Here is a 115,343-nt window from a genome sequence, read left to right as displayed (position 1 = left end):
TTATTCCAAGTAATTAGCTGATTCCTTAATGCTTCATCATTAGGTGGTCCTTGTAATACTAAATCGACACCATCGGGATTGACCATCGGAACTATAGAAAGGATTGTTTGCTGGTATAGTGGGAGTAGAGATAAACCACGAATTGTACTTTGATTGGTGAGAGAGAGTAGGTAGTCGTTTAAGAAAGTTAAAATAATCGGAGTTGTAATCCATTCATTTGCATGAAAGGAGCCGTTATAATGGACACGCTTAGTTCCGTTCCCGATTAGAAGCTCTGGGATTTCATGCTGTAAAACAGAATGTCCAATTGTAGAGCTTTGTAGAAATGGATAAGCATCGAGTAGTTTTTTGATATCATTCATCATAATAGTGTAAGTATAATTTTGTTTACCATTGACGAGCCTCCACGTGATTCGTTGGGGAATGCGAATTGTCTGTCCAATGTGTAATTGATTCGGATTAAGACCAGAGTTGACAAGCAAGATGGCTACTAATGGGAGATTTCTGCTTTGAGCTATTTGCCAAAAAGTATCTCCTTGTTTTATTTGATAATTGACTGTGATGAATCCCGGAATTCGAATACGTTGTCCAACTCTTAAAAATTGAGATTTAATGTTTCGATTTGAATCTATAATTAGTTGAAGAGGTATTTTAAACACTTCACTAAAATGCCAAAGAGAATCCCCTGGTCTTACGTAAATGTCCACAATTGTTCTCTCCTTAATATCAATTATTCCTCGGCAAAATTGGCCAATATAAAATGTATATGAAAAAAATATGGAGGTTATTAACTTTTAATGGCTCTTCATCGGAAGTTGGGATGATATTTGTTAAAACGTATTCAACTACACGTTACGGTTATGAGCTCTTGCAATGTAAAAGTATTTCTCGGCAAGAGATTATTGTCTTAACTTAATAGAAAGAAACTTTGTTACTTCTTGATGTACAATGATACTAGTTATAGAGTTTATGACATATAAAGGTAGGAAAACAAATGTTCAATAAATTAAAGATAGGTATACGAACGAAAATTACGTTAGGCTATATTGTTATCATACTTTGTTTGCTTGCATCAGTGATCATCTTAAATAATCAAATTATCTCTCTACAAAAAGAAAGAAATTATATTATCAAGAATAATTCACATATACATGCTGTAACCAATTGCATTGAAAAATACATTTTAGATATGGAATCGAGCCAGAGGGGCTTTGTTATTACGGGTGAACCAATCTATTTAGAGACCTATTACGAAGCTGGTGAAAAGTGGAGATCCGATTTTAATGAACTTTATCAGCTTTTTGAAAATAAACCAACACAGCAACAGAAGTTAAACGAGATAAAGGCAACAATAGAGCATTGGATTACAACATCAGGAGAACCATCCATTGAATTTAAAAAAGAAAACAAGGCAGAAGCGATATGGGAACTCTACAAAGTAGATGTAGGACGTAAAGACATGGAAACAGTACGAGCTCAGTTTGAATCACTCCGTTCAGAGGTAATTGCAAGTATGCAAACCAAAGTAAATGACTTGGACAAAAGGAATAATTTTGTAACACTTACACTGCTCGGCATACTTGTATTTATTTCAGTTGTTGCGATTATCATTGCAAATGGTATTTCTCGTTCAATCGTAAAAACGTTAACACAGGTTACGCAAACGATTCAAGAAATCACTGCTTCCAAGAGCAGTCAAAAAGGAAGGATTCATGTTAGAACGAATGATGAGATCAATGACCTTGCAGCTGCCACTAATGAGTTGTTGGATATACTCGAGAGAAGAGAATGGCTGCAGTTGAATATCGCGGAAATTGTCACAAAATATCAAGGCATTTCCGCCATCACCAAATTAGCTGAAACTTTCCTTTCAGAAATAGCGCAAAAAACGCAGTCTTCTCTTGGTGCATTTTATGTTCGAGAAACTACTGATAATCATATACAGTTTGTAAAAAAAGCTGCTTTTGCAGATGCAAGGGATGATGTTGGAATTGAGAGCTTTAAACTGGGGCAAGGTTTAATCGGACAATGTGCTTTAGAAAAAAAGATTTTAATTTATAACGATATTCCAGAAGATTTCCGTTTAATAGGTACTAGCTTAGGGGAAGTACCACCAAAAAGTATTTTTATCGTCCCTATTATATTTGAGAATGACGTCATAGCTGTCGTTGAATTAGCTACAATGACTGGCTTTAATGAGCAACAGCAGCGATTAGTGAAGCAAGTTATCGAAACTTTTGGATTAACGATCAATAGTGTCCTAGGGCGTATGGAAATTGTCCGTTTATTAAATGAATCAAGAGCTATGACAGAGGAATTACAGGTGCAATCTGAAGCATTTCAGGCACAATCCGAAGAATTGCAGATGCAAACAGAGGAACTGACAATGATTAATGAACAATTGGAGGAAAGAACAAAAGAGGCAGAGTTAAAGTCGAGAGAATTAGAACAAGCTAAAAAAGAATTAGAGGAAAGTGCGGAGCAGCTGTTAATAAATTCAAATTATAAATCTGAGTTTTTAGCCAATATGTCACATGAATTGCGAACGCCACTGAATAGCATATTAATTTTATCTGAAATGTTAGCTGAAAATAGCCAAAGCAATTTATCAGATGAGGAAGCTGAATTTGCAAAGGTTATCTATTCTTCAGGTGAAGATTTACTTGCGTTAATAAACGATATTTTAGATTTATCAAAAGTTGAGGCAGGCAAGTTAGATATTAGTTTTGATGAAATGAATATGAGTGAGGTTCCTGTACAAATCGAACAAACCTTTGCGCCTGTAGCAACGAAAAAAAATCTCCAATTCCATATTTCGAAAGAAAAAAATGTAACAGATGTTTTCTATACGGACGAAAAAAGATTCAAGCAAATATTGAAAAATTTATTATCAAATGCCTTTAAATTTACAGAACAAGGCTCAGTTAATCTTGAAATTAAACAGCTTGGCCAAGAACAGTTAACAAATAATATGCAGGATCTTAGTGCCGACTGGTTAGAAATCATAGTTATAGATACAGGTATAGGGATTCCGAAGGATAAGCATCAGCTAATTTTTGAATCATTCCAACAGGCTGATGGGGCAACAGTGCGTAAATACGGTGGAACAGGTCTTGGTTTGTCCATTTGTAAAGAGCTTGCAAGATTACTTGGTGGCTGGATTTCTTTACAAAGTGACGAGGGGCAAGGTAGTACATTTACACTGACAATCCCAAGCTTACCCAATGGAATCGAGGAGCAAAAATACCTTGAATTTGCTATTAATGAGGTAGGGGCTACTAATGAAGTACATGAGTTAGAAGAGGGAGAGCAGCTATCGGAAATTCAAGAATTCTCTCAACATGAGGTAGAAGTTTTTCAAGGGAAAAATATTTTAATTGTAGATGATGATTATCGTAATATCTATGCATTAAAAAATGCACTCGAAAAACGAGGCATGAATATCTTAGTGGCCAAAGATGGAATAGAGTGTTTAGATGTTATGCAAGCTAATGGTGAGATTGACCTTATTCTGATGGATATTATGATGCCAAATTTGGATGGCTATGAAACGATGTCGATTATACGCAAACAACTGAAGATTACGGATTTACCGATTATTGCTTTAACAGCGAAGGCCATGAAAAATGATCGAGATAAATCATTAGAGGCTGGTGCTTCAGATTATATTAGTAAGCCATTAAATTTAGATCAATTAATATCCGTTTTAAGAGTATGGCTAGTTTCTAAAGGGAGTTAATAAGATGGAACAATTTCCTTTGCAGCAAAAATTGCATACAGATTTAGAAATTGATTTATTACTTGAGGCTATTTATCGTTTGTCAGGATTTGATTTTCGACAATATAATCGTTCTTCTATATCACGAAGAATTAATAATAGGATGAGGATCAATAATATCCCAACGATTTCTCGTGTACTTGAAAAAGTAATACACGAAAACGGATTTTTAGAGCAACTATTGAATGATTTTTCTATAAATGTTACTGAAATGTTCCGCAACCCTAGTTTTTTTAATGCTTTTCGCCAAGAGGTTGTACCGTATTTAAGAGATTACCCTGAAATTCGGATATGGCATGCAGGATGTGCTACGGGTGAGGAAGTATTCTCTATGGCTATTTTGCTACAGGAAGAAGGGTTAATGGATAAAGCAGTTATTTACGCAACAGATATGAACCAACAAGTATTAGATAAGGCAAAAAAAGGAATATTCCCTACTAACAAAATGCAGGCATATACTAAAAACTATATGCAGGCAGGTGGCATTCATGCTTTTTCAGAATACTATAAAACAGATTATCAATATGCTTATTTCCATCCGTCACTGTTAAAAAACATTATATTTGCACAGCATAATTTAGTAACAGATCAATCGTTTAATGAATTTCATGTCATTGTATGCCGAAATGTTTTAATTTATTTTTCATCTGAGTTACAAAATCAGGTCCATCATTTGTTTTCCGAAAGTCTAGGTGATAATGGATTTTTATGCTTAGGAGATAAGGAGACAATACGATTTGAGGATAGCATTTCAAAATATAAGGAAATCATAGGTAATGAAAAAATATATCAGAAGATAAAGTAAGATAAAAGTGGGCTGAAGCCTAAGTTTCTTCACAGTAGAGACTTGGTTTCAGCCCTATTTTATGTAGTTTACACATGCGCTTGAATCATTAATACACACATATCATCTGGTTGATTCTCTTGTTTCTCCTTAGGCAGTAAATTGTCGATCAAACGTTGAGAATAATCCCATTTCGTAGATAGTAGCGTTTGTAAATGCTTCTCGGACTCCATTTCACATGGTCCCATTGCTTCTAGCACACCATCCGTATATAAAATGATTTGCACATCTTCATTGTATTGAATAAATTGCTTTTGTACGTCGATCTCATCGAAAAAGCCAACTGCACAGCTTCCTCGTTTTAATGGTACGAGCGTCTTTTTATCGATCAGAGCATAGCCAGAAGGATGACCAGCGTTCACATATTCAATTGTTTTTTGTTCGGTATCTATCACTAAATAAATAGCCGTGAAATAAAAAAGATTGTCCTCTTTTCCGTTGTGCAAAAGTGTCATATAACGGTTTAACTCTTTTATAACTAATTCAGGGTCTTCTAATTGTTTAACAGCCTCTCTTAGGACAGAGGAGATAAACATACAAACAAGTGCTGCAGGGATCCCGTGTCCCATCATATCAAGCAAAATGATGGCGTATCGGTGATCGTCTATTTTATGCCAATAATACATATCTCCTGCTAAATTAGAAGAAGGAAGATAAGATACTTCTATTTGAATATTAGCCTCATTTAAAGGAGCGCTCAAAAGGCTTCTTTGTACGTGTGTTGCCAGATCTAATTCGTATTGTATTTTCTTTTCTTGCTGAGTATGCCAATCTAATTCAGCTTTCAATCGTAAAGCAACTCGAATTCTAGCAAGGAGCTCCGTTTTATTAATTGGCTTTGTAATATAATCTACTCCACCGATATCAAGTGCTTCTGCAAGCGTATTTTTATCTTCTAGAGCTGTGACAAAGATAATTTGAATATCTTTTAATCGTTCATTTTGCTTAATACGTTTGCAAGCTTCAATACCGTCTACTTCAGGCATCATAATATCTAATAAAATTAAATCCACTGAATTTCCTGTGGGATTTGGCGCATCTAACTGTATATAATCAAAAAGTTCATAGGCAGATGTTAGAGAAACACAGTTATCATAACCTGCATTTTTTAATACTTTTTCAATTACAAATAGATTGACTTGATTATCATCTACAAGAAGAATGGTCATAATTATTTCCCCTTATTCTGTTTGAATTAGTGCAGATTATTATTATACAAAACATTAGAGAATAACGGTATTTTGAGGGAGCAACTTAAACGTTTTCAGGTATAGGAAAAAGTTTTTAGTAGGTAGTGAATTTATATGATGAGTAAAGAGCCAACAAGAAAGAGTCAGCCCTCAGAACTTATATTTCTTTTCAAACTCTAGCCTTTTTAAAGCCATTATAAATATCAAATGCATTTGCTATGATGGCTATAGCAATGCTTACGAATAATATTCGGTCTATAGCAGACAAAATCTTAGCAGAGGTTGTTTCTGTAATCGCAGCGATATAAGGTACAGCGGGACTGTGTATGAAATCATGGTGAATAGCCATGAGGATAAAAACTATAGTTCCTGTACATTGAAGGAGCGCATTAGCTACGGCAATTAACATTGTCCATTGACCAGTCTTCAATTTCCATAATGTTAAAGCTACACTTAAAGCTATACAAAATAAAATGATTGGAGCGAAGGAGAGTAAGACTTCCTGATTGAATATAGGCATAACAAATTTTAAGCCGCCTTTATTGTGAGACGTATAGATTCCTAAAAGGTGATTAGCATTGAAATAGACAAAGGCGAAAATAGCAATACCTAAGAGACTAAAAATATTATCATTAAGTGAAATAGTTTTTTCTTTAGGAATTATTTTAACTTTTACTAAATCATCAGGTGTCCATGCCGGACGGTCTGTTATAAAGGGTATTCGAATATTATTTCCTCCAGATCGTTCAATAACAATGAAAGCAACTGTAATCCAGAACAGTACATATATAATTACTGAAATAATATTAGCGATAGTTGAAGAAATAGTTTTAATAATAGCAGTCAGAAGTGCACCTTCCCCGTTATAAAGAACAATACTTTCTATCACCTGAAAAATAACAGTAATAAAAACCGCCCAAGGGACAACTAATTTTATTGTCCTAATATAAGTTTCAAACACTTTTGGACCGATTAAAAATCGTGGTGTGTCCTGATAGCTTGCTGCAATTTCTACAGGATTGCCTAGCTTTTTAAGCACTCCCTTTATATCTGATTCTGAATAATCTCCAGGTAACATATCTTCAATAGTAGATTTTAGTTTTAGACTGGTATCATTACGTTTATCTTTACTTATCCTTTTAGTTACTTCATGAATATATGCATCAATCAGATTCACTCTTTCCGTCTCCCTTCAATAATTCATGCACTCCTAATTCCATAACATTTAATATTTCCGGGCTTTCCCTTTGGTTGTATCCTTGTAACTTGTAATTACTGCCTTATGCCCAATCGATGAAGCAATGTGAATAGTGTACATAGTTCATGTTACATCCGACTTGCTTGAGACGCTGAATAAGGTTGGTGTAGCTATTATACGTTGTATGCTGTTGACTCAAAACAACAAGCACTAATGTTCCACCTTGTAATTCTTGTGTAGACATCTAATAAGGAACTAACCTTAATAATCTTGTCAACATACAGTATTATTTGCATGTGGTAATATATGTTATTATCAAGAGCTGAAATTAATGTGAAAAAAATTATGAAAAGAGCGTGCCTTAAAATAAATCTAGTGTAGGATGGGGTTGTATATGAAATTGAAGGAAGAAGATTTTATATATTCTTTTGATATTGAGGTTGGCGCTTATCCAGGAAAGATGGGTAGTTTACAGCAAACAAAAGAGCATCTAAAAGCACTTTTTGTCTCCATTCAGCAGATGTTTTTTGTAACGAAAGTGAAACGTCAGTTACAGATGTTTTTTGTAACGAAAGTGAAACGTCAGTTACAGATGTTTTTTGTAACGAAAGTGAAACGTCAGTTACAGAAGACTTCTACCACTAAGGTGGAGAAATGAATGCGGATGTGTTTCCTTTTCAGTGTAGAGAGGCCAGAAATTAAGCAATTCTACAGTATCAAGCTATTGTTCTTTTTTCATAATAAGCGATGATCGTACTGGCCGTTCCAGTGGCGTAATATTAATAATAAAATAGCTTATTATTAATATTAAAATAATAAGTGAATAAATTAAGGTGTTTACGGGATGATCATGCTCTACGATAATTAATCGTATCATGGCCGTAATTCCTATATATATAAAGTACCTTAGTGGAAAATGATAATTTTCTTTAAAATATTTAATAATCATAGTGATAAATTCAAAATACAAGAAGAAAATAAGAATATTTGCCAGGAAAAGCTTATAGTCTCCGCCATCATTGTTGAATATTAAAATTTTAAGGAATTGGATAAGTTCTTTGCAAAGTAGGAAGGATAAAATGAGCGCTAAAAGTACAAGGCAAACATTTAGAAAGAATTGTAAAGATTTCGGTATAACCTTTATTAATTGTAAATAAGTCGAGTTCTTTTGGTTCATCGAATTCCTCCAATCTTGTACTCTTAAATGTGAAAGCTAAATAGAGAACACATAATTATTTAGTTGAGCATCATCGTTTTATAATTTGACTATAACATTTTATCGTAAATATATTAGGTTTTATTTGTAAAGATTTGGTATATGTTGGATTATCACCAAAAGCTGTGGATGATTTTTGTTAAAACGTATGTTATGTATATTGGTTGATTGGAGTGAAGGCTGGGCGACTCCTTGGGGATCAGCAATAGAGGAACGAAGGCTAAAACCACCACGTCCTGTGATAACGCCTTCGTGACCAATATCGGTGCTGTTGCTGTCGCTACGTTGCACTACGCTTTCGCGCAGACAAAAACACTTTGCTGCCGCTACGTTAACACTACGCTTTCGCACAAAAAGCATCTGTTGGCCCAAGCGGCTCATCGGACGCCCCCCAGGAAGCTCTGCTCTGCGCGAAAGCGAAGCGGCAGCGATAAAAGCGCCCAGTCGGAACGGAAATCAACCACACGTTATGGTGATGAGCCTATATATTCGCGAAAGAAAGTTTTCAAAATAAATTAGCTGTATGCTAAAATAGATGTGCATGAATATAAAATTCAAAAGGGGTTTTTAAAATGGCTAAAGCAGCAAAAACAGGAAAAATTACACCAGAGCGTTTAGAGGAAGCATTAAACGTACGTGATCGTCTTATTATCGAGTTACTAGTACAAGTTCTTGATGAAAAGCTTATAATTGAACGTCCAGTATTACGTGAGCGTGTAGCAAACCTTGTAGACCTTTCTGATCATGATGCAGAATTAAAAGAAACAATCCACGCTGTTATTAACAAGCTATAATCTTAAGGAAAATGCTACACTTAATTGGTAGCAATTTTTCTTTGCTGAAAGTGAGCATATAATGGTAATATCCCTTATTAGATTGGCTGTAAAACCTATCTTATAAGGGATATTTATCTTTTGGCAAAATATAATATCACGTAAAACGATCGACTAAATCATGCATGCGCTCTGCTTCTGTGTGTAGCTCCACAGAGGAGTCCATAATAGATGTGACTGCCGACTTTTGTTCATCGACCGAAGCATTTATTTGTTCAGTGGCTGCTGCTGATTGTGTTGCTACGCTAGCTATTTCATTAATGGCATTAATAACGATTAAACGATTTTCAGACATCTCACTCATAGTTTGATCGAGGGAAACAAGATGCTCTGTAATACCTTGTATAGAATTTGCTAATATAGTAAATGCATGTTTTACTTCATTAATTGATATAGCCTGTCCTTGCGAAAGTTTGAGCGTGTTCATCATCTTTGAATCTGAATTAGCTGTATCTATTTCGATACGTTTTATTAAGTTCCTCACGTGGTTTGTAGCTTTATTTGTATCTTCCGATAAATTACGCACTTCTTCTGCTACTACAGCAAACCCTTTGCCATGTTCGCCTGCCCGTGCGGCCTCAATACTTGCATTTAAAGCTAAAAGATTAGTCTGTTCAGAGATGGATGTGATTGTTTGGACGACATTATGAATTTCCTCTATTTGGCTGGTTAAACTTGAGAAATTTGCCCTCAGCTCTTCAATCACATTTGTAAATTCATTCGAGTTTTGTTGTAATAATTCTACTTTTTTTCTGCCGTTTTCCTGGGATTTATGAATAGCATTCAAATTTTCAGTAATATCTACGTATTTATCAGTTGCATTTAAGATGAGTGAGGACAATTGTTCAACCATACTACTCGCCATTTCAGCTTCTTCAGCTTGAATAACAGCCCCTTTGGATATTTCTGTAATTGCTTGGTGAATTTCATCTGCTGAAGCAGTCGTTTCTTCTGTAATGGCGCTAAGCATTTCTGATGAAACTCTCATTTGAGCTGCACTTTCTTTCGTATTATTAACCATTTCGTTTAAGCTATGCTTCATATTGTTGACATTACTAGCGAGTATCCCTAATTCATCTTTTGTCGTAATTGGAATGTCTTCACCAGTTAATTTTCCTTTAGCAATATCTGATGTCATCTCCATAAGTCGGCGTATGTATGAAGTCATCCTACCTGAGAAGAACCAAAATAGTGTGACACCGATGATTGTTGCAAGAGCAGTCATAGCAAGTGAGTAGTAAAGGACCTTTTTAGTGCCTGCATTAAAATCCATTTCATAGGTACCGGCTGCTATAATCCATCCCCAATGCTTGTCCTTAACTACATAAGTAATTTTAGGAGCGGTTACATCAGGTTTTGACGGTAATGCCCAATCGTATCGGACATACCCACTGCCTGCATTTGCTTCATCAATCATTTCTCGTACAAAATAACGGCCGTCAGTTGTTTGTAAGTCGTAGATGTTTTGTCCTTCAAGAGATGGGTGCGTTTCCACTGTACCGTCATCTTTAAACGCATAAAAGTAGAAGTTTTCACCGTATTTAACAGGGTTATCAATGGATCTTTTATTATCTTCAAGTTTTTTGCCAACTATCTGCGTTCGGGCGCGTTCCTGGGCTTCTTCTAACGTAAGCTTCCCTTGTTGAACCTCCTCATCTAATTGGGCAATTAATTCAATAATTCCTAATGTACCATTTTTAAGACTTTGTCGACCTATCTCATCCATTTCATTTTTCGCCACGAAGTAATTAACCAATCCAACTAGTGCCGTAGGAATCAAAATAACGATAATGGCTAGAGTGACGAGTTTGTTACGGACTGATTTCATCATAGGCAAAACCTCCGTTCTTTCTTATTTACAAAATGTAACACCTAATTTAATTATAATATAAAATTTTTCAATAAAATAGAAAATTCTGAAAATAAATAATAGTATTTTGAAATATGTCCAATTTTATATATATTTGGAATGGGGAAAGGGGTCGAAGGCTTGAGTAGGAGTTACAATCGCTTAGTATTTATCCTAAAGCTCTTATAGAGTAAAGAAACGGAATCCAATGAAAAACCCAAACAAGAATTTATGCGATTCTTGTTTGGGTTATCTTAGTTTTTAGTATACTTTATCTCCATTAAAAATAGAGTTTTTCACAATTACATAATCTACATTTCGAATGGCGTCTAGTTTATTACCGCCTGCATAGGAAATAGATGATTGAAGGTCTTGCTGCATTTCGATTAAAGTATCTTTGATGCTGCCTTTATGTTCAACATACATCTTTTTACCTTCAACATTTTTACGTTCGCCTTTTTGGAATTCAGAAGCAGACCCAAAGTATTCCTTCACAGTTTTACCGTCGATTTCGATTGTATTGCCAGGTGACTCTTCATGACCTGCAAATAATGATCCAATCATCACCATTGAAGCACCAAAGCGAACAGATTTTGCAATATCACCATGCGTACGAATACCACCATCAGCGATAATAGGCTTCGTTGCAGCTTTTGAACACCAGCGTAGTGCGGCTAGCTGCCAACCACCTGTACCAAAACCAGTTTTGATTTTAGTAATACATACTTTACCTGGTCCAATACCAACTTTTGTTGCATCTGCACCAGCGTTTTCAAGTTCACGTACTGCTTCAGGTGTGCCCACATTACCAGCAATCACAAAGCTATTTGGTAGATGTTTTTTGATATGTTGAATCATACGAATGACAGCATTTGAATGACCATGTGCAATATCGATTGTAATAAATTCAGGCACTAATTTAGCAGCTGCTAATTCTTCAATAAAAGGATATTCCTCATTTTTCACACCAACACTAATTGATGCGATTAATCCACGGTCTTGCATATCTTTGATGAAGTTGATACGTGTCTCTGGATTAAAGCGGTGCATGATATAAAAGTAACCGTTTTCAGCAAGCTTCGCAGCAAGGCTTTCGTCGATAATTGTTTGCATGTTTGCTGGTACAACAGGAAGTTTGAATGTATGACCGCCTAAAGTAACAGAAGTATCACATTCTGAGCGACTTTCTACAATACATTTTGCGGGAATTAGTTGAATATCTTCATAGTCAAATACGTTATCCATTATAAACACTCCTAAAATACGAATATTTTTTAAGTTTTGATTTAAATCGTTCGTCATTTGGTAATTTACATTATTTTTGAGCAAATGTCAAAGCTTTTATCCAAATAAATAAAAAAGTAGTAGGCGAGAACGGAAATTACCACTTTTCTGTTATAGATGCAGATGTGTTGATTACCCATTTTAACCACCCTAATTAATTTGAAGGCTCTGATTTCCACTACGGGCTACTCGCGTTCCTACGGGCGAGCGTCGAGCCGCTTACTCCGCTACAGTCAATTTTAAATAGGGATATATTAGCAAAATAGCGACAAAAAAATCCCTTTATAGCTCAAAAACAAATATATTTCTCCAAAAAACACGCCTATTATAGATGAAAAGTAAAAGTTCGATTAAAACGTATGTATATTTCGTAAAACTCTGCACAAAACCGGTTCATCTAAAATTTGTATTATTATTCGTTATCCATGTACAATAGAGTTGTTTCAAAAAATGACAAAGGAGTGTTGGAAATGGCAGTAGAGGTATACTTAATTTTTAATGGAGATTGTCGAGAGGCAGTATCGTTTTATGAGAAAGTTTTTGATACAGACAAGGCTGAAATTATGACATTCGGTGATTCACCACAGAATCCAAATTATCAATTACCAGAAGAAGCTAAAGACCTTGTAATGCATACGCGACTTTCGATTTTTGGTAGTACTGTAATGTTTTCAGATACATTTCCAGGCTCACCGTTCACAATCGGAAACAATGTAACATTAGCTGTTGTCTCAGATGATGAGGCTAAGATGCACAAAGCTTTTGAGGCTCTAAAAGATGGTGGAAAAGTTACTATGGAGCTACAAGAAACATTTTGGAGTAAATGCTATGGCTCACTCACTGATAAATTTGGTATTGAGTGGCAATTTAGTCATGAGGATAATAAATAATAACAATGCAAAAAAGCACGATGAATGGGGAAACCCTTTTTCATCGTGCTTTCTTTTTAGTATTTAAAACGATTTACATAGCTTTGTAATTCATCGGCCATATCGAGTAGTGATTTTGCAGCTATAGCCATCTCCTGCATCGAGGACAATGTTTGTTCAGTTGAAGCGGCAACTTCCTCTGACGCAGCCGCATTTAATTTAGCATGATCTGTTAGCTCGATAGCAGTTGCAGAAACTTCCTCGACTACCGCTGACATCTCCTGAGCAGATGCAGATATATCCTCCATTTTCGGAGCAATATCGTGCAGACTCTTAATAATACTTGCAAACTTTTTACTTGTATCTTCTGTTAGCTGTAAACCATCCTGGACATCTGCAGACGCCTTAATCATTGTTTGAACAGATTTAGCCGTATCTTGCTGAATACCAGTAATTAGTGCAGAAATTTGCTCTGCTGATTGATGGGATTGTTCTGCTAATTTCCGCACTTCATCGGCGACTACTGCAAAGCCTTTCCCATGCTCTCCAGCTCGCGCGGCCTCAATAGCAGCATTAAGGGCAAGCAGATTTGTTTGATCCGAAATAGCGCTAATAATTTCTAAAATAGAACCAATTTCTTTTGTTCGATCATAGAGTGATTTAATCATAGTATCTGATTGTGTCACAGATTCATGAATGGAGATCATTTGATTAACAGTTTGTTCTACCGCTTGTCCACCTTCATTGGCCAATTTTATAGCATGGCTAGATAGATCTGAAACTTGCATAGAGCTATCGGCTACCTCAACGACTCCTTTTGCAATTTCCTCAATAGAAATAGCATTTTGGTCAATACCTATTGTTTGTTTTTCTGTGCTGATAGCAACCTGTTGCATAGCTTCAGTAACTTGCTCTGAAGCAGCTATATTTTGTTCGGCATTCGCAGATAATCCATGCGCTGAAGTCTGTACATGTTGAGAGCTTTGATCAACGTCACGAATAAGTTTTTTTAAGTTAACCTTCATTGCGATAAAGGCTTCCCCGAGTTGTCCAATCTCGTCTTTAGAATGAATGTCAATAAACGCTGTTAAATCACCTTCGCTAATTTTTATAGCGCTTTGTTTAAGTCGATTAATCGGATTAACGATCGATTTTATCATGAATAACATAAAAATAATGCCAAAAATAATAGAAATAGCAATGATTATTAAGTTCAAATTAAAGGTTGAAGCAGCAGCATTTGCAGCCTCGGCTGTGAACATTGTACCAACAACTTTCCAGCCTGTTAGCTTATTTGTAACAAATTGTAGCTGTCGATCTTTTTCTATAACAGTACCACTATCTTGTTCATAGATTTTAGTAATATAGCTTTCTGTTGCTTCAGCACCACTTTCTTTATCTGGTTGGGCAATATAAACTTTATTGCTATCTAAAAGTGAAGCAAAGCCAGTTTCTCCAATGCGTATATCATTCGTGATAGTACTTAGTGTAGATATATTTAAATCTAACCCTATTACCCCAGAGCCATCTGGTAAGGCCTGAGTAATCGTAAGAACGATATCACCAGTAGTCTCTGTAATGTATGGAGCCGTAATAGACACTTTGTTTTCGTTATCTAAAGCTTGCTTATACCAAGGTCTTGTGCGTGGGTCAAACCCACTAGGGTATTTTTGAGCAGGTTCATCCAGAAGCCTACCATCAGAGGTTCCGATATAAATCAATTCCACCTCTGGATGCATGTTCATGTACTCGTGGAAAAGGGATTTAAGTTCTGTAATTTTACCTTCTTGTAAATAAGATTGATTGAGCTTTTTTGTGAAATATTGAACGTCCTCCACTTTGGGCTCAATCGTGTTGGTAATATTCGTATTAAGCATGCGCACACTCTCAGTTGCGCTTGCTTGTTGTTCTTCCGAAATTTGCTTTCCAGCACTTTGGTAAGAAACAATTCCAATTAACAGTGTTGGGATGAGAAGCATTGCTAAAAATGAAAAAATGAGCTTTTTTCTTAAACTTAGTTGTTTCACTTGAATTATCCTCACTATAATATTAGTATTTTATACTTTGTCTTATCACCCAAAATTAAAGATGACACTTGTTAAAACGCATGCCATTTATTTCTGTTTGGTAGAAGATGCTCAGCGGACGATCCAAAGAACATGCTCGGTCGGAACAGAAATTAACCCCACGTTACGGTGACGAGTCTATACTTTTCCGGACAAGGCAAATAATAGACGACTAGGCTCATTTTATCAAAAATAAAATAAAAGTTAAGTATTTTGTAATAACTATTCATTAATTGTAGATATCAGGAACTAAATACGTTGAAATTCTCCTAAAAACGATAACCATTAGATGACATACAAAGCTACCTTTTGATGTATACTAATGTTCAAAAGAGGAGGGAATTGTTTCATGATTCGACAAATTGGACAAGTAATGTTATACGTAAATGATCAGGATACTGCCGTGAAGTTTTGGACAGAAAAAATTGGATTTGTTGTAGTTGCTGACCAAGAAGAGGGGGGCGTACGTTGGATTGAAATTGCTCCAACTAAAGAAGCTCAAACTACCTTTGTTCTACACAATAAAGAAATCATTGCAAAAATGCAGCCTGAATTAAATTTAGGTACACCTTCTATCATGTTTTATGCCGATCATATAGAGAACCTATATCAAGATTTTCAAGCAAAGGGCGTTAAAGTAGGAGATTTAGTAATGATGCCAATGGGTAGGGTTTTTAATTTTGCTGATCACGAAAATAATTATTTTGCATTGGTAGAAAAATAAACCTTACAGTAACAGTGGTTGTCTTATAAGCGTTTTAAAGGGGAATCTGTCCGATTTCGATGTTCTGTGCGGAAATCGGGCAGATTCTTGCTTTTTACCCTATATAAGTGGATAGCAACTTATTTTAAATCTTCTCCAAAAATCCCTACAGTTTGACGGTCAACTATAAATTCATGGCCATTCCATTTCAAAATATTTTCTACATAGCCTAATCCATCGGCATGATATCTGCCTGCAATCGACTGATAAGCTAAAATCTCATATATTCCATCGCGTTCATAGTCCACTGGATACAATCCGCTGATTGGATCTACCCAGCCTTCAATAGGCTGCTTCAGTGTACCATCTTGATTATAAATTTCCGCTAAATATTCGGGACCTTTGTATTGTAAATCGATGATATATTGCTTTTTTGGATTCATGCTACGAACGGCTACTTTGTATTGATTTTGATAATTAACGGTGTACTTTAGCTTATTATTAAAAGATTCTGCATCAAAAATTGAGCTTATTTTGCCGTTGATTGAGGCGAATATTTCACCGTTGATAATGCCTCCACTACCTCCAGTATCAGAAATAGCTAAAATATCTTCTAGATGATTGCCAGTAAAGTCACCTAAAAATATGGTTGGGTTATAGCCGACGCTTTGTTTTAGCGTTATTTTTTCGAATTGGTGCGATTGTCCGTAAAAAATAGCAAGCGTTAGGTTTTTCCACAAAGGGCTATCTGAAGTTTTAGTCCCCATCAAAAGAACAGTTTCGAGTAAGCCATCTCCATTAATATCTCCAAATTTCGTCTGAATAACCTGAGGGGTCATAGGCGAAATAGCAATATTATTTAAAGACGGATTCATATTATTAGTCATACATGCACCTCTTTCTTTAGTTTTAGCATATGTTGTAATTATGGCTTGGTGAAAAAAGAAGACGTGTCAGTAATGGATATAAAACTTATAAAAAAACTTGTGATTAACCCATTGACATTTTTAAATGCGAAAAGTATCATAAATGTCAACGAATCAGAAAATTCAGTACCAATTATAATCTCGCTACTAAAACGTAGTTAGAGATTTTTTTACAACATTAATCCTTAGTAAATATATACGTTTTATACATTTTGGGAAGAAGGAGATTTTCTTGAAGAATTTATTTATTAAAACAAAGCAACAACAGTATTGGTTAGATCAGCTAGAATCTATTTCGGAGTCAATCAAGGCTGAGGCTAAAGAAGTAGATGAACAATCTCGTTTTCCATTCGAAGCACATAAATTACTTCTGCAAATTGGTTATCCCAAACTAACTTTACCGAAAGAATATGGCGGTGAAGGTTTATCAGTCTATGATATGGTGCTCGTTCAAGAAACGTTAGCAAGCTATGACGAGAATGCTTCACTTTCACTAGGATGGACATTAGGTGTTGTAGGTGAACTATATGAGGAAAAACTATGGGCAGATGATTTACTTAGTTCATTTGCCCAGGAAATAATCAATGGCGCAATAATAAATAGGGCCGTGAGTGAAGCGGCAACTGGGAGTCCAACACGTGGAGGGCGACCAGGAACAAACGCAGTTTCAATAGAAGAGGGGTGGCTCTTAAACGGACATAAAATCTTTACGACAGCTTCGCCAGTGTTAGATTACTTTTTAACATCAGCGTGGATTGAGGAAAAAAATCAAATTGGTTTCTTTCTTATTCATAAAGATGCTCAAGGACTTTCAATTGAAGAAAACTGGGAAATGTCAGCAATGCGAGGCACAAGTAGCCATGATCTAGTTTTAAAGAATGTAATTGTCCCTTCAAATTATTTAGTGGAATTACCAAGTCATCCAAGCGGCGGAAAGATAAATGGTTGGATTCTACATATCCCAGCAACATACTTAGGTATTGCACAAGCAGCTCGTGATTATGCACTGCATTTTGCAAATCATCATCAACCTAATAGCTTAAATGCTCCAATTAGTACATTACCAAATGTGCAGCAGCTTCTAGGCGATATTGAATTGAAGCTACATCAAGCACGCTTTGTACTGTATGGAGTTGCCGAGGCTTATGATGACCCAGCTAGACGTGAGCTTTTAGTAAATGAAATGGCAGTTGCTAAGCATACAGTAACAAATTTGGCGATTGAAATCGTCGATAAGGCAATGCGTGTAGTAGGTGCGAAAAGCCTACAATTAACAAATCCATTGCAACGCTATTATCGAAATGTTCGTGCAGGACTTCATAATCCGCCGATGGATGATATGACAATTATTAAATTAGCAAATGCCGCAATTGAGCAGCAAAAATCGAATGAAAATCAATTACAAAACCATGGAGAATAAGGGGAAATGATATATGTTTAAACAAAAGAAAAAGATTTTTCAACTAGCAGCAATCGGGTTGGCTTCATTCGCTATTTTAGCAGGCTGTAATTCAGGTGAAGCTTCAGATAAAGCTTCAGATAAAGACTCAGAAGATGGCGTGAAAGTACGTACAGTGAAAGTTGCATTTGATCAGGCGTCAAAGCCAATTAGTTATTTAGATGATAACGGAAATCCAACAGGCTACGATGTGGAAGTCATGAAGCTAGTGGATGAGATGTTACCTGAATATAAGTTTGAATTTATAGGTACGACTAGTGATGATTTACTAATTGGCGTTGAACAAGGGAAATATCAAGTAGGAGTAAAAAATGCCTTCTTTACGAAAGAACGTACAGAGAAGTTTATTTTCCCTAAAGAATTTTTAGGCTTAAGTAGTGCGGGGTTAGTATTACGTAAAGAAGATGAAGGGATAAAAACTTTAGCCGACTTTGCGAAAAAAGGTTATTCATTAGCGCCAATTGCTGCGAATAATGCCCAATACACAATTATTGATGAATATAATAAAGCAAACCCAGACAATAAAGTGAAATTACAGGCTGGTGATGCGTTCACTGTCGATGTTGTGCAATGGGTAAATGAAAAACGTGTCGATGGTGGTGTGATGATTGAAGGTCCATTTAAACAACAAGTTTTAGCAGAAGATGGCCCATATCATAATTTAAAGGATGACGTAGTGTACAACGAATTTGCCGTTATTAAAACATGGCCGTTGTTCAATAAAAAGGAACAAGAATTTGCAGATGCTTACGATAAAGCTATAGCAAAAATTAAAGAGCAAAAGAAAACAAATGAATTAAGCACTAAGTTTTACGGTCGAGATTTATTTGAAGTGTTAGATTCTGTGAAGCGCTAATAGGCGGTAGCTATCCAAGAAGACGCCTCTTTAGAAGAGAAAGTGTTAGCAGCTATTACCAGATAAAAGGCTGTTGAGTCAGTATACTCAGCAGTCTTTATTAACTTCTTTCAGCAGGTGTCCAAACACCTGTACCTGCTGAAATAGATTATATAAAAGTTGGTGAGGAAATGGAGAAGTATTTTGATGCATCATACATTTGGAACTCAATTCCTGTATTATTGCCGTTTTTAAAAGTTACCTTCTTAGTCGCAGGATCTTCCATTGTACTAGGCACAATATTGGGCTTACTACTAGCGGCTGCCAAGTTAAGTTCAATAAAATTGCTGCGAAAATTAGCGAACTTATATACAACGATTATGCGTTGTACACCATCTATCGTTTTATTATTCCTCGTATACTATGGTGTTCCGGCGTTAGCGGAAAACTTCGGCATAAATCTCCATTCGATCGAAACAGCCATTTTCGTAGTCGTAACGTTTACTTTACAGTTTGCGGCGATTATGTCAGAAGTTATTCGTTCTGCTTATTTAGCGATTGATAAAGGGCAATTTGAAGCGGCTGTTAGTGTGGGATTAACGCCATTTCAGGCATATCGACGTATTATTTTCCCACAGGCACTTGTTATTGCTTTACCGAACTTTGGGAATGGAATGATTGCGTTATTACAAGAAGGGGCCCTTGCTTATACAATCGGCTTAATTGATATTGTAGGAAAGGCAAATTTAATTATCGCAAGTAATATTAATGCACATGCATTAGAAATATATATTGCTTTAGCGATTGTTTATTGGGTACTGTCGATTATTATAGAAAAATTCTTCGCTATGTTAGAAAAGCTCTTTGGTAAGGGGAAAAAGACGCTAGAAACAACGTAAGGAGGCGTAACCATGAATTATCAATTTTTAGTTGAAACATTTTTTGTTGCATTATCAGGTGTACCTATCGCACTCCTTGTGACAATTGTTGCTATGCTTGTTGCTCTACCACTTGGCTTTCTACTAGCACTTACACGGGTCAATAAAATCCCAGTGATCCATCATATAGCAAAAATTTATGTCTCCTTTGTCCGAGGTACACCTATAATCATTCAAATCTTTATTATTTATAGCAGTATCCCATTACTACTTAAAATGATTTTTGAAAAATATAATATTGCTTATGATATTTATAAAATCAATCCGATTTGGTATGCATTTATCGTCTTCGCATTTAGTACAACGGCAATTTTAATAGAGGTATTTCGTTCTGCTTTAAGTACGATTGACAAAGGTCAGCTAGAGGCTGCTCAGGCAGTAGGCTTAACAACATTTCAAGCCTATCGCCGTATTATTATTCCACAGGCTTTAGTGGTAGCTATGCCAAATATTTGTACGGCTACAGTCAATCTCATTAAAGCGACATCTTTAGGCTATGCAATGTCCTTACCTGAAATTACATTAAAGGCTAAGGTAGCTGCAAATATTGGCTACAATTACGTAGAAGCATATATTGATATATTCATTGTGTACTTAATTTTATGTAGTACGGTTGAATACATTTTTAAACGATATGAAAAACATTTAAGTAAATTCAAAGTGGCAAAAGCCTAAGGGGTGAACGAGCATGTTAGAAATTAAAAATATCCATAAATCATTTGGTGACAATGAAATTTTAAAGGGTGTCGATTTAGCCATTGATAAAGGTGATGTTGTTGTAATTTTAGGTCCCAGTGGCTCAGGAAAAACAACATTATTACGTTGCATTAACTTTTTAGAGAAAGCGGACCAAGGACATGCCACATTTGGCGATATTCAAGTAGATTTTCAAAATGTGAAGAAGAAGGACGTTCATTCCATTCGTCAACGTGTAGCTTTTGTATTTCAAAACTATAATCTTTTCACGAATAAAACAGCGCTAGAAAATGTTACAGAAGGGCTTATTATAGGGCGTAAAATTCCGAAGACAGAAGCGATTGAAATTGGCAAAAAGGCACTTGATAAAGTAGGCTTATCAGAAAAATATGATGCTTATCCAAGTCAATTGTCTGGAGGTCAGCAACAGCGAGTTGGTATTGCACGAGCAGTAGCGTTAAATCCTGATATTATTTTATTTGATGAACCGACTTCTGCACTAGATCCAGAGTTAGTAGGAGAGGTCCTTCAGGTTATGAAGAATATTGCGGCAGAGGGAACAACGATGCTTGTGGTCACACATGAAATGGGCTTTGCAAAAGACGTTGCAAACCGAGTGATTTTTATGGACGGCGGTGTCGTTGTAGAGGAAGGGAGTCCTCATGATATATTTGTTAATCCGAAAGAGGAGCGTACAAAGAAATTCTTAAAACGTGTTCTTCCAGAGGACTATACGTACTACATTTAAAGATAAAAAGAAGAGAATCTGTAAGCTTTCTATGGAAGCATGTAGATTCTCTCTTTTTGTAATTAAAGCTTTAAAAAATGTGTTAATTTGTTAATGGAATAGATATGCAATTCGTGCATGGCTCGTGTACAAGCTGTGTAGAAATAATTACGTTCTGTTTCTCTAGAATAATTAGTTGCGGAGGCATTGTAGAGCAAGACAGCATCGAATTCAATTCCTTTTGCCATATAAGCTGGTAACAGTAAAATTCCTTTTTTAAATTGTTTTGTATGATGAGTGATTAGTTGAATATCTACTTGCGCCCTCATTTTATCAAAAGCCATCGTACACTCTTGCTCTGATTTACAGATGACTGCAATTGTTTCGAAATTTAGGGACAAGCTGTTAATCTTTTCGACAAGCTGTTCAATTAAATCTATTTCGTTCGGAACTATCGTGATAGTCGGTTCGGGACCAGTTCGATTAAAGGCTTCTACTTTGGCGTCCTCATGTAAAATCTTCGAAGTAAGGTGAATAATTTGTTTTGTTGAGCGATAACTTTTCGTTAATATCATTTTTTCTGCTTGTTCACCATACAATTGTGGTGTCAGCAGTGAAGGGTTTTTAAAGGTATGAGGATGGATGGTTTGATGTCCATCGCCCAATATAGTCATACGTGCACGTGGGAATAATTGTTGTAATACAAATAGCTGAAATGGAGAATAGTCTTGTGCTTCATCAATTAAAACATGACGAATCACCGTATTTGTTCGTTGACCTTCTATTTTGTCCTGTAAGTATAGAAATGGAGCGGCATCTTCATACGAAATAATGCGCTTTGCTAAATTAGGGAGTGTATGTTGACAGATTTCTTCCCAATGGTCGGGTAAAAAGTTCTGTAATTGCTGATGAATCGTATTGTTCCTTTCAAACAATTGACGATAAGTGCCTAACATATGAACGAACTTTAATTGTTTAACAGATTGACGAAGTGGCTGGAACTGTTTTTTGACAATTTGGATGGCTAATTTCTTACGCTCTTGCTCGAAATCATCAAAAGAGTTTTCTGAAAACTGACCTTCATGTAAAAGCTCGCTATAGGTTTTTGTATATTCATCAATATCTAAAAGCTCACTAGCTTCTTCTACCCATTCTTTCGCCCGTTCGGCTTTCTCTATTTTCGATAATCTTTGTAATAACCATTCCTTCACTAATTGCAGTCGATTTGGGATGGGAAATGAGGATTCGAACGAATAAAAGTATTCAGCAATTTCTTGAGCTGTAATAATTCTTTCTCCGCGAAAAACAATATTTTTAAACAATAAACCTTCATGTGCAAGGTACTTAATATATTTGTCCATCAATTCTCGATATTGGAGGCTAGCTTTAAAAGAAATAATAGTAAGCTTCGTTTGATAGAGTGAGTCATCTTTCTCCGTTAAAAGTGACTCCAATTGCTCATAAGGATATTCCAATTGGAACTGTCGACCTAAACGTTTTGTTGCATATTCGGAGAAGGTTAATTGCTGCATATTATCTTCACCTAAATCCGGTAAAACAGTATTAACATATTGATTAAAGAGCTGATTAGGTGTAATCAATAAAATTTGATCAGCGGTAATTTGGTCTCGATAATGATACAACAAATAAGCAACGCGTTGGAGAGCAACAGCCGTTTTTCCACTACCCGCGACACCCTCTACAATTAGATAAGGAGTGCTGACATGTCGAATAATTTGATTTTGCTCAGCTTGAATCGTTGCTACTATGCTACGGATATGTTCGTTTGCATTTTGAGCGAGAATATCGAGTAGTAAATCATCACCAATAGTTAAACCTGTATTAAACATGGATTGTAATTGACCATGCTTAATGATAAATTGACGTTTTAAAAGCATCTCACCTTGGATTTCTTCAGTGGATGTTTCATAAGTAGCTGGGCCAGGCGTGTAATCATAATACATGCTTGAAATAGGAGCTCGCCAATCATAAATTAATATGTTTTCATTTTCTTCATCCATTAAGGTCGAGACACCAATATAAATTTTTAAAGGTTCGTGATGACCATCCTGTAAAAAATCAATGCGAGCAAAATAGGGTGATTGCAGTAAGCGGTCATAAATTTTTACATCCTTGATGACACGCTGCTGAGCATGCTGAGAATCGGATAAGAGCTCTGCCTGTTGTTTAATAGCATAATAGGTCTCGTCTATATCCTCTGGCGTATCTATATTCACTCTAACGTCGTCCCAAAAGGTTTTCTTTAGCGTTAAAACATTGTCTCTAACATCCTTTTCCTTTTGTAGTAACTCCTCTTTTTTGTGACCAACTGTGTTTAAACAAAGAACAAGATACTGTTTTTCTTCGGTCCATTCATATTGCTTTTCCAACGTTACTCACATTCCTCTCCATATAATTATTTGTATGGTTTTTGAATCGAGAAATTTATCATACAGCTTGTTCAGAAAGAAGTATAGTCTAGTAATTTTGGCAAATTTATGATACAATTAAATTATAAGGGAAAATCAATTTTTTAATAAAAAAGAGCTGTTCCATAAAAGTTGGAGCTGCTCTTTTTTGTAGCTTGATTCTCTTTCTGAAGAATGTAACTTTTTACGGATAAGTCACTGAAATTTCGAATTAGATCATGTGTATAAGTTATCTTCGTTCCGGCTGGGCGACTCCTTATGGAATAGCGATAGAGGAACGAAGGCTAAAACCATCACATCCTGTGATAACGCCCTCGTGACCAACTTTTTGTTGTTGCCGTTGCCGCTACGTTGCACTAGGCTTTCGCGTAAAAACCATCTGCTGCTGCCGCTACGCTTTCGCACAAAAAACATCTGTTGCTGCCGCTACGCTTTCGCACAAAAAACATCTGTTGCCTCAAGCTGCTCGTCGGACGCCCTCGGGAGAGTACTCAGTCAGAACAAAAATCAATCCCATTTTGTGATAATTATCCCTTTGTTATCATTTTAACCCTTAAAAATTTATCTCTATACTTTAAAGTTAAGCTGATGATTGATTTTTGATGAATAAGAGGGATAGAAGTAAATAGCTAACTAAAGAATATGTTTCTATAAACGATATAGGCACTTGAAAGGGGGTGAGAAAATGAAGGTGATATTTACAGTTGGGTTACCTGGAAGCGGCAAGAGCACGTTTGTTAAAGGGCTAGCTAAAAGCGAAAATGCGCTTATTCTTTCAAGTGATGCTATACGACAAGAGTTATTTGGCGACGATACAAGGCAGAAATCACGAATAGTATTCCGTGTTTTGTATGAGCGTTTGAATGAATGTTTGGCTAAAGGTCAATCTGTTATTGTTGATGCGACAAATATCGAGCGAGAACGCAGGGTATTTGCACTAGGTAAATTGCCTGATAATGTGAAATCTGTATGCTATTATTTTGATATGCCTTATACATTATGCGTAACAAGAAATCAGCAAAGAAAGAGAAAAGTTCCGTTAGTGATAATGGAAAAAATGAGAAAGAATTTAGAGTTTCCAATATTGGGGGAAGGATTTGAAGAGGTGCATATTGTGCATGAAGCGAGTCCTTATGAAATCTCAAAAGAGCAATTTATTTCGCTAATCCAGAGCCAACCCACATATGAGGAGCTTTTTCAAAAGTTAAGATCAGTCCAACCCTTTGAAGAAACTTATCAATTTAATCAAGAAAATCCATACCATCAATTTTTACTTTGCCAGCATACGTATTTTGTTTATGACTATATGAACGAATACTATATGGAAAGTGATAAGCTAGCATTACAAATAGCTGCTTTATTCCATGATGTTGGAAAACCGTTTTGTAAAAAATATAAAGAGTTACATCAAAGATATGGATATTATGGACATGAAAATGTATCTGCTCAAATGGTATGCCATTTTTTATTAGAACTTGGCTTTGAAGAAGAATTTGTTTTAAAGGTTGTTAATTTAGTGCAATTTCATATGTTAATTCAATATGGGGGCGATAAGGGGTCAAGTAAGATTTATCATTTATTAGATGGTGACTTATTAACAAGGCTTTATTTCTTTCGAGAAGCAGATCAATTTGCGAAATAGATGTAAACAAAGGAAGTGAGTTTATGACCAATTTGATGAAATATCCAAGAAGCTTTCATTTACCATGGAGTAGAGGATATACACATGATGATAAGGTCGCTATAAATGTTAATCATTTTATTGGAAAAGAGGTTGTTGTAACCGAAAAGTTAGACGGGGAAGGAACAACACTGTATCAAAACTATATGCATGCTAGAAGCTTAAATTCCGGAGATCATCCATCTAGGCATTGGGTCAAAACATTTCATGCTACATTTGCATTCCAGATTCCAGAAGGTTGGAGATTATGTGGCGAAAATGTTTATGCCAAACACTCCATTTACTACAATGAGTTAACTAGTTATTTTTATTTATTTAGTATTTGGAATGAGAAAAATATTTGTTTAAGCTGGGATGAAACAGTCGACTATGCAGCTGAATTGGGGATTGAAACGGTACCTGTATTATATCGAGGTATTTTTGATGAAGAAAAAATAAAGAAGACGTTTACAGGTAAATCACTTCTTGGAGGTGAGCAGGAAGGGTATGTTATTAGAAATGCGTCTGCCTTCCATTATGACGATTTTCGATTTAACCTAGGGAAATTTGTGAGACAGAATCATGTTCGAACAAGCGAGCATTGGTTAAATGAAGAAGTGATTCCTAATCAATTGAAATAAGTGATATTGGAAATGATGTAATCTACTATAAAGCGAAAGGATTGAGAAAAATGTAATGCTTAATGAGGTTAATAATACATAATGTATATGAGGAAGGTGCAGTGGCAGCATATCCCTTTATAGGATAGGGATATACAGGTTCGACTCCTGTCATCCTCACTAAATGAAAAAATTAGAGGGTTTCCTGTTTGTAATTTTATATTGAAGCGGATCCACGATATAAAAATGAACTCCCAAATGAAAATGGGAGTTCATTTTTATATCTTTTTATTTTGTATAGTTATCGAAATAACCTTGAATATAAATCATCGGTGTTCCTTTGTCACCTGAACCAGATGTTAGGTCAGATAGTGAACCAATTAAGTCTGTTAAACGACGAGGAGTTGTACCTTGTGCAGCCATTTGTCCAGTTAAATCTGCATCTTTGTTTTGGATATACTCAGAAATTGCAGCTTTTAATTCATCGCCGCGAAGATCCGCAAAATCGTTATCTGCTAAGTATTTTAGTTTTACTTCGTTTGGCGTGCCATCTAATCCAGCCGTGTAAGCAGGTGAAACAACAGGGTCAGCCAGCTCCCAAATTTTACCCACAGGATCTTTAAATGCACCATCACCATAAACCATTACTTCAACTGTTTTACCAGTAGCTTCTTTGATTTTTGCTTGGATGCCATCAACGATTGGTTGACAAGTGTGTGGGAATAGTTTTACGCTATCTTCAGTTGCTTTATTTGAACCAAGTAGACCATATTCCGCATTGAAGCCAGAACCGTTATTAGATTCAGATAAAATATTATCAAGGCTGAATACTTTTTCAGCACCATTTGTCGTTAAAATACGTTTTGTACGTAAGCGTGTATGAATATCACAAGTTAAAACACTCTTCGTATAGTCTAAAATTGTTTTTGGGTTATTTGAAAAGATAACTTCACAAGCAGCGCCTTCAGCTTCGATCAGTTCTTTATAATATTCAATATAATCTACACCTGTAAATGTATGTTTTTTATAGCCGAAATGCTCACGGAATTCAACCTCAGTTAAAGTATCTGTCCAAGGATTAATCCCTTTTACATCTAGCTCATCGATATCAACTAGGTGATTCCCAACCTCATCAGATGGATAGCTTAGCATAAGAACAACTTTTTTTACACCTTTTGCAATACCACGTAAGCAGTTAGCGAAACGGTTACGGCTTAGAATTGGGAAAATAACACCAACAGTATCGTCACCAAATTTAGCAGCTACGTCAGCTGAGATGTCATCGATGGATGCATAGTTACCTTGTGCACGTGCTACGACAGATTCTGTTACTGTTACAATGTCACGATCTTCAATTGAATATCCTTCAGTCTTAGCTGCGTTTAATACCGTATCAACAACGATTCGCTCAATGTTATCGCCCTCGTTAATAATTGGACCACGAAGACCTCTTACTACTGTACCAACTACACGTTCCAAAATAATCTCTCCTTATTAATAGGTAATTGTATGATTAATATTATGCCAAGGCATAATTGCGTCTGGAATCGGCTATGTGCTTGCATAAAGAACACCTTACTGATTCCTGGACACCTATTGAAAAAAGTTAAATATTGTGAAATTAAACCAATATGGTTTTACTATACGCCCCTTTAGTGATATAAGTAAAATTAATAGTTCATATAATAGCTATAAGGGGTGCTTATATGATAGGGAAATTAGATTTATATCGTGTTTTTAGTATTGTTGCTAAAAATAGTAGCTTTTCAAGAGCTGCTAAAGATTTATTTATGACTCAACCAGCTGTTAGCCAAGCTATGATGCAATTAGAAAAGGAGCTCGGTACACGCCTTTTTAATCGCACACCTAAAGGGGTAACGTTAACAACTGAGGGTAGACTTTTATACGAGTATACGAATTCAGCGTTAGGTCTTTTAGATGCTGGTGAGGAGAAGTTGCTAGAATTTAAAAATTTAACAACGGGTCAGTTGAAAATTGGGGTAGGGGACACTATTTCTCGTTTCTTTTTAATGCCTTATCTAGAGACGTTTCATACAATGTATCCAAATATAAAATTACAAATGTTAAACGGAACGACTTCAGAAATTTGTAACTTTATTAAATCTGGTGAGGTTGATATAGGACTTTGTAATTTTCCGATAGAAGATCAGACATTACAGTTAACCGTTTGCACAGAGGTTCAGGATATTTTTGTATGCGGTGAGAAGTACAAAATGTTGGCGTCAAAAAGCTTAAGCTATGAGGATCTGTTAAAGTTTCCACTTGTTTTTTTAGAAAAAAAATCAAATTCAAGAAAGTATGTAGAAGATTATTTATTTGCAAAAGGAATCCGTATTGAACCTGAGTTTGAGCTTGGTTCGCATGATCTAGTGCTGGAATTTGCACGCAGTAATTTAGGGATTGCCTGTGTAACAAAAGAATTTTCTAAGGATTATTTGCAGCGAGGACTTTTATATGAGCTAACATTAACAGAAAGTATTCCAACACGAAGCATTGGTATGTGTTATTTGAAAAGTGTACCTTTATCTCGAGCAGCATTGAAATTTGTAGAAATTATTGAGCAAAAGCAGGAGCGTAAACGTCTAAATTCAAGAATTATAAAATGAGCTTAGCGAGTAGTGTTGAAAAACAAAATGGTGAAGGGAATCTATGTCACATTAAATAAAGTATGGCGCTTCTGCAAAACGAGAGGTTGATTTCCGTTCCGACTGGGCGCTTTGTTGTTGCTGTCGCTACGCTTTCGCACAGGATAAAACATTTGCTGCCGCTACGTTAGCACTACGCTTTCGCACAGAGCAAAGCTTCCTGGGGGCGTCCGATGAGCCGCTTCGCTTGGCTGCAGGGTCTCGGGCCAGCACGATGCTGGTCACGAAGGCGTTATCACAGGACGTGATGGTTTTAGCCTTCGTTCCTCTATCGCTAATCCCCAAGGAGTCGCCCAGTCTCCACTCCAATCAACCACTTCACATAGTATATATCTTCTGATACATAATAGCTTTTCAACAACATGAAGCTTAGCGACTTAATCCGCTAAGCTTTCTTTAATAGTGCCTCTATAAGAATGTCAACATTGCGTTTATTTTTCATTGTAGTCGAGTACAAATAAGAAAATGTTCGTATAAAATACTGTTCCTCGTGAGGTAAGATTTTTATATCGTTATTTTTTAATTCGCGCTCAATGACACTAGCAGACAATAATGAAAGTCCAAGCCCCTGTATAACGCTTTCTTTCACGCCTTGATTACTACTAATAGTAAGAAGTGAACGTACTTGCAGCCCGTTTGCTCTAAATAAATGATCTAAATAATAACGTGTGCCAGAACCTTCTTCACGTGCAACCCAGTTTTGCTGCTGCAAGTCCGCAACCGTAATCGTTGACTCCTTTGCAAGAGGGTGATCATTCGCACTGACAATAAATAACTCATCTTGCATAAAGGGTTTAATAATAAGTTCATTGTCGTGTGCTTGTCCTTCAATAAGTCCGATATCGACTTGTAATAATTTTGTATATTGAATGATTTCTTTCGTATTGCCAATAATAATTTGAAGCTCTAGCTGAGGGAATTGCTGTTGCAAGCTCGCTATGATAGGAGGCAATATATATTCCCCAATGGTAAAGCTAGCGCCAATTACAAGTGTACCTTGAATTTCATGGTGATAGGTTAAAACATCTTCCTTTGCTGCCTCGGCAATGGCCATGATTTGCTTAGCTCGTTTATATAAAATTTCTCCAGTTGGTGTGATTTGTACAGATTTTGGTGAACGGATAAATAAGGTTGTTTGAAATTCTTGCTCTAAATTTTTAATGTGTAAACTGACACTTGGTTGTGAAATATGAAGTATTTCGGAGGCTTTCGTAAAATTATTGACCTCTACCAGTGTGATGAACGTTCTTAAAGCATCAAATTGCATATTATCACTCCTATCATTAGAAATATTAATAATTATGATTATATATATGTATTTTACTGATGATTAACTTTCTAATAAAGTAAAATCATCAAGGATGAAAGAAGTGAACAGCGTGGATAATGGCCAGCATAGATTAAAAAGTTCCCTGACCCCAGCGTTTATGAAGGGAATATTGTTGACACTCATTATTGCCTTAGTATCAAAGTATATTTCGACATTTCCGTTCTTCTCAATATTAGGGCAGCTTGTCATTGCCATTATATTAGGTATGGCATGGAGAGCAGCATTTAAGGTACAGGATTCTTGGCAAACAGGGATATCATTTTCAAGTAAGAAATTATTACGCCTCGGCATTATTTTTCTTGGTATGCGTTTAAATTTAGCGGATATTTACAATGCTGGAGCGAGTGTCTTTCTTATTGCTTTTATTAATTTGGTATTTGCTTTAGTGGTTGTCTATGGCTTAACGAAGGTGTTTCATGTTGATAAGAAGTTAGGAATATTAACAGCTTGTGGCACAGCCATTTGTGGAGCTGCTGCTGTTGTAGCTATTGCTCCTCAAATTAAAGCGAATGAAAAAGAAACTGCAGTGGGCGCAGCGATAGTCGCATTACTAGGGACTGTATTCACATTAGTCTACACGGTGTTATATTCAGTATTTAACTTAACACCTACTGAATATGGTATTTTTGCGGGAGGCACTCTACATGAAATTGCTCATGTTATTGCAGCAGCCTCGGCTGGTGGAAATGAAGCCGTTGATATGGCAGTTATTGTTAAGCTAACACGTGTCGCATTGCTTGTACCGGTAGCCATTGTCATCGGTATTTTATATGGCAGAACTGACAAGGGGCAGGAAAAAGGAGGATTTTCACTGTCGATAATTCCGTGGTTTATTCTTGGATTTTTAGCGATGAGTGCTATTAATTCGATAGGGATTGTACCAGCTAATGTAGCGCAAGCGTTTGTAAATATCGCTTATATTTTAATTGGGATGTCGATGGCTGGACTAGGTTTAAATGTAGAGATAAAAACATTTAAACAATTAGGCGTAAAAGCGTTTATTGCAGGACTTATTGGTTCGATATGTTTATCAATACTTGGCTATGTTTTAGTTATTTTCATGTAATCAAGAATTTAAAAAAACCTGCATTTTCGAAAATGCAGGTTTTTTTAGATAGAATCAGAAGATATTTTAGTGTTTACCCCACTATCTTTTGTAAATAGTGGGGATATAGTATACAAATCGAAAATTAGCGAGATGCTTCTATTGAAGAAGCTAATTCAGCTATAACTATTTTGCTACCAATCATTGGACTGTTTTCAGGTTTTTCTCCTTCAGAACCTTGTCCAGGACGGTGATGAGCTGCAGCGAATGCATCACTGTTACGCCAAGCCTGGAAATGCTCCTTAGACTCCCAGTACATATTGACGCTCATTTCGTCATAAGTCGGATCATCAGTTGAAATCAATACCTCCACTTTATGGAAGCCTTCGAACTGCTGTAGTGGTCCTGGCTTTGTAAAGTTCGGTGCCATTTTTGCAGCAAAGCCGGGTTTGACTTGAATACGATTTGTAACAATAATCATGCTTTTTCCCCCTAATCATTTTTTAGTTAAAAAAATATTCTATGCGAATGAAATATCGCTGATTATCATTCGCAATCAATAATAATTGCCATAGGAATGCATTGTCAATAGAAGAGCAATGTAAATTGCAAAAAGCTCAATATTTTTATCGTGTGATCCAATGAGGGTGCCTAAACAAACAAGATAGTACAATTAAAGAAAGAAACTGGAAGTAGCAATTTTCTTGTTTTAAAGTTTAACCGAAGAGGTCGATAAAAAATAACCATATCCAAAACTTTTGGGTATGGCTTTTGCTTTTTATCGTGCTAAAATTAATCATTCTTTTTTTAGGAGTAATATTATGAATGAACATCAATTTGATAAATCTTTGCATATTAACACAGTAGGTGAACAATATGGCTTCCCTAAACTAGCTCATTACCACCGCTATGAGCCAACTCCATATATTGGCTTAGAACAATTATTCTCGGAGTATGAAATGCCTGATAACCCAGTATTTATCGATATGGGATGTGGAAAAGGGAGAGTCCCCATTTATGTACACAATAAATTTCATATCCCGACAATTGGAATAGAAATGGATGGAGGTTTTTATGAAGAGGCAGAGAAAAATAAAAGGGGCTATCTTCAAAAGAAGAATACTCAAGCTCAAATTTCTTTTATCCATTCAATAGCAGAGGATTATGCCATTCAATCACGCGACACTGTTTTCTTTTTTTTCAATCCTTTTTCAATCCATATTTTCCGTACAGTCATTCATAATATTTGGCAATCTTATGAACAGCATATGCGCGAAATTCATATTATTTTATATTACCCACCGTATGATTATTTGCAATTTTTACATCATGGGACACCTTTTGAATTAATCCATGAGGTTCATCTTGAAAATGAAACAAATATTAACGAACGCCTCTGTGTGTTTGCTTTGAAAAAGGCTTAGAGCTGTGGAAATAGTCCAGCTCTAAGCTTTTTAATAAGATTTTATTTCTCCATTTGATAACGACTAAGACAGAATAAGAAAAATAATCTTATGTTTATTTATTTCCCTGGTAATAAATAGGTATTAATCACTCAGAATTGTTACTTTTCGAGATAAGGCCTTATATCAATTTTCGAAAAAAGGACTTCTTGAACGAGATTTTATCGTAAAAAAATAATCGAAAAGGATAGTTTTGTATTAATATTTTTTAACAATTAATAGATAATTCTTAAATTACTAATTATACTGAAAAATCACTCTAGACTAAATATAAAGAATGTTTTACAATGTAAAAGGCTTAAACGAATAGTATTTTAATTTACTTATAGATATTTATAAATTATAACTTCGGTTATTTTTGTTATTGAGGAAATGCCATGGATTGTTTATAATTATCAGAAATATCTAATATTTGAGAAAACTCAGGGGGAATAAAATTATGAGAGATAACAAAAAGCTTAAAAAGTTTGGCTCAATTCTAGTTGCGTCTTCACTACTTGCAGGCGTTCTTGCAGGCTGTGGTAACGGAGATAGTTCAAGTTCAGGAGGAGGATCATCATCAGGTGGTAGTTCTTCTGATGGTGATACAATTAAAATCGGTGCAAACTTAGAGCTTTCGGGTAACGTAGCTTCTTATGGTTCTTCGATTGGCTTAGGTGCAGATCTTGCAGTTAAAGAAATTAATGATAAGGGCGGAATTAACGGTAAAAAAATTGAACTGATTAAAGTAGATAACAAGTCTGAAAACTCAGAGTCTACTGCAGCAGCTCTTAAACTAATAACACAAGATAAAGTAGTAGCAATGCTAGCACCAGCAACTTCTGGTAATACAGTTGCTACTGTCCAAATTGCAAATGATAAAAAAATTCCAATCGTCACAGGTTCTGGGACAGCTCCAAACATTACAGTAAATGATGATGGTAGCATTAATGAGTATGCATTCCGTACTTGCTTTATTGATCCATTCCAAGGGATTGTGGCTGCGAACTTCGCTTCTAATGAATTGAAAGCTAAAAATGTAGCTATTTTTGCGGATAACGCATCTGATTATGCAAAAGGTTTAGCAAAATCATTTAAAGAAACAATTACAAAAAATGGCGGGAAAGTTGTGAAGGAAGAAGCGTATGTAGCGAAGGATGCTGATTTCCGTACACAATTAACAAGTATTAAAGGAGAGAAGCCAGACTTTATTTTTATCCCGGGATACTATGAAGAGGTCGGTTTAATAGTTAAACAAGCGCGTGAATTGGGTATTGATGTACCACTAATGGGGGCTGACGGTTGGGATTCACCAACATTAGTAGAGCTAGCTGGTGCGAAAGCACTGAATAACACGTATATCACAAACCACTACTCTGCAGAAGATCCAGATCAAAAAATTCAGGACTTCGTAAAGGCGTTTAAAGCTGCGAACAGTGATAAAGCACCGGATGCATTCAATGCACTTGGCTATGACACAATTTACTACATTGCTGATGCTATTAAGCGTGCAGGCTCTACGGATGGAGAAGCAATTCAAAAAGCATTGGCTGACACAAAAGATCTATCGTTAGTAACAGGTACTTTCACAGTTGACAAAAATCATAACCCAATTAAAACAGCAACAGTTCTTGAATTTAAAGACGGTAAACAAGTGTTCAACTCTAAAGTTAATCCTTAATGTTTTCTAGGCAAGGGGAGGCGGGTAAACACGCCTTCCCTTTTATGTTTTTATCTTAATTCAGTGAACGCTCCCACAATTGAAGGTGGTGAGATGAATGCGGATATGGTTCCTTTATAATGTCCAAACACCTAATTACGCAAGGCGAAATTGATAGAACATGAAAAAAATTTTTTTAGAGGACACAATTTACCCTATTTTCAATAATAACATGTAGAAGTAAGGTCTATTTTTGGATTTTTCAAATAATAAAAAGGAGTGAACGCTCATGGAATGGATACAGCAGCTTGTGAATGGTATTTCACTAGGTAGTATCTACGCTTTAATAGCGTTAGGGTATACGATGGTATACGGGATTATTAAGCTGATCAACTTTGCCCACGGCGATGTCTTCATGATTGGGTCATTTATTGGCTTTTACGCAATTGCTAAATGGGAGCTTGGCTTCTTTCCAGCACTATTATTGGCGATGGCAGTTTGTGCAATCTTTGGTGTTTTAATTGAACGTATTGCTTATAAGCGTTTACGAAATGCAACACGTATTGCAGCTTTAATTACGGCAATCGGTGTATCGCTATTAATCGAATACACGACTATTTTCTTCAGAGGTGCGCAACCAGCAGCATATCCTGAAGTCATTAAAAATAAATCATTTGATGTTTTTGGTGTTCAAATCAGTAGTACATCAATATTAATTTTATCTGTCACAATTGTACTGATGATTCTTTTACAATTCATCGTACATAAAACAAAAATCGGAAAAGCGATGCGTGCGGTTTCTCATGATGCCGATGCAGCACGTTTAATGGGTATTAATGTGGATAATACAATTTCAGCGACATTCGCAATTGGTTCAGCTTTAGCGGGTGCAGCGGGTGTTATATTCGGGGTATATTACACAAAAATCGATCCATTAATGGGCGTTATTCCAGGGGTTAAAGCGTTTATCGCAGCAGTACTTGGTGGTATTGGTATTATTCCTGGTGCCATGGTTGGCGGTATGTTATTAGGTGTAGTGGAATCATTAGTAAGTGCACTTGGTTTCTCTTTATGGCGCGATGCAGCGGCATTCGTTATTTTAATTTTAATTTTAATCTTCAGACCATCGGGTATCTTTGGTAAAAACGCCCGTGAGAAAGTGTAGGTGAGCGGTAATTATGAAAAAGTCTAAAGTTTTCTGGATCTATGCCGTATTAGCGTTAGTCATCTATGCAGTTGTTCAGGTACTTATTTCAACGAACATTCTCGACATTTACTATCAAAATATGTTAATCACAATGTGTATTAACATTATGCTTGCGGTTAGCTTGCACATTGTCATTGGTATTACTGGTCAATTCTCGATTGGGCACGCAGGCTTCCTAGCAGTAGGGGCATATATTTCTGCAATTATTACAACTAAATTAATGCTTCCGTTCCCGTTGGCAATTTTCTTAGGAGCGCTCGCAGCAGCAGTTGCAGGTTTAATCGTAGGTATTCCAACACTACGTTTAAAGGGTGACTATTTAGCGATTGCGACACTTGGGTTTGCGGAAATTATACGTATTGTCTTTTTAAATACGGATTATGTTGGTGGCGCAGCAGGGATGCAGGTTAAATATTTATCAAATTGGACTTATGCGTTTATAGGTGTTGTTTTAACAATTCTAGTAATCTCTAATTTCACAAATTCGCGTCATGGACGTGCATGTATTTCGATTCGTGAGGACGAAATTGCGGCAGATGCAATGGGTATTAATACGACCTACTATAAAGTTGTTGCTTTCGCTATTGGTTCCTTCTTTGCTGGTCTTGCAGGGGCCATCTTTGCACATAATTTTTACATTATTCAACCGACAACTTTTGGTTTCTTAAAATCATTTGATATTTTAATCTATGTAGTTCTTGGTGGCCTAGGAAGTCTTTCAGGATCTGTCATTGCTGCAGTTTTCTTAACAGTAGTTTCAGCATATCTAGCAAACTTCCCAGAAACACGTATGATTATTTACAGTTTAGTATTAATAGTCGTAATGCTGTACCGTCCAACTGGCTTGATGGGAACAAAAGAAGTTACGGATTTATTTAAGTTTGGTAAAAAAGGAGGTACAAAATAATGACTGGAAACCTTCTTATCAATGTTGAAAACATGGGCATTCAATTCGGTGGTTTAAAGGCGGTACAGGGCGTTAATATGTACCTAAATCGTGGAGAATTAGTCGGTCTTATTGGACCTAATGGTGCTGGAAAAACAACGAGTTTTAATATGCTTACAGGGGTTTATATGCCAACTGAAGGTATTATTACATTTGATGGTATGAAGTTAAATGGGCTTGCACCATATCAAGTAACGCAAAAAGGTATTAGCCGTACATTCCAAAATATTCGTTTATTTAAAGAGCTATCTGTTTTAGATAATGTAAAGGTAGCGAATCATTCGCTTGCAAAGCATTCCATGTGGTCTTCCATTTTCCGTCTGCCGAATCATTTTAAAGGTGAGGCAGAAATGGAGCTTCAATCTATTGAGTTTCTAAAAATCTTTGGCTTAGATGTTTATAAGGATGAGCTTGCAAAGAATTTACCTTATGGGATGCAGCGTCGCTTAGAAATTGCTCGTGCCCTAGCTGCTAAACCTAAGCTACTTTTATTGGATGAGCCGGCAGCAGGGATGAACCCGCAGGAGACGCATGAGTTAATGGAGCTAATAGCATTTATTCGTAAAGAATTTGGTTTAACAATTCTTCTAATTGAGCATGATATGAGCTTAGTTATGGGAATTTGTGAACGTATATACGTGCTCGATCACGGTCAATTAATCGCTGATGGGACACCAGAAGAAATTCGCAACAATCCAAAGGTAATTGAAGCTTACCTTGGTGAGGAGGTTATCAGCTAATGCTAAAAGTACAAAATATAGATGTATTTTACGGTAACATTCAAGCATTAAAGGGCCTCTCTTTAGAAGTAAATGAGGGTGAGATCGTAACGTTAATCGGTGCAAACGGTGCTGGTAAAAGTACATTATTAAAAACATTGTCAGGCTTATTAAAACCAAAGGGTGGCATCATTGAATATGAAGGCTTTTCTATCGCAGGGAAGGCTGCACAGTCAATTGTAAAATCAGGCATTTCACATGTTCCAGAGGGGCGCCGCGTTTTTGCCAATATGTCCGTTGAAGAAAACTTAGAGCTTGGGGCATATCTTCGTAACGATAAAGCTGGCATCAAAAAAGATCTAGATCATGTGTATGAACTCTTCCCACGTCTTTTGGAGCGTCGTAAACAGCAATCGGGTACATTATCTGGTGGTGAGCAACAGATGCTAGCGATGGGGCGAGCATTAATGGCAAAACCGAAATTATTATTAATGGATGAACCTTCAATGGGACTTGCGCCACTCATGGTAAAAAATATCTTTAATATTATCGAGCAAGTTAATAAAGAGGGTACAACCGTATTGCTTGTTGAGCAAAATGCGAATATGGCCTTATCAGTAGCAAATCGTGCGTACGTACTTGAAACAGGGCGTATTGTATTATCAGGTACAGCAAAAGAACTTCAAGAGAGCGAACAAGTAAAGGCTGCTTATTTAGGTGGTTTATAGAGGAAGAAGGCATCTCAATTTTGAGGTGTCTTTTTTCGTGTGATCGAAGGGAGTGAGCAGGCGGATAGAAATGTTAAAGTGACGGAAAGAAGGGCCAGGGCGACGGAAAGAACAGTTCGAACAACGGATACACTTATCAAAGTGAAGAAATAACAGTAGCATTCGTCTTTTATTATTTGGTAATGTGGACGAAAGGAGTGATGTTTTATGAAGTATTCAGCACAATATTTTATTGAGAAATTAAATTTAGCAGAGCATCCCGAAGGAGGGCATTATATATCTTCGTTTCGAGCATCTGAGGATATGGCTGTAAGAGATGTACAGAGACCAATTTACACTAGTATTTATTTCTTACTACGCTCACAGGATATATCGCATTTGCATCGCTTGAAATCGGACGAGCTTTGGTATTATCATGCTGGCAGTCCGCTAACAGTTCATATGATTTTCCCAGATGGTACATATGAAGCGAAGAAGCTTGGATTAAATGTTGAGGCAGGAGAAGTACCACAAATAGCAGTACCGAAAAATACTATATTTGGCTCATCCGTAGAGGATGCAGATACATTTAGTTTAGTAGGCTGTATGGTTGCACCAGGCTTTGATTTTGAAGACTTCGAATTATTTACACAAGATGAGCTTTTAGCTGACTATCCACAGCACGAGGAAGTTATTCGAAAAATGGCTTACACGACAATTTAACTTATTTCAGCAGGCTGAAATAAGTTAAAGCCTCCGGCGGATGTCACTCCTTTCCGAATCCGGACGCAATTATGCCAAGGCATAATTGATTAAAAGAAAAGTAGCCGTCTCAAAATCAGTTGAGACGGCACTTTCTATTTACCACAAAATAGTTTCGGGATATTTAGCTTTAATTTCAATTTCATGCAACGATTTTTTGGTAGTAATCGCAGCTTCCATAAGCTGTGATTTTAGAGCTACATATTCGTCGTCTTCTAACATTATTCGGAGAGCAAACGATGCTAAATGAGCTTTACGTTCCACCAAACTTAGTTGAATATACTCTAGGTTCAGAATATCTATATACTGTGTTGCATAACGGAATGTTAATGGACTTTTAGTGTGCAGCATTCTTAAAAATACTAAGTATTCTTCCTCATTAAGCTCCTGCTCTAAACAATCAGCAACCGCTGCCTGGAATTTACGAATGGCAGCAACGTCAATATTCCAATCTGAAGAATCAATTAGCTCTTGATGGAGACGAATGAAGTCGTTTAATGAAATAGCAGTAAAAATCAGCTCAGGCCAAAGAACCTCTGCTGCGAAATAAACATTTTTTTGGGGGAAAATTAGTTCATGATGTGTCAGTACACTTTTATTGAGCCCGTTGCTAACAAACTCAAGCTGATGTTCTCCCTTGGCAGCTTGACGTAGATTATAACAAACGCTAAGAATGCGAAAGCGCGCTCCTTGATAATCATAATATTTGTTTTCATCACCAGTTATTTTGTAAATGGCATTTATAAGCTCATCTAAATCCCAAAAATCCCCACTAATACGTGCTCCGGTTAACTGCTCAGTACTTCGAATTGACAGCATAGTCCTATCCCCTTAAATTGCTTTATTTTGGTGTGTATTTAAGTAGTTTGAATAGTTCTGTTCGTTCTTTATCTGTTAAATCGCGCCATTGTCCAACCTTTAAATTGCCAAGCTTAATATTCATAATACGAACACGTTGTAGACGCTTAACTGAGTAGTCCAGTGCTGAACACATACGACGTATTTGACGATTTAAGCCTTGCTCTAAAATGATTTTAAAAACTTTATCTGATATTTTTTCAACATGACATGGTAGGGTTGTAGTATCTAAAATATCTACACCAGCCCCCATTTTTTTAATGAATTGCTCCGTAATAGGTTTATCAACTTGCACGATATATTCTTTTTCATGATGATTTTCTGCTCGTAAAATTTTATTAACGATGTCCCCATCGTTTGTCAGTAATAATAGTCCTTCTGACTCTTTATCTAGTCGTCCAATATGGAAAATGCGCAGAGGGTGATTGACAAAATCAACGACATTTCCTTTTATATGACGTTCAGTTGTACTTGTAATTCCTACTGGTTTGTTTAAGGCAATATATACGAGCTGTTCTTCTTTTTTTACCTCTTTTCCATCAACACAAACCAGATCACCAGCCTCAACTTGACTGCCGACTGTAGCAAGTTCACCATTAATTGTTACTTTACCTTCTTCTACCCATTTATCCGCACCGCGACGAGATACGATGCCTGTTTCACTCAAATATTTATTAATGCGCATATTGTTCTCCTATACATTTATATTATTTTTAAGTATACATTATAGTTGGTCACACCGTGAATCCTAGAAGCTTTTCTAGCAAATATAACTCACTCCAGGGAAACAATTTTTGTGGGCCAACTCGTCGCTCATACTTCATTTCTTGTGCCTTCATATCAGCCTACTTCCTTAATCACAAACAGATTTTAATATTAATCTAAAAAAATTTAAAAAAGTTGAAATTATTTTTCGTTTCTGACAATATATTGAGTAAGAGGGTGTCTATGAAAATATTGTTATTTCGATAAAAATGACGATTTTTGTAGATTATTTTCTCATTATTTTGTGTAAAGGGGAGAAGTAAAATGGTTTATGCATTTCCAAACACTGAAGGATCGGTAGTTCAATTCAAAGAGAAATATGATAATTACATTGGTGGGGAATGGACACCTCCAGTGAAAGGACAATACTTTGACAATGTTACACCTGTTACTGGACAAGTTTTTACACAAGTAGCTCGTTCTACTGCTGAGGATATTGAACTTGCACTTGATGCAGCACATGCCGCAAAAGAAGCATGGGGAAAAACATCCGCAACAGAGCGTGCAAACATTTTACTTAAAATTGCGGACCGCATAGAACAAAATTTAGAAAAGCTAGCCGTTGCCGAAACATGGGATAACGGAAAAGCGGTACGTGAAACATTAAATGCAGATATCCCTCTTGCCATTGACCATTTCCGTTATTTTGCTGGGGCTTTACGTTCACAAGAAGGCGCAGTAAGCCAAATCGATAATGATACAGTGGCTTATCATTTCCATGAGCCTATTGGGGTAGTAGGTCAAATTATCCCTTGGAACTTCCCGTTATTAATGGCTGTTTGGAAACTAGCACCTGCACTTGCAGCTGGAAACTGTGTAGTGTTAAAACCTGCAGAGCAAACACCAACTTCGATTATGGTGCTCGTTGAATTAATAGAAGATTTATTGCCATCAGGTGTACTGAATGTTGTCAATGGATTTGGCTTAGAGGCAGGAAAGCCACTAGCATCGAATCCACGCATCGGCAAAATTGCTTTTACTGGTGAAACAACGACAGGTCGCTTAATTATGCAATATGCTGCACAAAACCTTATTCCAGTTACGTTAGAATTGGGCGGCAAATCGCCAAATATCTTCTTTGAGGATATTATGGACGAAGATGATGCCTTTTTAGATAAAGCAGTTGAGGGCTTTGTATTATTCGCATTAAACCAAGGTGAAGTATGTACATGTCCTTCTCGTGCATTAATCCAAGAATCTATTTACGATAAATTTATGGAGCGCGTCCTACAGCGTGTTGAAGCGATTAAAGTTGGAAATCCACTTGATCCGAATACGATGATGGGTGCACAGGCTTCAAGTGAACAAATGGAAAAAATTCTTTCTTACTTAGATATTGGTAAGCAAGAAGGTGCAGAATGTCTAATTGGAGGAGAGAAAAATAATGTAGGATCAGGCTTCGAAAATGGTTACTACATTAAGCCAACTGTCTTCAAAGGACACAATAAAATGCGTATTTTCCAAGAAGAAATTTTCGGGCCAGTTGTTGCTGTAACAACATTTAAAACAAAAGAGGAAGCATTAGAAATTGCAAATGACACATTATACGGTTTAGGTGCAGGTGTATGGACACGTGATATGAATACAGCTTATCGCTTCGGTCGTGGTATTGAAGCAGGACGTGTTTGGACAAACTGCTACCATGCTTATCCTGCACATGCAGCATTCGGTGGTTATAAAATGTCGGGTGTTGGTCGTGAAAACCACAAGATGATGTTAGCGCATTATCAGCAAACGAAAAACCTATTAGTTAGCTACAGCGAAAACAAACTTGGTTTCTTCTAATCAATAAGGAGGTGCATGAGCGTGGTCCAGCGTGTTTTAGCAACAGAAGAAGCGCTAGCACTAATCGAATTATTGAAAGAAAAGCATGGACCCGTTATATTTCATCAATCAGGTGGATGCTGCGACGGCTCTTCGCCAATGTGCTATCCAGAGGGCGACTTACTATTAGGTGATCAAGATATTTGCCTAGGAGAGATCGGTGGTGCTCCCTTCTACATGCATAAAAATCAATATGACTATTGGAAGCATACACAAATAATCTTGGACGTTGTCGATGGTAGAGGCGGTATGTTTTCACTTGAAGGCGTTGAGGGTAAACGATTCTTAACAAGATCGAGAGCCTTTTCGACAGAGGAGTTGAAGGAATTAGGTTTAATTTAACTTCTTTCAGTAAGTTTGTTCGTAACGAAAGTGAAACGGCAGTTACAGATGTTTTTTGTAACGAAAGTGAAACGGCAGTTACAGGATGTTAAAGCCTCCGGATGCCATAATGCCGGGGCATAATAATAATTGATTGCTTTTAGAGACAGCGGCAAAAAGTATTGCCGCTGTTTTTTCTATGTTAATTTTTAGGGAAGTGTATGTAAGGCTATATTATTTGGAGAGTTACGTTGTTATGGCGATGAGCTAAAATTGATGAATCCTTTTTTCGTTTTGTTACGTAAATATGGAAAAAGGAGCGTGTTGAACATGGACTTTGTTATGATTGAAAATCAGTTTACAAATACGGTAGAGGAGGTCTCAAAGGCTGCAGGATGGACGGTTGATCGTAAAATTGTATTAGCAATTGCTAGCAAATATGTGGCATCCGGGAAAACCTTTGATTCCGTTAAATATAAAGAAGTATTACAAGAAATGAAAAAGCAAACGTCATGGACATCTCCGTTAAGAACAACAGTAGGTTATAGTATTGCTGCAAATTTGATGGAGCAAGAAGATACAGAGCAAGAAGTAAAAAATTTACTGTCCAACGTTAAAATAATGAAGGAAGTAAAATTTAGAAGTGGAAATTTTAGTTTTATTGGGGCACAGTTTTTAACTGAAGAGGAAAGTGAGAAACGTGCACATGCTCAGGCAGCACGCGCATTATTTGATGCAATTCGCAAACATCATCGTTTTTTAACGTCATATGATGATATTCCATATGCAGTATTGTTAAGTAGCCCATCTGATGATGTTGAACTCCGTGCAGAAACAATGAATCGTTATTATAAAGAATTACGTACGTATAATTTTAATGTGGGTAATGAGCTTCAATGGTTATCACAGATACTGACTTTCTTATCTCCTCATTATGATACTAAGCTAGTGTCAAGTGCTGCGACAATCTGTGACACATTAAAAAAACAAGATGTAAAGGTCAAAACGATGCACTATCCATTACTTGGCTTTTTAGCAATACTTGAAGTGAATCAAGTACAGCTTCAACAGATTGTTGATTTATATCATGAGTTAAAGGGTATGAAACTTTTAAAATGGCATCGTGAGTTCGTGTTATTTATGGCTATACAAATTGCGGTTTATGATATGGCGAAGGTGCAACAATCCTTATCAATGTCAATCATGTCATCCATTGAATTATTAATTCAAGCACAACAAGCAGCAATGTTAGCAGCAGTTTCTGCAGCAGCTGTAGCATCAAGTTCTTCGTGATAAAATAATGAAGAACTTGATTTTTTGGAGGTGCTTTTGAAGGATGAAGGAAACAAAGCTTTGGATGAACGGCCAGTGGCAGAAAGCAAAGGAAACATATGACCTGAAATCACCCTATAGCGGTGAGGTTATTGCAAAGGTAGCTAAGGCGTCAATTTCTGATGTTGAGCAAGCAATAGAAGGTGCACAGGAGGCATTCCAAACGTTTAAAAAGACAACAGCCTACGAACGTGCCGAAATATTATATAAAGTGGTCGACATAATGCGCCAGCGTAAAGAGGAATTAGCTGAAATTTTGGCCTTAGAGGCAGGTAAGCCAATATCTGCAGGTTTAACTGAAATAGAACGCACAATAGCAACCTATCAATTCGCCGCAGAGGGAGCTAAGCAAGCAAAGGGTGAAACGGTACCGATGGATGCTGCACCCGGTGCAGGAGATCGAATTGGCTGGACAAAACGAGAACCTTTAGGTGTAATTTCAGCCATCACACCATTTAATTTTCCATTTAATTTAGTGGCTCACAAATTAGGTCCTGCCTTTGCAGTTGGAAATACAGTTGTATTAAAGCCAGCGACGCAAACACCATTAAGTTCTATCATAATGTCCGAAATTTTTCAGCAAGCGGGTCTACCTGATGGTGCGCTTCAAATTATTACAGGTAGCGGTGGGGAGCTAAGTGATACGCTTGTGACCCATCCACTTGTGAAAAAGGTGACATTCACTGGAAGTGGTAAGGTGGGATTGGGCATTAAAGAAAAAGTTGGTTTACGTAAAGTCACTTTAGAACTTGGTTCAAATGCAGCGGTAATTGTCGAGCCATCGACACCAATTGATAAAATTATTTCGCGTTGTGTCGGTGGTGCCTTTAATTTTGCTGGACAAGTTTGTATCTCCTTACAACGTATTTATGTACACGCATCTATTATTGATGAATTTACAAAGGCGTTCGTAGCTGAGACAGAAAAATTAGTGGTAGGTGATCCACTAGATACAAATACTGATGTTAGTGCAATGATTAATCCAAAAGAGGTTGAACGTATTCGTCAATGGATTGAGGAAGCAAAGTCACAAGGTGCGGTAGTTGCAACAGGAGGGGCATTTACGGAACGTACTTTAACGCCAACTGTTATGACGAATGTGACGGCGGATATGAAAATTATTTGTCAGGAAACATTCGCGCCAATCGTCTCAATTGTTTCATATGAAACATTAGACGACGCTATTCGACTAGTGAATGAGTCGGAACTTGGCTTAAATGCTGGAATTTATACGAATGTGTTACAAGATGCATTACATGCAGCAGATGAATTACAGGCAGGTGCTGTTATTATTAATGATATTCCGACATTTAGGGTTGATAATATGCCCTACGGTGGCGTGAAAATGAGTGGCTACGGACGCGAAGGTATTAAGTGGGCAATCGAGGAAATGACAGATATGAAATTTATTACGATGAAAAAATCGTTCTAATTTGCATCGACTCTTGTTCTGCGATACGATGACGAAAGAACATTCATGAAGGGAAGTTGCAAGAACTATGTCAAACAACGCAATACCGATGGGCCAGTCACGTACTGTTCAAACGCGTCTCGTATTACCGCCAGATACAAATAATCACAACTCCATTTTTGGTGGAAGAGTGTTAGCTTATATTGATGAAATTGCTGCTATTACAGCAATGAAGCATGCAAAAGGTCTTGTGGTCACAGCCTCTATTGATTCGGTTGATTTTTTATCGGCAGCACATGTAGGGGATATTTTGGAAATTGAAAGTATTGTTTCGTCAACTGGACATTCTTCAATGGAGGTTTATGTTCGAGTTATTTCACGAAACATTGAAACTGGTGAGGAAAAATTAACGACGGAATCCTTTGTAACGATGGTTGCAGTAGACGATGGAGGTAAACCTAAGCCAGTTCCAGCAATTTATCCTGAAACAGATGCGGAAAAACGTCTGTTTGAAACGGGACCAGCAAGACGAGAACATCGTAAACAAAAACGTGCATTACCGCATTAAAAATAAAAAGGGAAATTGACGTATACTGTCAGTTTCCCTTTTTCGTGCTTACATTTGTAATTCATTTACCACATTAATAAGTGAGTCGGAAGAAGAAGAAACAAGTGTAGCCCCTTCTGACAGTTCAGTAATCAGATTAGAGATGGCTGAAATATCCCTTGATGTATTAACATACTGCTGTTGAATTCCAGAAACAGCATCGGCGATATCATTAAATGATTTAGATAAACTGTTTTGTGTATCTACGCTATGTTGAATCTTTTGATCAACGTTAATAACTGAATTCGACATTGTTGTAATATTACTTTCTGTTTCCTTAATGAGATGGGAAACATTTTGTACAGCATTTTTTGTTTCTTCTGCAAGCTTACGAACTTCCTCTGCAACAACAGCAAAGCCTTTACCATGCTCACCTGCACGGGCTGCCTCGATAGAAGCATTCAGTGCTAATAAGTTAGTTTGATCGGCAATTCCTGTGACCAATCCTACAATTTCTGATATTTTTTGAGAAGATGTGCGTAACTGGTTCATCGTAACTTCAAGACTGTTTACACTTTGTAAAATGACCTGTATTAAATCATTTTGATCTTGTAGCTGCTGCTGTCCACGTCTAGATTTTTCCTGTGTATCAGCAACGAAGCTTAAGCCTTGCTTAGTAGCTACTGCGATATCATCTGTTTGAGAGGAAATGACTAATAAAGAAGCTGCTGTTTCTTCACTAATCTCATTGAGTTCTTCTGCTGTTTTTTGAATAGTAGTAACAAGTGCATGTTTTGTTTCATCAGCTACTGCACGAATGCGTTCCTCTTCTTTTTCATAGGCTTCGATTACAAGCTGCTGTTCGAAGTTAATGATTTTGCAGAAGGCATTGATAGCACGTATTGCATCATGTTTCGATATATCTAATTCATTTGTAAAGCGTGTAAATGTCGATGTTAATGACTGGAATGAGGCGATATACCACTTCGATTGTAGACCAATTCGAACATGGGTTTCGGCAATTGCCTTCCGTTCATTGATATATGAGTCATTAATATGACTTTCGAAAATATCACTTAAATGCTTATGTAAAGTAACTTTTAAACGATCGATTTGTGACGTTCGGTTTATAATATCCAACAAATTTTGACTCAAACTAATGGCTGCATAAAATTGATCCACCATTTCAGGAATTAAATCTTTAGCTAAAGGCTGTAGTTGTTTAATGATGGCTAAATCCTCAATTGTTAAATCTAAAAGCTGCAACTGCTTTTGAAGTTTTGGATGATTGGATACATCCAATTGTACATTGTTCTTATAATTTTCTGGTGCTAATGTAATTGAGTAGCTAGAATCATTCTTTTTTGTAAACCAACTCATTGTTGTTTGCTCCATTCTTTATAAATGCGTAGTAAGTATATAAAAAATCGAATTGCTTAGTTTGTTAATTTTTCGAAATATATGGTATTTAGTCTATTCTACTATTTTTTGTAGGATATTTGGTTAAAATTTTAGTTTATTTCTTTATTTTTTTATAGGCATTATAGATTATTGTCGATTAAAAGTCATTAAATAGACTATTAAAAAGGTAATAGGTAAATTGAATTTGGAATAGGAAACCTGTAAAATACGAACTGTTTAGATTGAGCGTAACAATAGTTTTGAGGAGGTATTATATGGAGAAAAAACGTTTCAAATTTATTATTCCAGTTATGGTAATTGTAGCAATTGGATCGGTTTACATGTTAAGAAACTACTATGCTGAAGTACCAGATTTAGATCAACTAATTATTACTATCTGTGCAACATTAGTATCTGGCGTACTCGCATACTTTTTATTTCCACAACAAGGCGAAGGTAAAATTGATGATCGCGGTCCTTATTAACAGTGAAAAGGCACCTTAGAAACATGTCTAAGGTGCCTTTAGCTTGCTTTCCGCGAGTACTATCACTTAAATAAATTAAACCAGCCTTTAAGTTTAAAGATTCCCAGCATAAATAAAGCGATAAGAATCATAATTCCGAGTATGATGAAGTAGCTATATTCCCCATGTAGCTCTGGCATATTGTCAAAATTCATTCCATACACACCGGCGATAAACGTTAGAGGGATAAAGATTGTTGAAACAATTGTTAAGGTCATCATGATGCCGTTCATGCGACTAGAGCTCATCGCCATATAGCTATCACGCATATCAGCAGTGAGCTCACGGTTGGATTCAATCATTTCGGTCAGTTTAAGAAGATGATCGTAAATATCTCCAAAATAAGCTCGTTCTGATTTCTTAAGTGAAAATCGGTACGAGTTAAGGATACGATATAATAAATCACGCATTGGTAAAATGGTGCGTCGTAGATCAAGCAAATCACTACGGAATTCAAACACAATTTTCATAGCATTGGGGTTACTTTGATAGGTAAGCTCATCTTCAAGTGCATTTAAATGATCTTCAATCTTATAGACAAGTGGGAAATAGCTATCAACGATTTTATCGATTACCTGGTATGTTAAATATATTGTGCCACGTTCCCAATTTTTTGGCTGCTTTTCTAACATCATTTGTACTCGATCTATTTCCGGTGCTACGTTTTTATGGAATGTAACAATAAATTTATTAGAAACAAAAATATTTACTTCCTCAGCTGCTAGTTCTTCGTTAACTCTTTGGATAACAAAGAAATGGAAATCATCATAAAAATCGAGCTTTGGCCGCTGTAAACGCATTAAACAATCTTCTATAGCGAGTGGATGGAAATGAAAAAATGTATCTAAAAGTAGTTCTTCCTCATAGGTCGGACAATTAAAATCGACCCAGTACCATTCAAATTCGTTTTTGTGTATATCTTCAAGCGGAAAATCTTTTATAAGCTTTTGGTCTTTTGTAATACCGATTGTACGTATCACAGCATTCACCTCAATCCTGTAATTCTATCCTAACAGATGTGTTTATCTTCTCAAGAAATAACACTCTAAATTTTATACGCTCTCTCTATAGCATATCCAGCCGCCAAATAAAGTAGTGGCAAAGAATCTAGATGGTTTTGTAAAGCCAGCCTGCTGTAAGAGTGATAAAATATCCTCTTCAAGCATAAATGAAAGAGAACGAATGGATTTCTCCATTTCCGCTACGTCTGATGGTGATAGCTTTGTATGCTGTAGCCAATAAGCACGCCATAAATCAAATTGTAGCTCAGTTTCTAAGGAACCAGGCTGCCTGTATTTTGAGACAAGCACAAATGGAGCACCAGGCTTTAAATTATTTGCTATTTTTTTTAATGTTTCAAGCTTCTCTTGAGTATCTTGTATAAAATGAAGCACTAGTACGCAGCTTGCTGCATCAAACTTCACTGAAGGTAGCTTAGTTTCCAGTATAGTTCCTTGATATAAAGAAATATTATTAGGTAGAGATTTTAAACGTTCTCCAGCTATTTGTAGCATCGCCTCTGATGGATCGATACCAACAAATGACCAATGAGGTCTTTTCTCTGCAAGTTGTAAAATTTCATTACCGCTTCCAGAGCCAACTACTAAAAATTCAGCTTTCTCATGTAATGTAGATTGATAAAAGGTTTGTGTTAAACGTAGCATTGCATCGTAGCTTGGTAGCGTACGACGAATACCTTTTTCATATTCGTTTGCAAGTGTGTTATTAAATTCCATCAAGTATCACATGCCTTTCAAAAATTTTATAAATCCAATTTATATTTGAAACTATTTAAGGTATGGTGCCGTAAATAATAGTACATAAAATAAAGAAAAATTAAATGGAAGGGTTGATATAAGTGGAAACTAAATGGTCTAAGGTAATCATACACGCAAGTGCGTTTTTTGCGCCATGGGTAGTACCAATTATATTTTTCTTAATTAGTTCGGATGAAGAAATAAAAGCTATTTCCGTTCAAGCGTTACTGTTCCAAGTTGTGATGTGGGTTTTAGTTGGAATTTCAGGTGTTTTAAGTTTTTTATTAATTGGCATACCGTTTTTAATAATTTTCGGGATCATGTTATTTGTTGTACCAATTATCGGTATTGTGAAGGCTTTATCTGATGAGCCTTGGCGTTATCCAATTGTTGGCCGTTGGGTATAATTTTTATAGACGCAAGTATATGCTAGTTGCATATGCTTGCGTTTTTTCTATTGCTGAAAAGGGTATCTTATAACTAAGGATAGGCGCTTTAATTTTTCTGTGGGCGAAATAATTGCAATTATTTTCAAGCGTTTTGTATAATATACTCAAAGAAAGTCAAAGATAGTCAAAGTCAGTGAAGTAAGCGAGGTGAATTCCTAAAATGCGTAATATATCAGACATCATAGAAGGCTACTTAAAACAAGTACTTGAATTAGGTGGAGAAGGGCATATTGAAATAAAACGTAGTGAAATCGCAGATAAATTTCAATGTGTACCCTCACAAATAAATTATGTAATTAATACAAGATTTACGGCCGAACGAGGTTACCTTGTTGAAAGCAAACGTGGTGGTGGTGGATACATTCGAATTTTACGTGTCCGCGCGAATTCACAAATTGATCTAATCGATGATGTCCTCAGGCAAATAGAAGGTGGGGCATCGCAAACAATGGCAGAAGATTTAGTTTATCGATTAATTGATGAGCAGGTAATTTCAAAGCGAGAAGCGAAGATAATGTTAGCAGCAGTTGATCGTTCAACTATCGATTTGCAACTCCCGTTACGAGATAAAATTCGAGCCAAAATTTTACGAGCGATGTTAACAACGATTAAATATGAACAGCAAAAATAAAAGAGGTGATGGAAATGATTTGCGAACATTGTAAGCAGCGTAATGCGACAGTTACCGTAACACAAGTTCAAAGTGGTCAAAAGGTGGAGCACCATTATTGTGACGTCTGCGCCTCGCAGTTCCATCCATTTCATGCTGAATTTAAGCAAGAGCCAATATCTATTCAACAGCTATTATCCAATTGGTTTGGCTCACCTTCATGGCAGCAACAAAAAGTGGGTGAAAAACAGCAGTCGCAACCACAAACTCAAACATGTTCACAATGTGGATTTACGTATAAACGGTTTTTAAAAGAAGGTAAATTTGGATGCCCTATCTGCTATGACACCTTTAGCGAACACTTACCGAAGCTCTTTAACCGTATACAGGCTGGTCCTCAGCATATAGGGAAAGTGCCCGGTGCTCAAAGTAATGTCTATGTCATCAAAAAGCAAATTGAAGATATTCGTAAACGTATGAGGGTTGCTGTAGATGAAGAGCAATTTGAAGAGGCAGCTAAGCTTCGTGATGAAGTGAAGGAACTTGAAAAGCAGCTACAATTCGAAGGTGGTGATGTGTCGTGATGATTGAAGGGTTTTTAGAGCGTGCTACACCAATATGGATGAGTATGGAGGACGATTATTCAGATATTGTCATTAGTACGCGCATCCGCCTTGCTCGAAATTTAGATGGTTATCGTTTTCCATTAGCCTTTACAGAGGATGAGGCATTACAGGTGGAACAGGCAGTTACACATGCAATAAAGGATAGTACAGAACTTCAAGAAAATTACTCATACTTTGCTACAAAGGATTTAACACCTTTACAGCGTCAAATACTTGTAGAAAAACATTTAATTAGTCCTCAACTTGCAAAAAAAGAGCAGGTTGGCTCCATGCTTTTATCTGATGACGAATCAACTAGCATTATGGTGAACGAAGAAGATCATTTACGCATTCAATGTATGACAGCGAGTTTTCAACTTCAAAAGGCATACGAGCAGGCCAATAAAATTGATCGTACCCTAGATAAAGCTTTGCCTTATGCATTTCGAGATACATTTGGTTATTTAACAAGTTGCCCAACAAATATTGGTACTGGTTTGCGAGCATCTGTCATGATGCACCTGCCAGCCCTTACACTTACTGGTCAAATGAATCAAATCATTAATGCAATGACGCGATTAGGAATGACGGTAAGGGGAATATATGGAGAGGGTAGCGAAAATACAGGTAATGTTTACCAAGTTTCAAATCAGATTACACTAGGAAAAACAGAGGATGATATTTTAGCGGACATCCAAAGTGTCGCTGAAAAAATAATTCAAAAAGAACGGCATGCAAGAGGCAAGCTAATGGAAAAAGCAGAGCTTGCTTTAGAGGACCGCGTATACCGTGCTTTAGGTACTTTAACACATGCTCGAATTTTAACGAGTGAGGAAGCAGCCACCTGTCTATCCAATGTTCGTTTGGGGGTAGATTTACAGTTAATTGAAGGTATTAAAGCGACCAAATTAAACGAATGTGTAGTCAGTATGCAACCTGGTTTTTTACAGCATTATGCAGGGGACGTTTTGCCACCTGCTGAGCGAGATCGCGTACGAGCTGAGATGCTTCGTGATGCATTATATCGAGAAAATATGAGTAAGCCAATTATTAGGGGAAAAGGAGAGGATTCATTTGATGTTTAATCGTTTTACACAACGCGCGCAAAAGGTATTACAGCTTGCACAAGAAGAGGCAATTCGCTGGAAACACGAATCAATTGGAACAGAGCATATTCTATTAGGCCTTATCCGAGAAGGTGGCGGTATTGCTGCAAAGGCATTAGAAGCCATTGATATTAGTCCTCAAATGATTGAAGCAGGTATTGAAGAGCTTGTAGGGAAAGGTAAAGAGGATGTTGGTCCAATTGTTCACTACACACCGCGAGCTAAAAAAGTAATAGAACTATCAGTCGATGAATCACGCAAATTAGGTCATTCCTATATTGGAACAGAGCATTTACTATTAGCACTTATTCGTGAAGGTGAAGGTATAGCGGCCCGTGTATTAAATAATGCTGGTGTCGGATTAAATAAGGCTCGTCAGCAAGTGCTATTGCTATTAGGCAATAACGATAATGCTCAATCTGGTCAACAAGCTGCACAAGCTGCCAATACCCCAACATTAGATAGCCTTGCGCGTGATTTAACGCAAATTGCTCGTGAAGGCACTTTAGATCCTGTCATTGGTCGAAGTAAGGAAATTACACGTGTAATCGAGGTTCTCTCTCGCCGTACAAAAAATAACCCTGTATTAATTGGGGAGCCAGGTGTTGGTAAAACAGCTATTGCTGAAGGTTTAGCACAGCAAATTATTAATAATGAAGTGCCAGAAATTCTTCGTGATAAACGTGTCATGACACTTGATATGGGGACAGTTGTTGCTGGAACAAAATATCGTGGTGAATTTGAGGATCGCTTGAAAAAAGTAATGGATGAAATTCGCCAAGCAGGCAATGTTATTTTATTTATCGATGAATTGCATACATTGATCGGTGCAGGCGGTGCAGAAGGTGCTATTGATGCGTCAAATATTTTAAAACCATCTTTAGCACGTGGCGAGCTTCAATGTATTGGTGCGACAACACTAGATGAGTATCGCAAATATATTGAGAAGGATGCGGCATTAGAGCGCCGTTTCCAACCAATTCAAGTTGATGAGCCAACTGTAGAAGAAGCGATTCAAATTATTCAAGGCTTACGTGATCGTTATGAAGCACATCACCGTGTGAAAATCACAGATGAAGCAATTGAAGCGGCAGCAAAAATGAGTGACCGATATATTTCTGATCGTTTCTTACCAGATAAGGCGATTGACTTAATAGATGAAGCGGGTTCTAAAGTACGTTTACGTTCATTTGCAGTGCCACCAAACTTAAAGGCACTAGAAGATAAGCTTGAAAATGTGCGCTCTGAAAAGAATGCAGCTGTCTCAGGTCAAGAATTTGAAAAGGCAGCGTCATTAAGAGATACAGAGCAAAAGCTAAAAGATGAAATTGAAACTACAAGAAAAAATTGGAAGGAAGAACAGGGTAAAGCCGAATCAAAAGTTACAGTGGATGATGTAGCAGCGGTAGTATCTATGTGGACTGGAATTCCAGTATCAAAAATTGCTTCTGAAGAATCTTCTAAGCTATTACAGCTTGAAGAAGAGCTACACAAACGAGTTGTAGGTCAAGGAGAAGCGGTAGAAGCAATTTCTCGCGCAATTCGTCGTGCAAGAGCTGGTTTGAAAGATCCAAAAAGACCAATTGGTTCATTTATTTTCTTAGGCCCTACAGGGGTTGGTAAAACAGAGCTTGCTAGAGCATTAGCTGAGGTTATGTTTGGCGATGAGGACGCAATGATTCGCGTTGATATGTCTGAGTACATGGAAAAACATTCGACTTCACGTTTAGTTGGTTCACCTCCAGGCTATGTAGGCTTTGATGATGGTGGTCAACTAACAGAAAAGGTTCGTCGTAAACCATATTCTGTAGTATTACTAGATGAAATTGAGAAGGCTCATCCAGATGTTTTCAATATCTTACTTCAAGTACTTGAAGATGGCCGTTTAACAGATTCTAAAGGTCGAGTGGTGGATTTCCGCAACACAGTTGTTATCATGACATCAAACGTTGGTGCGGATGCATTAAAATATCAGAAAAACCTTGGCTTTAATGTAGGTGGTACTGATACGAAGTATAAAGATATGAAGGGTACAATGCTCGAGGAATTGAAAAAAGCATTCCGCCCAGAGTTCTTAAACCGTATCGATGAAATGATCGTCTTCCACTCACTAGAAAAAGAACATTTAAAAGAAATCGTAGCGATGATGGCGAATGCTTTAACAAAACGTCTGAAAGAGCAGGACATTTCGTTAGAGTTAACGGATTCAGCTCTAGAGAAAATTGCAGAGGAAGGCTATGATCCTCAATATGGTGCTCGCCCACTACGTCGTTCATTACAAAAACAAGTAGAAGACCGTTTATCGGAAGAACTACTTAAAGGCAATGTAGAGAAGGGCAATCAAGTTATCATTGATTACGTAAATGAAGAGTTTGTTGTGAAGAAAAAAGAGGAAGTTTCTACTTCTAAATAATCTTCATTTAATGGGGTGCTTCTTCATTCCCTACGAATTATTAGTCTTCACCACTTGGCTTTTACGGGCAGTTAATCTCTTTGCTTTAGCTGAGATTCAACTTCTTTCAGCAAATGTCTTTGGTATAGATAGATTTCTGCCAGATAAATGTTTATTTGAAAAGGACAGCAAGGCTATAGTGCCAAGCTGTCCTTTTTTATGTACAATAAATATAAGAACAAATATTCGAGGTGGATGCAATTTGGCAAAGAAAAAAACAAAATTTGTATGCTCAAGCTGTGGCTATGAATCCGCAAAATGGATGGGAAGATGTCCAGGGTGTGGAGAATGGAATAAGATGGTTGAAGAAGTGGAGGTCGTTGCGAAAGGGCCACGTGGGGCATTCCAACATTCTGCTACTGTTACCCAAAAGGCTCTTCCTATTATGCAGATTGAAGCTGCTGAGGAGTCGCGAGTTGCAACAGAAATGGGTGAACTTAACCGAGTGTTAGGTGGAGGTATCGTACCAGGTTCTCTTGTATTAATTGGGGGGGATCCTGGGATTGGGAAGTCGACGTTATTATTACAAGTATCCGCGTTGCTTTCGAATAAGGGACATCGCGTACTCTATATTTCTGGGGAGGAATCCATCCGTCAAACAAAGCTACGTGCAGAACGTTTAGGGGTAATATCACAGGAGCTTTATATATATTCTGAGACGAATTTAGAGTTATTAAATCAGACCATTGACGATGTACAGCCGAAGTTTGTTATTGTCGATTCTATTCAAACTGTTTTTCATCCGGAGGTAACGAGTGCACCTGGTAGTGTATCACAAGTGCGTGAATGTACAGCGGAACTTATGCGAATTGCAAAAACAAAGGGGATTGCAATTTTTTTAGTGGGACATGTAACAAAAGAAGGGCAAATTGCAGGGCCACGTATTTTGGAGCATATGGTTGATACGGTATTGTATTTTGAAGGAGAACGACATCATAATCACCGTATTTTACGTAGCCAAAAAAACCGCTTCGGCTCTACGAATGAAATTGCTATCTTTGAAATGCTTCAGGGGGGCTTAAAGGAAGTGTTAAATCCGTCTGAGTTGTTCTTACAGGAACGTTCACAGGGAGCGGCAGGGTCAACGATCGTGGCTTCAATGGAAGGTACACGGCCAATTCTAGTTGAAATTCAGTCGCTTGTAACACCAACAAGCTTTAATTATCCCAAACGAATGGCAACAGGTGTCGACCAAAATCGTGTACAACTGCTTATGGCCGTCCTTGAAAAGAGAATGGGTCTGATGTTACAAGCACAGGATGCATATATTAAAGTTGCTGGCGGTGTAAAGCTTGATGAGCCTGCAATTGATTTGGCTGTGTTGACAAGCATTGTTTCAAGTTTTAAGGATCAAGCTGTCAGAGCAACGGATTGCTTTATTGGGGAAGTAGGTTTGACAGGCGAGGTGCGTCGAGTATCTCGTATTGAACAACGTGTGATTGAGGCAGCAAAGCTCGGATTTAAACGGGCCTTCATACCGGCCTCGAATATCGGTGGATGGGATTTCCCACAAGGCATTGAGATAGTTGGTGTAGAAACAATAAAGGATGCATTGAATGCTTGCTTTAGAGAACTATAAAGAAGCTTGTGCATGTTGGACAATGTTCTGACATGCACTTTTAACTTCTTTCAGCGGGTGTCCAGGCATAATAAGGGTAGTAATTTTTGAAATTCCTAGATAGAAGGTAGGAAACTCAAAGAGGGGAAATGGCGTCTAAGATAACGTCTGTGAAAAGAATTGTTCAATGTCTTGAGCAAACAATCAAAAGAACGATACTTTGATGGGTTCATAAAAGATTTTCTACAGTAAACTATGTATAATTATATATTAAGAATTGGAGGTGACAGTTGATGAAAAAATTTGTTCAAATTGCTTTTTTACTGATTGGAGGAGCATTAGGCCTTGTTTTCTTACCGCCATTATACGAACTGCTTCATTTATCATCTAATCCTTGGCTGGATAATCCTTACGTATCAGTAGCTTTAGGAGCGCTTTTACTGTTTACATTATCGTTTGCCTTTTCAGATTATTTTGTAAAGCTCATTAGCTGGATGGAAGAGGTGCTATTTAAAGTACCTGTCGGGGATTTATTATTTGGTACACTTGGACTTATTATCGGACTAATCGTTGCTTATTTTCTAGGCTTTGCAATTGATAGTATAGATTTACCGAAATTTACAAAGGTTCTACCAATAATACTGTCATTTGTGCTTGGCTATTTAGGATTCCGTGTGGGCTTTAGAAAGCGAGATGAATTAATCCAGCTATTTACATTACGTGGTAACAATACAAAGAAAAAATCACCAGAAGGTATAGAACCTCAAGATTCACGAGGAAGCTATAAACTGTTAGATACTAGTGTTATTATTGATGGTCGTATTGCAGATATTTCTGAAACGGGCTTTATAGAAGGTACACTAGTTGTACCCCAATTTGTCCTTACTGAGCTCCAGCATATTGCTGATTCTTCGGATACATTAAAGCGTACAAGAGGTCGTCGTGGCTTAGATATTTTAAAAAAATTACAAGATGAACGTATGACGAAGGTTGATATTACTGAAGAGGACTTTGAGGATGTTCAGGAGGTTGACTTAAAACTAGTGCGCCTTGCAAAGAAAAGGGGCAACGATACACAAATTGTTACGAACGACTTTAACCTAAACAAAGTTTGTGAGCTTCACCACGTTAAAGTGCTAAACATCAATGATTTAGCAAATGCAGTAAAGCCTGTCGTGATTCCAGGTGAAGATATGCAAGTGATGGTCATTAAAGATGGGAAAGAGCACAATCAAGGGGTTGCTTATTTAGATGATGGCACAATGATTGTTGTTGAAGGTGGACGTAGCTATATAGGACAGGCAATTACGGTAACGGTAACAAGTGTTCTCCAAACATCAGCAGGTCGTATGATTTTTGCTAAACCAAAGGATGACTAGGAAGTGGGAAATGTGCAATATGAAGTAGTGTTGCCTGCTGCGGGAAGCGGAAAGCGAATGGGTGCAGGACAAAATAAGTTGTTTTTAAATCTTTTAGAAAAACCGATCCTCATACACACACTGGAGGTATTCGAACAGGATAGCCAGTGTACAGGTATTTGGCTTGCAGTGAAGCCAGAAGAGCGTGTATTTATTCAAGAAATGCTAGAGAGGTATGGAATTACTAAAGTTAAAGGTTTACCTGATGGTGGTGCAGAACGACAGCATTCCGTCCATTCGTGCATGAAAGAAATGAAGCAGGTTGATATTGTGCTTGTGCATGATGCTGCGCGTCCATTTATTACTCATGACGTTATTGCGAATCTTGTACAAAGTGCGCATGACTTTGGCGCAGCGATTGCTGGTGTTCGTGCGAAGGATACGATGAAAAAAGTACGTAATGGTGTTATTGAAGAGACGATTGATCGAGATAGCTTATGGATGATTCAAACCCCACAAGCATTTCAATTTGATTTGATTGTAGAGGCAGAGGATGTCGCTGAGAAGGTAGGCTTCCTTGGCACCGATGAAGCAATGCTAGTTGAACGTCTCGGCCATGAGGTGCATATCGTAGAAAGTAGCTACGAAAATGTCAAGATGACTACGCAAGAGGATTTAATTTTCGGTGAAGCGATATTGCGTAAACGTGTTTTGAAAAAATTATAATAACAAACTAAAAATCTCATCAGCATTATAATTTGCTGATGAGATTTTACATTTTTCTAGTCTTTTGATGTTAATTCACAGTACTGTTCACTACAGACTCAATTTCCTAGGAAATATGTTAAAATGTGAGGGTATAATATAAAGTAAATATAAGAGTGAAGGAAGGTGAATGAGACTGCCTTATAAGCGGAATAGAAGCTTTTTAAGTCTGCATATTTTTTGAAGTAAATGAGCTTCAGTTGGTGGATTTTCCTACTTTATTTATCTTATTAGACAGTCTCAAAATCATATGTTTCGAGTAGGACAAGGATTTGACGTACATGCATTTGAAGAAGGGCGCCCATTAATTATTGGAGGTATAACAATTCCTCATGAAAAAGGGTTAGTAGGGCATTCGGACGCAGATGTTTTATTACACACTGTAACAGATGCAGCGTTAGGAGCTATTGGTGAGGGAGATATCGGGCGTCATTTCCCAGATACAGATCCCGCGTTCAAGGATGCTGATTCAGCGAAATTATTAGAGCATATTTGGAAGATTGTTGAGGATAAGGGCTATGTTTTAGGTAATGTGGATTGTACGATTATGGCGCAACGTCCGAAAATGGCACCGTATATTGAACAAATGCAAAATCGTATTGCTGAATTGCTTCATGCTGAGCCTTCTCAAGTGAATGTTAAAGCAACAACAACTGAGCGTTTAGGTTTCACAGGTCGAGAGGAAGGGATTGCTTCGATGGCGACAATCCTATTAATTAAGAAATAAAAGCAGACTCTCTGCGCTTTTATTTCCTGTAACAGAGTGGTAAAATGAACAAAGTCAATTTTTTGATCGAAAATTTAGGAGGCTTTTAATTATGGCGAAAGAAGTTCGTGTTCGTTACGCGCCATCCCCAACTGGTTTCTTACATATCGGTGGAGCGCGTACAGCATTATTTAACTATTTATATGCAAAACATCATAACGGTAAATTCATCGTACGTATTGAGGATACAGATATCGAGCGTAATGTAGAGGGCGGAGAAGCATCTCAGCTAGATAACTTAAAATGGTTAGGTATTGAATATGATGAGTCAATCGATATCGGTGGACCATATGCACCTTATCGTCAAATGGAGCGTCTTGATATTTATAAAGAGCACGCTGAAAAGCTATTAGAGCAAGGTTTAGCTTACAAATGCTTCTGTTCTTCTGAGAAATTAGAAGCGTCTCGTGAAGAACAAAAAGCACGAGGTGTAGCAGCTCCAACTTATGATGGTACTTGTCGTCATTTATCAGCAGAGGAAGTTGCAGCTAAAGAAGCTGCTGGTGAAGCATATACAATTCGTATGCGCGTACCTGAAAATGTAACTTATGAGTTTGAGGATTTAGTACGTGGACAAGTAGCATTTGAGTCAAAAGATATTGGTGACTGGGTACTTGTTAAAGCAAACGGTATCCCAACATATAACTATGCAGTAGTGCTAGATGATCACTTTATGGAAATTTCACATGTATTCCGTGGTGAAGAGCATTTATCAAATACACCAAAACAAATGATGATTTTTGATGCATTCGGCTGGGAATATCCACGCTTTGGTCATATGACATTAATCATTAATGAAAACCGTAAGAAATTATCAAAACGTGATGAATCAATTATTCAATTCGTAACACAATATAAAGATTTAGGCTACCTACCTGAAGCAATGTTTAACTTCTTCGCATTACTTGGTTGGTCTCCTGAAGGGGAAGAAGAGATTTTCTCAAAAGAAGAATTTATTAAAATCTTTGATGAAAAACGTCTTTCTAAATCACCATCGATGTTCGATAAACAAAAGCTTACTTGGATGAATAATCAATACATTAAAAAACTATCTTTAGAAGAAGTAGTGGCGTTATCTTTACCACACTTACAAAAAGCAGGCTTATTACCAGAAGAGCTAACAGCAGAAGAACGTGCATGGGCAACTGATTTAATCGCACTTTATCATGATCAAATGAGCTTTGGTGCTGAAATTGTAGAACTATCTAGCCTATTCTTTAACGATCATATTGAATATGATGAAGAAGCAAAAGCAGTTTTAGCGGGTGAGCAGGTACCTGAAGTAATGGCTGCATTTAAAACACAGCTTGAAGGTTTAGAGGAATTTACTCCTGACGCTGTCAAAGCAGCTATTAAAGCTGTTCAAAAAGAAACAGGTCATAAAGGTAAAAATTTATTCATGCCGATCCGCGTCGTAACGACGGGTGAAACGCATGGTCCAGAGCTTCCTAACGCTATTTGCTTAATTGGCAAACAAAAAACGATTGACCGTGTAGAAAAATTCGCGCAATAAATAGAATTTTATTGACAATTTATTAGTTCGTTGTAAAATGTATTTACATTGAGAAAGCGTTGATAAGGAGAAGTAAGTGGCGCATGCTCTATAGAGAGGACCATCACCGGCTGAAAGTGGTCTGAGCCTAGGCAAAACTGAAATGCACCTTTGAGCATAAAGCTGAACAATAGTAGGCTTTATCGATTCGTTCCCGTTACAGAACGTCCAGAGTGGAAGGTTTTCTCCTTCAATCAGAGTGGAACCGCGCAAATTTAGCGTCTCTGTCATTCCTTTTTGGGATGATAGGGGCGCTTTTTTATTTTCTGGACATGTGACTTGAAACAATGGGTGCGCCAATTCTACTCGACTAGCTAACTCTGCAGTGAAATCAACGTCAAAGGCCAGGATGCAGGGCAGACCAAAACGAAAAGGGGGAATTTTTTGTGTTTAAAAGAATGAAGGAAGATGTAGAAACAATTTTTGAGAATGATCCAGCAGCACGCAGTGTATTCGAAGTTATATTAACATACTCAGGTCTGCATGCTACTTGGGCGCATCGGGTTGCCCATTGGTTCTTTAAAAGGCGTCTTTATTTTATAGCCCGTGCCATTTCACAAATTAGTCGCTTCTTTACTGGAATTGAAATTCATCCTGGAGCGAAAATTGGTCGACGTTTCTTTATTGACCATGGGATGGGCGTTGTAATTGGCGAAACATGTGAGATTGGTGATAATGTAACGTTGTATCAAGGTGTAACTTTAGGTGGTACAGGAAAAGAAAAGGGGAAACGCCATCCAACATTAGAGGATAATGTTCTAGTTGCAACGGGTGCAAAAGTTTTAGGTTCTATTACAATTGGTGAAAATAGTAAAATTGGTGCAGGCTCAGTTGTCTTAAAAGAAGTACCACCCAATGCTACAGTTGTCGGTATTCCTGGTAAAATAGTGATTAAGGATGGAGTCCGTCTAGAGAAAAAGCTAGATCACCAAAATATACCTGACCCTGTAGAAGAACGTTGTCAAGCTTTCGAGAAGCAAATTACAACATTGCATAAGGAAATCGAACGCTTACAAAAGGAGAGAGAAACACAATGAGTATTCAAATTTTCAACTCATTAACACGACAAAAGGAAATTTTCGTACCGCTAGAAGAAGGCAAAGTGAAAATGTACGTTTGTGGTCCGACAGTTTATAACTACATTCATATTGGGAATTCACGTCCAGTAATTGTCTATGATACAGTGCGACGTTATTTTCAATACAAAGGCTACGATGTGAAATTTGTTTCAAATTTCACAGATGTGGACGACAAAATTATTAAGGCTGCAAATGAACTTGGAGAAGAAGTGCATGAATTAACGGAACGTTTTATCGCCGCATACTTTGAAGATGTTACAGCGTTAGGCTGCAAGAAAGCAGATGTACATCCACGCGTAACAGAGCATATGGATGATATCATTCAATTCATTCAAGTTTTAATCGATAAAGGCTACGCTTATGAGTCAGCTGGTGATGTCTATTACCGAACTCGTAAATTTAATGGTTACGGTAAATTATCTCATCAATCAGTGGATGATTTAAAAATTGGTGCTCGTATAGAAGCAGGCGAGAAAAAAGATGATGCATTAGATTTTGCTTTATGGAAAGCTGTGAAGCCAGGTGAAATTTACTGGGAGAGTCCATGGGGCAAAGGACGTCCAGGTTGGCATATTGAATGCTCTGTAATGGCACGTGAGCATTTAGGAGATACTATTGATATTCATGCTGGTGGGCAAGATTTAACATTCCCGCATCATGAAAATGAAATTGCACAATCTGAAGCTCATAATGATAAAACATTTGCACGTTACTGGATGCACAATGGGTATATTAATATTGATAATGAAAAAATGTCCAAATCCCTTGGTAATTTTGTACTCGTTAATGATATTCGTAAACAAATTGACCCACAAATTTTACGCTTCTTTATGCTTTCTGTGCATTATCGTCATCCGATTAACTTTGCAAAGGATTTAGTAGATGCAGCCGCAACTGGTTTAGAACGAATTCGTACTGCCTACAACAATGTGAAACACCGTTTAACAGCAACTGCTAGCTTAGGTGATCACTCAGAAGAATGGCTTGAAAAAATTGCTGAACAAAAAGCGCTTTTTGAAGAAGCGATGGATGATGACTTTAATACAGCCAATGCCATTTCTGTATTATTTGAATTAGCACGTATCGCAAATATTTATTTAAATGAAACGAATACTGATGAAAAAGTATTATTGAGTTTTACTGAAACTTTTGAGGTGATAGGTGACGTCTTAGGTATTGAATTTGCAAAAGAAGAAGAGCTTCTAGACGAAGAAATTGAAGCACTTTTACAGGAGCGTGTAGAAGCACGTAAAAATCGTGATTTTGCTCGTTCAGATGAAATTCGTGACCATTTGCAAGCGCAAGGTATCATTTTGGAAGATACGCGACAAGGAACTAGATGGAAACGAGGGTAAGTAACTTGGATAAACTCCGCAACGAAGATGTTAAGCAATTGAATGCATTAGCGTTAGCCTATATGGGAGACGCAGTTTTAGAACAAAATGTACGAGAGCATTTGCTACGTGCTGGCCGTGTCAAACCTAACACACTGCATAGAGAAGCGACACGTTATGTATCAGCGAAAGCGCAATCTATGATTGTACATCGAATGATGGATGAGGGCTTTTTAACAGAGGAGGAGTTGGCTGTGTTCCGTCGTGGACGCAATGCCAAATCTGGCTCTGTGCCAAAAAATACAGATGTTCAAACATACCGTAATAGCTCGGGCTTTGAGGCTGTGCTTGGTAGCTTATATTTATTAAATGAATTAGAACGCGTGTATGCAATCATTGCATACGCTATTCAAATAATCGAGGAATCGAAAGGAGTGTCGAAATAATGGCAGAGCAAAATGGTGAAATTATTGCAGGTAAAAACCCAGTGTTAGAAGCACTTCGTTCAGGCCGCGATATGAATAAGGTATGGATTGCAGAGGGTGTAAAAAAATCAGGGGTTAATGAACTTCTAGATTTAGCACGAGAACGTGGCGTCATTGTTCAATTTGTCCCGAAGAAAAAGGTTGATCAATTATCAGATGCAAATCACCAAGGAATTGTTGCCTCTGTGGCAGCATATAGATATGCAGATCTAGAGGATTTATTTGCTGCGGCGACAAAAAAACAAGAAGATCCATTTTTCTTAATTTTAGATGAGCTAGAGGACCCGCATAATCTAGGTTCTATTATGCGAACTGCTGATGCGATAGGTGCGCACGGCATTATTATTCCGAAGCGCCGTTCTGTGAGTTTGACAGCTGTAGTGGCAAAGGCATCAACTGGAGCGATTGAGCATGTACCTGTCGTGCGTGTTAATAACCTAGCGCAGACGGTAGATGAGCTAAAAGAACGAGGAGTATGGATTGCGGGTACAGATGCTAAAGGTTCAGCAGACTATCGTAAAATGGATGCAACATTGCCACTCGCTATTATTATTGGTAGTGAAGGCAAAGGTATGAGTCGCCTATTAAAAGAGAAATGTGATTTTTTATATCATTTACCGATGGTTGGGCATGTTACATCCCTAAATGCATCAGTAGCTGCTGCACTCTTAATGTACGAAGTGTATCGTAAACGTCAAGAAGCGAATGATTGACGATGAAAAATATTTTGCTTGTTGACGGCTATAATATGGTAGGAGCTTGGAAAGAGCTACGACCATTACGTGATACGAATTTTGAAGATGCCCGTAGGAGATTAATTGAGCTTCTGGCTGAGTATAAGGCAGCTATGGGATGGCGCGTAATTATAGTTTTTGACGCACATCTTGTACCGGGTGTGGAGCAAACTTATTTAGAAAATGATGTCGAAGTCATTTATACACGGAAAAACGAAACAGCAGATGAACGTATTGAAAAAATGACACACGAACTAAAAGCTAGAAATGTACAGATTCACGTAGCAACCTCCGATATGGCAGAGCAAAATGTTATTTTTGGTAACGGTGCTCTGCGAAAATCGGCAAGAGAGCTAGAAATTGATATGGGGATTATCCAGCATAAAATTTCTCATGATGTGAAGCGAAAACAGGTTAGCAAGCCGCCTTCCCGCATAGAGCTAAAGCCTGATGTTGCTTTAGCCTTTGAAAAATGGCGGCGTGGTTTGAAATGATTTATTGACGCATATTTTCCAATTCCGTTATACTGTTCCTAATTATCTGTTGTGGCTGAGGTGATACCATGTTTAAAAATAGTATTGTACAAGTGACACAAGATTTTGAACGATTCAATGATGAAGAACTTATTGAAATGGTGCATCAAGGTAATACAGATGCGTTGGATTTTTTAATTACTAAATATCGTTTGTTAGTGAGAGCGAAGGCTAGATCTTATTTTTTAATTGGTGCAGATAAGGAAGACATTGTGCAAGAGGGTATGATTGGCCTATATAAAGCCATTCGCGATTTTAAGGGAGATAAGCTTGCTTCTTTTCGAGCTTTTGCTGAGCTATGTATTACAAGACAGATTATTACGGCTATTAAAACAGCTACAAGACAAAAGCATATACCGCTAAATTCTTACGTTTCTTTGGACAAGCCTATTTTTGATGAAGAGTCAGATCGTACATTAATGGATGTGTTAACTGGTGCTATTATGGATGATCCGGAAGAGTTAATGATTCATAGAGAAGAGTTTGGCTACTTAGAAGAAAAGATGAGTGAGATTTTAAGTGAATTAGAATTACAAGTATTAGCTCTTTACTTAGATGGTCAGTCATATCATGAAATTTCAGCGAAATTAAATCGTCATGTGAAGTCTATTGACAATGCTTTACAACGAGTAAAGCGTAAATTAGAGCGACATTTAGTTCTTGAAGAAATGTCCTAGCGGTTGCATGCCTTTATTGACATTGACAAATATAGGTGTTAGTCTTGAAAAGACAAAGTGCCGAAAAGGTGATAATATGGCAAAAAAAGTCGTTCTAAATTGCGAAAAATGCGGATCGAGAAATTATACCTTTCCAGCTAAGGAAGGTTCAAATGTACGCCTCGAACTAAAGAAATTTTGCTCGCATTGCAATGAACATACAGTGCATAAACAAACGCTATAAAATGATTCGTAAATAGACAGATATGATTGATTCGGAGGTTAGGCTAGAATGGGCAAGATTAAAGGCTTTTTCAGCAATGTAATGTCGGAAATGCGCAAAACAAGCTGGCCAAAAAGTAAAGAACTGACGAAATATACAGTCGTTGTAATTTCAACTGTTGTAATTATGGCTTTATTTTTTGTGTTAGTAGACTTAGGTATTTCATCATTATTCCGCTGGTACTTAGATCTATAATTTAGTAAATAGCATGTTAATACTTCTGAAATAGCCCGTCATTACAATAAACGGGTTTTTTCGTTTGTTTTATCTTCATTCAGCAGATCTTTTCTGTAGCGTCAGCTATAGGAGACTCCCATCTTGATAGAATGGAGATAATGCCTCCGGCGGATGTTGCGGATTTTGAATTGTGCCAGCACAATTCAAAATCTCGCCAAGGCGAAATTGAAGAAGTGAACAGCAATAAAATATTCTCAATATGGTAAGTATGCTACTAGGGATAGTATGAGGGTAGCAATAGATGACTATGCTAGTTTGGGTATATATCATCGGGCTTTCGCTAGGCTATTAGCGGAAGCTATGTTTTTCTAATGGGTAGTTTGTGAAAAGAGTAAAGGATACGCTTAGCATATCGCGATTCATTTTTTCACTTTTATCTTCATTCAGTAGAAGATTCCTGCTTCTAAAAGTGGTAGGATGAATGCAAATGTAGTTCCTTTTTGGTAAGTGTTAAAACACCGACTGAATGAAGATAAAGCCGCTGGCAGATGTCACGGATTTTGAAAGGAACCAATTGTGCAAGCACAATACAAAATCCAGACACAATTACGCCAAGGCGTAATTGATTTGGTAAGGGAGGGACGGACGAGGAGTCCTAGTAGTTATGGAGAAAAATTGGTATGTTGTTCATACGTATTCAGGGTATGAGAACCGTGTAAAAGCAAACCTAGAGAAACGTGTAGAAACAATGGGTATGCAAGATAAGATTTTCCGTGTTATTGTGCCTGAACACGAAGAAACAGAAATGAAGGATGGGAAAAAGCGTACAATGATGCGTAAAGTTTTCCCTGGTTATGTTTTAGTAGAGCTAATTATGACAGATGATTCGTGGTATGTTGTACGTAACACGCCAGGTGTAACTGGATTTATCGGTTCATCTGGTGGTGGTGCAAAACCGACACCTTTATTACCTGAAGAAGCGGATCGTCTATTACAACAGATGGGGATGACTGACAAAATTGTCGAGATTGATATTTCTGTTGGAGAAGCAGTAGAAGTATTAGAGGGGCCTTTTGCTCACTTCCAAGGACGTGTTGAAGAAATTGATACTGAAAAAGGAAAAGTGAAAGTTTCTGTCGATATGTTTGGTCGCGAAACAATTATGGAACTAGATTTTGAGCAAATACAAAAAATGTAGTTCTAGTAACTAAAATGACATATGTCTAAGACGTATGTCGCAGATTTTGTTAATTACTACTTGCTTAAAAAAATTAAAAGTGGTATCATTTCTAGGTCAGATTGTCATACTTTGGTTTGACGTCTGTATTGATAATTTTAATGTTATCGGCAATTAGCTGACAGACAGATATTGAGTGGGAGGGGCAACCCAATTACCACATCACGGACTTAAGGAGGTGTGTCTCGTGGCTAAAAAAGTTATTAAAGTTGTTAAACTTCAAATCCCTGCTGGTAAAGCAAACCCAGCTCCACCGGTTGGTCCTGCATTAGGTCAAGCAGGTGTGAACATCATGGGATTCTGTAAAGAATTCAACGCGCGTACTGCAGATCAAGCTGGTCTTATCATTCCAGTTGAAATTTCAGTATTCGAGGACCGTTCATTCACTTTCATTACAAAAACTCCACCTGCAGCAGTTCTACTTAAAGTAGCAGCTGGTATCCAATCTGGATCTGGTGAACCAAACCGTAAAAAAGTGGCAACGGTTAAGCGTGATAAAGTTCGCGAAATCGCTGAAACTAAAATGCCAGACCTTAACGCTGCTTCAGTAGAAGCTGCAATGTTAATGGTTGAAGGTACTGCACGAAGCATGGGTATTGTTATTGAAGACTAATCCCATTACTTGATGATGTATTTGTTTTTTGGAAGGTTGCGGAGTTTCTTTGTGAACGCGCAACCTTTATTCGTGGGAGGTAAAATCCGCTATAACCACAATCAAGGAGGAATTATATAATGGCTAAAAAAGGTAAAAAACTGCAAGATGCAGCAAAACTAATCGACCGTAACGCTTTATACGGCGCTCAAGAAGCAATCGAACTTGCTCAAAAAACTAGCACAGTGAACTTCGACGCTACTGTAGAAGTTGCTTTCCGTCTAGGAATCGATACTCGTAAAAACGACCAACAAATCCGTGGTGCAGTAGTGCTACCAAACGGTACTGGTAAAACTCAACGCGTATTAGTATTCGCTAAAGGTGAAAAACTTAAAGAAGCTGAAGCTGCTGGTGCTGACTATGTAGGCGATGCAGAATACATCCAAAAAATCCAACAAGGTTGGTTTGATTTCGATGTAATCGTTGCAACTCCTGACATGATGGGTGAAGTTGGTAAACTTGGTCGCGTATTAGGACCTAAAGGTTTAATGCCAAACCCTAAAACTGGTACAGTTACTTTCGATGTAACAAAAGCTATCGCTGAAATTAAAGCTGGTAAAGTAGAATACCGTGCTGATAAAGCTGGTATCATCCACGCACCTATCGGTAAAGTTTCATTCTCTACAGAAAAATTAGTAGAAAACTTCTTAACAGTATTTGATGTTGTGCAAAAAGCAAAACCTGCTGCAGCTAAAGGTACTTACATGAAATCTGTAAACGTTACAACTACAATGGGTCCAGCTCTAAAAGTTGACGCTTCAAGCGTAGTAGTAAAATAATTAAAGATTTTATGTAATTCTATTGACGGCGCTGTCTATCTATGATAAGATGGTTGCTGTTGTGAATTATCCATTTGTACCGTAGACAGTAGGAGTGACTTGTCACTTAATGATCCTACCGAGGACATCGGAATTCAGATTCTTATTTAAAGATGATGACTTTCAGCCTCTGTGTCTATTTGACCCGGAGGCTTTTCTTTTGTCGGTATAAATGACCCATTCTAATAGGAGGTGTCATCATGAGCAAAGCAATCGAAAACAAACAAGTACAAGTTCAAGAGATTACTGAAAAATTCCAAAACGCTGCTTCTGTAGTAGTTGTGGATTACCGTGGTCTTAACGTTGCACAAGTAACTGAGCTTCGTAAACAACTTCGTGAAGCTGGTGTTGAGTTCAAAGTTTACAAAAACACTTTAACACGTCGTGCTACTGAAGCTGTTGGCCTTGAAGGAATCAATGACGTATTAGTTGGTCCTAACGCAATTGCGTTCTCAAAAGAAGATGTTGTAGCTCCTGCTAAAATCATCAACGAGTTCGCTAAGAAAAATGAAGCTTTAGAAATTAAAGCGGGTATTATTGAAGGTACAATCTCTTCTGTTGAAGATGTTAAAGCACTTGCAGAACTTCCATCACGCGAAGGTCTTCTTTCTATGCTTTTATCAGTACTTCAAGCTCCAGTGCGCAACTTCGCACTTGCAACAAAAGCTGTTGCAGAACAAAAAGAAGAACAAGGCGCGTAATTTCATACGCACTTTAACTTCTGCGGCCTGACCGCAACAACAAAACATTATCCAATTAGGAGGAAATTATAATGAATAAAGAGCAAATCTTAGAAGCTATCAAAGCTATGACAGTTCTTGAATTAAACGATTTAGTAAAAGCTATCGAAGAAGAATTCGGTGTAACAGCTGCTGCTCCTGTAGCAGTAGTTGCTGGTGGTGCTGGTGGCGCTGCTGAAGAAAAAACTGAGTTCGACGTAGTATTAGCATCTGCTGGTGCAGAAAAAATTAAAGTAATCAAAGTGGTTCGCGAAATCACTGGTTTAGGTCTTAAAGAAGCTAAAGAAGTAGTAGATAACGCTCCTAAAGCTCTTAAAGAAGGCGTTTCTAAAGATGAAGCTGAACAAATCAAAGCTAAACTTGAAGAAGTTGGCGCATCTGTAGAAGTTAAGTAATCTCGCGTTACTTTTACTTTTAAACAAAAGGAAAGCTCGTCATTTTGGCGAGCTTTTTTTCTTCATTCTGAGGAGGCGTGAAAATGTCAGATCACTATTATACAAATAAGCCTCAAACTGAGAGTAAACCTCGTCACTGGACATTCAAATTGTTAGGGCATACGTTTTCCTTTGAAACGGATGCAGGTGTATTTAGTAAAAGCGAAGTAGATTTTGGATCCCGTGTTTTAATAGATGCTTTTCAAATGCCTGATATTGATGGTGCGATTTTTGATGTGGGGTGCGGGTATGGACCGATCGGATTATCGATTGCCAAAACAAACCCAGACCGTACCGTTTTTATGATGGATATAAATGAACGTGCAGTTGCACTCTCGCAAAAAAATGCGCAAGTAAACGGTGTTCAAAATGTACGGATATTTGTGAGTGACGGACTATCGATGGTTGACAAGGATGTAAAAGCCGCAGCTATTTTAACCAATCCTCCAATTCGCGCAGGAAAGGAAACAATTTTCCGTTTTTACGATGGAGCTTACGATAAGTTAGTGTCATCTGGTGAGCTATGGGCAGTAATACAGAAGAAGCAAGGTGCGCCATCAACGGTAAGTTACTTAGAAGAAAAATTTTCTGAAGTCGATGTTGTGGAGAAGAAAAAAGGGTACTGGATAGTACGTGCAAAAAAATAGATGAAGTATGCATAAATTATTGACTTGACAAATCGGCTATGATAATATAATAAAATGCAAAAATATTATTTTGAGGTCGTATGCCCTTTTTGTATATGATTGTTTTAATGTGGGTATACTTGCCAAGATAGGTTTAGTTAACCGAAAATGAGATCTTTTTGAAGACTCGTTTTCTTTTTGTCTTTCGAAATCATACACTATTTGTATGATTTTGCAAAGACCTAATATCGCTTTATTGAGGGGTGAATGAGTTGACAGGTCAACTAGTTCAGTATGGACAACACCGCCAGCGTAGAAGCTTTGCGCGTATTAAAGAGGTGCTTGAGCTTCCAAATCTGATTGAGATTCAAACGGCGTCTTACGAGTGGTTCCTTGAAGAAGGTTTACGTGAAATGTTCCGTGACATTTCGCCGATCGAGGACTTTACAGGCAATCTTTCATTAGAATTTATCGATTATTCATTAGGTGATCCTAAGTATGATGTCGATGAGTGTAAAGAGCGAGATGTTACTTACGCAGCACCATTACGTGTGAAAGTACGTCTTTACAACAAAGAAACAGACGAAGTGAAGGAACAGGATGTCTTCATGGGTGACTTCCCATTAATGACAGAGACAGGAACGTTCATTATCAATGGTGCTGAACGTGTTATCGTTTCACAATTAGTTCGTTCACCAAGTGTGTATTTCCATGATAAAACTGATAAAAACGGTAAGAAAGGTTTCGGAGCAACAGTTATTCCTAACCGTGGTGCATGGTTAGAATATGAAACTGACGCGAAAGATGTAGTATATGTGCGTATTGACCGTACTCGTAAGCTACCAGTAACAGTGTTACTTCGTGCATTAGGCTTCGGTTCAGACCAAGAAATTATCGATATTATCGGTGACAATGAATATTTACGTAATACGTTAGAAAAGGATAACTCTGAAAGTACTGAAAAAGCACTTTTAGAAATCTATGAACGTTTACGTCCAGGTGAGCCACCAACAGTTGAAAGTGCGAAGAGTTTATTATACTCTCGCTTCTTTGATGCGAAACGCTATGATTTAGCGAATGTTGGTCGCTACAAAATGAATAAAAAGCTTCATATCAAAAATCGTTTATTTAACCAAACGATTGCTGAAACGCTTGTAGACCCAGAAACAGGCGAAATTTTAGTAGAGAAAGGTACAGTTCTTGACCGTCGCACTTTAGATAAAATCTTACCGTATCTAGAAGATTCATCAAAAGGAATCGGTTACCGCACTTTATCACAAGTAGGTGGAGTGCTTGAGGATGATGTAACAATCCAATCTATTAAAATCTATGCACCAAAAGATGAAGCGCAAAAAGAAATCAATATTATTAGTAATGCGTACATCGATGAAGAAGTGAAGAATATTACGCCTGCTGACGTATTATCTTCAGTAAGTTATTTCTTCAACTTACTTTACCAAGTAGGGGCAACAGATGATATTGACCATTTAGGTAACCGTCGTCTACGTTCTGTCGGTGAGCTTTTACAAAACCAATTCCGTATCGGTTTATCTCGTATGGAACGTGTTGTACGTGAGCGTATGTCTATTAATGATACAGCTGCTATCGTACCACAACAATTAATTAATATTCGTCCAGTAATTGCGTCAATTAAAGAGTTCTTCGGTAGCTCTCAGTTATCACAATTCATGGACCAAACAAACCCACTGGCAGAGTTAACGCATAAACGTCGTCTATCTGCATTAGGGCCTGGTGGTTTAACACGTGAGCGTGCTGGTTTCGAAGTACGTGACGTTCACTACTCTCACTATGGTCGTATGTGTCCAATCGAGACACCAGAGGGTCCAAACATTGGTTTAATCAACTCATTATCTTCATTTGCCAAAGTAAATAAATTCGGATTCATTGAAACGCCTTATCGTCGTATTGACCATGAAACAGGCCAAGTAACGGATCAGATTGATTATTTAACAGCTGATGAAGAAGATAACTACTATGTAGCACAAGCGAACTCACTATTAAATCCTGATGGTACATTTGCTAAAGACGAAGTAGTAGGTCGTTTCCGTGGGGATAATACAGTATTCAATAAAGCTCAAATGGACTACATGGACGTATCTCCGAAACAAGTAGTTTCAGCGGCGACTGCATGTATCCCGTTCTTAGAAAACGATGACTCGAACCGTGCACTTATGGGTGCCAACATGCAACGTCAAGCAGTTCCTCTTCTTAACCCAGAAGCACCATTTGTTGGTACGGGTATGGAACACGTTGATGCGCGTGACTCAGGTGCGGCTGTAGTAGCGAAATATGATGGTATTGTTGAGCATGTTGAAGCTCGCTCTATCCATGTTCGCCGTATTGAAGTCGTTGACGGTAAAGAAGTTAAAGGCGATTTAACAAAATATAAATTACAAAAATTCATTCGTTCTAACCAAGGTACTTCATACAACCAACGTCCACTTGTAAAAGTTGGCGAACGTGTGAAACCTCGTGACATTTTAGCAGATGGTCCATCTATGGAAAAAGGTGAACTTGCTCTTGGTCGTAACGTACTTGTTGCGTTCATGACTTGGAACGGCTTTAACTATGAAGATGCTGTTATCATGAGCGAACGCCTTGTAAAAGACGATGTTTATACATCTGTTCATATTGAAGAATACGAATCAGAGTCTCGTGATACAAAATTAGGACCTGAAGAAATCACTCGTGATATTCCAAACGTTGGGGAAGATGCGCTTCGTAACTTAGACGAACGTGGTATCATCCGCATCGGTGCAGAAGTTCGTGATGGCGACATTCTTGTAGGTAAAGTAACACCTAAGGGAGTTACAGAATTAACTGCTGAAGAACGCTTATTACATGCAATCTTCGGTGAAAAAGCTCGTGAAGTTCGTGATACTTCATTACGTGTACCACATGGTGCTGGCGGTATTATTCTTGACGTGAAAGTATTTAACCGTGAAGATGGCGATGAGTTACCACCAGGTGTTAACCAATTAGTTCGTGCTTACATTGTTCAAAAACGTAAAATTCGCGTAGGGGACAAAATGGCCGGACGTCATGGTAACAAAGGGGTTATCTCTCGTATCTTACCGGAAGAGGATATGCCATTCATGCCAGACGGTACTCCTGTTGATATCATGTTAAATCCACTTGGCGTACCTTCTCGTATGAACATCGGACAAGTTTTAGAGTTACACTTAGGTATGGCTTCTCGTTACCTAGGTGTTCATATGGCAACTCCAGTATTTGATGGTGCCAACGAGGAAGACGTTTGGGAAACGATGGAAGAAGCAGGGATGAACCGCGATGGTAAAACAACCCTGTATGATGGACGTTCAGGTGAACCATTCGATAACCGTGTATCAGTAGGTATCATGTACATGATCAAACTTGCTCACATGGTTGATGATAAACTTCACGCACGTTCAACTGGTCCTTACTCACTTGTTACTCAACAGCCACTTGGTGGTAAAGCACAGTTCGGTGGACAACGCTTTGGTGAGATGGAGGTATGGGCACTTGAAGCATACGGTGCTGCCTATACACTTCAAGAAATCTTAACAGTTAAATCCGATGACGTTGTTGGTCGTGTGAAAACATACGAAGCAATCGTTAAGGGTGAAAGTGTACCAGAGCCAGGCGTTCCTGAATCATTCAAAGTATTGATTAAAGAACTTCAATCTCTTGGTATGGATGTGAAAATGTTAACTGTTAATGATGAAGAGGTAGAGCTTCGCGATTTAGACGAAGAAGAAGATCTTCAACCAGCTGACGCACTTAACATTGCACCACAGCAAGAAAAAGAAGAAGAGCCAGTAGAGTCTTTTGAATAATGGAAAACGTTAGTTCACACCTTTGTGAACACGGTCAAAGTTATTTTTCAAATTAGTCGGGCAGGATTTAACGCCCTGTCCGGCTTTTTCTTTCAATAAATCATTCTATTTTTAATCTTTTGCTAAAGAGAAATGATTCTTGCAAACGATTATCGAGCTGCGTAAAAGAGTCTTTATAAAGACCTATACTAGAGGGAGGTAGGCTCCTTGATAGACGTTAATGAATTTGAATATATGAAAATCGGTTTAGCTTCTCCTGACAAGATTCGTTCTTGGTCATACGGTGAAGTCAAAAAACCTGAAACAATCAACTATCGTACTTTAAAACCAGAAAAAGATGGTTTATTCTGTGAGCGTATTTTTGGTCCAACTAAGGACTGGGAGTGTCATTGTGGTAAATACAAACGTGTACGCTATAAAGGCGTAGTTTGTGATCGTTGTGGAGTTGAAGTAACACGCGCTAAAGTTCGTCGTGAACGTATGGGCCATATCGAATTAGCAGCACCAGTATCTCATATCTGGTACTTCAAAGGTATTCCTAGTCGTATGGGTCTTATTTTAGATATGTCCCCACGTGCACTAGAAGAAGTAATTTACTTTGCTTCTTACGTTGTAATCGAACCAGGTGCTACAAACCTAGAAAGTAAACAACTACTTTCTGAAAAAGAGTACCGTGCATATCGCGAAAAATTCGGCAACACATTCGAAGCATCTATGGGTGCGGAAGCAATTAAAAAATTATTAGGTAAAATTGATCTTGAAGATGAGACTCATTCTTTAAAAGAAGAGTTAAAATCAGCACAAGGTCAACGTCGTACACGTGCAATTAAACGTCTTGAAGTTGTTGAATCATTCCGTAACTCAGGTAACTCTCCTGAATGGATGATTTTAGATGTACTACCGGTGATTCCACCAGAGCTTCGTCCAATGGTGCAATTAGATGGTGGGCGTTTTGCAACTTCTGACTTAAACGATTTATATCGTCGTGTAATCAACCGTAATAACCGTTTAAAACGTTTACTAGACCTTGGTGCTCCAAGTATCATCGTACAAAACGAAAAACGTATGTTACAAGAAGCTGTTGATGCATTAATCGATAACGGTCGTCGTGGTCGACCCGTAACAGGTCCTGGTAACCGTCCGTTAAAATCACTTTCACATATGCTGAAAGGTAAACAAGGTCGTTTCCGTCAAAACTTACTTGGTAAACGTGTTGACTACTCTGGTCGTTCGGTTATTGTAGTAGGTCCAAACTTAAAAATGTACCAATGTGGTCTACCAAAAGAAATGGCAATTGAGTTATTCAAACCTTTCGTAATGAAAGAGTTAGTAGAACGTGGTCTTGCTCATAATATTAAATCTGCTAAACGTAAAATCGAGCGTTTAAACAACGATGTATGGGACGTTTTAGAAGATGTAATTCGTGAGCATCCAGTATTACTAAACCGTGCACCTACGCTTCACCGTCTTGGTATTCAAGCATTTGAACCAACACTAGTTGAAGGTCGTGCTATTCGTCTTCACCCATTAGTATGTACAGCTTATAACGCTGACTTCGATGGTGACCAAATGGCGGTTCACGTACCATTATCAGCAGAAGCGCAAGCAGAAGCTCGTCTTCTAATGCTTGCTGCACAAAATATCCTGAACCCGAAAGACGGTAAACCAGTTGTAACACCATCTCAAGATATGGTATTAGGAAACTACTACTTAACACTTGAGCGTGAAGCAGCTCGCGGCGAAGGAACAATTTTCTATGGACCAAACGAAGTATTAATTGCATATGATACAGGTCATGTTCATTTGCATACTCGTATTGCGATTAAAGCAGGTTCGTTAAACAACCCAACATTTACAGAGGAACAAAATAATATGTTCCTATTAACGACTGTTGGTAAAGTAATCTTTAACGAGATCTTGCCTAAATCATTCCCATACATTAATGAGCCAACTGAATTCAACTTAGAACAAGCAACACCAGACAAATTCTTTGTTAAATTAACAATTGATGAAGAAACGTTAAAAGAGCTTGAGGCAGATGCTGCTTATAGTGGGCTTGATGAAAAAGGTAAAGTTGATGCACAACGTACAGCTGTACTGCGCAAACACTTTGCATCAGTACCAGTTGTAAACCCATTCCGTAAAAAATTCTTAGGTAATATCATTGCTGAAGTATTTAAACGTTTCCACATCACAGAAACATCTAAAATGCTTGACCGCATGAAGAACTTAGGATTCAAATATTCAACACGTGCTGGTATCACTGTAGGTGTATCTGACATCGTCGTATTACCAGACAAAGGCGAAATTTTATTGGAAGCACAAGAAAAAGTGGATAAAGTTCAAGCGCAATTCCGTCGTGGTTTCATCACGGAAGAAGAGCGTTATGATCGCGTTATCTCAAGCTGGAGTGCTGCGAAAGATGAAATTCAATCGAAGCTGATGAAGTCGCTTGAGAAAACAAACCCAATCTTTATGATGTCTGACTCAGGTGCCCGTGGTAACGCATCTAACTTTACACAGTTAGCAGGTATGCGTGGTCTGATGGCCAACCCGGCTGGTCGTATTATCGAACTTCCAATTAAATCTTCATTCCGTGAAGGTTTAACGGTATTAGAATACTTCATCTCGACTCACGGTGCTCGTAAAGGTCTTGCCGATACAGCCCTAAAAACTGCCGATTCAGGTTACTTAACACGTCGTCTTGTTGACGTAGCACAAGATGTTATCGTTCGTGAGGATGACTGTGGAACTGACCGTGGTTTAACAATTGGTGCGTTAATGGAAGGTACAGAGTTAATTGAAGCGTTAGATGAACGTATTATCGGTCGTCATACGAAGAAAACAATCGTGCATCCAGAAACAGGTGAAGTTATCTTAGAAAAAGATGGCTTAATCGATCAAGATATCGCTCGTGCGGTTATCGAGGCTGGTATCGAGGAAGTAACAATCCGTTCAGCATTCACATGTAATACAAAACATGGTGTATGTAAAAAATGTTACGGCATGAACTTAGCAACAGGTGAAAAGGTTGAAGTTGGGGAAGCAGTTGGTATTATTGCTGCTCAATCAATCGGTGAACCAGGTACACAGTTAACAATGCGTACATTCCATACTGGTGGGGTTGCCGGTGACGATATTACACAAGGTCTTCCACGTATCCAAGAGATTTTTGAAGCACGTAATCCTAAAGGTCAATCAGTTATCTCTGATATCGCAGGTACTGTTTCAGACATCACTGAAATCCGTGAAGGTCTAAAAGAGATTACAATTGAAGGTGAAGTAGAAACACGTAAATACGCAGCACCTTACAATGCCCGTCTGAAAGTACAAGAAGGCGACTTTGTAGAACGTGGTCAAGTATTAACAGAAGGTTCTATCGATCCAAAACAATTGTTAAAAGTTAAAGACGTTTCAACAGTTCAAGAATACCTGTTAAAAGAAGTACAAAAAGTATACCGTATGCAAGGGGTAGAAATTGGAGATAAGCATATCGAGGTAATGGTTCGCCAAATGCTTCGTAAAGTACGTGTAATTGAAGCTGGTGAGACAGAATTATTACCAGGCTCATTACTAGATATTCACCAATTCTCAGAAGCAAATGCAGATGCTGTGTTAAATGGCAAAAACCCTGCAACTTGTCGTCCTGTTATCCTAGGTATTACAAAAGCGTCTCTTGAAACAGAATCATTCTTATCTGCAGCATCATTCCAAGAAACAACTCGTGTGTTAACGGATGCTGCTATTAAAGGAAAACGCGATGAACTTCTTGGTCTGAAGGAAAACGTAATTATCGGTAAACTTGTTCCTGCAGGAACTGGTATGCAACGTTACCGTCAAATTCGTATTGAAAAAGATGAGCTTGACACAGAGGATCTAATTTCTGCTGAATAATCATTAAATAAGTACCGAAGGGATGTATTTTAATCATCTCTTCGGACTTTTTAAAGATATGAGTTGACAGTCGAAATTGATAATGATAATATATTGAAGGTTGATAGTTAACTATCTGTACTTCGGAGGATATGAAAATGTCTTATGATAGAGTAAGGGATAGTCAAACAATCATAGGTACAAAGCAAGCAGTAAAAGCAATGCGAGCCGGTTCAGTGAAAGAACTTTTTGTGGCACTCGATGCAGACAATTGGGTAACCGTTTCGGCCATATCTTTCGCGAGAGAAATCGGTATACCAGTTATTCTTGTTGAGTCGAAAAAGGAACTGGGCAAGGCCTGTGGAATCCACGTTGGAGCTGCAGTAGTTGCGATTACTGTAGAGTAGTTTTTGTGTATTAAACACAAAGACTTTGTTTTTACCCAAAAAATGAACCACCTGGATGTGTGGTATTAACAAGGAATAAATGAAGGGAGGAAATACCGATGCCTACAATTAACCAATTAGTACGTAAGCCTCGTCAATCTAAAAGCACGAAATCAAAATCACCAGCGTTAAACAAAGGATATAACTCATTTAAAAAATCTTTAACTGATGTTAAATCTCCACAAAAACGCGGAGTTTGTACTCGTGTAGGTACAATGACACCTCGTAAACCAAACTCAGCGTTACGTAAATACGCTCGTGTACGTTTAACTAACCAAATCGAGGTTACAGCTTATATCCCAGGTGAAGGCCACAACTTACAAGAACACAGTGTTGTTCTTATCCGTGGCGGACGCGTAAAAGACTTAGCGGGTGTTCGTTACCATATCGTACGTGGAGCTCTTGATACAGCTGGTGTAAACGGTCGTTTACAATCACGTTCTAAATACGGAACAAAACGCCCTAAAGAAAAAAAATAATTTAACATTATTTAGCGTTGCTTAATAATGAGCCTTTAGTAGTTGTTGTAAATTTCCAATCTCGCTAGCGGATTGGAAATTTTACGCGACAAATATGACAAGGCAATTTTTTATAAAATAAATCGATAACTATTCGAAAGGAGGAAAACACATGCCTCGTAAAGGTCCTGTTTCCAAACGTGACGTGTTACCAGATCCAATTTATAGTTCAAAACTAGTAACTCGTTTAATTAATAAAATGATGGTTGATGGTAAAAGAGGTACTTCTCAAAAGATTTTATACGGTGCGTTCGAACTTGTTAAAGAACGTTCTGGTGAAAATCCAATTGAAGTATTCGAAGCTGCTCTAAATAACGTAATGCCAGTTCTTGAAGTACGCGCTCGCCGTGTTGGTGGTTCTAACTACCAAGTGCCAGTAGAAGTACGTCCAGAACGTCGTACAACTTTAGGTCTTCGTTACCTAGTTAACTACGCTCGTCTTCGTGGTGAAAAAACAATGGAAGAGCGTTTAGCTAACGAAATCCTTGATGCTTCTAACAACACAGGTGCATCAGTTAAAAAACGTGAAGATATGCACAAAATGGCAGAAGCGAACAAAGCATTCGCTCACTACCGTTGGTAATCAATTTCTAAACCGCATACGCCCAATATGGAAGGAGAAATACCTATGAAACGCGAATTCTCCCTAGAGAATACACGTAATATTGGGATCATGGCTCACATTGATGCTGGTAAAACAACAACAACTGAGCGTATCCTTTATTACACAGGTAAGATTCACAAAATTGGTGAAACTCATGAAGGCGCTTCTCAAATGGACTGGATGGAGCAAGAGCAAGAACGTGGTATCACAATCACTTCTGCTGCAACAACAGCTCAATGGAACGGCCACCGTGTAAACATCATCGATACTCCTGGACACGTAGACTTCACTGTAGAAGTTGAACGTTCACTACGCGTACTTGATGGTGCTGTAACAGTACTTGATGCTCAATCTGGTGTTGAACCTCAAACTGAAACAGTATGGCGTCAAGCTACAACTTACGGCGTTCCACGTATCGTGTTCATTAACAAAATGGATAAAACAGGTGCAGACTTCCTATATTCTGTAGGAACTCTACACGAACGTTTACAAGCAAACGCTCACCCTATCCAATTACCTATCGGAGCTGAAGATCAGTTCTCAGCAATCATTGACTTAGTTGAAATGAAAGCTACTTTCTACGGCGACGAAAAAGGTACAGCAGTGACTCAAGGCGAAATCCCTGAAGAACACCGCGCACAAGCTGAAGAATACCGTGAAAAATTAATCGATGCTGTTGCAAGTGTTGATGAAGAAATCATGGAGAAATATTTAGAAGGCGAAGAAATTTCTGTTGCTGAACTTAAAGCGGCGATCCGTCGTGCTACAATCGCAGTAGAATTTTACCCAGTAATCTGTGGTACAGCATTCAAACACAAAGGCGTACGCCCAATGTTAGATGCAGTTATCGATTACTTACCATCTCCATTAGATGTACCAGCAATCAAAGGTACTAATGTTGATGGTGACGAAGAATTAGAACGTCATTCTTCAGATGAAGAGCCATTCTCAGCTCTTGCATTCAAAGTTATGACTGACCCATTCGTAGGTAAATTAACTTTCTTCCGTGTGTACTCTGGAACATTAGATTCAGGTTCATACGTACAAAACTCTTCTAAAGGTAAACGTGAGCGTGTAGGTCGTATCCTACAAATGCACGCAAACTCTCGTGAAGAGATTTCTAAAGTATTTGCTGGGGACATCGCAGCAGCAGTAGGTCTTAAAGATACTACTACTGGTGATACTCTATGTGACGAGAAAAACCTAGTTATTCTTGAATCAATGGAGTTCCCTGAACCAGTAATTTCTCTTTCTGTAGAACCAAAGTCAAAAGCTGACCAAGATAAAATGGGTCAAGCTTTACAAAAACTTCAAGAAGAGGATCCAACTTTCCGTGCTCACACTGACACAGAAACTGGTCAAACAATCATCTCAGGTATGGGTGAGCTTCACCTTGATATCTTAGTTGACCGTATGCGCCGTGAATTTAAAGTAGAAGCTAACGTAGGTGCTCCAATGGTATCTTACCGTGAAACATTCCGTAGCTCTGCAAAAGTTCAAGGTAAATTCACTCGCCAATCTGGTGGTCGTGGACAATATGGTGACGTAACGATTGAGTTCTCTCCAAACGAAGAAGGTAAAGGCTTTGAATTCGAAAACGCTATCGTTGGTGGTGTAGTACCTCGTGAATACATTCCTGCTGTAGAAGCTGGTCTTCGTGACTCTCTTGAGCGCGGTGTAGTAGCTGGTTACCCACTAATCGACATTAAAGCGAAATTAGTATTCGGTTCTTACCATGACGTTGACTCGAATGAGATGGCGTTCAAAATTGCTGCATCTATGGCTCTTAAAGAAGCTGCTAAACAATGTGATGCAGTTATCTTAGAACCAATGATGAAAGTAGAAGTTGTAATTCCAGAAGAATACCTTGGTGATATCATGGGTAACATTACTTCTCGTCGCGGACGCGTTGAGGGTATGGAAGCTCGCGGTAACTCTCAAGTTGTTCGTGCAATGGTTCCTTTATCGGAAATGTTTGGTTATGCAACAACTCTTCGTTCAGCAACACAAGGTCGTGGTGTATTCTCAATGACATTCGATCATTATGAAGAAGTACCAAAATCAATCGCTGCTGAAATCGTCAAAAAAAATAAAGGTGAATAATTGAATTTTCATCTTGCATAAAGTATAACTAATTTGTAAGCTATGATTGTGAGATGGTGGATGGGCCCGTTCGCCATCAGCAATTATTCTATAGTTTTTAAAAAAATATAAACATATAATTTTGAGGAGGCAATCTCTAATGGCTAAAGAAAAATTCGACCGTTCAAAAACGCATGCTAACATTGGTACAATCGGACACGTTGACCATGGTAAAACAACTTTAACTGCTGCAATCGCAACAGTTCTTTCTAAAAAAATGGGTGGGGAAGCTAAATCATACGCTGATATCGATAACGCTCCAGAAGAAAAAGAACGTGGTATCACAATCAATACTTCTCACGTAGAATATGAAACAGAAACTCGTCACTATGCACACGTTGACTGCCCAGGACACGCTGACTATGTTAAAAACATGATCACTGGTGCTGCACAAATGGACGGCGGTATCTTAGTAGTATCTGCTGCTGACGGCCCAATGCCACAAACTCGTGAACACATCCTTTTATCTCGTCAAGTAGGTGTTCCATACTTAGTAGTATTCATGAACAAATGTGATATGGTTGATGACGAAGAATTATTAGAATTAGTAGAAATGGAAATCCGTGACCTACTATCTGAATATGACTTCCCAGGTGATGACCTACCAGTAATCAAAGGTTCAGCTCTTAAAGCTCTTGAAGGCGAAGCTGAATGGGAAGAAAAAATCGTTGAATTAATGGACGCTGTAGATTCTTACATCCCAACTCCAGAACGTCAAACTGACAAACCATTCATGATGCCAGTAGAGGACGTATTCTCTATCACTGGTCGTGGTACAGTTGCAACTGGCCGTGTTGAACGTGGTCAAGTTAAAGTTGGTGACGTTGTTGAGATCATCGGTATCACTGAAGAAGCTAAATCTACAACTGTAACTGGTGTAGAAATGTTCCGTAAATTATTAGACTACGCTGAAGCTGGTGACAACATCGGTGCTTTACTTCGTGGTGTAGCTCGTGAAGAAATCCAACGTGGTCAAGTATTAGCTAAACCAGGCTCAATCACTCCACACACTAACTTCAAAGCTGAAGTTTATGTTTTATCAAAAGAAGAGGGTGGCCGTCATACTCCATTCTTCTCTAACTACCGTCCTCAGTTCTACTTCCGTACAACTGACGTAACAGGTATCTGTAACTTACCAGAAGGCGTTGAAATGGTAATGCCTGGCGATAACATCGAAATGACAGTAGAACTTATCGCTCCAATCGCTCTTGAAGAAGGTACTAAATTCTCTATCCGTGAGGGTGGCCGTACTGTAGGCGCTGGCGTAGTTGCTTCTATCCAAAAATAATTTTAGCGCAAGCTAATTTTTCAAAACCAATCTGTAGGGACGCTTACAGATTGGTTTTTTATGTTAAAATAGGTAAAGAATATAAAATAATCTAACTTAAATTAGATTATTTTATGTATACATAATAGGTAAAATACCAAAAAGCAGAAATATCGATTTTTTACGAAACCGCCCAGTCGGAGCGGAAATCAACCTCACGTTATGACGATTAGCCTATTTAATACATAAGAACACTTCATGAAAGGAGAATCTGCAAATGGAGATGAAAATATTGCTGATTGAAGACGATCCATCAATTTTCGAAATGATTCAGACACGTTTTGCACAATGGTCACTTCAAGTAGTTGGACCTAAAGATTTCCAAAAAGTGATGGATGATTTTATTGAGCAGAAGCCACAGCTTGTATTGATTGACATTCAGCTTCCAGCCTATGATGGTTTTCATTGGTGTCGAGAAATACGTCATATCTCAAAGGTGCCAATTCTCTTTCTATCTTCACGAGATCATCCAATGGATATGGTAATGGCAATGCAAATGGGTGCTGATGACTTTGTGCAAAAGCCTTTCCATATGGAGGTATTACTTGCAAAGGTTCAGGCTATTTTGCGTCGTACTTATGATTACGTAGAAGAATCAATGGATGTCACACGGTTTAATGGTTCAGTTATTGATTATGCACGCAGTGAGATTATGTATGATGGAAATCTTACTTCATTAACTAAAAATGAACTCTTTATTTTACGTATTTTAGTGGAGAAGGCCGATCAAATTGTCTCTAGAGATGATTTGATGAGAAAGCTATGGGATGATGAGCGCTTTGTCAATGATAATACATTGTCGGTAAATGTTAATCGGTTACGTACTAAGCTTGAGGATATAGGTTTACAAGAAGTGATTTTAACTAAAAAGGGACTTGGTTATATGGCTGTAACACAGGGACGTGAGTGACAATGCTACTTTTATTTTTAAAAGAACGCCTTGCATGGATAGGCTTTTTCGTTTTTATCATCATTATTATCAATGTTTTATTTTCTTTAGACGCTGGATTAGAGGGAATATCTATTTGGTATATGAATATTAGCGTGTTTATTAGTTTTATGATTTTTCTTATATGGCGATATGTAGTTGAAGTAGGGGAGTTGAAGGATTTCCTGGGAAATGTGGACAGCCAACTTGATGATGCACACAGTAGAAACTTAGCGTTATCACCTTTTCAAACTGCGTATTTTACAAAGATTGAAGATGTCTTTTACGATAAGGATACGGAGTTAAATCAAGCAAAAGTACAGCTACAGGAATATACAGATGAGCTCTTGGCCTGGGTTCATGAAGTAAAAGCACCATTAACTTCGATTAATTTAATGTTAGACCGTATTGAAGATTTGACATTACGTCGTAAATTAGAAGCTGAGTGGTTAAGGCTACATTTATTGGTTGATCAGCAGCTACATCAAACACGTTTTTCTTCAATTGAAAAAGATAATTATATGGCAGAGATCGAGCTCAGAACGGTTGTCTATAAGGAAATAAGAGCTATGCAAGCTTGGTGTATTGAAAAAGGCATCGGTTTTGATGTTGATGAGTTAACGGAGACTGTGATGACTGATGGAAAATGGCTAGCTTTTATTGTGCGACAAATTTTATCCAATGCCATTAAATATAGTCCTGCAAATTCCGAAGTATTAATATTTACGGAGGTAGATCCGAAGGGCGCAACATTATTACATATAAAAGATGCAGGCATTGGTATTTGTAAGGAGGATTTGCCTCGAATTTTTCAAAAGTCGTATACTGGAACAGCTGGGAGAGAATCTGCACAGTCGACAGGCATGGGTTTGTATTTAGCGCATAACGTGGCTCAGAAGATAGGTGTTCGTATTAGTGTACAATCAACTGTAGATGAAGGCTCAATATTTACCTTACGTTTTCCGTTACAAAATGAATATGTCAAACTAAAAGGTAGATGACGATATTGTCACCTACCTTTTTATATTGTCATGTAAAACGCACGAATTGAGGGAGCAGACAGGGTACACTTGAACTATAGAAAGGGGCGCTTACAAGTGGCAGTTTTAATTGGTCGTAAAGTAAAAAAGGTATATGGAAAAAAATCAACAGCTCAAGAGGTTTTAAAGGGCATTGATTTAGAAGTGAATAAAGGTGAATTTGTCGGCATAATGGGACCATCAGGCTCAGGAAAAACAACACTTTTAAACGTTTTGTGTTCGATTGACTTTGCAACAGAAGGTGTTATTGAAATAAACGGGGAAAACCTACGTGGTATGAAGGAGAAGGCGCTAGCTAATTTCCGTCGTGAGCAATTAGGGTTCGTATTCCAGGATTATAATTTATTAGATACATTGACGGTGAAAGAAAATATTCTACTCCCATTAGCCATTAGTAAACTACCGAAGGCTGTTGCGGAGAGTCGTTTAAAGGAGCTTACACACTTATTAGGTATTACCGAGATTTTAAACAAATACCCAAACGAAATATCAGGTGGTCAAAAGCAACGTACATCGGCAGCTCGCGCACTTATTACAAACCCATCGCTTGTATTTGCTGATGAACCTACAGGCGCACTTGATTCAAAATCAGCTACTGCACTTTTAAAAAACCTACAAAGTATTAATGAGACAAAAAAAGCAACGATTATGATGGTTACGCATGATGGGGTGGCAGCAAGCTTTTGTACACGCGTTTTGTTTTTAAAAGATGGACTCATTTATAGTGAGCTATATAAAGGGGATAAAACGAGACAGGCATTTTTCCAAGAGATCATGCATACGCAAAGTGTGCTAGGTGGTGACGGTTATGAGTCTTAGTAAACTCGTGTTACGTAGCATGAAGAAAAATATGAAGCATTATTATTTATATTTCTTTGCACTTATTTTTAGCGTTACTTTATATTTTTCCTTTTTGACATTGCAAAATAACCCTGACGTGCTATCTACTGTACAGCAGAGCGGTACAGCCACAGCAGGCTTTGAAGCAGCAACATATATGTTGTACTTTATTATTTTGTTTTTCGTACTTTATGCAAACCATTTATTTATGAAGCGTCGCAGTAAGGAAATAGGCTTGTATCAGCTGATAGGGATGACAAAGGGGCTTATCGTACGCTTATTGGCGGTAGAAAGTATCCTATTATTTGTAGGCGCGGTCGTTTTAGGTATGCTTGTAGGGTTCTTTAGTTCACGCTTATTTGCAATGATTTTACTGCGCGTACTAGAAAAAGAGGCACTTGTGACGATGACATTTAGTACGCAAGCATTTCAACAATCTGTTGCAGTATTTGCCATTCTACTAGTAATTGTACTTGTCCAAATGGCTTGGATGATTCATCGTGTATCACTACTGTCACTATTTACAGCTGCTAAACAAGCAGATGAGCGTGTAAAACGATTTAGTCCACTACAAATGGTCATCGGTTTTTTAGGTCTTGTGTTAATTGTATATGGCTACTATGCATCAACAAAGTTATTCGATATTGACAATTCAGGCAATTTATTTTTAAATATGATTATTATTTTAGCTTCTACCATTGGTGGAACCTTCCTTGTATTTCGTTTTTCCGTAGCATTTATTATGAATTCAGTTCGCCTAAAGAAAAATGGGCATTTATCTGTACATGATGTACTCGCATTAACACCAATTATGCATCGTATGAAAAGTAATGCAAAATCATTGACGCTCATTACTGTTTTAACGGGTGTATCACTCGGGATTGCCACATTAGCATATATTTCGTATTATTCATCAGAAACACATGCACATAGTCAAGTACCTGGCGACTATATATTGCTTGAAGATAATGATCAGGATTTTTTTAAAAAGCTAGAAGAAAATAATATTGCTTATAATAAAATAGACTACCGATTACAGGGTGTAACAGCGGCAGTTGGACAATTAATACCAGAAGAAGATCAACAAGAAGGTAATCCTTTTTATAATATGAAACAAACTATTTACACAATTCCACTTTCTGATTATCAACAAAGAGTTCCTGAGGCATCAGTATCTGGTAATGAAGCCATCTTAACAAACTATGGTGGGTATATGGAAGCGATGTTCAAGTTAGAGAAAGACCGTGATATTGTAGTATCTGCGGGAGAGCTTGAGGAAACATTCCATGTTGTAGATATTCAAAAGGAAAGTATGATTAGTGGAATTGTGACTGGTGGGCCAGGGGGACCTATTTTTGTAGTATCAGATGAAGTATTTGAAAAGCTTGCTACAAAATCTGATCTTTTTCAATTTCATAAACAAACTACCATTATGTTAAAGTCGAAAAGCGATATAGACTTAGCTGAGAAATTGTATAAACAAACAATAGGTTCGGGTGTCATATCTGTTAGAGATAGCGAAGGCAAAACAATGAAATTTACGCAAACATCTTATGAAGGTGAGCGTCAAGAAAATATTGAAACATTAGGCACAACAATTTTTACAACGGCATTTTTAGCTTTAGCATTTTTAATGACAACAGGTAGTATTTTATACTTTAAACAAATGTCTGAGGCTGAAGAGGAGCGAGCTTCTTATACGATATTAAGAAAGATTGGCTTCGCTGAAAAAGATATTATGAAAGGTATATATATGAAACAAGCATTTAACTTCGGTGTTCCATTAATAATAGGGTTACTCCATAGTTACTTTGCTGTTAAGTCGGGATGGTTCTTCTTTGGATCTGAGTTAACAACCCCATTATGGATTGCTATGAGCTGCTATATAGCGTTATATGCTATCTTCGCTGTACTTTCTGTTGGCTATTATAAAAAAGTCATTCGTGAATCGTTATAATAGGAAGAAATCTAAAAACAGTATGATTTTAAGATCATACTGTTTTTTTTATGGTGTTTGAATTTGGAAAGTTTTTATAGGGGCATAAAAACATCTTGACTTTCAACTGTTAGACCATTAAAGTTTAGTGTGTTAGTAATCTAGTGTACGAAAGTGAAGTGTTAAAATGAATGCAGTAATTGTGGCAGTGGCTGTCATGTTAATATTAAGTTTGCTCCGTATTAATGTTGTTCTTTCTCTTGTATTGGGGGCCTTTGCGGGAGGTCTATCAAGCGGCATGGGTATAGAAGCAACTGTACAATCATTTACAGAAGGACTAGGAGCAGGCGCAACGATTGCTTTAAGTTATGGATTGCTTGGTGGTTTCGCTATTGCCATTTCAAAAACAGGAATTCCTGAATTAATGATTGCAGGGATTTTAAAGATATTAAATAAAAACGGTTCAAGTAATCGACAAGGTTTAGTAAAAGTTTTAATCTTCTTACTGATCTTTATGATGTCTATTTTCTCACAAAACTTAATTCCAATTCATATAGCCTTTATTCCATTGTTGATACCTCCAATCTTAAAGGTTTTAAATATGCTAGAAGTTGACCGACGAATTATCGCAACATTAATTGCTGTTGGTTTAGTAGGTACATATAGTTTCGTACCTGCTGGCTTCGGAGCTATATTCCAAGATATCGTTTCTACTCAAGTAACTAAGGCAGGTATGGAGGCATCTTCACGTGATGTACCAGTAGCGATGGCTATACCAGTTCTAGGGATGTTAATTGGATTATGTGTAGCCTTTTTCGTTTACCGAAAACCTCGACAATATCAAAATAACGATGTTGAGACAGAGTCTTTAAATGTTAATGTTAGTAAGTTTGTTATTGTTTCTACAGCTGCAGCTTTAATTGTCTCTCTATGTGCACAAATTTATACTGATTCAATGATTGTAGGTGCTTTTGCAGGAATTATGATTATGTATTTTACTGGGGCACTTAAATGGAAAGAGGCAGATGAGATTCTTTCAGAAGGAATGAAGATGATGGCCTTTATTGGTTTTGTTATGATTGCTGCAAATGGCTTTGCATCTGTTATTAACGCCACGGGCCATGTAGATAGCTTAATTACAAACTCATTAACAATTCTTCAAGGGAATAAGAGTCTAGCAATATTTATTATGTTGGTCATTGGTTTAATTGTGACGATGGGGATAGGGTCATCCTTTGCAACAGTACCTATCATTGCAACTTTATTTGTGCCTCTTGCACAAGGGTTAGGAATGAGTCCTTTGGCGATTATTTGTCTAATAGGTACAGCAGGTGCTTTAGGTGATGCAGGCTCTCCTGCTTCAGATTCTACTCTTGGACCAACAGCAGGTTTAAATGTAGATGGACAGCATAATCACATTTGGGATACGTGTGTGCCAACGTTTATTTTTATTAACATCCCACTTATTATATTTGGCTGGATTGCATGTGTGTTTTTCTTATAAAATGATAGAAAGAGCGGTTTCTAAATATTAGAGACTGCTTTTTTATTGTTAAAGAAATTATAGATTATTAATTAAGGCATAACTAAGGGCGTAATTTTCATCTAGGAACAAGCACTACATCCTCAAAGTGAGATCATCGGCAATTTAGCAAACTCGTTCTTAAATCGATTAATTGTTTGAAATGTTCGAAAACGTTGATATAACAGCCTTAAGTGTTGCAATGTGCAGAGAAATTTTATATACTAATAAACGGCTTAGATAAGCGAGAAATATTATGTAGTATGAATACCTGCAACATTTAAAAGAATTTAGCGAAAAGACTTGCTTATTCTTTTTTTATTGTATATAATGTTGAATGTTGGTCTTTGACTGCGATGAAACGAGAGGTTGCCGACACACCCGGCCGCTTTGCCATGGCGGTGTGTGGGAGAATTTTCGTGGAGAATGTCTAGAAAATAGGCGAGAAGGAGGGAAAATAATGGCAAAACAAAAGATTCGTATTCGTTTAAAAGCGTATGATCACCGTATTTTAGATCAGTCTGCTGAGAAAATTGTGGAAACTGCAAAACGTTCAGGTGCAAGTGTATCAGGTCCGATTCCACTTCCAACTGAGAAGTCTGTGTACACAATTCTTCGTGCCGTTCACAAGTACAAAGATTCTCGTGAACAATTCGAAATGCGTACGCATAAACGTCTGATCGATATCGTTAACCCAACACCACAAACTGTTGACGCGTTAATGAAACTTGATTTACCATCTGGCGTTGATATCGAAATCAAACTTTAATGGTAAAAATATAACTTTTAAAACTTACAGGAGGTGTGACAAATGGCTAAAGGAATCTTAGGCAGAAAAATTGGTATGACACAAGTTTTCGCTGAAAACGGCGATTTAATCCCGGTAACAGTTATCGAAGCTACTCCAAACGTAGTACTTCAAAAGAAAACTGCTGAAACAGACGGCTACGAAGCTATCCAAGTTGGTTTCGAAGACAAGCGTGTTAAGCTTTCTAACAAACCAGAACAAGGTCACGTAGCAAAAGCGAACACTGCTCCTAAGCGCTTCATTCGTGAATTCCGCAACGTGAACGTTAAAGAATACGAAGTTGGTCAAGAAGTCAAAGTAGAAATTTTCGCAGAAGGCGATGTAATTGATGTAACAGGTGTTACTAAAGGTAAAGGTTTCCAAGGTGTAATTAAACGCCATGGTCAATCTCGTGGTCCTATGGCCCACGGTTCTCGTTACCACCGTCGTCCTGGTTCAATGGGTCCAGTTGCTCCGAACCGCGTATTCAAACAAAAGAAATTACCTGGTCAAATGGGTGGCACTGTAGTTACAATCCAAAACTTAGAAATCGTGAAAGTTGATGCGGAACGTAACTTACTACTTGTTAAAGGTAATGTTCCTGGTTCTAAAAAAGCTCTAGTTACAGTTAAAACTGCAATTAAAGCTAAGTAATCACCTAAGGAAAGGAGGAAACAGGAATGACAAAAGTATCTGTACTTAGTCAAACAGGTGCTTCAGTTGGTGAAATCGAATTAAACGATGCGATTTTTGGAATCGAGCCAAATGAAGCAGTATTATTCGACGCTGTAGTAGCACAACGCGCTTCTCTTCGTCAAGGTAATCACAAGGTTAAAAACCGTTCTGAAGTTGCTGGTGGTGGTCGTAAACCATGGCGTCAAAAAGGAACTGGTCGTGCTCGTCAAGGTTCTATCCGTTCTCCACAATGGCGCGGTGGTGGTATCGTATTCGGTCCAACTCCACGTAGCTATTCTTACAAATTACCTAAAAAAGTTCGTCGCTTAGCTCTTAAATCTGCTTTATCAGCTAAAGTAGTAGAACAGAACTTCTTAGTTCTTGATGCTCTTTCACTAGCAGCACCAAAAACAAAAGAATTCACAAAAATCCTTAAAGATCTTTCTCTAGAGAAAAAATCTTTATTCGTAACTGCTGACCTAGATGAAAACGTAGCATTATCTGCTCGTAACATCCCTGGTGTAACAGTTTTAACTGCAAACGGAATCAACGTTCTTGATCTATTAGGTCATGATAAAGTTGTATTCACAAAATCTGCAGTAGAAAAAGTTGAGGAGGTGCTTGGATAATGGAAGCACGTGATATTTTAAAACGTCCAGTCATTACTGAGCGTTCTTCAGAACTTATGGCAGAGAAAAAGTATACTTTCGAAGTAGACACTCGCGCTAACAAAACTCAAGTAAAAGACGCTGTAGAAGAAATCTTTGGTGTAACAGTTGAGAAAGTAAACGTTCTTAACTACAAAGGTAAATTCAAACGCGTTGGTCGCTATGGTGGTTACACTAACAAACGTCGTAAAGCGATTGTTAAATTAACTGCTGACAGCAAAGAAATTGAATTATTCGAAATGTAATCCTTAAAGGATTTATGATTTGAACACTTAAGAAGGAGGGAAACACAATGGCGATTAAAAAGTATAAACCTACCTCTAATGGTCGTCGTAATATGACGTCTTTAGACTTTGCGGAAATTACAACTAACAAGCCTGAGAAATCATTGCTTGAACCAACTAAACGCAAAGCTGGTCGTAACAACCAAGGTAAAATCACTGTTCGTCATCATGGTGGTGGTCATAAGAAGCAATACCGTGTTATCGATTTCAAACGTGTTAAAGATGGCATTCCGGCAAAAGTTGCTACTATTGAATATGATCCAAACCGTTCTGCGAATATCGCATTAATCAACTACGCTGATGGAGCAAAAGCTTACATCTTAGCACCAAAAGGTCTAGAGGTTGGTCAAACAATCGTATCTGGCCCGGATGCTGATATTAAAGTAGGTAACGCATTACCATTAGCAAACATTCCAATGGGTACTACAATCCATAACATCGAGTTAAAACCTGGTAAAGGTGGACAATTAGTACGTTCTGCTGGTACTTCTGCACAAGTACTTGGTCGTGAAGACAAATACGTAATCGTTCGTCTACAATCTGGTGAAGTACGTTTAGTATTAGCTACTTGCCGCGCTACAATCGGTCAAGTTGGTAACGAACAACACGAACTTGTAAACATCGGTAAAGCAGGTCGTAGCCGTTGGTTAGGTAAACGCCCAGAAGTACGTGGTTCTGTAATGAACCCTAACGATCACCCACACGGTGGTGGTGAAGGACGTTCTCCAATCGGACGTAAATCACCAATGACTCCTTGGGGTAAACCAGCACTTGGTTACAAAACTCGCAAGAAGAAAAACAAATCGGATAAATTCATCATCCGTAGTCGTAAAAAATAAAGTGGTTAAACTACGGTTCTATGTGAGAGCCGTGGTGGAATCACGGAGGGAGGTTCCTACATGGGTCGCAGCTTGAAAAAAGGACCTTTTGTCGATGACCACTTAATGAAAAAAGTGGAAGCGCAAGAGGCTTCTGAGAAAAAACAAGTTATTAAAACTTGGTCACGCCGTTCTACAATCTTCCCGAACTTCATCGGTTTAACGATTGCTGTTTATGATGGACGTAAACACGTTCCTGTATACGTAACAGAAGATATGGTTGGCCATAAACTTGGTGAGTTCGCACCGACACGTGCTTACAAAGGTCACGGTGCAGACGACAAGAAAACAAGACGCTAATTTTGAGAGGAGGTAAATCCTAATGACACAAGCTAAAGCTATCGCTCGTACTGTTCGCATTGCTCCTCGTAAAGTACGTCTAGTTGTAGACTTAATTCGAGGCAAGCAAGTTGGTGAGGCAGTTGCAATTTTACGTCATACTCCAAAAGCGGCGTCTCCAGTCGTTGAAAAAGTATTAAAATCTGCAGTTGCTAACGCTGAACACAACTACGATCTTGACATCAACTCTTTAGTAGTTTCTGAAGTTTTCGTTGATGAAGGTCCAACATTAAAACGTTTCCGTCCACGTGCGCAAGGACGTGCAAGCGCAATTAACAAACGCACAAGCCACATTACTCTAGTGGTATCTGAGAAGAAGGAGGGTTAATCCGTGGGTCAAAAAGTACATCCAATAGGACTGCGCGTTGGTATTATTCGTGACTGGGAGTCAAAATGGTACGCTGAAAAAGACTATGCAACTCTACTTCACGAAGACATCAAAGTGCGTAAATATATTGAAACGGCTCTTAAAGACGCTTCTGTTTCTAAAGTAGAAATCGAGCGCGCTGCAAACCGTGTAAACATTACAATTCACACTGCGAAACCAGGTATGGTAATCGGTAAAGGTGGTTCTGAAGTTGAAAATCTTCGTAAATACCTTAGCGATTTAACTGGTAAACGTGTACACATCAACATTATCGAAATCAAACGTGCTGATCTTGACGCTCGTCTAGTAGCTGAAAACATCGCTCGTCAATTAGAAAACCGTGTATCATTCCGTCGTGCGCAAAAGCAAGCGATCCAACGCACAATCCGTGCTGGTGCAAAAGGAATTAAAACACAAGTATCTGGTCGTTTAGGTGGCGCTGATATCGCGCGTGCTGAACACTATAGTGAAGGAACTGTTCCACTTCATACTCTACGTGCTGACATCGACTATGCACACGCAGAAGCTGACACTACTTACGGTAAATTAGGCGTTAAAGTATGGATCTACCGTGGTGAAGTTCTTCCTACGAAGAAATCTGTGGAAGGAGGCAAATAATATGTTATTGCCTAAACGCGTAAAATACCGTCGTGAACACCGCGGAAACATGCGTGGCGAAGCGAAAGGCGGTAAAGAAGTATCTTTCGGCGAATGGGGCTTACAAGCTCAAACAGCTAGCTGGATCACTAACCGTCAAATCGAATCTGCCCGTATCGCGATGACTCGTTACATGAAACGTGGCGGTAAAGTTTGGATTAAAATCTTCCCACACAAACCTTACACTAAAAAACCTCTAGAAGTCCGCATGGGTTCTGGTAAAGGTTCTCCTGAAGGTTGGGTAGCAGTAGTAAAACCAGGAAAAGTAATGTTCGAAATCGCTGGTGTATCTGAAGAGATCGCACGTGAAGCACTTCGTTTAGCATCACATAAGCTTCCTGTTAAATGTAAGATCGTAAAACGTCAAGAAACTGGTGGTGAATCTAATGAAAGCTAATGAAATCCGTGACCTTGCCACTTCTGAATTAGAGTTAAAAGTGAAATCACTGAAAGAAGAGCTTTTCAACCTTCGCTTCCAATTGGCGACTGGTCAATTAGAAAACACAGCTCGTATTCGTGAAGTGCGTAAAGCAATCGCGCGTATGAAAACTGTTATTCGTGAAAGAGAAATCAGTGCAAATAACTGATAAAGGAGGTTTTCAAGTATGACTGAGCGTAATCAACGCAAAGTTTACACGGGCCGCGTTGTTTCAGATAAAATGGATAAAACTATTTCTGTTTTAGTTGAAACTCACAAAAAGCACAAGCTTTATGGTAAACGTGTAAAATACTCTAAAAAGTTTAAGGCTCATGATGAGTTAAACACAGCGAAAATCGGTGATATCGTACGTATCATGGAAACTCGCCCGCTATCAGCTACTAAACGTTTCCGTCTAGTTGAAGTTGTAGAAAAAGCGGTTATTATTTAATAACTATTTCGGAACAACCAATTTCCGAAGGGAGGTAACCTAAGTGATCCAACAAGAAAGTCGTATGAAAGTTGCTGACAACTCAGGTGCACGTGAAGTTCTTACAATTAAAGTCCTTGGTGGCTCTGGCCGTAAAACTGCTAACATCGGTGATATCGTTGTTTGTACAGTTAAGAAAGCAACACCAGGTGGCGTTGTTAAGAAGGGTGACGTTGTTAAAGCTGTTATCGTTCGTACTAAATCAGGCGTACGTCGTAAAGATGGTACGTACATCAAATTTGATGAAAATGCTTGTGTAATTATTCGTGATGATAAATCACCACGCGGAACTCGTATTTTCGGACCTGTTGCACGTGAATTACGTGACAGCAACTTCATGAAAATCGTTTCTCTAGCTCCAGAAGTTCTTTAATTTCATGACAGTGCCAATCAAGGAGGTGCGACAGCATGCATGTAAAAAAAGGTGACAAGGTTAAGGTTATCACTGGTAAGGATAAAGGCAAAGAAGGCGTTATTCTTGCTGCTTACCCTAAACAAGATCGCGTTCTTGTTGAAGGTGTGAATATCGTGAAAAAACACGTAAAACCAAACCAATTGAATCCACAAGGTGGTATTGTAAGCCAAGAGGCTGCAATTCACGTTTCGAACGTAATGCTAATCGATCCTAAATCTGGCGAGCCGACTCGTGTAGGTTATAAAATCGAAAACGGTAAAAAAGTTCGTGTTGCAAAAAAATCAGGTGCAGTAATCGACTAATTTCTATAAAAGAAGGGAGGTACACAAATGAGCCGCCTAAAAGAAAAATATTTAAATGAAGTTTCATCTGCTCTTATGAGCAAATTTGGATATAAATCAGTTATGCAATTGCCGAAAGTTGAGAAAATCGTTATCAACATGGGTGTTGGTGACGCAGTTCAAAACTCAAAAGCATTAGATGCAGCTGTAGAAGAATTAACAATTATCACTGGTCAAAAACCAGTTGTAACTAAAGCGAAAAAATCGATTGCAGGTTTCCGTCTACGTGAAGGTATGCCAATCGGTGCTAAAGTTACATTACGCGGTGAGCGTATGTATGAATTCTTGGATAAATTAATCTCAATTTCACTACCTCGTGTACGTGACTTCCGTGGTGTTTCTAAAAAAGCATTCGATGGTCGCGGTAACTACACTTTAGGTGTTAAAGAGCAATTAATTTTCCCAGAAATCGATTACGATAAAGTTTCAAAAGTACGCGGTATGGACATCGTGATCGTAACGACAGCGAATTCTGATGAAGAAGCTCGCGAGTTATTGACACAATTCGGTATGCCGTTCCAAAAGTAATTTAAACAAGGAGGGCGAAAACGTGGCTAAAAAATCTATGATCGTTAAACAACAACGTAAGCAAAAATTTAAAGTGCAAGAATATACACGTTGTGAACGCTGTGGCCGTCCACACTCTGTATATCGCAAATTTAAACTTTGCCGTATTTGTTTCCGAGAACTTGCATATAAGGGACAAATTCCTGGCGTGAAAAAAGCCAGCTGGTAATCCCCTAATTTGGGAAGGAGGTAAATGTAATGACAATGACTGATCCGATTGCAGATATGCTTACTCGCATTCGTAATGCGAACATGGTTCGTCACGAGAAGTTAGAAGTACCAGCTTCCAACGTGAAAAAAGAAATCGCTGAAATTTTAAAGCGTGAAGGTTTCGTACGTGACGTAGAATACGTGGAAGATAACAAACAAGGTATCATCCGTATCTTCTTAAAATACGGTAAAGATAACGAGCGTGTTATCACTGGTTTAAAACGTATTTCTAAACCTGGTCTACGAGTATATGCAAAAACAAATGAAGTGCCTAAAGTACTGAACGGTCTTGGTATCGCTTTAGTGTCAACTTCACAAGGTTTATTAACAGATAAAGAAGCTCGCGCTAAACAAGTTGGCGGCGAAGTTCTAGCATACGTTTGGTAATTAGCAATAAATGAATGGAGGTGCAACTAAATGTCTCGTGTAGGTAAAAAAATTATCGAGGTACCAGCTAACGTAACTGTTACTGTTGCAGCTGACAACACTGTTACTGTTAAAGGTCCTAAAGGCGAACTTGTTCGTTCTTTCCACCAAGATATGAAAATTGAGCAAGAAGGTAACGTAATCACAGTATCTCGTCCTTCTGAATCAAAAGAACACCGCACAAACCACGGTACAACTCGTGCGCTATTAGCGAACATGGTTACTGGTGTTTCTGCTGGTTTCGAAAAATCATTAGAACTTATCGGTGTCGGTTACCGTGCGCAATTACAAGGTAAAAAACTTGTTCTTAACGTAGGTTACTCACACCCAGTTGAGTTCACACCTGAAGATGGTCTAGAAGTAGAAGTTCCTTCTAACACTAAAATCATCGTTAAAGGTATTAGCAAAGAACGCGTTGGCGCTCTTGCATCTAACATCCGTGACGTTCGTCCACCAGAGCCGTACAAAGGTAAAGGTATCCGTTACGAAGGCGAATACGTTCGTCGTAAAGAAGGTAAAACAGGTAAATAATGCTGCCTAAGCATTAGAAAGGAGTGACCCTTGTGATTACGAAACAAGATAAAAATCAGGTTCGTAAAAAACGTCATGCACGTGTACGTTCTAAAATTTCGGGTACTGCTGAGCGTCCACGCTTAAACGTATTCCGTTCTAACAAGAACATCTACGCGCAACTTATCGATGACGTAGCAGGCGTAACACTTGTTAGCGCATCTTCTCAAGAAAATGGTTTTGATGGTGCTGGTAGCAATGTTGATGCTGCAACTAAAGTCGGTGAATCAATCGCAAAACGCGCTACGGAAAAAAATATTACTGCTGTAGTATTTGACCGTGGTGGTTACTTATATCATGGACGCGTAAAAGCTTTAGCTGAAGCTGCACGTGAAAACGGTTTACAATTTTAATAAAAAGGAGGGACACATTTCATGAGTCGAATTGACGCAAACAAACTTGGAGAACTTGAAGAACGCGTAGTTACTATTAACCGTGTTGCTAAAGTTGTTAAAGGTGGACGTCGCTTCCGCTTCACAGCATTAGTTGTAGTTGGCGATAAAAACGGACATGTAGGTTTCGGTACTGGTAAAGCTCAAGAGGTGCCAGACGCTATCCGCAAAGCTGTTGAAGATGCGAAGAAAAACTTAATCGAAGTGCCACGCGTAGGTGGAACAACTCCACACTTAGTGCAAGGTCGCTTTGGTGCAGGAGAAATCCTAATTAAACCTGCTGCTCCTGGTACAGGAGTTATCGCTGGTGGTCCAGTACGTGCCGTACTAGAACTTGCTGGTATTACTGATATTCTTTCAAAATCTCTTGGAACTAACACACCAATCAATATGGTGCGTGCAACTATTCAAGGTTTAACTGAATTAAAACGCGTAGAGGACGTAGCTAAATTACGTGGTAAATCAGTGGAAGAACTATTAGGATAAGGGGGGAAAGATAATGGCTAATAAATTAGAAATCACCCTTACAAAATCTGTGATTGGTTCTAAACCAGCACAACGCAAAACTATTGAAGCTCTAGGTTTACGTAAATTACACCAAACTGTTGAGAAGGCTGACAATGCAGCAACTCGCGGTATGATTGATGTAGTAGCTCACTTAGTTACTGTAAAAGAAAACTAATTTTTAATTAACGAACAAGGAGGTGCCATCCAATATGAAACTTCATGAGTTAAAACCAGCAGAAGGTTCCCGTAAAGTACGTAACCGCGTAGGTCGCGGTATCGGTTCTGGTAACGGTAAAACTGCAGGTAGAGGTCATAAAGGTCAAAACTCTCGTTCTGGCGGCGGTGTACGCCCTGGATTCGAAGGTGGTCAAAACCCTTTATTCCGTCGTTTACCGAAACGCGGCTTTACTAACATTAACCGTAAAGAGTACGCGATCGTTAATCTTGACACATTAAACCGTTTTGAAGATGGTGCAGAGGTAACTGCTGCATTATTACTTGAAACTGGTCTTGTGAGCAATGAAAAAGCTGGAATTAAAGTTCTTGGAAACGGAACTCTTGATAAAAAGCTTACAGTAAAAGCTCATAAATTCTCAGCTTCAGCTAAAGAAGCAATCGAGAATGCCGGTGGAACTACTGAGGTGATTTAATGTTTCAGACGATCTCTAACTTTATGCGTGTTCGAGATATACGAAATAAAATCATTTTCACTCTTTTAATGTTAATCGTTTTCCGTATTGGTACGTTTGTACCAGTACCAAACGTTGACGCTAATGTATTAAAGGCAACTGATGAGTACAATCTCGTTGGTTTCCTCAATACTTTTGGCGGTGGTGCTTTGAAAAACTTCTCTATCTTCGCGATGGGAATTATGCCTTACATCACTGCTTCAATTATTGTTCAGTTATTGCAAATGGACGTAGTACCGAAATTTGCTGAGTGGGCAAAGCAAGGTGAAGTCGGAAGACGAAAACTTGCTCAATTTACTCGTTACTTTACAATTATTCTTGCCTTAATCCAATCATTCGCGCTCTCATTTGGATTTAATAAAATGTATGGCGGAACTTTGATTAAAGAAGAAGGAATTTTAACATATGTTACAATTTCTATTGTATTAACAGCGGGTACAGCATTCCTAGTATGGCTTGCTGAACAAATTACTGCGCATGGTGTTGGTAATGGTATTTCGGTTATAATTTTCGCAGGTATCGTTGCGGCATTACCGAATGGCATTAACCAAATCTATGCACAGCAAATCGAGGGTGCTGGTGATAAGCTATTTATCAATCTAGTGATTCTTGGTTTACTTGTTTTAGTTATGCTTGCAGTTGTTGTTGGAGTTATCTACGTGCAACAAGCACTACGTAAAATTCCAATTCAATATGCAAAACGCGTTACAGGACGTAATCAACAAACTGGTGGTCAACAAACGCATTTACCGTTAAAAGTTAATGCTGCAGGGGTTATTCCGGTAATCTTTGCTTCAGCGTTTCTAATGACACCACGTACGTTAGTTCCGTTCTTGGGTGATAGTGGTTTATCAACATTCATTCAAAACACTTTTGATAATACAAAACCTGTTGGGATGATTGTTTACATCGCATTGATCGTCGCGTTCACATATTTCTACGCATTCGTACAAGTGAATCCAGAAAATGTGGCAGATAACTTGAAAAAGCAAGGTGCTTACATTCCAGGTATTCGTCCTGGTGAAAGCACACAAACGTATTTAACAAGCGTGTTATATCGTCTGACATTTGTCGGTGCGATTTTCTTAACTGTTATTTCAGTAATGCCGATTATATTCATAAAATTTATGAATCTACCAGCCACAGTGCAAATCGGTGGTACTAGTATTATTATCGTAGTCGGCGTAGCGCTCGAAACGATGAAACAGCTAGAATCTCAACTTGTTAAACGTCACTACAAAGGCTTTATGAAGTAATGTTGGTTTTTAGGGAACGTTCTATCGTTTCCTGAAATCAGCAAACCTTTTGTGGGAGGAATATTTCCGTATGAATATCGTTTTAATGGGTCTGCCAGGTGCTGGTAAAGGTACACAGGCAGATAAAATTGTTGAGAAGTACGCGATTCCTCATATTTCTACAGGCGATATGTTCCGTGCTGCTATTAAAGATGGTACAGAACTAGGCTTGCAGGCTAAATCGTTTATGGATCAAGGTGCTCTTGTACCGGATGAAGTAACGATTGGTATTGTTCGTGAACGACTTGGTAAACCTGATTGTGAAAAGGGCTTCTTATTAGATGGATTCCCACGTACGGTTCCTCAAGCTGAAGCTTTAGACAGCATTCTTGCTGATCTTGGTAAAGCTATTGAACATACAATTAACATCCAAGTTGAAAAAGATGAGCTAGTTGCTCGTCTATCAGGTCGTCGTATTTGTAAAACTTGTGGTACATCTTATCATCTAGTTTTCAATCCTCCAGCTGAGGAAGGAAAATGTGATAAAGATGGCGGCGAGCTTTATACACGTGCGGATGATAATCCTGAAACGGTTGCAAACCGTCTGGAAGTAAATATGAAACAAGCACAACCATTACTTGACTACTATGAAGTAAAAGGTGTGTTAACAAATATAGATGGACAGCAAGACATTAACAAAGTGTTTGCTGATCTTGATGCTCTATTACAGGGCAGCCGCAGCTGATACCCGGCTCCGGGCGCAGAATACTGCTTCCGCGGGAGGCATGCGGGAGCAACAACGAAGCATAATTTTTTTGAGAGTTGCAAAAGCATATTGTGCCCGGTATATATTTCTTTTAAAAAGTGCAACATTACTTTTGGGAGAGTATAATGGGTTTCGTGGAAGCATCTGTGTAACGGGTATGAATATCTCATCCTAGACATTCCGGTATTCGTGTAAACATGGGAAATCAGTGTCCTTGCTGGTCCTGTATATTCCGTGGATTGTGTGAAACGAAACCAGACGAGCGTCTTTCAACATCTCTCATACAATCCAAACATATGTTGAAACGAGGTTGCATCTATAGTTGCAGCAGATATCCGTTTGATGTAACGATGAGAACTTTAATTTGCATATAGAGAGGAGACAGAGTAGATGGCGAAAGATGATGTAATTGAAGTCGAAGGAACAGTTGTTGAGACTTTGCCAAACGCGATGTTTAAGGTAGAATTAGAAAATGGACATGTGATTCTAGCACACGTTTCGGGTAAGATTCGTATGCACTTTATCCGTATTCTACCAGGAGATAAGGTTACTATCGAGTTATCTCCTTATGATTTAACTCGCGGTCGTATCACATACCGTTTTAAATAATCTTTTGCGCTCCGGACTATTAAGGAGGTTAGGTTAGATGAAAGTGAGACCATCTGTGAAACCGATCTGCGAAAAATGTAAAGTAATTCGCCGACGCGGTAAAGTAATGGTAATCTGTGAAAATCCTAAACACAAACAAAAACAAGGTTAATTCTAAAGGAGGTGCACAACGTACATGGCACGTATTGCTGGTGTTGACATTCCTCGCGACAAACGCGTGGTAATTTCATTAACGTACATTTTCGGTATTGGTAAAACTACAGCTCAGAAAGTACTAGCTGACGCAGGTATTTCAGAAGATACACGCGTACGCGACTTAACTGAAGATGAGTTAAACAAAATCCGTGAACAATTAGATTCATACAAACTTGAAGGTGACTTACGTCGCGAAACTTCATTAAATATTAAACGTCTGATGGAAATCGGTTCATTCCGTGGTATCCGTCACCGTCGTGGTTTACCTGTTCGTGGTCAGAATACGAAGAACAATGCGCGTACGCGTAAAGGTCCTCGTAAAACAGTTGCGAACAAGAAAAAATAATAAGTAAAGGAGGTTCCTTCTTAACATGGCTCGTAAACAACAAACTCGTAAACGTCGTGTGAAAAAGAATATCGAATCTGGTATCGCTCACATTCGTTCTACATTTAACAATACAATCGTAACGATTACAGATATGCAAGGTAACGCTGTATCTTGGTCAAGTGCTGGTGCTCTTGGTTTCCGTGGTTCACGTAAATCTACACCATTCGCTGCTCAAATGGCTGCAGAAACTGCTGCTAAAACTTCCCTTGAACATGGTCTGAAAACGTTGGAAGTAACTGTTAAAGGTCCTGGTGCTGGTCGTGAAGCTGCAATTCGTGCACTTCAAGCTGCTGGTTTAGAAGTAACTGCTATTAAAGACGTTACTCCAGTTCCTCATAACGGTTGCCGTCCGCCAAAACGTCGTCGCGTGTAATGGGTGCGTCTCATATTGTATGAGAACATCATTTTTTGTACAGACTGTCTTGTGCAGATAATAAACGATACGTCAATGACGATCGAATCTATGATGGAAAGAACCTATACAATCGATGTTTTGAAGGAGGGTAAATAAAATGATCGAAATTGAAAAACCAAAGATTGAAACGGTGGAGATCAGCGAAGATTCCAAATATGGAAAGTTTGTTGTAGAACCGCTTGAACGCGGATATGGAAACACTTTGGGTAATTCTTTACGTCGTATCCTTCTGTCTTCATTACCAGGAGCTGCTGTCACTTCAATTCAAATTGACGGTGTTCTTCACGAATTCTCAACTGTAGAAGGCGTTGTAGAAGATGTAGCTTCAATTATTTTGAACGTGAAAAAACTAGCTCTTAAAATCTACTCTGACGAAGAAAAAGTTATTGAGATTGATGTAAAAGGCGATGGTACAGTTACAGCTGCTGACATTACACATGACAGTGATGTAGAAATTTTAAACCCGGATCTATATATTGCAACAATCGCTAAAAACGGTCATTTACGTATGCGTATGTACGCACAACGCGGCCGTGGTTACACTCCTGCTGATCAAAACAAACGTGAGGATCTTCCTATCGGCGTGATCCCGATCGACTCTATTTACACTCCAGTATCACGCGTCAATTTCCAAGTGGAAAATACTCGTGTAGGTCAGTCTTCTGACTACGATAAACTTTCTCTTGATGTGTGGACAGATGGTAGCATCGGTCCGAAAGAGGCGATTTCGCTCGGAGCAAAAATTTTAACCGAGCATCTTAACATCTTCGTTGGCATGACAGATGAGGCACAAACAGCTGAAATCATGGTCGAAAAAGAAGAAGATCAAAAAGAAAAAGTTTTAGAGATGACTATTGAAGAACTTGATCTTTCTGTTCGTTCTTACAACTGCTTAAAACGCGCTGGTATTAACACAGTACTAGAACTTGCGAATAAGTCAGAAGACGATATGATGAAAGTTCGTAACCTTGGACGTAAGTCACTTGAAGAAGTAAAAGCGAAGTTAGAAGAGCTTGGTTTAGGGTTACGCAAAGAAGACTAAGCGATTTAAACAAAACTTACAAGATCAGATATTTTTTATAAAGGAGGGAAACATCCATGGGTTACAGAAAACTTGGTCGTACAAGTTCTCAACGTAAAGCGATGTTACGTGACTTAGCTACTGATTTAATCATCAACGAGCGTATCGAAACTACTGAGGCTCGCGCTAAAGAAGTACGTAAAGCTGTTGAAAAAATGATTACTTTAGGTAAACGCGGTGATTTACATGCACGCCGTCAAGCTGCTGCATTCATTCGTCGTGAACTAGTAACAACTACTGACGCAGAAGGTAACGAAACAACTTCATTTGCACTTCAAAAGTTATTTGATGATGTTGCACCACGTTATGCAGAGCGTCAAGGTGGTTACACTCGTATTCTTAAAGTAGGTCCTCGTCGTGGTGACGGTGCACCTGTTGTTGTGATTGAATTAGTTTAATCATAAGAGAAGACAAGTGGTGAAGAGGGTGGAATCACCACCCTCTTTCTTTATAAATGATTTATACGACAAATAATTAAGCTGAGCGTTATGATGAGCGGACACTGTTGTGTGGCGTCTCGTTTAGCTCTCCGCACCTCATTCAGAGGGAACAAGGGCTTGAGCACCCGTGTTTCTTGAAAATGTAACGACTAGCGCATTTCTATCGAATGAGGTGCGCGCTTTTTTATTTTTTAGGGAAGTATGAGATAGCGCCAATTTAGTGGTGCTTTTTTTTATACTCTGATTCTATAATGGTCAATTGCCTGTACTTTTGAGATGCCTCACTTGGCAATTTGGATAAGCAAAAGAATGGAAAAGTGATTTTAGCACTTTTCTTTTACTGACATAGTGATTGTAGTAGAATTCATACATAAAAAAGTGTAAGTTAGTTAGTAGAGCTGAGCATGTAGAGAGGAGTTCTAGAAATGCCAGAAATTTTATCATTAAATAATGTAACATTTTCATATACACCAGAAGAAAAAGACAGTCGCAATGCTGTTGAAAATGTAAGCTTCGCGGTACAGGAAGGGGAATGGATTGCCATTGTTGGCCATAACGGTTCTGGTAAATCCACCATTGCAAAGCTTATGAATGGATTGCTTTATCCACAGCAGGGTGATGTACGTATATTATGTGAGTTATTAAGTGAAGAAAACCTATGGGAAAGCCGCTCACAGATGGGGATGGTTTTTCAAAATCCAGACAATCAATTTGTTGGAGCAACAGTGCAGGATGATGTTGCTTTTGCTCTTGAAAATAACGGTGTACCGTTTGAAGAGATGGTAGAACGTGTACATGCAGCACTCGAGCAAGTAAAAATGGGGGATTTTTTAGATCATGAGCCACATCACTTATCAGGAGGGCAAAAGCAGCGTGTAGCCATTGCAGGCGCACTTGCATTGAAACCAAAGCTCCTTATTCTAGATGAAGCAACATCTATGCTAGATCCACAAGGGCGCGCTGAGGTATTACAAACAGTTCAAAATTTACGTGCTGAAACAGGGCTAACGGTAATATCTATTACACATGATTTAGAAGAAGCAATGCTTGCTGATCGTGTTCTCTTTATGAATGATGGCAAGAAATTTTCTGAGGGTACACCTGCTGAAATTTTTGCGCTTGGGGACAAGCTAGTCGAGTTTGGGCTAGACTTACCGTTTGTCATGAAGTTATCAAAGTTATTGCAAAAGGAAGGTGTTCCACTAATGGGACAACATATGACAGAAGAAGAGTTGGTGAATGATTTATGGACATCAAACTTCAACAAGTAAGCTATGCTTATTCACAAGGTACACCTTTTGAAAAACGTGCATTATTTGATGTAGATTTTGAAATTCCTTCACATACTTATCAGGCAATCATCGGACATACCGGTTCTGGTAAGTCGACAATTCTTCAGCATTTTAATGCACTTCTAAAACCAACTTCAGGGGAAGTACATATTGGAGATCGCATTGTTGTAGCTGGAAAAAAGGCGAAGGATTTAAAGGCTGTACGTCAAAAGGTTGGTATTGTGTTTCAATTCCCAGAGCATCAACTGTTTGAAGAAACTGTACTAAAGGATATTATGTTTGGCCCTATGAACTTTGGCGTATCGGAGCAAGAGGCAGAAGCACGAGCAAAAGAGCTTATTGGCTTAGTAGGTTTACCAGAGAACGTACTTGAAAAATCACCTTTTGATTTATCAGGTGGACAAATGCGTAGGGTAGCTATTGCTGGCGTTTTAGCAATGGAACCTGAAGTTATTGTTTTAGATGAGCCAACTGCAGGTCTTGATCCACGTGGTCAGAAAGAGATTATGGATATGTTTTATAAGCTACACAAGGAAAGTGGCCTAACAACGATACTTGTTACGCACAGTATGGAGGACGCAGCTCGATATGCAGACAATATTGTCATTATGCATGAAGGGAAAAATGTACTAAGTGGCACACCACAAGAAATTTTCAAAGATGTGGAGACATTAAAGAATTTCCGATTAGAACCACCTCGTATCGTACGCTTTCAACAAAAAATCGAAAAATTGATAAACAAATCCTTCTCAAAGATATGCTTAACCGAAGAAGAGCTAGCAATTGAAATAGCTCGAGTGCTTAGAGAGGAGCGTGGAAAGTCATGATGGAGAAAATGATTTTTGGACGCTTCCTTCCAGGGAATTCTCCAGTTCATAAGCTCGATCCACGATCAAAGCTTATATTTGTGTTTGCATTCATTATTATTGTTTTTTTAGCAAACAATACGGTGACATATGCCTTGTTACTGGCATTTACCTTACTGATTGTGCTAGTGTCACGTATTCGTTTGTATTTTTTAATTAATGGTCTAAAGCCAGTACTTTTTTTAATGGCATTTACCTTCTTGATTCATATATTTATGACGAAAGAAGGTGCCCCGGTATTTGAGTGGAAGTTTATCACGATCTATGAGGAAGGTATCCGACAAGGGATATTTATTTCGATACGTTTCCTAGTTCTAGTGTTTATGACATCTATCTTAACGCTTACAACGTCACCGATTTCAATTACGGATGGCATTGAAGTACTGCTAAATCCATTAAAAGCGGTGAAAGTACCTGTACATGAGTTAGCTCTGATGATGTCTATTTCATTGCGCTTTATTCCAACGTTAATGGATGAAACAGATAAAATTATGAAGGCACAAATGGCACGTGGTTCGGATTTATCTTCTGGACCAATAAAGGATCGGATTAAAGCGGTTGTGCCTTTACTGGTACCTCTCTTTGTAAGTGCTTTTAAACGAGCTGAGGATCTAGCAACAGCTATGGAAGTAAGAGGCTACCGTGGGGGCGAAGGGCGTACTAGATATCGCAAGCTAAAGTGGGATATGAGTGATACATTTTCACTCGTGTTATTAGTAGCTATGGCCGTTTTACTATTCTTCTATAGAAGTTAAAAGGAGTAAGCTTTATGCGACGATTAAAAGCAATTATAAGTTATGATGGAACGCAATTTTCAGGTTATCAAGTACAGCCAGGAGAGCGCACAGTACAGGCTGAGGTTGAGCGTGTTTTAGCCATTATGCATAAAGGGGAAAAGATAAAGGTAACTGCTAGTGGACGTACAGATGCAAGAGTGCATGCAACAGGCCAAACATTGCATTTTGATTCGCCACTCTCGATTCCAGTTGATAAATACATGAAGGCATTGAATGTTCAACTGCCAAGAGATATTCGAGTAATGTCGATTGAAGAAGTAGCTACTGATTTTCATGCGCGCTACAGTGTAACAGGAAAGCGGTACCGATATATATGGTCATGTGAGCCTGTACAGAGTCCATTCCGCAGATATTACACTGTAGAGACAAATGGTGTAAAACCAAATGTTGAGGCAATGCAGAAGGCAGCAAAGGCTATTATCGGTACCCATGATTTTTCATGCTTTTGTGCAGCCAATACAAGTGTCAAAGATAAGGTGCGGACAGTGACTACACTACAATTTGAATGGTATGGTGAGGAGCTACATATGGTGATTGAAGGAAGTGGCTTCTTATATAATATGGTTCGTATTATCGCAGGTACGCTTTGGGAAGTTGGTATAGGACGTCGTGACATTGAGAACGTGGAGCTAGTCGTTAAATCTATGAATCGTGATAAAGCAGGCAAGACTGCACCTCCACAAGGTCTGTATCTTGAGAAAGTCTTCTATTAAAAAAGGTTCATCACCATAACGTGTGGTTGATTTACGTTCCGACTGGGCGCTTTCCTGGGGGCGTCCGATGAGCCGCTTCACTCGCTCCAGGGTCTCATCTGTGACGCTAATCCCCAAGGAGTCTCCCAGTCTCCACTCCAATCAACGTATATAAATTGTATACGTTTTTAACAAATGTCATCCCCAGCTTTTGATGACAAGTTATGATGGAGAACAACTGGCGAATGTTATAGAATTCTTGAAGCAAAATTTTTTATTATTTTATAAAAACAAGGCTCACAACTGCCCTAATTTTAACAATCAATAAATCTGAACAACTTCTCCAGGTGTTTATTGAAATTGCTTGACTTTAAAAGTCATTCATTATATGATAACAGATGGTATTTTCATTACCACCACAAATAAGCCCCGAAAACTTATAGTGTAGTTTAATGAAAAATAACGGTAATCGAATCGATTAGGAGGATATATACATGCGTACAACATTCATGGCTAAAGGTCACGAAGTAGACCGTAAATGGCTAGTAGTTGATGCAGAAGGCCAAACTCTTGGACGTTTAGCTTCTGAAGTAGCTGCTATCTTACGTGGTAAACATAAACCAACATTCACACCAAACGTTGACACAGGTGATCACGTAATCATCATCAACGCTGACAAAATCCATTTAACTGGTAACAAATTAGAGGGTAAACTTTACCGTCACCATACTCAATTTGCGGGTGGTTTAAAAACTCGTACTGCTGGTGAAATGTTAGACAAATACCCAACAAGAATGATCGAATTAGCAATTAAAGGGATGCTTCCTAAAAACTCTTTAGGTCGCAAAATGTTCACTAAACTTAACGTTTACACTGGAACAGAGCATCCACATGCTGCACAAAAACCAGAAGCTTACGAGCTTCGCGGATAATATAAATTAAGAGGAGGATATTACTTTGGCACAAGTTCAATACATCGGCACTGGTCGCCGTAAAAGCTCTGTAGCTCGCGTACGTTTAGTACCAGGTACAGGTAAAATTGTTATCAACAAACGTGAAATCGAAGAATACGTACCATTCGCTGCTTTACGTGAAGTAATTAAACAACCATTAGTAGCTACTGAAACTACAGGAAGCTATGATATCCACGTAAACGTTAACGGTGGTGGATACACTGGTCAAGCTGGTGCAGTACGTCACGGTATCGCTCGTGCTCTACTTCAAGTAGACCCAGATTTCCGTGCTGCATTAAAATCTGCTGGATTACTTACTCGTGATTCACGCATGAAAGAACGTAAAAAACCAGGTCTACGCGGCGCTCGTCGTGCACCTCAGTTCTCAAAACGTTAATATCGTTGTTATATCAACGTTTACAACCCTTTCTCGAATTTTCGAGAAGGGGTTTTTTTGTGCAGAAAATACTTTGATACTCTTTAATCCTAAGGAACTGTTGTCTTGAATATTAATAGCAACTGTGATGTGTATTTTATATAGAAATGGCTGATACTACTTTTAGGTTCTTTATTCTGAAAATGGAGGTCAATATATGAAAAGGCTATTAATATTATCACTGGCAGCAGTTGCACTTCTCGGTGCATGTGGTAATAAAACTGATGTAAAAAAAACTGAGGAAGTAAAAACAGGGAATACGGCAGATCAAAGACAGGTAGAAATAACAGACGGTCATGCGAATGCCAAAATTCTTAGTAGTTCAGACTGGCAAGCCACAAAAGTTTATGACAAAAATAATAAAGATTTAACAGCAGAAAATTCAAATTTACTTGGTCTTGCGAAATATGACGCTGATTCAGCACGCTATGAATTCTTCGATCCAAATACAGCTGGAAGCCTTGACGATAAAGGGATTTTCTTTATTACGAATGATGGAAAGCGTAGAGTATTGATCTCAGAAACGAAAAATTACCAAGAAATTGTGGATATTACTAAGCTAACAAATAAAGTGTTTACTTATAAACGCATGGGGAAAGATGCAAATGGTAGTGATGTAGAGGTATTCGTTGAGCATGTCCCTTATACGGAAAAACACCTAACATTTACTGCACCAGATAAAACTTTAAATACTTCTACAGGTCCTATTGTTAAGGATGTGGATGGAGATAAGATTTTAGCTAGTACGCTTTGGCAAGGAACAGTTGTATTAGATGTAAACAAACATGATGTAACACAATATAATACTAATTTTATTAGCATTGCTAAATATGATGTTAATACGAATAAATATGAATTTTTCAATCCTGAAACAGGTAAAAGCCGAGGTGACTATGGTTACTTTAATGTTATCGATGGAAATAAATTAAGAGCTCATGTTTCAATTGGCGATAATAAATATGGGGCTGTGCTCGAAATTACTGAGCTAAATAATAAGAAATTCACGTATAAAAGAACTGGTAAAGATAAAGATGGTAAGGATATAACAGTATTTGTTGAGCATGAACCTTATACAGGTAAGTTTAAACCAGAATTTACACTAAAATAATAAATTTAAGGCTTAAGTTCTTGTATTATAAATAGATTAACGATGTTTTATCATTACTAAAATAATACCTTCTACTACAAAAAAACTCTCAATTTTAATACTTGAGAGTTTTTTCTACTTTCAGGCATAGTTCAATCACTAACTTCGTACACTAATCGTAAAAGGGTGGTGGATATGGGTGAAGCGCTGGCTTGCACTAGGAGTAATTATGCTAATGAGTATAGTGGTTGTGGCATATGAAACGAATGCTTCGAACCGTAACTTCTTCTTACCGGACCCACTAGGTGGCATAAAAATTGTCATTGATGCGGGACACGGAGGTCAGGATGGAGGGGCTTCAAAGGGCGAAGTAATTGAAAAGGATATTACACTTGCAATTGCCCAGTATGTGGAGAAGCAATTAAAGAAAAAAGGCGCCACAGTCGTAATGACGCGAACAACAGATGGAGACGTTATCGATGAACACGCGTCATCAGAAAAGTTTGGGACATTAAGAGAGCGAAAAAAGCAGGACATCTTTTTAAGAAAAGACATAGTAGAAAAAGAAAAGCCGGATATTTTTATTACAATTCATGCAAATGCCATTCCTGAAACAAAATGGCGTGGAGCACAGGTGTTTTATCATAAAGAGGGACATGCTGAAAGTGAATTATTAGCAAAGAGCATTCAAGGTTCCATTCGCACTAATTTGAAAAATACTGACCGAGAAGCAATGTCTATAAAACAAATATATTTATTGAAAAAAGCTGATGTACCTGCTGCACTAGTAGAAACAGGGTTTATAAGTAATGATGAGGAACGTGCACTATTAACGGATAAGAAATACCAAGAAAAAATGGGAGATGCTATTGTTGAAGGTATAGAAGAGTATTTATTAGCTAAAATTGAATAGAGCAACAACCCAACGAAAATCAAATCATTATGATATACTAACATTGAGATAATATAAGGGGAGTGTTCGTCGTGATAACTGAACAACAAGTACGAGAAATATTAGGACAACTACAAGATCCATTTTTACATAAATCATTTGCAGAAACAGACGGTATTACAAACGTAGCGATAAAAGAAGAGAAGAACCATGTCAGTGTAAAAATTGCGATTGCTAAAACAAATACACCTGAACAATTACAGCTACAAATGAAAATTGTTGAAGTTTTGAAAGAAGCGGGTGCAAATACAGTTGGTATTCGTTTCGAAGAGCTGTCAGCAGAACAACTACAGGGCTTCCGTGGCGTAGCAACTGAGGCTGAAGCACAGGATATTTTATCTCCGCTTAGCACAGTTCAAGTTATTTCAATTGCCTCTGGTAAAGGCGGTGTAGGGAAATCTACGGTATCAGTTAATTTAGCTGTCGCATTAGCTCGTCTAGGTAAGAAGGTTGGCTTGATTGATGCTGATATTTACGGGTTCAGTGTGCCTGATATGATGGGTGTTACAGATATGCCCAAAGTGGTAGACAATCGAATTTTCCCTGTTGATCGTTTAGGTGTGAAAATGATCTCGATGGGCTTCTTTGTTGAAAATAACGCACCAATTGTATGGCGTGGCCCAATGTTAGGTAAAGTGTTAGATCAGTTCTTCCGTGATGTAGAATGGGGCGAGCTAGACTATCTTCTATTGGATTTACCACCAGGTACAGGTGACGTTGCATTAGATATTCACCAAATGCTTCCTTCATCAAAAGAAATTGTCGTAACAACACCACATCCAACGGCAGCGTTCGTTGCAGCTCGCGCAGGTGCAATGGCTTTACAAACTGACCATGAAATTTTAGGTGTTATTGAAAACATGGCATGGTATGAATCGAAATCAGGTGACCGTGAATTCGTATTCGGTCAAGGTGGAGGTCCAAAGTTAGCGGAAGAGCTGCGTACAGAGCTACTTGGTCAAATTCCTCTTGGTCAACCTGACTGGTCAGAAGAAGATTTTGCACCTTCTGTTTATGCTGAAAAACACACTACTGGCCAAATCTATTTAGATATCGCGACGAAAATCATAAATAAGTTAAATAAATAATAAAAACGGATTTCCTCAAACAATGGAGGAAATCCGTTTTTACATATAAGTGGTTACTGAGAGCTCTTTTGCTCATTGCCACCACCACCACCAGCTTCTTTTTTACCGCCGCCGCCAGTTTTACCTGCCTCGCCGCCACTCTTCTTAATAAGCTCCTGCCATTTCGTTTGCATAAGCGGACTTTCAATCGTTTCCTTGACGACCTCCTCCATTTGTTTTCTCATATTGGAGGATTTTAGAATAGTCTCTAACTGCTTTTGCATATCTGGCTGGCCAAAGAAAGCCTCCATATCTTTTTGGAAAGAGGGGTCTTTTATTAATTCCTTCATAATATCCTGTTGTTGCTTTTGCATACTTTTAGCTACGGTTTCCTTAAATTTTGGATCCTCAAAAGTCTTTTTCCAAAAGTCTTCTGCTTCTTTGGAAAGCAAGGTAGACTCGGTTGCCTTCTTCACTTCATCATGCTCCAAAACTAATAATTCACGGAAACTTGGGTCCTCTAAAAGTTTTCGCAGCGCCTTTTTACCATCTTCAGTTTGTAAAGAGTCGATCATTATTTTTTTTATTTCATCGTAGGACATGGTAGAGGCTTTATCTTGTGAACAAGCAGAAAGAAAAAGCATTAGAATTAGTAGTAAGATGAATTTTCGCATCGATAATCAGCCCTTTCTATATATAGACTCTTTCAATTATTGTTCACATTTATGATGACTTTATGTATTGATTAGGATGAGAAATAGCTTTTTTAACAATGCATTGTTAAAATAAGGACAGATATACATTGAGAAATTGGGGGACTTTTAGTTGTGACGATACGAAATTGGGCAAAGTTTTTCTTTTTTGCAATGCTCGTTGGGGGCGCAGTCAACGGAATTTGCAGTTTATTTATTCGATGGGACTTCTTTCAACCATATATAACAAATGGTCACTGGGGTGAATTTTTAGCTGGGCTTTTATGGATGGTTTTCTTAGGATTCACAATGAGTGTTATTGCACAGGCAGGCTTTTTTGCTTATTTAACGCTCCATCAAGTGGGGGTTAATATTTTTAGAACACTTACATTATGGAATTGGGTACAGCTATTATTAATTGCTATTACTATTTTTGATATTATATTCTTCCGTTTCATGCCAGGTGTAAAGGATGGACAAAGCTGGTTATTCTATATTGGCTTGTTAATTGTATTAATATTCGGCGCTATAGCAACAGCCATTCAAAAAGTAAAATTAACAGGAAAAAAACATGTTTTCATTTCGGCATTATTTTTTATGATTGTCGTTACAACACTGGAATGGACAATTGCATTAATGGGTCGCGATGAAAAAATTAACGAGTATGTTGCACTATTATTATTCCCGCTACTCGCTGTAAATGCTTATCAATTATTAGTATTACCAAAATATAATGCAAAATCCGAAGAAGATCGTCAAAAATTAGAAGCACGCCGCAAAGCACGTCGTGAACAAGTTAAAAATGCATAAAAAAGAAGTTGCCTCTATAAATCATTGGAGGCAACTTCTTTTTTATCTGCATTAACGGGCGTATTACCGAAAGTTAGGTACAAGACTCTTTCCGTAAAATTTAGCGAAAGTAAAGAAGTTAGCGAAAGTAAAGAAGATAGATGGGAGATCAACTGCCCGTAAAAGTCCGATTGATGAAGACTAATAATCAGTGGGTATGAAGAAAACCTCCACTGATTAAAGTTTGACTTTATGGTGATTTTTTTGTTTGAACTTTATAACCGAATATATTTTCCTCAATCGACATAAATTTATTTTGTTGTAGCAATGTATTTAGCTCTTTAAACGAGATTTTATTATTTTGGTGTAAAGAGATAAAAACAAAATCTCCCTTTTGTAATTTAGGTGTCTTTTCACCTTTCCAAATTAGAGAGGGAGAAAGTATATTCATCTGTTGTTGAAATAAGTTATTTTGTAAATCCTGAGAATACTGGTGATTTTGTGTTGCAAACCAAAGTGGTGTTTCTTGCAAATGCTTTTCGTAAATATTAATACCTTTTTGAACGATGGCAAAATCAATTGGCTTATCCACTGAATCCTCAGGTCCTAATAATCCTGTAGGCAGCTTTCGCTCTTTAATGACTTTTATGTGCTCGGGTGAACGCTCAATCCACGCAGCATCTAACAATAGAAGCGGATAAGGTTCTTTTACAGTTTTAAGCCAGTCCAACAAGGTTTCATCAGAAAAAGAAATTTCGACAATAAGTGATGTACCATAATGTCCTTTTGTTACAACTGCTGGAGCATCAGCGATGTTAAACACAGAAATCATAGTAGAATTTATCGGCTTTATAAAGATAAACAGTATTACGATGAAAATCAATGAAATCAACGTTTTACGAACCATTATAACAACCTCGTTTCTATATTTTTAACTTCTTTCAGCAAGTGTTTTCGTAGCGAAAGTGAAACGTCAGCTACAAATGTCTTTTGTAGCAAAAGCAAAGCGTCAGCTACAGAAGTTTCCCACCTCTATAGGTGGTGAGATGAATGCAGGTTTAAGCTACTTTTCAGTGGGTGTCCAAACATCCGCTGAAATAGAGGAACTCAGTCTAAGAACGCCACGTCCTGTGGCAACGACTGAGTGACCAACTTCGTGTTGGCCTAAAGCCTCCGGTGGATGTCACGGAAATCGGAAAGGAGTTCTTTGTGCAAGCACAAACTCGATTCCGGACGCAATTATGCCGAGGCATAATTGATAAGAAAAAATAAAGTTCTTAAAAAAACTTATGATTTAGTGTTGACTTTCATGATTAATCGATGTTATTATGTATAAGTCGCCAAGAGATGACACAGTAAAAGAAAAAATGAACCTTGAAAACTGAACAAGCAAAACGTAATCAATAAAGCTTTTAGTAGCTAACCTTGAGTTAGTGAACGAAACAAAATTTTGGACATCAAACATGATGCCAGCAAAACAATTTGAGCTAATCAAATTTCTTTTTATGGAGAGTTTGATCCTGGCTCAGGACGAACGCTGGCG

Annotated in this window: 124 protein-coding genes, 1 tRNA gene and 2 other annotated features (1 of these 127 running past the window's edge); of the genes, 105 read left to right on the top strand and 20 right to left on the bottom strand. The window is 38.0% G+C overall.

All coding sequences use genetic code 11. The features are described 5' to 3' along the window. Nucleotides 1–707, bottom strand: the 5' portion of a protein-coding gene (locus ACQKNC_RS15470) for a M14 family metallopeptidase (protein WP_427425687.1). 484 nt of this gene lie to the left of the window's left edge; the window shows 707 of its 1,191 coding nt (coding positions 1–707); the start codon lies at nt 705–707; its stop codon lies beyond the left edge, outside the window. A gap of 287 nt (nt 708–994) precedes the next feature. On the opposite strand from ACQKNC_RS15470, the gene ACQKNC_RS15465 reads away from it, so the two are divergent. Further along, nucleotides 995–3,739 (top strand): ATP-binding protein, encoded by a 2,745-nt coding sequence (locus ACQKNC_RS15465; protein ID WP_427425686.1) that lies wholly within the window; start codon nt 995–997, stop codon nt 3,737–3,739. A gap of 4 nt (nt 3,740–3,743) precedes the next feature. Continuing rightward, nucleotides 3,744–4,583, top strand: coding sequence for a CheR family methyltransferase (locus tag ACQKNC_RS15460; RefSeq protein WP_427425685.1), 840 nt, complete (start codon nt 3,744–3,746; stop codon nt 4,581–4,583). Nucleotides 4,584–4,651: 68 nt separating this feature from the next. On the opposite strand, the gene ACQKNC_RS15455 is transcribed toward ACQKNC_RS15460, so the two are convergent. Together ACQKNC_RS15455 and ACQKNC_RS15450 are read right to left on the bottom strand one after the other, a co-directional pair. Next, complete coding sequence (locus ACQKNC_RS15455; protein WP_427425684.1) at nt 4,652–5,791, bottom strand: SpoIIE family protein phosphatase; 1,140 nt, start codon at nt 5,789–5,791, stop codon at nt 4,652–4,654. A gap of 190 nt (nt 5,792–5,981) precedes the next feature. Beyond that, nucleotides 5,982–6,989: an HAAS signaling domain-containing protein gene (locus tag ACQKNC_RS15450; RefSeq protein WP_427425683.1), complete on the bottom strand. Its 1,008-nt coding sequence runs from the start codon at nt 6,987–6,989 to the stop codon at nt 5,982–5,984. Nucleotides 6,990–7,404: 415 nt separating this feature from the next. Here ACQKNC_RS15450 and ACQKNC_RS15445 point away from each other — a divergent pair, with 415 nt between their 5' ends. Continuing rightward, on the top strand, nt 7,405–7,668 hold the full coding sequence (locus tag ACQKNC_RS15445) for a hypothetical protein (RefSeq protein WP_427425682.1): 264 nt from the start codon (nt 7,405–7,407) through the stop codon (nt 7,666–7,668). 63 nt (nt 7,669–7,731) lie between these two features. On the opposite strand, the gene psiE is transcribed toward ACQKNC_RS15445, so the two are convergent. Both psiE and ACQKNC_RS15435 read right to left on the bottom strand, forming a co-directional pair. Continuing rightward, nucleotides 7,732–8,187 (bottom strand): phosphate-starvation-inducible protein PsiE, encoded by a 456-nt coding sequence (psiE, locus tag ACQKNC_RS15440; RefSeq protein ID WP_427425681.1) that lies wholly within the window; start codon nt 8,185–8,187, stop codon nt 7,732–7,734. 120 nt (nt 8,188–8,307) lie between these two features. Continuing rightward, nucleotides 8,308–8,607 (bottom strand): hypothetical protein, encoded by a 300-nt coding sequence (locus tag ACQKNC_RS15435; RefSeq protein WP_427425680.1) that lies wholly within the window; start codon nt 8,605–8,607, stop codon nt 8,308–8,310. A 191-nt stretch (nt 8,608–8,798) separates the two neighbouring features. Here ACQKNC_RS15435 and ACQKNC_RS15430 point away from each other — a divergent pair, with 191 nt between their 5' ends. Then, the gene (locus ACQKNC_RS15430; RefSeq protein ID WP_427425679.1) at nt 8,799–9,020 is read left to right on the top strand and encodes a phosphate-starvation-inducible protein PsiE; all 222 of its coding nucleotides are present in this window, start codon (nt 8,799–8,801) and stop codon (nt 9,018–9,020) included. A 136-nt stretch (nt 9,021–9,156) separates the two neighbouring features. Here the strand turns inward: ACQKNC_RS15430 and ACQKNC_RS15425 are convergent, their stop codons facing one another. After that, nucleotides 9,157–10,890, bottom strand: coding sequence for a methyl-accepting chemotaxis protein (locus ACQKNC_RS15425; RefSeq protein WP_427425678.1), 1,734 nt, complete (start codon nt 10,888–10,890; stop codon nt 9,157–9,159). A 279-nt stretch (nt 10,891–11,169) separates the two neighbouring features. Further along, the gene (gene guaC, locus ACQKNC_RS15420) at nt 11,170–12,153 is read right to left on the bottom strand and encodes a GMP reductase (protein WP_427425677.1); all 984 of its coding nucleotides are present in this window, start codon (nt 12,151–12,153) and stop codon (nt 11,170–11,172) included. 509 nt (nt 12,154–12,662) lie between these two features. On the opposite strand from guaC, the gene ACQKNC_RS15415 reads away from it, so the two are divergent. Further along, complete coding sequence (locus ACQKNC_RS15415) at nt 12,663–13,082, top strand: VOC family protein (RefSeq protein ID WP_427425676.1); 420 nt, start codon at nt 12,663–12,665, stop codon at nt 13,080–13,082. A 56-nt stretch (nt 13,083–13,138) separates the two neighbouring features. Here the strand turns inward: ACQKNC_RS15415 and ACQKNC_RS15410 are convergent, their stop codons facing one another. Continuing rightward, a complete protein-coding gene (locus tag ACQKNC_RS15410) occupies nt 13,139–15,088 on the bottom strand; it encodes a methyl-accepting chemotaxis protein (protein WP_427425675.1) in 1,950 nt (649 codons plus the stop codon). A 388-nt stretch (nt 15,089–15,476) separates the two neighbouring features. Between ACQKNC_RS15410 and ACQKNC_RS15405 the strand changes: the two genes are divergently transcribed. Continuing rightward, entirely contained in the window at nt 15,477–15,851 is a 375-nt protein-coding gene (locus ACQKNC_RS15405; protein WP_427425674.1) for a VOC family protein, read from the top strand. 119 nt (nt 15,852–15,970) lie between these two features. On the opposite strand, the gene ACQKNC_RS15400 is transcribed toward ACQKNC_RS15405, so the two are convergent. Then, complete coding sequence (locus ACQKNC_RS15400; RefSeq protein WP_427425673.1) at nt 15,971–16,717, bottom strand: hypothetical protein; 747 nt, start codon at nt 16,715–16,717, stop codon at nt 15,971–15,973. 271 nt (nt 16,718–16,988) lie between these two features. On the opposite strand from ACQKNC_RS15400, the gene ACQKNC_RS15395 reads away from it, so the two are divergent. From ACQKNC_RS15395 to ACQKNC_RS15375, 5 genes are all read left to right on the top strand, one after another. Beyond that, nucleotides 16,989–18,176: an acyl-CoA dehydrogenase family protein gene (locus ACQKNC_RS15395; RefSeq protein WP_427425672.1), complete on the top strand. Its 1,188-nt coding sequence runs from the start codon at nt 16,989–16,991 to the stop codon at nt 18,174–18,176. 13 nt (nt 18,177–18,189) lie between these two features. Next, entirely contained in the window at nt 18,190–19,071 is an 882-nt protein-coding gene (locus ACQKNC_RS15390; RefSeq protein ID WP_427425671.1) for a transporter substrate-binding domain-containing protein, read from the top strand. A 170-nt stretch (nt 19,072–19,241) separates the two neighbouring features. Continuing rightward, on the top strand, nt 19,242–19,949 hold the full coding sequence (locus ACQKNC_RS15385) for an amino acid ABC transporter permease (protein ID WP_427425670.1): 708 nt from the start codon (nt 19,242–19,244) through the stop codon (nt 19,947–19,949). Between the two features lie 12 nt (nt 19,950–19,961). Further along, nucleotides 19,962–20,663, top strand: coding sequence for an amino acid ABC transporter permease (locus ACQKNC_RS15380; RefSeq protein ID WP_427425669.1), 702 nt, complete (start codon nt 19,962–19,964; stop codon nt 20,661–20,663). A gap of 13 nt (nt 20,664–20,676) precedes the next feature. Then, the gene (locus ACQKNC_RS15375; RefSeq protein WP_100543204.1) at nt 20,677–21,432 is read left to right on the top strand and encodes an amino acid ABC transporter ATP-binding protein; all 756 of its coding nucleotides are present in this window, start codon (nt 20,677–20,679) and stop codon (nt 21,430–21,432) included. Nucleotides 21,433–21,494: 62 nt separating this feature from the next. Here the strand turns inward: ACQKNC_RS15375 and helD are convergent, their stop codons facing one another. Further along, entirely contained in the window at nt 21,495–23,801 is a 2,307-nt protein-coding gene (helD, locus tag ACQKNC_RS15370; RefSeq protein ID WP_427425668.1) for an RNA polymerase recycling motor HelD, read from the bottom strand. A gap of 724 nt (nt 23,802–24,525) precedes the next feature. Between helD and ACQKNC_RS15365 the strand changes: the two genes are divergently transcribed. The 3 genes from ACQKNC_RS15365 to ACQKNC_RS15355 all read left to right on the top strand — a co-directional run bounded on the left by ACQKNC_RS15365 (nt 24,526) and on the right by ACQKNC_RS15355 (nt 26,301). Then, entirely contained in the window at nt 24,526–25,482 is a 957-nt protein-coding gene (locus ACQKNC_RS15365; RefSeq protein WP_427425667.1) for an AAA family ATPase, read from the top strand. 23 nt (nt 25,483–25,505) lie between these two features. Then, complete coding sequence (locus tag ACQKNC_RS15360) at nt 25,506–26,141, top strand: RNA ligase family protein (protein ID WP_427425666.1); 636 nt, start codon at nt 25,506–25,508, stop codon at nt 26,139–26,141. Between the two features lie 88 nt (nt 26,142–26,229). Next, nucleotides 26,230–26,301 (top strand) — tRNA-Tyr (locus ACQKNC_RS15355). Between the two features lie 107 nt (nt 26,302–26,408). On the opposite strand, the gene ACQKNC_RS15350 is transcribed toward ACQKNC_RS15355, so the two are convergent. Continuing rightward, the gene (locus ACQKNC_RS15350) at nt 26,409–27,599 is read right to left on the bottom strand and encodes a coenzyme F420-0:L-glutamate ligase (RefSeq protein WP_427425665.1); all 1,191 of its coding nucleotides are present in this window, start codon (nt 27,597–27,599) and stop codon (nt 26,409–26,411) included. Between the two features lie 227 nt (nt 27,600–27,826). Here ACQKNC_RS15350 and ACQKNC_RS15345 point away from each other — a divergent pair, with 227 nt between their 5' ends. Further along, nucleotides 27,827–28,747, top strand: a complete 921-nt coding sequence (locus tag ACQKNC_RS15345; RefSeq protein WP_427425664.1) for a LysR family transcriptional regulator — start codon at nt 27,827–27,829, stop codon at nt 28,745–28,747. 424 nt (nt 28,748–29,171) lie between these two features. Here ACQKNC_RS15345 and ACQKNC_RS15340 read toward each other — a convergent pair whose 3' ends face one another. Next, the gene (locus ACQKNC_RS15340; protein WP_427425663.1) at nt 29,172–30,053 is read right to left on the bottom strand and encodes a LysR family transcriptional regulator; all 882 of its coding nucleotides are present in this window, start codon (nt 30,051–30,053) and stop codon (nt 29,172–29,174) included. 160 nt (nt 30,054–30,213) lie between these two features. On the opposite strand from ACQKNC_RS15340, the gene ACQKNC_RS15335 reads away from it, so the two are divergent. Beyond that, nucleotides 30,214–31,182 carry a YeiH family protein gene (locus ACQKNC_RS15335; protein ID WP_427425750.1) on the top strand — a complete coding sequence of 323 codons (969 nt, stop codon included), beginning with the start codon at nt 30,214–30,216 and terminating at the stop codon, nt 31,180–31,182. A gap of 124 nt (nt 31,183–31,306) precedes the next feature. Here ACQKNC_RS15335 and ACQKNC_RS15330 read toward each other — a convergent pair whose 3' ends face one another. Beyond that, nucleotides 31,307–31,642, bottom strand: coding sequence for a heme oxygenase (locus tag ACQKNC_RS15330; RefSeq protein ID WP_427425662.1), 336 nt, complete (start codon nt 31,640–31,642; stop codon nt 31,307–31,309). Between the two features lie 340 nt (nt 31,643–31,982). Here ACQKNC_RS15330 and ACQKNC_RS15325 point away from each other — a divergent pair, with 340 nt between their 5' ends. The 7 genes from ACQKNC_RS15325 (at nt 31,983) to ACQKNC_RS15295 (ending at nt 38,565) form a co-directional block, all read left to right on the top strand. Next, nucleotides 31,983–32,585, top strand: coding sequence for a class I SAM-dependent methyltransferase (locus ACQKNC_RS15325; RefSeq protein WP_427425661.1), 603 nt, complete (start codon nt 31,983–31,985; stop codon nt 32,583–32,585). Between the two features lie 478 nt (nt 32,586–33,063). Then, nucleotides 33,064–34,284 (top strand): ABC transporter substrate-binding protein, encoded by a 1,221-nt coding sequence (locus ACQKNC_RS15320; RefSeq protein ID WP_427425660.1) that lies wholly within the window; start codon nt 33,064–33,066, stop codon nt 34,282–34,284. A gap of 268 nt (nt 34,285–34,552) precedes the next feature. Beyond that, entirely contained in the window at nt 34,553–35,428 is an 876-nt protein-coding gene (locus ACQKNC_RS15315; protein ID WP_427425659.1) for a branched-chain amino acid ABC transporter permease, read from the top strand. A gap of 13 nt (nt 35,429–35,441) precedes the next feature. Beyond that, nucleotides 35,442–36,377, top strand: a complete 936-nt coding sequence (locus ACQKNC_RS15310; protein ID WP_427425658.1) for a branched-chain amino acid ABC transporter permease — start codon at nt 35,442–35,444, stop codon at nt 36,375–36,377. Beyond that, nucleotides 36,377–37,156, top strand: coding sequence for an ABC transporter ATP-binding protein (locus tag ACQKNC_RS15305; RefSeq protein WP_427425657.1), 780 nt, complete (start codon nt 36,377–36,379; stop codon nt 37,154–37,156). Before ACQKNC_RS15310 ends, ACQKNC_RS15305 begins: the two co-directional genes overlap by 1 nt. Beyond that, nucleotides 37,156–37,863: an ABC transporter ATP-binding protein gene (locus ACQKNC_RS15300; protein ID WP_427425656.1), complete on the top strand. Its 708-nt coding sequence runs from the start codon at nt 37,156–37,158 to the stop codon at nt 37,861–37,863. The genes ACQKNC_RS15305 and ACQKNC_RS15300 overlap by 1 nt, the downstream gene beginning before the upstream one ends. A gap of 207 nt (nt 37,864–38,070) precedes the next feature. Continuing rightward, entirely contained in the window at nt 38,071–38,565 is a 495-nt protein-coding gene (locus ACQKNC_RS15295) for a cupin domain-containing protein (RefSeq protein WP_427425655.1), read from the top strand. A 138-nt stretch (nt 38,566–38,703) separates the two neighbouring features. Here ACQKNC_RS15295 and ACQKNC_RS15290 read toward each other — a convergent pair whose 3' ends face one another. After that, complete coding sequence (locus ACQKNC_RS15290; RefSeq protein WP_427425654.1) at nt 38,704–39,423, bottom strand: DUF6904 family protein; 720 nt, start codon at nt 39,421–39,423, stop codon at nt 38,704–38,706. Nucleotides 39,424–39,445: 22 nt separating this feature from the next. Then, the gene (rluF, locus tag ACQKNC_RS15285) at nt 39,446–40,147 is read right to left on the bottom strand and encodes a 23S rRNA pseudouridine(2604) synthase RluF (RefSeq protein WP_427425653.1); all 702 of its coding nucleotides are present in this window, start codon (nt 40,145–40,147) and stop codon (nt 39,446–39,448) included. 344 nt (nt 40,148–40,491) lie between these two features. On the opposite strand from rluF, the gene adh reads away from it, so the two are divergent. From adh to ACQKNC_RS15260, 5 genes are all read left to right on the top strand, one after another. Next, the gene (gene adh, locus ACQKNC_RS15280; protein WP_427425652.1) at nt 40,492–42,012 is read left to right on the top strand and encodes an aldehyde dehydrogenase; all 1,521 of its coding nucleotides are present in this window, start codon (nt 40,492–40,494) and stop codon (nt 42,010–42,012) included. Nucleotides 42,013–42,033: 21 nt separating this feature from the next. Next, on the top strand, nt 42,034–42,393 hold the full coding sequence (locus ACQKNC_RS15275) for a DUF779 domain-containing protein (protein WP_427425651.1): 360 nt from the start codon (nt 42,034–42,036) through the stop codon (nt 42,391–42,393). 309 nt (nt 42,394–42,702) lie between these two features. After that, nucleotides 42,703–43,665, top strand: a complete 963-nt coding sequence (locus tag ACQKNC_RS15270) for a DUF4003 family protein (protein WP_427425650.1) — start codon at nt 42,703–42,705, stop codon at nt 43,663–43,665. A gap of 43 nt (nt 43,666–43,708) precedes the next feature. Continuing rightward, nucleotides 43,709–45,136 (top strand): aldehyde dehydrogenase family protein, encoded by a 1,428-nt coding sequence (locus ACQKNC_RS15265; RefSeq protein ID WP_427425649.1) that lies wholly within the window; start codon nt 43,709–43,711, stop codon nt 45,134–45,136. 67 nt (nt 45,137–45,203) lie between these two features. Further along, the gene (locus ACQKNC_RS15260; protein WP_427425648.1) at nt 45,204–45,683 is read left to right on the top strand and encodes an acyl-CoA thioesterase; all 480 of its coding nucleotides are present in this window, start codon (nt 45,204–45,206) and stop codon (nt 45,681–45,683) included. Between the two features lie 48 nt (nt 45,684–45,731). Here the strand turns inward: ACQKNC_RS15260 and ACQKNC_RS15255 are convergent, their stop codons facing one another. Then, nucleotides 45,732–47,042 (bottom strand): protoglobin domain-containing protein, encoded by a 1,311-nt coding sequence (locus ACQKNC_RS15255; RefSeq protein ID WP_427425647.1) that lies wholly within the window; start codon nt 47,040–47,042, stop codon nt 45,732–45,734. Nucleotides 47,043–47,338: 296 nt separating this feature from the next. Here ACQKNC_RS15255 and ACQKNC_RS15250 point away from each other — a divergent pair, with 296 nt between their 5' ends. After that, nucleotides 47,339–47,548: a hypothetical protein gene (locus ACQKNC_RS15250; RefSeq protein ID WP_427425646.1), complete on the top strand. Its 210-nt coding sequence runs from the start codon at nt 47,339–47,341 to the stop codon at nt 47,546–47,548. Nucleotides 47,549–47,610: 62 nt separating this feature from the next. Here ACQKNC_RS15250 and corA read toward each other — a convergent pair whose 3' ends face one another. After that, entirely contained in the window at nt 47,611–48,567 is a 957-nt protein-coding gene (gene corA / locus ACQKNC_RS15245; RefSeq protein WP_427425645.1) for a magnesium/cobalt transporter CorA, read from the bottom strand. A 72-nt stretch (nt 48,568–48,639) separates the two neighbouring features. Beyond that, nucleotides 48,640–49,323, bottom strand: a complete 684-nt coding sequence (locus tag ACQKNC_RS15240; RefSeq protein WP_427425644.1) for a class I SAM-dependent methyltransferase — start codon at nt 49,321–49,323, stop codon at nt 48,640–48,642. 122 nt (nt 49,324–49,445) lie between these two features. Between ACQKNC_RS15240 and ACQKNC_RS15235 the strand changes: the two genes are divergently transcribed. From ACQKNC_RS15235 to ACQKNC_RS14870, 74 genes are all read left to right on the top strand, one after another. Further along, nucleotides 49,446–49,751 carry a DUF4870 domain-containing protein gene (locus ACQKNC_RS15235; RefSeq protein WP_427425643.1) on the top strand — a complete coding sequence of 102 codons (306 nt, stop codon included), beginning with the start codon at nt 49,446–49,448 and terminating at the stop codon, nt 49,749–49,751. A 202-nt stretch (nt 49,752–49,953) separates the two neighbouring features. Further along, the gene (locus ACQKNC_RS15230; protein WP_427425642.1) at nt 49,954–50,424 is read left to right on the top strand and encodes a CtsR family transcriptional regulator; all 471 of its coding nucleotides are present in this window, start codon (nt 49,954–49,956) and stop codon (nt 50,422–50,424) included. A gap of 14 nt (nt 50,425–50,438) precedes the next feature. Beyond that, nucleotides 50,439–50,987, top strand: coding sequence for a UvrB/UvrC motif-containing protein (locus ACQKNC_RS15225; RefSeq protein WP_427425641.1), 549 nt, complete (start codon nt 50,439–50,441; stop codon nt 50,985–50,987). Continuing rightward, the gene (locus ACQKNC_RS15220; RefSeq protein ID WP_427425640.1) at nt 50,984–52,093 is read left to right on the top strand and encodes a protein arginine kinase; all 1,110 of its coding nucleotides are present in this window, start codon (nt 50,984–50,986) and stop codon (nt 52,091–52,093) included. The genes ACQKNC_RS15225 and ACQKNC_RS15220 overlap by 4 nt, the downstream gene beginning before the upstream one ends. Continuing rightward, on the top strand, nt 52,083–54,527 hold the full coding sequence (locus tag ACQKNC_RS15215) for an ATP-dependent Clp protease ATP-binding subunit (protein ID WP_427425639.1): 2,445 nt from the start codon (nt 52,083–52,085) through the stop codon (nt 54,525–54,527). The genes ACQKNC_RS15220 and ACQKNC_RS15215 overlap by 11 nt, the downstream gene beginning before the upstream one ends. Nucleotides 54,528–54,768: 241 nt before the next feature. Next, on the top strand, nt 54,769–56,145 hold the full coding sequence (radA, locus tag ACQKNC_RS15210; RefSeq protein ID WP_427425638.1) for a DNA repair protein RadA: 1,377 nt from the start codon (nt 54,769–54,771) through the stop codon (nt 56,143–56,145). 272 nt (nt 56,146–56,417) lie between these two features. After that, the gene (locus ACQKNC_RS15205; RefSeq protein ID WP_427425637.1) at nt 56,418–57,503 is read left to right on the top strand and encodes a PIN/TRAM domain-containing protein; all 1,086 of its coding nucleotides are present in this window, start codon (nt 56,418–56,420) and stop codon (nt 57,501–57,503) included. 12 nt (nt 57,504–57,515) lie between these two features. Further along, nucleotides 57,516–58,208, top strand: coding sequence for a 2-C-methyl-D-erythritol 4-phosphate cytidylyltransferase (gene ispD / locus ACQKNC_RS15200; RefSeq protein WP_427425749.1), 693 nt, complete (start codon nt 57,516–57,518; stop codon nt 58,206–58,208). 289 nt (nt 58,209–58,497) lie between these two features. Then, nucleotides 58,498–58,974 (top strand): 2-C-methyl-D-erythritol 2,4-cyclodiphosphate synthase, encoded by a 477-nt coding sequence (gene ispF, locus ACQKNC_RS15195; RefSeq protein WP_427425636.1) that lies wholly within the window; start codon nt 58,498–58,500, stop codon nt 58,972–58,974. Between the two features lie 91 nt (nt 58,975–59,065). Beyond that, entirely contained in the window at nt 59,066–60,526 is a 1,461-nt protein-coding gene (gene gltX / locus ACQKNC_RS15190; protein ID WP_427425635.1) for a glutamate--tRNA ligase, read from the top strand. 50 nt (nt 60,527–60,576) lie between these two features. Then, nucleotides 60,577–60,794, top strand: a binding site (T-box leader). A gap of 157 nt (nt 60,795–60,951) precedes the next feature. Continuing rightward, nucleotides 60,952–61,602 (top strand): serine O-acetyltransferase EpsC, encoded by a 651-nt coding sequence (epsC, locus tag ACQKNC_RS15185; protein WP_427425634.1) that lies wholly within the window; start codon nt 60,952–60,954, stop codon nt 61,600–61,602. Next, nucleotides 61,599–62,999, top strand: a complete 1,401-nt coding sequence (gene cysS / locus ACQKNC_RS15180) for a cysteine--tRNA ligase (RefSeq protein WP_427425633.1) — start codon at nt 61,599–61,601, stop codon at nt 62,997–62,999. The genes epsC and cysS overlap by 4 nt, the downstream gene beginning before the upstream one ends. After that, nucleotides 62,984–63,424, top strand: coding sequence for a Mini-ribonuclease 3 (locus ACQKNC_RS15175; RefSeq protein WP_427425632.1), 441 nt, complete (start codon nt 62,984–62,986; stop codon nt 63,422–63,424). The genes cysS and ACQKNC_RS15175 overlap by 16 nt, the downstream gene beginning before the upstream one ends. Continuing rightward, complete coding sequence (gene rlmB, locus ACQKNC_RS15170) at nt 63,424–64,176, top strand: 23S rRNA (guanosine(2251)-2'-O)-methyltransferase RlmB (RefSeq protein ID WP_427425631.1); 753 nt, start codon at nt 63,424–63,426, stop codon at nt 64,174–64,176. The genes ACQKNC_RS15175 and rlmB overlap by 1 nt, the downstream gene beginning before the upstream one ends. 2 nt (nt 64,177–64,178) lie before the next feature. Next, nucleotides 64,179–64,691 (top strand): NYN domain-containing protein, encoded by a 513-nt coding sequence (locus tag ACQKNC_RS15165; RefSeq protein ID WP_427425630.1) that lies wholly within the window; start codon nt 64,179–64,181, stop codon nt 64,689–64,691. A gap of 68 nt (nt 64,692–64,759) precedes the next feature. Then, nucleotides 64,760–65,407, top strand: a complete 648-nt coding sequence (gene sigH / locus ACQKNC_RS15160; protein ID WP_427425629.1) for an RNA polymerase sporulation sigma factor SigH — start codon at nt 64,760–64,762, stop codon at nt 65,405–65,407. 7 nt (nt 65,408–65,414) lie between these two features. Further along, entirely contained in the window at nt 65,415–65,630 is a 216-nt protein-coding gene (gene rpmG, locus ACQKNC_RS15155) for a 50S ribosomal protein L33 (RefSeq protein WP_427425748.1), read from the top strand. A gap of 48 nt (nt 65,631–65,678) precedes the next feature. After that, entirely contained in the window at nt 65,679–65,864 is a 186-nt protein-coding gene (gene secE, locus ACQKNC_RS15150) for a preprotein translocase subunit SecE (RefSeq protein WP_053482826.1), read from the top strand. A 646-nt stretch (nt 65,865–66,510) separates the two neighbouring features. Then, on the top strand, nt 66,511–67,044 hold the full coding sequence (gene nusG / locus ACQKNC_RS15145) for a transcription termination/antitermination protein NusG (protein ID WP_049662801.1): 534 nt from the start codon (nt 66,511–66,513) through the stop codon (nt 67,042–67,044). Between the two features lie 226 nt (nt 67,045–67,270). Beyond that, nucleotides 67,271–67,696: a 50S ribosomal protein L11 gene (rplK, locus tag ACQKNC_RS15140; protein WP_004233593.1), complete on the top strand. Its 426-nt coding sequence runs from the start codon at nt 67,271–67,273 to the stop codon at nt 67,694–67,696. 119 nt (nt 67,697–67,815) lie between these two features. Continuing rightward, complete coding sequence (gene rplA, locus ACQKNC_RS15135) at nt 67,816–68,514, top strand: 50S ribosomal protein L1 (RefSeq protein ID WP_400726404.1); 699 nt, start codon at nt 67,816–67,818, stop codon at nt 68,512–68,514. A 61-nt stretch (nt 68,515–68,575) separates the two neighbouring features. After that, nucleotides 68,576–68,721, top strand: a sequence feature (ribosomal protein L10 leader region). Nucleotides 68,722–68,753: 32 nt separating this feature from the next. After that, the gene (gene rplJ, locus ACQKNC_RS15130) at nt 68,754–69,254 is read left to right on the top strand and encodes a 50S ribosomal protein L10 (protein ID WP_337992167.1); all 501 of its coding nucleotides are present in this window, start codon (nt 68,754–68,756) and stop codon (nt 69,252–69,254) included. Nucleotides 69,255–69,325: 71 nt separating this feature from the next. Further along, entirely contained in the window at nt 69,326–69,688 is a 363-nt protein-coding gene (gene rplL, locus ACQKNC_RS15125; protein ID WP_427425628.1) for a 50S ribosomal protein L7/L12, read from the top strand. 83 nt (nt 69,689–69,771) lie between these two features. Further along, on the top strand, nt 69,772–70,374 hold the full coding sequence (locus tag ACQKNC_RS15120; RefSeq protein WP_427425627.1) for a class I SAM-dependent methyltransferase: 603 nt from the start codon (nt 69,772–69,774) through the stop codon (nt 70,372–70,374). Nucleotides 70,375–70,616: 242 nt separating this feature from the next. Continuing rightward, nucleotides 70,617–74,192: a DNA-directed RNA polymerase subunit beta gene (rpoB, locus tag ACQKNC_RS15115; RefSeq protein WP_427425626.1), complete on the top strand. Its 3,576-nt coding sequence runs from the start codon at nt 70,617–70,619 to the stop codon at nt 74,190–74,192. A 207-nt stretch (nt 74,193–74,399) separates the two neighbouring features. After that, nucleotides 74,400–78,086, top strand: coding sequence for a DNA-directed RNA polymerase subunit beta' (gene rpoC, locus ACQKNC_RS15110; RefSeq protein ID WP_427425625.1), 3,687 nt, complete (start codon nt 74,400–74,402; stop codon nt 78,084–78,086). A 137-nt stretch (nt 78,087–78,223) separates the two neighbouring features. After that, nucleotides 78,224–78,472, top strand: coding sequence for a ribosomal L7Ae/L30e/S12e/Gadd45 family protein (locus ACQKNC_RS15105; protein ID WP_427425624.1), 249 nt, complete (start codon nt 78,224–78,226; stop codon nt 78,470–78,472). Between the two features lie 98 nt (nt 78,473–78,570). After that, nucleotides 78,571–78,990 (top strand): 30S ribosomal protein S12, encoded by a 420-nt coding sequence (gene rpsL / locus ACQKNC_RS15100; RefSeq protein ID WP_008181595.1) that lies wholly within the window; start codon nt 78,571–78,573, stop codon nt 78,988–78,990. Between the two features lie 151 nt (nt 78,991–79,141). After that, on the top strand, nt 79,142–79,612 hold the full coding sequence (gene rpsG / locus ACQKNC_RS15095) for a 30S ribosomal protein S7 (protein WP_036123710.1): 471 nt from the start codon (nt 79,142–79,144) through the stop codon (nt 79,610–79,612). Nucleotides 79,613–79,657: 45 nt separating this feature from the next. Continuing rightward, nucleotides 79,658–81,736: an elongation factor G gene (fusA, locus tag ACQKNC_RS15090; protein ID WP_427425623.1), complete on the top strand. Its 2,079-nt coding sequence runs from the start codon at nt 79,658–79,660 to the stop codon at nt 81,734–81,736. A 139-nt stretch (nt 81,737–81,875) separates the two neighbouring features. After that, the gene (gene tuf / locus ACQKNC_RS15085; RefSeq protein ID WP_337988325.1) at nt 81,876–83,063 is read left to right on the top strand and encodes an elongation factor Tu; all 1,188 of its coding nucleotides are present in this window, start codon (nt 81,876–81,878) and stop codon (nt 83,061–83,063) included. Nucleotides 83,064–83,325: 262 nt separating this feature from the next. Then, nucleotides 83,326–84,012: a response regulator transcription factor gene (locus tag ACQKNC_RS15080; RefSeq protein ID WP_427425747.1), complete on the top strand. Its 687-nt coding sequence runs from the start codon at nt 83,326–83,328 to the stop codon at nt 84,010–84,012. 2 nt (nt 84,013–84,014) lie between these two features. Next, the gene (locus tag ACQKNC_RS15075; RefSeq protein WP_427425622.1) at nt 84,015–85,031 is read left to right on the top strand and encodes a sensor histidine kinase; all 1,017 of its coding nucleotides are present in this window, start codon (nt 84,015–84,017) and stop codon (nt 85,029–85,031) included. 96 nt (nt 85,032–85,127) lie between these two features. Next, a complete protein-coding gene (locus tag ACQKNC_RS15070; RefSeq protein WP_427425621.1) occupies nt 85,128–85,889 on the top strand; it encodes an ABC transporter ATP-binding protein in 762 nt (253 codons plus the stop codon). Further along, complete coding sequence (locus ACQKNC_RS15065; RefSeq protein ID WP_427425620.1) at nt 85,879–87,867, top strand: FtsX-like permease family protein; 1,989 nt, start codon at nt 85,879–85,881, stop codon at nt 87,865–87,867. The genes ACQKNC_RS15070 and ACQKNC_RS15065 overlap by 11 nt, the downstream gene beginning before the upstream one ends. A 166-nt stretch (nt 87,868–88,033) precedes the next feature. Continuing rightward, a complete protein-coding gene (locus tag ACQKNC_RS15060; protein ID WP_427425619.1) occupies nt 88,034–89,350 on the top strand; it encodes a Na+/H+ antiporter family protein in 1,317 nt (438 codons plus the stop codon). 478 nt (nt 89,351–89,828) lie between these two features. Next, nucleotides 89,829–90,137: a 30S ribosomal protein S10 gene (gene rpsJ, locus ACQKNC_RS15055; RefSeq protein ID WP_004233624.1), complete on the top strand. Its 309-nt coding sequence runs from the start codon at nt 89,829–89,831 to the stop codon at nt 90,135–90,137. A 42-nt stretch (nt 90,138–90,179) separates the two neighbouring features. Beyond that, nucleotides 90,180–90,809: a 50S ribosomal protein L3 gene (gene rplC / locus ACQKNC_RS15050; RefSeq protein ID WP_427425618.1), complete on the top strand. Its 630-nt coding sequence runs from the start codon at nt 90,180–90,182 to the stop codon at nt 90,807–90,809. Between the two features lie 26 nt (nt 90,810–90,835). Continuing rightward, nucleotides 90,836–91,459, top strand: a complete 624-nt coding sequence (rplD, locus tag ACQKNC_RS15045) for a 50S ribosomal protein L4 (RefSeq protein WP_053482812.1) — start codon at nt 90,836–90,838, stop codon at nt 91,457–91,459. After that, the gene (gene rplW / locus ACQKNC_RS15040; protein WP_053482811.1) at nt 91,459–91,743 is read left to right on the top strand and encodes a 50S ribosomal protein L23; all 285 of its coding nucleotides are present in this window, start codon (nt 91,459–91,461) and stop codon (nt 91,741–91,743) included. Before rplD ends, rplW begins: the two co-directional genes overlap by 1 nt. A gap of 47 nt (nt 91,744–91,790) precedes the next feature. Continuing rightward, nucleotides 91,791–92,621 carry a 50S ribosomal protein L2 gene (rplB, locus tag ACQKNC_RS15035; protein ID WP_402783792.1) on the top strand — a complete coding sequence of 277 codons (831 nt, stop codon included), beginning with the start codon at nt 91,791–91,793 and terminating at the stop codon, nt 92,619–92,621. 60 nt (nt 92,622–92,681) lie between these two features. Continuing rightward, nucleotides 92,682–92,960 (top strand): 30S ribosomal protein S19, encoded by a 279-nt coding sequence (rpsS, locus tag ACQKNC_RS15030; protein WP_036151954.1) that lies wholly within the window; start codon nt 92,682–92,684, stop codon nt 92,958–92,960. A gap of 22 nt (nt 92,961–92,982) precedes the next feature. Further along, nucleotides 92,983–93,327, top strand: coding sequence for a 50S ribosomal protein L22 (gene rplV / locus ACQKNC_RS15025; RefSeq protein ID WP_004233639.1), 345 nt, complete (start codon nt 92,983–92,985; stop codon nt 93,325–93,327). Nucleotides 93,328–93,330: 3 nt separating this feature from the next. Continuing rightward, nucleotides 93,331–93,984 carry a 30S ribosomal protein S3 gene (rpsC, locus tag ACQKNC_RS15020; RefSeq protein ID WP_049662850.1) on the top strand — a complete coding sequence of 218 codons (654 nt, stop codon included), beginning with the start codon at nt 93,331–93,333 and terminating at the stop codon, nt 93,982–93,984. A 1-nt stretch (nt 93,985) separates the two neighbouring features. Beyond that, the gene (gene rplP, locus ACQKNC_RS15015; RefSeq protein ID WP_010860599.1) at nt 93,986–94,420 is read left to right on the top strand and encodes a 50S ribosomal protein L16; all 435 of its coding nucleotides are present in this window, start codon (nt 93,986–93,988) and stop codon (nt 94,418–94,420) included. After that, a complete protein-coding gene (gene rpmC, locus ACQKNC_RS15010) occupies nt 94,410–94,610 on the top strand; it encodes a 50S ribosomal protein L29 (RefSeq protein WP_049662852.1) in 201 nt (66 codons plus the stop codon). The genes rplP and rpmC overlap by 11 nt, the downstream gene beginning before the upstream one ends. Nucleotides 94,611–94,628: 18 nt before the next feature. Next, nucleotides 94,629–94,892 carry a 30S ribosomal protein S17 gene (gene rpsQ, locus ACQKNC_RS15005; RefSeq protein ID WP_053482810.1) on the top strand — a complete coding sequence of 88 codons (264 nt, stop codon included), beginning with the start codon at nt 94,629–94,631 and terminating at the stop codon, nt 94,890–94,892. 43 nt (nt 94,893–94,935) lie between these two features. Beyond that, entirely contained in the window at nt 94,936–95,304 is a 369-nt protein-coding gene (gene rplN / locus ACQKNC_RS15000; protein WP_004233650.1) for a 50S ribosomal protein L14, read from the top strand. A 35-nt stretch (nt 95,305–95,339) separates the two neighbouring features. Beyond that, nucleotides 95,340–95,648, top strand: coding sequence for a 50S ribosomal protein L24 (rplX, locus tag ACQKNC_RS14995; protein ID WP_053482809.1), 309 nt, complete (start codon nt 95,340–95,342; stop codon nt 95,646–95,648). Between the two features lie 27 nt (nt 95,649–95,675). Further along, nucleotides 95,676–96,215: a 50S ribosomal protein L5 gene (rplE, locus tag ACQKNC_RS14990; protein WP_427425617.1), complete on the top strand. Its 540-nt coding sequence runs from the start codon at nt 95,676–95,678 to the stop codon at nt 96,213–96,215. A gap of 22 nt (nt 96,216–96,237) precedes the next feature. After that, a complete protein-coding gene (locus tag ACQKNC_RS14985; RefSeq protein ID WP_004233656.1) occupies nt 96,238–96,423 on the top strand; it encodes a type Z 30S ribosomal protein S14 in 186 nt (61 codons plus the stop codon). Nucleotides 96,424–96,452: 29 nt separating this feature from the next. Further along, on the top strand, nt 96,453–96,851 hold the full coding sequence (gene rpsH, locus ACQKNC_RS14980; RefSeq protein ID WP_008181717.1) for a 30S ribosomal protein S8: 399 nt from the start codon (nt 96,453–96,455) through the stop codon (nt 96,849–96,851). 30 nt (nt 96,852–96,881) lie between these two features. Beyond that, nucleotides 96,882–97,421: a 50S ribosomal protein L6 gene (gene rplF / locus ACQKNC_RS14975; RefSeq protein WP_427425616.1), complete on the top strand. Its 540-nt coding sequence runs from the start codon at nt 96,882–96,884 to the stop codon at nt 97,419–97,421. A gap of 32 nt (nt 97,422–97,453) precedes the next feature. Further along, nucleotides 97,454–97,813 (top strand): 50S ribosomal protein L18, encoded by a 360-nt coding sequence (rplR, locus tag ACQKNC_RS14970; protein ID WP_427425615.1) that lies wholly within the window; start codon nt 97,454–97,456, stop codon nt 97,811–97,813. A gap of 21 nt (nt 97,814–97,834) precedes the next feature. Beyond that, entirely contained in the window at nt 97,835–98,338 is a 504-nt protein-coding gene (gene rpsE / locus ACQKNC_RS14965; RefSeq protein ID WP_249075422.1) for a 30S ribosomal protein S5, read from the top strand. A gap of 13 nt (nt 98,339–98,351) precedes the next feature. Then, nucleotides 98,352–98,534, top strand: a complete 183-nt coding sequence (gene rpmD, locus ACQKNC_RS14960; RefSeq protein ID WP_053482805.1) for a 50S ribosomal protein L30 — start codon at nt 98,352–98,354, stop codon at nt 98,532–98,534. Between the two features lie 34 nt (nt 98,535–98,568). Next, a complete protein-coding gene (rplO, locus tag ACQKNC_RS14955; protein ID WP_427425614.1) occupies nt 98,569–99,009 on the top strand; it encodes a 50S ribosomal protein L15 in 441 nt (146 codons plus the stop codon). Then, complete coding sequence (gene secY, locus ACQKNC_RS14950; protein ID WP_427425613.1) at nt 99,009–100,304, top strand: preprotein translocase subunit SecY; 1,296 nt, start codon at nt 99,009–99,011, stop codon at nt 100,302–100,304. Before rplO ends, secY begins: the two co-directional genes overlap by 1 nt. Nucleotides 100,305–100,374: 70 nt before the next feature. Beyond that, nucleotides 100,375–101,028, top strand: coding sequence for an adenylate kinase (locus ACQKNC_RS14945; RefSeq protein ID WP_427425612.1), 654 nt, complete (start codon nt 100,375–100,377; stop codon nt 101,026–101,028). Between the two features lie 411 nt (nt 101,029–101,439). Next, the gene (gene infA, locus ACQKNC_RS14940; protein ID WP_004233690.1) at nt 101,440–101,658 is read left to right on the top strand and encodes a translation initiation factor IF-1; all 219 of its coding nucleotides are present in this window, start codon (nt 101,440–101,442) and stop codon (nt 101,656–101,658) included. A gap of 37 nt (nt 101,659–101,695) precedes the next feature. Continuing rightward, complete coding sequence (gene rpmJ / locus ACQKNC_RS14935; RefSeq protein WP_000868344.1) at nt 101,696–101,809, top strand: 50S ribosomal protein L36; 114 nt, start codon at nt 101,696–101,698, stop codon at nt 101,807–101,809. A gap of 24 nt (nt 101,810–101,833) precedes the next feature. Then, the gene (gene rpsM, locus ACQKNC_RS14930) at nt 101,834–102,199 is read left to right on the top strand and encodes a 30S ribosomal protein S13 (protein WP_004233729.1); all 366 of its coding nucleotides are present in this window, start codon (nt 101,834–101,836) and stop codon (nt 102,197–102,199) included. A 25-nt stretch (nt 102,200–102,224) separates the two neighbouring features. Beyond that, complete coding sequence (rpsK, locus tag ACQKNC_RS14925) at nt 102,225–102,614, top strand: 30S ribosomal protein S11 (protein WP_004233731.1); 390 nt, start codon at nt 102,225–102,227, stop codon at nt 102,612–102,614. 139 nt (nt 102,615–102,753) lie between these two features. Next, nucleotides 102,754–103,698, top strand: coding sequence for a DNA-directed RNA polymerase subunit alpha (locus ACQKNC_RS14920; RefSeq protein ID WP_004233733.1), 945 nt, complete (start codon nt 102,754–102,756; stop codon nt 103,696–103,698). Between the two features lie 56 nt (nt 103,699–103,754). Further along, entirely contained in the window at nt 103,755–104,135 is a 381-nt protein-coding gene (rplQ, locus tag ACQKNC_RS14915) for a 50S ribosomal protein L17 (protein ID WP_012296051.1), read from the top strand. 467 nt (nt 104,136–104,602) lie between these two features. Beyond that, complete coding sequence (locus ACQKNC_RS14910) at nt 104,603–105,448, top strand: energy-coupling factor ABC transporter ATP-binding protein (RefSeq protein WP_427425611.1); 846 nt, start codon at nt 104,603–104,605, stop codon at nt 105,446–105,448. Next, nucleotides 105,424–106,296 carry an energy-coupling factor ABC transporter ATP-binding protein gene (locus tag ACQKNC_RS14905; protein ID WP_427425610.1) on the top strand — a complete coding sequence of 291 codons (873 nt, stop codon included), beginning with the start codon at nt 105,424–105,426 and terminating at the stop codon, nt 106,294–106,296. The genes ACQKNC_RS14910 and ACQKNC_RS14905 overlap by 25 nt, the downstream gene beginning before the upstream one ends. Beyond that, entirely contained in the window at nt 106,293–107,090 is a 798-nt protein-coding gene (locus tag ACQKNC_RS14900) for an energy-coupling factor transporter transmembrane component T family protein (RefSeq protein ID WP_427425609.1), read from the top strand. Before ACQKNC_RS14905 ends, ACQKNC_RS14900 begins: the two co-directional genes overlap by 4 nt. 14 nt (nt 107,091–107,104) lie before the next feature. After that, nucleotides 107,105–107,845 carry a tRNA pseudouridine(38-40) synthase TruA gene (gene truA / locus ACQKNC_RS14895; protein ID WP_427425608.1) on the top strand — a complete coding sequence of 247 codons (741 nt, stop codon included), beginning with the start codon at nt 107,105–107,107 and terminating at the stop codon, nt 107,843–107,845. Nucleotides 107,846–108,318: 473 nt separating this feature from the next. Beyond that, nucleotides 108,319–108,756: a 50S ribosomal protein L13 gene (gene rplM / locus ACQKNC_RS14890; protein WP_049662886.1), complete on the top strand. Its 438-nt coding sequence runs from the start codon at nt 108,319–108,321 to the stop codon at nt 108,754–108,756. A gap of 25 nt (nt 108,757–108,781) precedes the next feature. Next, the gene (gene rpsI, locus ACQKNC_RS14885; RefSeq protein ID WP_004233744.1) at nt 108,782–109,174 is read left to right on the top strand and encodes a 30S ribosomal protein S9; all 393 of its coding nucleotides are present in this window, start codon (nt 108,782–108,784) and stop codon (nt 109,172–109,174) included. Nucleotides 109,175–109,370: 196 nt separating this feature from the next. Further along, the gene (locus ACQKNC_RS14880; protein ID WP_427425607.1) at nt 109,371–110,321 is read left to right on the top strand and encodes a DUF4822 domain-containing protein; all 951 of its coding nucleotides are present in this window, start codon (nt 109,371–109,373) and stop codon (nt 110,319–110,321) included. Nucleotides 110,322–110,499: 178 nt separating this feature from the next. Further along, on the top strand, nt 110,500–111,213 hold the full coding sequence (locus ACQKNC_RS14875) for an N-acetylmuramoyl-L-alanine amidase (protein WP_427425606.1): 714 nt from the start codon (nt 110,500–110,502) through the stop codon (nt 111,211–111,213). Between the two features lie 71 nt (nt 111,214–111,284). Next, nucleotides 111,285–112,340 (top strand): P-loop NTPase, encoded by a 1,056-nt coding sequence (locus ACQKNC_RS14870; protein WP_427425605.1) that lies wholly within the window; start codon nt 111,285–111,287, stop codon nt 112,338–112,340. A 53-nt stretch (nt 112,341–112,393) separates the two neighbouring features. Here the strand turns inward: ACQKNC_RS14870 and gerD are convergent, their stop codons facing one another. Continuing rightward, a complete protein-coding gene (gene gerD / locus ACQKNC_RS14865) occupies nt 112,394–112,993 on the bottom strand; it encodes a spore germination lipoprotein GerD (protein ID WP_427425604.1) in 600 nt (199 codons plus the stop codon). A 153-nt stretch (nt 112,994–113,146) separates the two neighbouring features. On the opposite strand from gerD, the gene ACQKNC_RS14860 reads away from it, so the two are divergent. Then, complete coding sequence (locus ACQKNC_RS14860; protein WP_427425603.1) at nt 113,147–113,821, top strand: KinB-signaling pathway activation protein; 675 nt, start codon at nt 113,147–113,149, stop codon at nt 113,819–113,821. A 229-nt stretch (nt 113,822–114,050) separates the two neighbouring features. Here ACQKNC_RS14860 and ACQKNC_RS14855 read toward each other — a convergent pair whose 3' ends face one another. Continuing rightward, nucleotides 114,051–114,707: a hypothetical protein gene (locus ACQKNC_RS14855; protein ID WP_427425602.1), complete on the bottom strand. Its 657-nt coding sequence runs from the start codon at nt 114,705–114,707 to the stop codon at nt 114,051–114,053. A 58-nt stretch (nt 114,708–114,765) separates the two neighbouring features. Here ACQKNC_RS14855 and ACQKNC_RS14850 point away from each other — a divergent pair, with 58 nt between their 5' ends. After that, complete coding sequence (locus ACQKNC_RS14850; protein ID WP_427425601.1) at nt 114,766–114,948, top strand: hypothetical protein; 183 nt, start codon at nt 114,766–114,768, stop codon at nt 114,946–114,948. Nucleotides 114,949–115,343 lie beyond the last annotated feature (395 nt).

This window comes from Lysinibacillus sp. NPDC094177, from assembly GCF_050279145.1.
In the GTDB taxonomy this organism is placed as follows: Bacteria; Bacillota; Bacilli; order Bacillales_A; family Planococcaceae; genus Lysinibacillus.
Note: the sequence above shows the minus strand (reverse complement) of the source record. Positions and strands in the feature narration are given on the sequence as shown.

Excerpts from the sequence above, each read along its gene's own strand:
- ACQKNC_RS14900 (WP_427425609.1), top strand. The coding sequence starts at position 106,293 with ATGATGGAGAAAATGATTTTTGGACGCTTCCTTCCAGGGAATTCTCCA.
- secE (WP_053482826.1), top strand. The coding sequence starts at position 65,679 with ATGGGCAAGATTAAAGGCTTTTTCAGCAATGTAATGTCGGAAATGCGC.
- fusA (WP_427425623.1), top strand. The coding sequence starts at position 79,658 with ATGAAACGCGAATTCTCCCTAGAGAATACACGTAATATTGGGATCATG.
- ACQKNC_RS14905 (WP_427425610.1), top strand. The coding sequence starts at position 105,424 with ATGGACATCAAACTTCAACAAGTAAGCTATGCTTATTCACAAGGTACA.
- ACQKNC_RS15365 (WP_427425667.1), top strand. The coding sequence starts at position 24,526 with ATGAAGGTGATATTTACAGTTGGGTTACCTGGAAGCGGCAAGAGCACG.
- tuf (WP_337988325.1), top strand. The coding sequence starts at position 81,876 with ATGGCTAAAGAAAAATTCGACCGTTCAAAAACGCATGCTAACATTGGT.
- ACQKNC_RS15330 (WP_427425662.1), bottom strand. The coding sequence starts at position 31,642 with ATGATTATTGTTACAAATCGTATTCAAGTCAAACCCGGCTTTGCTGCA.
- ACQKNC_RS15080 (WP_427425747.1), top strand. The coding sequence starts at position 83,326 with ATGAAAATATTGCTGATTGAAGACGATCCATCAATTTTCGAAATGATT.
- ACQKNC_RS14920 (WP_004233733.1), top strand. The coding sequence starts at position 102,754 with ATGATCGAAATTGAAAAACCAAAGATTGAAACGGTGGAGATCAGCGAA.
- ACQKNC_RS15445 (WP_427425682.1), top strand. The coding sequence starts at position 7,405 with ATGAAATTGAAGGAAGAAGATTTTATATATTCTTTTGATATTGAGGTT.
- secY (WP_427425613.1), top strand. The coding sequence starts at position 99,009 with ATGTTTCAGACGATCTCTAACTTTATGCGTGTTCGAGATATACGAAAT.
- rplC (WP_427425618.1), top strand. The coding sequence starts at position 90,180 with ATGGCTAAAGGAATCTTAGGCAGAAAAATTGGTATGACACAAGTTTTC.
- ACQKNC_RS15290 (WP_427425654.1), bottom strand. The coding sequence starts at position 39,423 with ATGCTGTCAATTCGAAGTACTGAGCAGTTAACCGGAGCACGTATTAGT.
- ACQKNC_RS15255 (WP_427425647.1), bottom strand. The coding sequence starts at position 47,042 with ATGAGTTGGTTTACAAAAAAGAATGATTCTAGCTACTCAATTACATTA.
- ACQKNC_RS15455 (WP_427425684.1), bottom strand. The coding sequence starts at position 5,791 with ATGACCATTCTTCTTGTAGATGATAATCAAGTCAATCTATTTGTAATT.
- ACQKNC_RS15390 (WP_427425671.1), top strand. The coding sequence starts at position 18,190 with ATGTTTAAACAAAAGAAAAAGATTTTTCAACTAGCAGCAATCGGGTTG.
- ACQKNC_RS15105 (WP_427425624.1), top strand. The coding sequence starts at position 78,224 with ATGTCTTATGATAGAGTAAGGGATAGTCAAACAATCATAGGTACAAAG.
- rpmJ (WP_000868344.1), top strand. The coding sequence starts at position 101,696 with ATGAAAGTGAGACCATCTGTGAAACCGATCTGCGAAAAATGTAAAGTA.
- truA (WP_427425608.1), top strand. The coding sequence starts at position 107,105 with ATGCGACGATTAAAAGCAATTATAAGTTATGATGGAACGCAATTTTCA.
- rluF (WP_427425653.1), bottom strand. The coding sequence starts at position 40,147 with ATGCGCATTAATAAATATTTGAGTGAAACAGGCATCGTATCTCGTCGC.
- gerD (WP_427425604.1), bottom strand. The coding sequence starts at position 112,993 with ATGCGAAAATTCATCTTACTACTAATTCTAATGCTTTTTCTTTCTGCT.
- rpsK (WP_004233731.1), top strand. The coding sequence starts at position 102,225 with ATGGCTCGTAAACAACAAACTCGTAAACGTCGTGTGAAAAAGAATATC.
- ACQKNC_RS15340 (WP_427425663.1), bottom strand. The coding sequence starts at position 30,053 with ATGCAATTTGATGCTTTAAGAACGTTCATCACACTGGTAGAGGTCAAT.
- ACQKNC_RS15300 (WP_427425656.1), top strand. The coding sequence starts at position 37,156 with ATGCTAAAAGTACAAAATATAGATGTATTTTACGGTAACATTCAAGCA.
- ACQKNC_RS15405 (WP_427425674.1), top strand. The coding sequence starts at position 15,477 with ATGATTCGACAAATTGGACAAGTAATGTTATACGTAAATGATCAGGAT.
- ACQKNC_RS15465 (WP_427425686.1), top strand. The coding sequence starts at position 995 with ATGTTCAATAAATTAAAGATAGGTATACGAACGAAAATTACGTTAGGC.
- cysS (WP_427425633.1), top strand. The coding sequence starts at position 61,599 with ATGAGTATTCAAATTTTCAACTCATTAACACGACAAAAGGAAATTTTC.
- rplB (WP_402783792.1), top strand. The coding sequence starts at position 91,791 with ATGGCGATTAAAAAGTATAAACCTACCTCTAATGGTCGTCGTAATATG.
- ACQKNC_RS15175 (WP_427425632.1), top strand. The coding sequence starts at position 62,984 with ATGGAAACGAGGGTAAGTAACTTGGATAAACTCCGCAACGAAGATGTT.
- ACQKNC_RS15360 (WP_427425666.1), top strand. The coding sequence starts at position 25,506 with ATGACCAATTTGATGAAATATCCAAGAAGCTTTCATTTACCATGGAGT.
- ACQKNC_RS15415 (WP_427425676.1), top strand. The coding sequence starts at position 12,663 with ATGGCAGTAGAGGTATACTTAATTTTTAATGGAGATTGTCGAGAGGCA.
- ACQKNC_RS14880 (WP_427425607.1), top strand. The coding sequence starts at position 109,371 with ATGAAAAGGCTATTAATATTATCACTGGCAGCAGTTGCACTTCTCGGT.
- rpsE (WP_249075422.1), top strand. The coding sequence starts at position 97,835 with ATGAGTCGAATTGACGCAAACAAACTTGGAGAACTTGAAGAACGCGTA.
- ACQKNC_RS15320 (WP_427425660.1), top strand. The coding sequence starts at position 33,064 with ATGAGAGATAACAAAAAGCTTAAAAAGTTTGGCTCAATTCTAGTTGCG.
- ACQKNC_RS15120 (WP_427425627.1), top strand. The coding sequence starts at position 69,772 with ATGTCAGATCACTATTATACAAATAAGCCTCAAACTGAGAGTAAACCT.
- rpsM (WP_004233729.1), top strand. The coding sequence starts at position 101,834 with ATGGCACGTATTGCTGGTGTTGACATTCCTCGCGACAAACGCGTGGTA.
- ACQKNC_RS15260 (WP_427425648.1), top strand. The coding sequence starts at position 45,204 with ATGTCAAACAACGCAATACCGATGGGCCAGTCACGTACTGTTCAAACG.
- ACQKNC_RS15060 (WP_427425619.1), top strand. The coding sequence starts at position 88,034 with ATGAATGCAGTAATTGTGGCAGTGGCTGTCATGTTAATATTAAGTTTG.
- ACQKNC_RS15240 (WP_427425644.1), bottom strand. The coding sequence starts at position 49,323 with ATGGAATTTAATAACACACTTGCAAACGAATATGAAAAAGGTATTCGT.
- ACQKNC_RS15295 (WP_427425655.1), top strand. The coding sequence starts at position 38,071 with ATGAAGTATTCAGCACAATATTTTATTGAGAAATTAAATTTAGCAGAG.
- rplJ (WP_337992167.1), top strand. The coding sequence starts at position 68,754 with ATGAGCAAAGCAATCGAAAACAAACAAGTACAAGTTCAAGAGATTACT.
- ACQKNC_RS15075 (WP_427425622.1), top strand. The coding sequence starts at position 84,015 with ATGCTACTTTTATTTTTAAAAGAACGCCTTGCATGGATAGGCTTTTTC.
- nusG (WP_049662801.1), top strand. The coding sequence starts at position 66,511 with ATGGAGAAAAATTGGTATGTTGTTCATACGTATTCAGGGTATGAGAAC.
- ACQKNC_RS15335 (WP_427425750.1), top strand. The coding sequence starts at position 30,214 with ATGAAGGGAATATTGTTGACACTCATTATTGCCTTAGTATCAAAGTAT.
- ACQKNC_RS15065 (WP_427425620.1), top strand. The coding sequence starts at position 85,879 with ATGAGTCTTAGTAAACTCGTGTTACGTAGCATGAAGAAAAATATGAAG.
- rpmG (WP_427425748.1), top strand. The coding sequence starts at position 65,415 with ATGCCTTTATTGACATTGACAAATATAGGTGTTAGTCTTGAAAAGACA.
- ACQKNC_RS15270 (WP_427425650.1), top strand. The coding sequence starts at position 42,703 with ATGGACTTTGTTATGATTGAAAATCAGTTTACAAATACGGTAGAGGAG.
- rplF (WP_427425616.1), top strand. The coding sequence starts at position 96,882 with ATGTCTCGTGTAGGTAAAAAAATTATCGAGGTACCAGCTAACGTAACT.
- rpmC (WP_049662852.1), top strand. The coding sequence starts at position 94,410 with ATGAAAGCTAATGAAATCCGTGACCTTGCCACTTCTGAATTAGAGTTA.
- rplP (WP_010860599.1), top strand. The coding sequence starts at position 93,986 with ATGTTATTGCCTAAACGCGTAAAATACCGTCGTGAACACCGCGGAAAC.
- ACQKNC_RS15305 (WP_427425657.1), top strand. The coding sequence starts at position 36,377 with ATGACTGGAAACCTTCTTATCAATGTTGAAAACATGGGCATTCAATTC.
- ACQKNC_RS15385 (WP_427425670.1), top strand. The coding sequence starts at position 19,242 with ATGGAGAAGTATTTTGATGCATCATACATTTGGAACTCAATTCCTGTA.
- adh (WP_427425652.1), top strand. The coding sequence starts at position 40,492 with ATGGTTTATGCATTTCCAAACACTGAAGGATCGGTAGTTCAATTCAAA.
- gltX (WP_427425635.1), top strand. The coding sequence starts at position 59,066 with ATGGCGAAAGAAGTTCGTGTTCGTTACGCGCCATCCCCAACTGGTTTC.
- rlmB (WP_427425631.1), top strand. The coding sequence starts at position 63,424 with ATGGCAGAGCAAAATGGTGAAATTATTGCAGGTAAAAACCCAGTGTTA.
- rplD (WP_053482812.1), top strand. The coding sequence starts at position 90,836 with ATGACAAAAGTATCTGTACTTAGTCAAACAGGTGCTTCAGTTGGTGAA.
- ACQKNC_RS15375 (WP_100543204.1), top strand. The coding sequence starts at position 20,677 with ATGTTAGAAATTAAAAATATCCATAAATCATTTGGTGACAATGAAATT.
- ACQKNC_RS14855 (WP_427425602.1), bottom strand. The coding sequence starts at position 114,707 with ATGGTTCGTAAAACGTTGATTTCATTGATTTTCATCGTAATACTGTTT.
- ACQKNC_RS14910 (WP_427425611.1), top strand. The coding sequence starts at position 104,603 with ATGCCAGAAATTTTATCATTAAATAATGTAACATTTTCATATACACCA.
- infA (WP_004233690.1), top strand. The coding sequence starts at position 101,440 with ATGGCGAAAGATGATGTAATTGAAGTCGAAGGAACAGTTGTTGAGACT.
- rplA (WP_400726404.1), top strand. The coding sequence starts at position 67,816 with ATGGCTAAAAAAGGTAAAAAACTGCAAGATGCAGCAAAACTAATCGAC.
- ACQKNC_RS15460 (WP_427425685.1), top strand. The coding sequence starts at position 3,744 with ATGGAACAATTTCCTTTGCAGCAAAAATTGCATACAGATTTAGAAATT.
- rpmD (WP_053482805.1), top strand. The coding sequence starts at position 98,352 with ATGGCTAATAAATTAGAAATCACCCTTACAAAATCTGTGATTGGTTCT.
- ispF (WP_427425636.1), top strand. The coding sequence starts at position 58,498 with ATGTTTCGAGTAGGACAAGGATTTGACGTACATGCATTTGAAGAAGGG.
- ACQKNC_RS15205 (WP_427425637.1), top strand. The coding sequence starts at position 56,418 with ATGAAAAAATTTGTTCAAATTGCTTTTTTACTGATTGGAGGAGCATTA.
- ACQKNC_RS15250 (WP_427425646.1), top strand. The coding sequence starts at position 47,339 with ATGGAGAAAAAACGTTTCAAATTTATTATTCCAGTTATGGTAATTGTA.
- rplV (WP_004233639.1), top strand. The coding sequence starts at position 92,983 with ATGACACAAGCTAAAGCTATCGCTCGTACTGTTCGCATTGCTCCTCGT.
- ACQKNC_RS15315 (WP_427425659.1), top strand. The coding sequence starts at position 34,553 with ATGGAATGGATACAGCAGCTTGTGAATGGTATTTCACTAGGTAGTATC.
- rpsH (WP_008181717.1), top strand. The coding sequence starts at position 96,453 with ATGACAATGACTGATCCGATTGCAGATATGCTTACTCGCATTCGTAAT.
- ACQKNC_RS15310 (WP_427425658.1), top strand. The coding sequence starts at position 35,442 with ATGAAAAAGTCTAAAGTTTTCTGGATCTATGCCGTATTAGCGTTAGTC.
- rplE (WP_427425617.1), top strand. The coding sequence starts at position 95,676 with ATGAGCCGCCTAAAAGAAAAATATTTAAATGAAGTTTCATCTGCTCTT.
- ACQKNC_RS15400 (WP_427425673.1), bottom strand. The coding sequence starts at position 16,717 with ATGACTAATAATATGAATCCGTCTTTAAATAATATTGCTATTTCGCCT.
- ACQKNC_RS15165 (WP_427425630.1), top strand. The coding sequence starts at position 64,179 with ATGAAAAATATTTTGCTTGTTGACGGCTATAATATGGTAGGAGCTTGG.
- ACQKNC_RS15380 (WP_427425669.1), top strand. The coding sequence starts at position 19,962 with ATGAATTATCAATTTTTAGTTGAAACATTTTTTGTTGCATTATCAGGT.
- rplQ (WP_012296051.1), top strand. The coding sequence starts at position 103,755 with ATGGGTTACAGAAAACTTGGTCGTACAAGTTCTCAACGTAAAGCGATG.
- rpsS (WP_036151954.1), top strand. The coding sequence starts at position 92,682 with ATGGGTCGCAGCTTGAAAAAAGGACCTTTTGTCGATGACCACTTAATG.
- rpsQ (WP_053482810.1), top strand. The coding sequence starts at position 94,629 with ATGACTGAGCGTAATCAACGCAAAGTTTACACGGGCCGCGTTGTTTCA.
- rplL (WP_427425628.1), top strand. The coding sequence starts at position 69,326 with ATGAATAAAGAGCAAATCTTAGAAGCTATCAAAGCTATGACAGTTCTT.
- ACQKNC_RS15265 (WP_427425649.1), top strand. The coding sequence starts at position 43,709 with ATGAAGGAAACAAAGCTTTGGATGAACGGCCAGTGGCAGAAAGCAAAG.
- ACQKNC_RS15230 (WP_427425642.1), top strand. The coding sequence starts at position 49,954 with ATGCGTAATATATCAGACATCATAGAAGGCTACTTAAAACAAGTACTT.
- rplW (WP_053482811.1), top strand. The coding sequence starts at position 91,459 with ATGGAAGCACGTGATATTTTAAAACGTCCAGTCATTACTGAGCGTTCT.
- sigH (WP_427425629.1), top strand. The coding sequence starts at position 64,760 with ATGTTTAAAAATAGTATTGTACAAGTGACACAAGATTTTGAACGATTC.
- rpsL (WP_008181595.1), top strand. The coding sequence starts at position 78,571 with ATGCCTACAATTAACCAATTAGTACGTAAGCCTCGTCAATCTAAAAGC.
- ACQKNC_RS15345 (WP_427425664.1), top strand. The coding sequence starts at position 27,827 with ATGATAGGGAAATTAGATTTATATCGTGTTTTTAGTATTGTTGCTAAA.
- rplO (WP_427425614.1), top strand. The coding sequence starts at position 98,569 with ATGAAACTTCATGAGTTAAAACCAGCAGAAGGTTCCCGTAAAGTACGT.
- ACQKNC_RS15225 (WP_427425641.1), top strand. The coding sequence starts at position 50,439 with ATGATTTGCGAACATTGTAAGCAGCGTAATGCGACAGTTACCGTAACA.
- ACQKNC_RS15435 (WP_427425680.1), bottom strand. The coding sequence starts at position 8,607 with ATGAGCCGCTTGGGCCAACAGATGCTTTTTGTGCGAAAGCGTAGTGTT.
- ACQKNC_RS15325 (WP_427425661.1), top strand. The coding sequence starts at position 31,983 with ATGAATGAACATCAATTTGATAAATCTTTGCATATTAACACAGTAGGT.
- rplX (WP_053482809.1), top strand. The coding sequence starts at position 95,340 with ATGCATGTAAAAAAAGGTGACAAGGTTAAGGTTATCACTGGTAAGGAT.
- rpsJ (WP_004233624.1), top strand. The coding sequence starts at position 89,829 with ATGGCAAAACAAAAGATTCGTATTCGTTTAAAAGCGTATGATCACCGT.
- psiE (WP_427425681.1), bottom strand. The coding sequence starts at position 8,187 with ATGAACCAAAAGAACTCGACTTATTTACAATTAATAAAGGTTATACCG.
- ACQKNC_RS15430 (WP_427425679.1), top strand. The coding sequence starts at position 8,799 with ATGGCTAAAGCAGCAAAAACAGGAAAAATTACACCAGAGCGTTTAGAG.
- ACQKNC_RS15425 (WP_427425678.1), bottom strand. The coding sequence starts at position 10,890 with ATGATGAAATCAGTCCGTAACAAACTCGTCACTCTAGCCATTATCGTT.
- guaC (WP_427425677.1), bottom strand. The coding sequence starts at position 12,153 with ATGGATAACGTATTTGACTATGAAGATATTCAACTAATTCCCGCAAAA.
- ACQKNC_RS14945 (WP_427425612.1), top strand. The coding sequence starts at position 100,375 with ATGAATATCGTTTTAATGGGTCTGCCAGGTGCTGGTAAAGGTACACAG.
- rpsG (WP_036123710.1), top strand. The coding sequence starts at position 79,142 with ATGCCTCGTAAAGGTCCTGTTTCCAAACGTGACGTGTTACCAGATCCA.
- rplM (WP_049662886.1), top strand. The coding sequence starts at position 108,319 with ATGCGTACAACATTCATGGCTAAAGGTCACGAAGTAGACCGTAAATGG.